The organism is Amycolatopsis cynarae (assembly GCF_026802195.1).
GTDB classification, from domain to species: domain Bacteria; phylum Actinomycetota; class Actinomycetes; order Mycobacteriales; family Pseudonocardiaceae; genus Amycolatopsis_E; species Amycolatopsis_E rhizosphaerae.
Genome location: NZ_CP113836.1, coordinates 7,220,894 through 7,334,462 on the forward strand (window position 1 = coordinate 7,220,894; position 113,569 = coordinate 7,334,462).

The window sequence follows — 113,569 nt, forward strand, 5'->3', positions numbered from 1 at the left end:
GCGAATCGTCGCCGGGGGTGAGCGTGTGCTCGCTGTAGTCCATCAGCCGCAGGTCGAACCCGACGGTGGACAGCGCGTCGAAGAAGGCCGCGATCGGGCCGTTGCCGGAGCCGGTGATCTCCTGCTCGTCACCGTCGAGGCGGACGGTCGCGGTCAGCTTGTAGTCGCCGTTGGCGGTGACATGCTGGCGGATCAGCTCCAGCGGGGTGTTCGGCTCCAGGTACTCGGCCGAGAAGGCGTTCCACATGGTGGCCGGGGCGACCTCGCCACCCTGGGTGTCGGTGTGGCGCTGGATGAGCTTGGAGAACTCGATCTGCAGCCGCCGGGGCAGGTCCAGCTGGTGCTCGGTCTTCATGATGTAGGCGACGCCGCCCTTGCCGGACTGCGAGTTCACCCGGATCACGGCCTCGTAGGTGCGGCCGACGTCCTTCGGGTCGATGGGCAGGTACGGAACCTCCCACGGGTACTCGTCGACCGGGACGGCCTCCTTCTCGGCGGCGCGGTTCAGCGCGTCCAGGCCCTTGTTGATGGCGTCCTGGTGGCTGCCGGAGAAGGCGGTGAACACCAGGTCGCCGCCCCACGGGCTGCGCTCGGGTACCGGCAGCTGGTTGCAGTACTCGACGGTGCGCTTGACCTCGTCGATGTCGGAGAAGTCGATCTGCGGGTCGATGCCCTGGCTGAACAGGTTCATGCCCAGCGCGACCAGGTCCACGTTGCCGGTGCGCTCGCCGTTGCCGAACAGGCAGCCCTCGATGCGGTCCGCGCCGGCCTGGTAGCCCAGTTCGGCCGCGGCCACCGCGGTGCCGCGGTCGTTGTGCGGGTGCAGGGACAGGATCACCGCTTCGCGCCGGTCGAGGTTGCGGTTCATCCACTCGATCGAGTCGGCGTAGACGTTGGGCGTGGCCATTTCCACGGTCGAGGGCAGGTTCAGGATCACCGGGCGGGCCGGGGTCGGCTGCCAGATCTCGGTGACCGCGTTGCACACCTCGGCCGCGTAGGACAGTTCGGTGCCGGTGTAGGACTCGGGCGAGTACTCGAAGCGGAAGTCGGTGTCGGAGTACTTCGAGGCGTACTCCTGGACCAGTTCGGCGCCCTGCAGCGCGATCTTCTTGATGCCCTCGCGCTCTTCGCGGAACACCACGCGCCGTTGCAGGATGGAGGTCGAGTTGTAGATGTGGACGATCGCCTGCTGCGCGCCCTCCAGCGCACGGAAGGTGCGCTCGATCAGCTCGGGACGGCACTGCACCAGCACCTGGATGCGGACGTCCTCCGGGATCGCGCCCTCTTCGATGATCTCGCGGACGAAGTCGTAGTCGGTCTGGCTGGCCGCCGGGAAGCCGACCTCGATCTCCTTGTAGCCCATGCGGACCAGCAGGTCGAAGAACTTGCGCTTGCGGGCGGGCGACATCGGGTCGATCAGCGCCTGGTTGCCGTCACGCAGGTCGACCGCGCACCACAGCGGGGCGCGCTCGATGCGCTGGTCCGGCCAGGTGCGGTCGGGCAGTTCGATGTTTTCGACCAGCTGGTGCCAGGGGCGGTAGCGGTGGACGGGCATGGAACTGCCGCGCTGCGGATTCCAGGCGGGCTGGTCGGCGGGCGCGGGCCGGGAGGGCTTGCGGATGCGGCTGCTGTTGACGGGCTTGGCGGTCGTCATGGTGAAAGGCTTCTCCTGCCGGGTTCTGGTCGGGCGACCGGCGGCATCGAGCCCCGCGACGGGGGGCCGGTCGGATCAGGCCCCGTCGCGGCAGCGAAGCAGGAGAGCGCGAGCCACGAAGCCCACTGTAGCCCGGCACTGATGATGTTGAAAGCCAGGTACCGCGACGGAACCGTTATCCCGTTCCTTACTGGCCGGTAGCCAGCGGCCCCGTACGCGTGCGAGACTGCGCGTTATGGGCGAGCACGCCGAGAGAACCGAGAAGAACCTCACCGACGAGGATTCCCGGCGCAGGCACCGTACGGACGCCGACCGGCGCCGGATCAAGGACCAGGCGGTCGGCCTGATCGCCGGCATCGTGCGCTGGGCCGGTCTGGTCTTCGCGGTCATCCTGGTACTGCAGGTGATCTTCACCGTCGGTTCCGCCAACCCGGCCAACGGCATCGTGTCGTGGGTCCGCGACTGGGCCGACAGCCTCGCGATGGGGTTCAGGGACCTGTTCCAGCCTGCCGACGAGAAGCTGCGCGTCCTGGTGAACTACGGCATCGCCGCCCTGTTCTGGCTGATCGCCTCCGCCATCGTGGCCAAGCTCGTCCGCCGCATCGGCGGCATCTCCGCCTGACGCGGGTTCCCGCCGAGGACAGCCGCAGCCCCTCACGGCAGCGCGCCGGTGCCCCAGGTGCCGGCGAAGGCGAACTCGCCGAGCGGGAGGCGGCGTCTCGGGGCGCGTTCGCGTTCGATGTCGCGTTCCTCGCCGAGCACCTCGGCGTCGCCCTGTACGCCGACCGCGATGGCCACCCTGGGCACGGCCTCGGGCGGCACCGCGAACGCGCGCCGCACGGCCTCGGCGTCGAAGCCCGCCATCTGGTGCGCGACCAGGCCTTCGGCGACCGCCTGCAGGACGAGGTTCTGCCCGGCCAGCCCGAGCCCGTACTCGGCGTAGGGGATATCGCCCTTCTCGTTGCGTGTCACCATCACCGCCACCAGCAGCGCTCCGGCCCGGTGCGCCCAGTCCTGGTTGCGGGGGGTGAGGGTGGCCAGGATCCGCCGGAAGGTGTCGTCGCCCCGGCGGCCGACGAGGTAGCGGGCGGGCTGCGTGTTGCCGAACGAGGGCGCCCAGCGGGCGGCTTCGAGGAGCGCACGCAGTTGCTCCCAGGAGACTTCACCTGTTTCGTCGAGCGCGCGCGGGCTCCATCGCTGCGCGATGAGTTCGGCCAGCGGCGCGCTGCTCTCAGCTGGTTTCCGCATCGGAACGCATACTTCCACACTGGCGGCGGCATCGGTGGCAACTCGGATCCGGCTTCCAGTGCAGTGCCTGTTCCCGCAGCTCACGGCGGATGCGCCACCACCGCTTGCGATGCCCGTCGTCGTCATGCCACGCGGTGCCGAAGACCCTCATCTCGGTCCGGGGCTCCCCGCAGTGCGGGCACACGAGCCGGCGGAACACCCGCCGGATGGCGACATCCGAATCCATGCACCCTCCCCTCTGCGCTTCGGTGCAGGTCATCGACAGCACGCCCATCGGCGCGGGCGGTGGTTCACCCTCGTCCACGCGTTCGGTCATCATCCTCACGTCAGGTGTTGCCCGCAGCCGTCCGAAACGCTCGCGGCCGGAACAAAAAGAACCCGGTTCGACGACCGCGATCGGCATCACCGGGGGCCGGAAAACGGCAAGATCTTTCGTTCCTCCGGTAACACGTTGGAGAATTTCTCACGTATGCTGCGACGCAGATCTCAACGGGCGTGGGCGCCGCCACATAACCGGGTGGCCGCACGTGCCCGCCCCGGTAGGCTTTTCCAAAAGCGCACCTAGGAGGTCCGATAGCCGTGGCGCTCGTAGTCCAGAAGTACGGCGGTTCGTCGTTGGAGAGCGCTGATCGGATCAAGCGCGTGGCCGAACGCATCGTGGCCACGAAGAAGGCCGGCAACGACGTGGTGGTCGTCTGCTCCGCGATGGGCGACACCACCGACGAACTGCTCGATCTCGCCCAGCAGGTCAACCCGGTGCCGCCGGAGCGCGAGATGGACATGCTGCTCACTGCGGGCGAGCGCATCTCCAACGCGCTGGTGGCGATGGCGATCTCCGCGCACGGTCTCGAGGCGTGGTCGTTCACCGGCTCCCAGGCGGGCGTGGTGACCACCTCGGTGCACGGCAACGCGCGGATCATCGACGTCGCCCCGAGCCGGGTCACCGAGGCGCTCAAGCAGGGCTACATCGCGCTGGTCGCGGGCTTCCAGGGCGTCTCGCAGGACACCAAGGACATCACCACGCTCGGCCGCGGCGGCTCCGACACCACCGCGGTGGCGCTGGCCGCCGCGCTGAACGCGGACGTCTGCGAGATCTACTCCGACGTGGACGGGGTGTACACGGCCGACCCGCGAATCGTGCCGGACGCCCGCAAGCTCGACACCGTGCCGTACGAGGAGATGCTCGAACTGGCGGCGAGCGGGTCGAAGATCCTGCACCTGCGTTCGGTCGAGTACGCGCGGAGGTACGGCGTGCCGATCCGCGTCCGCTCTTCCTACAGTGACAAGCCGGGCACCACCGTGACCGGTTCGATTGAGGAGATCCCCGTGGAACAAGCGTTGATCACCGGCGTGGCGCACGACCGTTCCGAGGCCAAGATCACGGTAACCGGGGTGCCCGACCACGCCGGCGCCGCGGCGCGGATCTTCCGGACCATCGCCGACGCCGAGATCGACATCGACATGGTGCTGCAGAACGTGTCCAACACGGCCGGGCGCACCGACATCACCTTCACCCTGTCCAAGGCCAACGGCCCGAAGGCGGTCGCCGAGCTGGAGAAGCTGAAGGAGGAGCTCACCTTCAACTCCGTGCTCTACGACGACCAGGTCGGCAAGGTTTCGCTGGTGGGCGCCGGGATGCGCTCGCACCCCGGTGTCACCGCCACCTTCTGTGAGGCGCTGGCCAAGGTGGGGGTGAACATCGAGATCATCAACACCTCGGAGATCCGGATCTCGGTGCTCATCCGGGACGCGCAGCTGGACGAGGCGGTTCGCGCGATCCACGACGCATTCGAACTCGGCGGCGACGAAGAGGCCGTCGTCTACGCGGGGAGTGGTCGTTGATGGCGGCGAAGGGGCTGCGCGTCGGAGTGGTCGGCGCGACCGGTCAGGTCGGCGGCGTGATGCGGAAGCTGCTGGCGGAGCGCGAGTTCCCGGTCAGCGAGATCCGGTTCTTCGCCTCGGCCCGCTCGGCGGGCACCAAACTTCCCTGGCAGGGTGCCGAGATCGAGGTCGAGGACGCGGCCACCGCGGATCCGTCCGGTTTGGACATCGCGCTGTTCTCCGCGGGCGGGGCCACCTCCCGGGCCCAGGCGCCGCGCTTCGCCGCGGCGGGCGTCACCGTGATCGACAACTCGTCGGCGTGGCGGATGGATCCGGACGTTCCGCTGGTGGTCAGCGAGGTCAACCCGCAGGCGGTCAAGGACGCGCGCAAGGGCATCATCGCCAACCCCAACTGCACCACGATGGCCGCGATGCCGGTGCTCAAGCCGTTGCACGAGGAGGCGGGGCTGGTCCGGCTGATCGCCAGCACGTACCAGGCCGTGTCCGGCAGCGGGGTGGCCGGGGTGGCCGAACTGGCCGGGCAGATCACCGCCGTGGCCCCGCGCGCCACCGAGCTGACCCACGACGGGGCGGCCGTGCCGTTCCCGGAACCGGCCAAGTACGTGCGGCCGATCGCGTTCAACGTGCTGCCCATGGCGGGCTCCATTGTGGACGACGGTTCGTTCGAGACGGACGAAGAGCAGAAGCTGCGCAACGAAAGCCGGAAGATCCTGGACATTCCGGAACTGCTGGTGTCCGGTACCTGTGTCCGGGTGCCGGTGTTCTCCGGGCACTCGCTGTCGATCAACGCCGAGTTCGCCCGGCCGCTGCCGGTGGCGCGGGCGACCGAGTTGCTCTCGTCCGCACCCGGCGTCCAGGTCGTCGACGTGCCGACGCCGCTCGAGGCGGCGGGCAAGGACCCGAGTTTCGTGGGTCGCATCCGCACGGATCCGGGCGTGCCCGACGGCCGTGGCCTGGTGCTGTTCGTCTCGAACGACAACCTGCGCAAGGGCGCGGCGTTGAACGCGGTTCAGATCGCCGAACTGCTCGCCGAACGGTCCTGACCCCGTCCGAACTGCGGTTACCCGCCGTACTTCACTCTTTCGGGAGCCGACATCTCCCGCTGATCGGATCTTCGCGCTCTTAGGGTGTGCGGAGTCTTTCAGCGGGCGAGTCGGGGAGCTGCGTGGTGAGGCTGGTAATCGTCTCGGTGGTGGCGTTGCTCGTCATGACCGCGATGCCTGCGGTCGCGGTGGCCGACGGTGCCGACGGGCCGGTGCGGGTCCACGTCGTCCGGGTGGACCGGAACAACGCCGGTGCGGCGGGCATCCTCGTCGTGGTCACGGATCCGTCCGGGGCGAGCGCGAGCGGGACGACAGGTCCGAACGGGACGGTGATCCTCCCGACGACGGCGCTCTCGGGCGGGAAGTACCGTGTCGAGGCGACGATTCCGGCCTCGGTCGGGGACGTCAAACCCGCGCCCGAGGGGCCCGGCCTCTCCCCGCTCACCGAGTTCGTCGACGTCTCCCAGGGCAGACCCGCCGAGCTCACCATGGGGGTGGGCGGCGGCACGGGGGAAGTACAGCTCGGTGACCGCGTGTGGTTCGACACCGACGGTGACGGCATCCAGGACGGCGACGAGCCGCCGCTGCCCGGGGTGGCGGTGCGGCTGATGGGCTGCGACGGCGGCGGTGCGCCCCTCGCGCAGAAGACCACCGACGCCGCCGGGCGCTACCTGTTCGGCCCGGCCGACGGGCTGCGGCCCCAGACCTGCTACACGCTGAAGTTCGACTACTCCGGGGTGGACGCGGCCCGTCTTCCCGGTGCCCCGCCGATCGCCAATCTCAAGTGGACGGTGCCGCTGGCCGGGGTCACCCCGGGTACCGGTTCGGTGGTGGATCCGGGCACCGGGACGGCGAAGGTCACGGTGGGTCCGCCGGGTTCGGTGGACGACACCGTGGACGCGGGGGTGATCGGCGGCGTGAACCGGATCGGCGATCTGGTGTGGGCCGACGCGAACCGCGACGGAAGGCAGGATCCGGGTGAGCTCGGGGTGGCGGGGGTGCCGGTCAGCCTTCAGACGCCCGACGGCTCGGTGGTGGCCACCACCAGCACCGACGCGCGCGGGCAGTATTCGTTCTCGCACCTGCCCGACGGCCGGTTCCAGGTGTGCTTCGACACCGGCAGGCTGCCCGCGCAGTACGCCGACTACCGGCTGACCCGGCCGCTGGCGGGAAATCCCGGCCAGGATTCGGTGCCCGACCCGGCGACCGGGTGCACCGCGCCGGTCGGGGTGGGGCCGGGGCACACCCAGGACCTGACGCTGGACGCCGGGCTCGCACCGCCCGTGAACCGCCTTTCGGCGCGGGTGTGGATCGACCGCGACGGCGACGGCAGGCAGGCACCGGACGAGCCGGGTATCGCCGGGGTGCAGGTGAAGCTGCGGACCGAGGACGGCACGCAGGTGGCCATGACCACCACGGGCCAGGACGGGCAGTACACCTTCGAGGACATGCCGGACGGCGCCTACCAGGTGTGTTTCGACCTGGCGAACCTGCCGCCCGTGGTCGCGGACTTCACCCCGTCCGCGGGCGGCAACGATTCCGCCGCCGACGCGGCCGGGTGCACGCGCCGGGTGACGGTCGGGCTGGGCAAGCGGGAGGACCATTCCCTCGGCGCCGGGCTGGTCGCGCCCGCCGATCGCGTGGCGGGCCGGGTCTGGTTCGACGGCAACCGCAACGGGCGGCAGGACGGCGGCGAGGCGGGGGTCGCCGGGGTTCCGGTGCGTCTGGCCAAAGTGGACGGTAGTGACGCCGGCGCCACGACGACCGGGGTGGACGGTCGCTACCGGTTCGACGGAATCCCGGACGGGACCTACCAGATCTGCTTCGACCCCAAGGCCTTTCCGCCCGGTTACGCGGGTGACCAGTGGACGCGGCCGATGGTCGGCGGCGGCAGCGCGGACTCCCGGGCGGACCTTTCCACGGGCTGCACGCCGCCGGTGACGGTTGGCGTCGGGCACCGTCGGGAGTCCACTATGGACGCCGGAGTGGTGCTGCCCCGCAACCGGTTGGGCGATCTGTTGTGGCTGGACCGCAATGCCGACGCGTTGCCCCAGCCGGACGAACCCGGGATGGCCGGGATCGCGGTCAGCCTCAAGGACGGTGCCGGTCGTGTGGTGGCGGGAACCCACACCGGCCAGGACGGGAAGTACCTGCTGGACGACCTGCCCGACGGCGTCTACCGCGTGTGCTTCGACCTCGCCGCTCTGCCGCGGGAGGCCGCAGGCTTCCGGCTCCCCGGTATGCCCGACAACTGCACGCAACCGGTGACAGTCGGGCCGAAGCCCAGGGAGGACCTGACCGTCCGGGTGGGACTGATCGCACCGGCCCCGGCCATCGCCCCCGCCGCGGCCGGTTCGGACAGCGGAGGAGGTACGGGCAGCGGTGGCGGCCTCCCGGCCGGGTGGGCGGCGTTCACCGCGCTCGTCGTGGCGCTGGGGTCGGTGTTCACCCTCCGCTGGTGGAAGTCCGTCCACCGGTGAAACGACGTGTGTCGAAGTGGTTTCACCCGCTAGCGTGAGGTCATGAAGTTTCCGCGCGTACTTGCTGTGCTCGGGCTCGGCATGCTGCTGGCCGGTTGCGAACAGGTCGACACGGCCGTCGGGCAGGTAGGGGCCGCCAAGGACAAGGCGAGCGCCTGTGCCGAGGCACTCGGCTTGGCGAACCTCGATCCGAACCTCGACCCCGCCGAGTTGGCGAAGCAGGCGCAGGACAAGGCGGACCGGCTCCGCGCGCTCGCGAACCAGGTCGCCGATCAGGACCTGAAGCAGAACCTGTTCACCATCGCCGATTCCTACCTGGCTTTGGAACAGCGCAAGCTCAACCAGTTGAGCAACCTCAGTGACTGGATCCAGCGCAACACCGACAACCTCTCCAGGCTGCGGTCGGCCTGCCTCTGACCGGCACTTCTACCGAAGGGCACGGGGCGAGGCGAGGCCGGGACGCGGCACGGGGAACCGGCGGAGAGCCAACCCGGCCGCGGCGACGACGAGCCCGCCTGCTCCCGCCGCGGCGAATCCCCATGCCGCGGGGGCGTGGTCGAGCACGGTGCCGACAATCGGGCTGCCGACCGCCATGCCGATCCGCGTCGCCGAATCCAGCAGTCCCATCGCTTCGCCGCGTACCCGGGCCGGGGCGAGCGCGGTGACCTGTTCGGCGGTGGCGGCCAGGGTGGGGGCGCAGGCGAAGTTGGTCGGAACCAGGACCAGTGCGAGCAGCCACCACGGCTGCGTCGTCAGTCCCACCGGGATCACCAGCACCGCGAGCAGCACCATCAGCGTGGTCTGGGACAGCGGACGGCGGACCGCCCCGTGCACCATCCCACCGGCGGCCGAGGCAAGGCACATCACCGCGATCACCACTCCGGCCCAGGCCACCTCGCCCGAGCTTCGCAGCGCGGCGAGGGTGGCCAGTTCGGCGCCGACCAGGCAGAACAGCGCCCCGGCGACCACCAGCAGGGTCGCGGAGAGGTCGCGGGTCAGCCACTCGCCCAACGGCGGCCGTTCGGCCGGGACCGGTTCGTCCTGGCGGCGCACCGGCGGATTGAACCAGTACAGCGCGACGGTCAGGGCGGCGAACCCGATGCCGAGGCCGGTGACCGCCGCGGTGGGGGAAAGCTGGGTGCACGCCGCGATGGCCGCCGCGGGGCCGATCATGAACGAGGACTCGACCGAGATCGTGTCCAGCGAGTAGGCCGACCGGCGCTGCTCGGCGGGCACCTGGGCGGTGAGTACCTGCCGGGCCAGTGAACTGACCGGCACCACCAGCATGCCCGCGGGCAGGGCGAGGGCGATCAGCGCCGGATACGGCAGGGAGGGCACGCCGAGCCAGTACGCGGTGGACACGGCCCCGCACAGGAGGACGACCGGCCGCAGTCCGTACCGGTCGATCATCCGGCCGACCAGCGGGGCACCGAGCGCGGTGCCCAGGGTGGCGGCGGTGCCGACCAGGCCCGCGGCGGCGTAGCCGCGCCCGAGACCGGTGACGACGTACATGGTGAGGGTCACGCTCATCGCGGTGAGGGGCAGCCGGGCCAGGAACATCACCAGCATCGTCACGGGGACGCCGGGCAGAGCGAGGACGCGACGGTACGACTGCACGACCTCCACTCTGGCACGGCCGTGCAACTTGTTTTGCGGAGACAGCGGACACCGCGGTCCCTGACGAGGCCGCCGGAGCCGGTGCGGCGACTGATCCTGTCGGCTCGTCGCCGTGGCGGTCCACGTCGGACGGACATCGGCCCGTAATGCAGCGAGTCGAGTGACTACCTTGCCTTGTCGGGTGAAACGGTCACCTGACGCGCGAGACACACCGGAAAGCGCATAAGCAATTCACCGCTTGCGGTTCTTTTCCGCTGTTTTCTCCTCGCCCCGTAAAGGCGGCGAATCTTACTTCCGGATGGCCGATTGGTGGCTTTCCGGCGCCGTTGGTACTGATGAAGATCGTTGGTCACACGAAAGGCCAGGAGGTAGCAATGACAGGCAAGATCGCCCGGGCCGTCGCGGTCGTGGTGGCGGGCAGCGTGCTGGCAGTCGGGGGCGCCGGGGTCGCCGCCGCGGACAGCGTGGGCACGTCGAGTACCCAAGCCGCGGGGCAGCAACTCCTGCAACTGCGGGATCAGCTGGCCAAGGCCGCCTATGCGGGTGACGTGCAGGGCACGCAGCGCTCGCTGGATCAGATGAGTCCACTGCTCGGCGATCTCGCCGAGGGGCAGAAGTACACGCTGCGGGCGGACGCGCCGCGGACCGCGGTCGCGGCGAAGGAGCGGCAGGCCGAGGCGAGCCGGATCCTGGCAGACCCCGCCGATCCCCTCGATTCCGCCGCGACGGCGCAGCTACGGCAACTGCCGCCGGTGCCAGGCCTACCGGACCTGCCGCCGCCGCTGAACATCGTCGGCAACCTGCTCAAGAACCTGCTGAGCCTGGTGACCGGCCTGCTCGCCGCGCTGCTCGGGGGTGGAGTGCCTGCCTTGCCGGTGCCTCTTCCCGTGCCGCACGCCTGAGGGCCGTGCCCAATGGTCCGCATGGCTGTCCGTGCCGTTTCAGTACCTGAATCGGTAGCACCGTTTCCGCTCACATCCCGAAAACAGCGGATCGAGTGACATCGCTGTTTCAGCGAGTGAAGCGGTTACCGAGCGCGTGCCGGGTTGCCGTTACGCCGATCTTCCGGGCGAGCGGTGGAGCGTTCTTTTCACCTCATGCGGTCGGGTTCCGTGCCCGTTTTCCCGTCCGGGTAACGATGAAAAGCTCTCACCTTGCCTCGGCCGGGTGGTGCCGCACCGGTGGTGTTGGTACTCATGACAGCGACGGTTCGGCAGGACCGGCCCGATGAACCCAGTGAATAGGGGGGGGACCGGAATCCGGCGTGGCAGCGCGCCGGATTCCGGTGGGCCGATCCTCGTCAGCGGCCGCGGATACCGGACAGGCCGACCCGCAGCGCCCCGGCCACTTCGGCGGTCGCCTCCCGGAACCGGCGCCCGACCCCAAGGAAGTTCACGAAGCCGTGGATCAGATCGGACTGGCGGCTCACCGCGGCGGGCACCCCGGCCGCCCGAAGCCGCTCACCGTAGGCCTCGCCCTCGTCCCGCAGCGGGTCGAATCCGGCGGTCACGATGTAGGCGGGCGGCAGCCCGCTGAGGTCTTCCGTGAGCATCGGCGAAAGCCGCTCGTCGGTGCGGTCCACCTCCGGCGGCGCGTAGTGGTCCAGGAACCAGGTCATGTCGCGGTCGGTGAGGAAGAAGCCGTCGGCGAACAGGTCCCGCGAACGGCGGCGCACCGTCGCGTCGAGTGCGGGGTAGATGAGCAACTGGAAGGCGGGAGCCGGGCCGCCGCGGCGCGCGGTCACCTGTGCGACGACGGCGGCGAGGTTGCCGCCCGCACTGTCCCCGCCGACCGCGATCCGCTCCGGATCCACCCCGAGGTCTTCGGCCTTCGCGTACGCGTACTGGAACGCGGCGAGCGCGTCGTCCGCGGCGGCCGGGAACGGATGCTCCGGCGCCAGGCGGTACTCCACCGACAGCACCCGCACACCCGCGTGCTTGGCGAGGAACCGGGCGGTGTTGTCGTGGCTGGCGCGGGTGCCGATCACCCAGCCGCCCCCGTGGAAGAACACCAGCAGGCCGGACGGCCCGGCGAGTCCGGCCGGGGTGTACAGGGTGGCCGGGACGTCGCCGTGCTCCGCCGGGATGGCCAGTTCCTGCGTTCCCACCGGCTGGATCGGCTTACCGCTCACCAGGTGGGACGACTGCGCGAGCATCGCGCGCGCGAGATCGGGGGTCTCGCTCGCCATGGCCGCGCCGGAGATCTGCTGGAGCCGGAGCAGCAGTTGCGCGTCGAGAGCCAGTTCCTGCCCGTCGATCCGGATCGGCTTGCCCGCGATGAGGCGCCGGAGCGGGTGCGGGAGCGCATAGACCAGCTGGGCCGCGGCTGCTTCGACGCGGGACCGGAGTGGAATCGCCATGAGCACGGAGGCTACCGGCGAGTAGTCGGGAGACCAAGAGGTGCGCGTGGCCGGAACGGATTGTGACGGGAGACTCCGCTCCCGAAGCTGGCTCTCCACCTAAGTAGAGGGGTTAGCCTCTTCAGTTGTGACTTCCTCCTCGGTGATCAACGTCGTGGGCATCGGCGGTTCGCTGCGTGCGGGCTCCCAGTCGGAGCGGGCGCTCAACATCGCGCTGGCCGGTGCCGAGGAGGCGGGCGCGCGCACCACGGCGATCACCGGGAGCGGGCTCGTGCTCCCCTTCTACGACACGGCGATCTCCGATCGCACCCCCGAAGCCGTCCGGCTGATCGAGGCGGTCCGGCAGGCGGACGGCGTGGTCATCGTCTCGCCCGGGTACCACGGGGCCCTTTCCGGCCTGGTCAAGAACGCCCTGGACTACCTCGAAGACCTGCGCCCCGACCGCCGTCCCTACCTCGACGGGCGTGCGGTCGGCCTGGCCGCGGTCGCCTACGGCTGGCAGGCCGCGGTCACCACCCTCGACCAGTTGCGGACCGTCACGCACGCCCTGCGCGGCTGGCCCACTCCGCTCGGTGCCGCGGTGAACACGGCCGAGGTGAAGTTCGACGAGACCGGCGGCGCCTCCGACGAGAAGACGGTACGGAACCTGCGCGCCATCGGCCGGTACGTGACGGAGTTCGCACGAGCGCACGCCACGCCTTGAGCCAGCGGTTGCCCCGCGCGGCACCAACGGTTCGCGTGGCGGTTCGTGGGTAGTCCTTGCCCGGGAGGTAGGAACGGGCATGGTCGACGCGATGTACACGGCCGTCGCGACGGCCCGGGGCGATGGCCGCAACGGTGAGGTCACCTCGTCGGACGGACTGATCGACGAGCGGCTCGCGATCCCCAGGGAGCTGGGCGGCCCCGGTGGTGAGTTCACCAACCCCGAGCAGTTGTTCGCCGCGGGCTATGCGGCGTGCTTCCACGGCGCGCTACGCAGGCCGCGCACCACATGAACGTCGACCTCGCCGATTCGAGCGTGACCGCCGAGGTCGGCATCGGGCGGAACGGGGACGTCTTCGAGCTGACCGTGAAGCTCGTGGCCCACCTGCCCGGGCTGGAGGAGGGGCTGGCGGGCGGGCTCGCCGCACGGGCGCACCAGTCGTGTCCCTACTCCCGGGCGACCCGAGGCAACATCCAGGTCGAGGTGGTCGCCACGACCTATTGAGACCCATTTCGGGAGGAGAGGAACCATGGCGAATTCACCCATCAAGAGTCCACTCGCCGAAAGCGACAAGGCTGTCACAGGCGGGGTGCTCCAGTCCACTTTGGTCGATCTGATCGACCTCTCCCTGATCGCCAAGCAGGCCCACTGGAACGTGGTGGGGCCCAACTTCCGCAGTGTCCACCTGCAGCTCGACGAGCTCGTCGCCACCGCGCGCAAATACGTCGACGAGGTCGCCGAACGAGCCAGTGCGATCGGCATCCCGCCGGTGGGCAAGACGACGACGGTGGTGGAGAACTCCAGCCTGCCCGCCTACCCCGAGGGCTGGCAGAGCGCCGAGGCCACCATCGCGGCGATCGTGGAAATCCTGGCCGAGGAAATCCGCCTGCTGCGCGAACGGATCGACGAAACCGACAAAAGCGACCTGGTCACCCAGGATCTGCTGCTCGATCTCACGCAGGAGCTGGAGAAGGCCCACTGGATGTGGCAGGCCCAGCAGGCCTGACCCGCCCGGAAACGCCCCGCACGCCGAGGTACCGGCGGGCGGGGCGTCCTCCGGTCTAGGGTCGGATCATGGTTCTGCATTCGGGAAAGACGAAGCGGCCGCACCGGCGGGGCGGGAGCAATCCGCTCCACGGCGGTACGGATCCGGCCTTCGCGGCCACCCTGACCCCGCCGCACCACAAGCTCGCCGAAGACCCGCTGCCCGCCGACACCGCACTGCAGCTGGTGCGCGACGAACTGATGCTCGACGGCAACGCGAGGCTCAACCTCGCCACCTTCGTCACCACCTGGATGGAGCCGCAGGCGCGGGAGCTGATGGCCGAATGCGTCGACAAGAACATGATCGACAAGGACGAGTATCCGCAGACCGCCGAGCTGGAACGGCGCTGCGTCAACATCCTGGCCGATCTGTGGCACGCCCCGGATCCCGACGCCATCATCGGCTGCTCCACGACGGGTTCGTCCGAGGCGTGCATGCTGGCCGGGATGGCGTTGAAGCGCCGGTGGAGCAAACTCGGCCGCAGCGGCAGGCCGAACCTGGTCATGGGCGCGAACGTGCAGGTGTGCTGGGAGAAGTTCTGCGAGTACTGGGAGGTCGAGCCGCGGCTGGTGCCGATGGAGGGCGACCGCTTCCACCTCACCGCGGACGTCGCCGTCGAGCACTGCGACGAGAACACCATCGGCGTGGTCGCCATCCTCGGGTCCACCTTCGACGGTAGTTACGAGCCGGTCGCCGAGATCGCGGCCGCCCTCGACGCGCTGCAGGAACGGACGGGCTGGGACATCCCGGTGCACGTGGACGGCGCCTCCGGGGCCATGATCGCCCCGTTCCTCGACCCGGAGCTGGAGTGGGACTTCCGGCTGCCCCGGGTGGCCTCGATCAACACCTCGGGGCACAAGTACGGGCTGGTCTACCCCGGCGTCGGCTGGGTGGTCTGGCGCGACCGCGACGCACTGCCGTCCGAGCTGGTGTTCAACGTGAACTACCTCGGTGGCGACATGCCGACCTTCGCGCTGAACTTCTCCCGGCCGGGGGCGGAGGTCGCCGCGCAGTACTACACGTTCGTCCGGCTGGGGCGCGAGGGATTCCGCGCCGTGCAGCAGGCCAGCCGGGACGTGGCGATGCACCTGGCAGGGCGGATCGAGGCGCTCGGCCAGTTCCGCCTGCTCACCCGCGGCGACCAGTTGCCGGTGTTCGCGTTCACCACCGCGCCGGACGTGACGGCCTTCGACGTGTTCGACGTGTCGCGGCGGCTGCGGGAACGGGGCTGGCTCGTGCCCGCGTACACCTTCCCGCCGAACCGGACCGAGCTCGCGGTACTGCGCGTCGTCTGCCGCAACGGGTTCACCCACGACCTCGCCGACTTGCTGATCGAAGATCTCACCCGGCTGCTCCCCGAACTCGAACGCCAGCCGCGGCCGATCGTCGATCCCGCAATCAGCACCGCCTTCCATCACTGAACCGGTTGGCGGGGGCGCCGGGGAGGCGCCCCCCCGCACCGGTCAGCGGAGGTGGAGCGCGCGCTGGGCGAAGTACACCTCGGCGGCGGTCTGCCTGATCGTTTCGGCGATCACCAGCGAGCCGTGTCCCGCGTCGTAGCGGTAGAACTCGTAGGGCACGTCACGGGCGGCCAGCCGGTCGAGGTAGTTCTCGATCTGCCGGATCGGGCAGCGCGGGTCGTTGTCCCCGGCGAGCACCAGCACCGGGACCTTCACCGCGTCCACGTAGGTGATCGGCGAGCACTCCTTGTACACGGCGGGCACGGTCTCGGGCGAGCCGCCGAACAGGGCGCGGTCGAAGGAGCGCAACTGCTCCATCTCGTCCTCGTAGGCGGCCACGTAGTCGGCAACCGGGACGCCGGCGACTCCGGCCGCCCACCGGTCCGGCTGGGTGCCGATGGCCAGCAGGGTGAGATATCCGCCCCAGGACGCGCCGGCCACCACGCAGCGGGCCGGGTCGGCGAGCCCGCTCTCCACGGCCCAGCCGTGCACCGCCGCCACGTCCTCCAGTTCGGTGAGCCCCGGGCGGCCCTCGATGGCGTCCCGCCACGCGGAGCCGTAACCGGTGGACCCGCGGTAGTTCACCTCGACGACCGCGAACCCGGCGTCCAGCCAGACCGCCCGGTAGGCGGAGAAGTAGTCCTCGTCGGCCGAGTGCGGCCCTCCGTGCAGGGTGAACACCGTGGGCAGCGGACCGTCCCCGGCGTCCTCCGGGCGTGCCACCAGCGCGTGCACGCGGCCGCCCGGGCCCTCGACGAAGGCGTCGGTCACCGGGACCGAGCGGGGCGCCCGCTCGCCGGGCGGGGTCAGCAGCACGGTGTCGGTGCCGTCGGTGGCGCGGGCCCTGATCAACGGCGGCTCGGCCGCGCTCGACCACGAATATTCGACCGTACCGTCCGGGCGGACCCCGGCGCCGCCGATCCTGCCCTTCGGGGTGTCCAAAGAGGACAGCTCGGCGGTGGTAAGGTCGTAGCGGTACAGGGAGCTGCGGCCCTCGTGGAAGTGCACGACCAGCAGCGCGTCCGCCTTCGGGTACCAGCCGGCGCTGACCTCGCCAGGCAGGTCGAGGCGCAGCTCGGTCTCGGTGTCGTTCTCCACGTCCCAGACCAGCAGCTCCTCGCGGCCGCGGCGCTCGTGCAGCAGCAGGAGCCGGGGGTCCCCGGCGATCGGGGAGAACTCGAGCGGGGTCAGCCCCTTGCCCTCGCCGTCCCACTTGTCGGCGACGGTGCCGAAGCCGCCGGTGGCGAGGATCCGCACGGCGGGGTGTCGCGAGTCACCGTGCTCGGAATGCGAGATGGCCAGCAGCCGCTCGTCCCTGGACAGGGCCGCGATCCCGGCGTCGTCCTTGCTGGCGTAGAAGCGCTTGGTCTCGCCGTCGGCGTGCGCGAACAGCTCGCTGCCGTCGTCGGTGGAGACGCCGATCGCCACCAGCCGGTGCCCGATCTCCAGTCCGGCCGGGTAGCCGTCGTGCACCCCGGGCACGCCGGGCTCGGCCGCACCGCCCCCGGCGAACGGCTGGCGGACCCAGGAGCCGAACTCGTCGCCGTCGGTGTCGTTGAACCACCAGATCCAGGCGCCGTCGCGCGAGGTGGTGGCGTGGAGGGTGCCGTTGGGGCGGTCGGTGACCTGCCGGTGCTCGCCGGTGGCCCGGTCCCAGGCGTAGACCTCCCAGACGCCGCTGGCGTTGGACACGTAGATGTTGGCGTCGGGCGCGTCGAGGGCCCAGTCCGGCACCGACATGCGGGGGGCATGGAACCGTGCGCGCCAGCGGGCTTCGGCGTGGGCGTCGTCGAAGAGGCGATCGGGGATCACGGCGGGCGGATGCTGGGTAGTCACCCCTCGATCCTGCCAGGTGTTGCCCGTACCGTGGGCGTGTGCTGGAGGGATACGCGCCTGGATACGCCGACGACGCGCTTTCGATGATGGCGTCGCGCACGGCGAGTGACCGGGCGGCATTCGTGCTGAGGTTGCTCGAACCCGGCATGCGGGTGCTCGACGTCGGTTGCGGCCCCGGCACGATCACCAGCGGTTTCGTCCCGGTCGTCGGGGAGCACCTGGTGCTCGGAGTGGATGTCATGTACCGGCAGTTCCCCTCGGGGTCCACTGTGGACTTCGCCGCGGGCTCGGTCTACGCGCTTCCGGTGGCTACGGAAAGTATCGACCTGGTGTTCGCGCACGCCTTGTTCGAGCATCTGGCGAGGCCGGTCGAAGCGTTGCGGGAGCTGAGAAGGGTGCTCAGACCGGGTGCCACCCTCGCCCTGTCCACTTCGGACTGGAGTCGGGCCAGGCTGCGGCCGAAGACGGCGAACGTGGCGGCGGCGCTGCGCGGTCACTTCCTGCTGCGCCGCCGCTCGGGTGGGGACCCGTTCGCGGGCAAGACCATCGCCGCTCTGGTGGAGCAGGCGGGTTTTCGTGACATCCGCACGCATGCCCGGTTCCGTCCCGATCTGCCCTACCGCGACCTGGCCCGCTACGTGGAGGCCCACCTCGACGCGGCGCTGCGCGACTCGGACACCGACCGTGACCAGCTGGCCAGCGCCGCCCGCTCCGCCTGGGCCTGGTCCCACGCCGGCGACGGCGACTTCACCCAGTGCTGGCAAGAACTAACCGCCACCAAATAACTCTAGGGGACGCGGCCCACCCAAGGCTGCGCTTCGCTACGCCTTAGCTGCGCTTCGCTACGCCTTAGCTGCGCTTCGCCACGCAACGCGGCAAGCGAAGCGATGCCGCCCTCGCGACGGCTTCGCTTCGCTATGCCTTCGCTACGCCCTCGCTATGCCTTCGCTGTGCTCCGCCCCACCCAGCCGCACCTCCCCACAAGACCGGCACCGACCGGGGGTCCAGGGGGCTCGCCCCCTGGCGGGGGCCTGGGGGTCCGACCCCCAGAGCAAAAAACGGAAGAGCCTTGCTCGCGCATTCCGCGAGCAAGGCTCTTCCAGTCTCTTCCGTCGGGGTGGCGGGATTTGAACCCACGACCTCCTCGACCCGAACGAGGCACGCTACCAAGCTGCGCCACACCCCGAGGTCCTGCTTACCGGGCCGAGGAGAAGTTTAGCGGACGTCGCTGGGGGCCTTTCGGCGGGTTTGCTTTTCGGTGGCCGGGGCCTGGTGGGGACCCCTGGGGACCAGCGTGAGCAGGCTTGCTTCGGGTGGGCAGGCGAAGCGCGCGGGAGCGTAGGGCGAGGTGCCGAGCCCGGCGGAGACGTGCAGCCACATGTGGGCGCCCCAGCGGGAGGTGCCGCGGGCGCGGGAGCGATCGAGCTCACAGTTGGTGACGAGGGCGCCGATGCCGGGGATGCGGAGTTGCCCGCCGTGGGTGTGTCCGGCGAGGACGAGGTCGTAGCCGTCCTCGGCGAAGGTGTCGAGCACGCGGGGCTCCGGCGAATGGGTGATGCCGAGGCGGAGGGTGGCGCTGCGGTCGGCCGGGCCCGCGATGTCGCTGTAGCGGTCCCGGTGGAGGTGGGGGTCGTCGACGCCCGCGGCGAAGACGGTCTGTCCGGCGGCGGTGAGGGTGCGCCGGACGTGGGTGAGGTCGAGCCAGCCGTGTTCGACGAAGGCGGCGCGCAGGTCGCGCCAGGGCAGATGGTTGCCGTGGATGCGCTTCTTCTTGCCCTTGGGCATCAGGTAGCGGGCCGGGTTCTTCGGTTTGGGCGCGTAGTAGTCGTTGCTGCCGAAGATGAACACGCCAGGCCGGTCGAGCAGGGAGCCGATGGCGCGCAGGACGTAGGGCACGGCATGGGGGTGGGCGAGGTTGTCGCCGGTGTTGACGACCAGGTCGGGTTCGAGTTCGCCGAGGGCGGCGACCCAGCGCTGTTTCGATTTCTGGCCGGGCAGCATGTGCAGGTCGGAGATGTGCAGCACCCGGATCGGCTGAGCGCCGGGGGCCAGCACGGGGAGTTCGGCGGTGCGCAGCGTCCAGTGCCGCCGCTCGATACCGACGGCGTAACCGAGGGCCGCCGCGCCCACAGCGGCGGTGCCCGTGACAATGCGAAACGCGTTCATTCTGTTACCGTCCGTGCCCACAATACCCAGAATACGTGAACCTCGAGCTCAGCCAACGGCCTGTAGCCCGATCAGTGAGGTTCGCCTTGGTGCGGAGGGGGCGTGCCGTGAAGGGACCCCTCACGGCAGCTCGCTCCCCGCACCGCCACACAAACCACTTCGAAACAGTCCTAGTGCTCGTAGGCCGGATCGGACGGCGGGAGCGGCAGGACGGGCTGTCCGGCGAGGATCGCGTTCATCGCGCCGAACCACGTCCGCGCCGGAGCCTTGCCACCGAACATGTTGCCGTCGGCGCACGGTGTCACATTGCCGGCGCCGTCACAGAGACCCCCCACGGGGTTGTCGGGCCGGAACACCATGGCCGCGCCTGCCAACTGCGGGACGGCGGCGACGAAGGCGGCCGAGCCGCTTTCCTGCGTGGTACCGGTCTTGCCGATCATCGGCCGGGTCCAGCCCGCGGCCTGCGCCGCCGCGTGGGAGGTGCCCTCGGTGTCGTCCTTGCTCATGCCGATGACGAGGCTGTTGGCCAGGCCCTCGGGCACCACCTGCTCGCACTTGGCTTCGTTGAACGCCTTCGGTTTGCCGTCGCGGTCGCTGATCGAGGCGATCGGTGTGGGCGGGCACCACACCCCGCCGCTCATCAGCGTCGCCGCGACGTTGGCCAGTTCCAGGCCGCTGGTCGGGCTCACGCCGAGGGTGAACGACCCGAAGCCGTTCTTGGAGGCGCCTCCCGGGCCGTAGTACTTCTGCTGGGGCAGGCTGTACCGCAGGTCCTTGTTGGTCGGGTCGACCGGGCCGCCGTTGGCCGAGTTCGACGCCATGGTGTTGCGCATACCGAGCCGCCGCGCCATGTCCAGTACGGCGGTCATGCCGGCCTGCTCTTCGAGGATGACGAAACCGGTGTTGGGTGAGGTGGCCAGCGCCTGCTGCAATGTCATCGAGGCGCCGTAGATGCCTTCGCCGTAGTTGCTCAGGCAGTAGGCGTAGGTGCCCAGCCCGACCTGGGGGCAGTTCCGCTGGTCGCTGGTGAACACCTTCGACGCGTAGCTCTGCGGGGTCTGGATCTGCGCGAAGATGCCGGTCTTGTGCTGCTCCAGTGCGGCGGCCGCGGTGAAGATCTTGTAGTCCGAACCGGCACCGGTCACATTGGACACATCCGAGGGCAGCGCGTAGGTGGTCTGGCCCTTGCTCGCGTCGGGACCGTAGTCCTTGTTCGCGGCGAGCGCGACCACCTCGTGCCGGTCCTTTCCGGGCCGCACCAGGGAAAGCGTGTTGGCGACGTTCTTCTGCGTCTTCTTCACCTGCGCCTCGGCGGACACCTTCGCCTGGTGCTGGGCGTTCTGGTCCATCGTGGTGCGGATGGTGTAGCCGCCGGTGTAGAGGTCCGTCTTCGACATTCCGTTGGTGAGCAGGTAGTCCTCGACGTACTGGCAGAAGAAGCCGTTCTCGGGGCCGGCGCCGGTGCAGTTCGCCGCCGATTTGGCGGGACCGTCGGGCACCACCCCCAGCGGCTCGGCCTTCATGCGCTCGGCGTCCGCGGGCGCCAGCTTGCGGTTGTCCACCATGCGGTCGAGCACCAGGTTGCGGCGCTGGGTGGCATTTTCCGGGTGACCCCACGGGTCGAAGGCGGGCGGGTTGTTCACCATGCCCGCCAGCAGCGCGGCCTGGGGCACGGTGAGTTTTTCCGGCGTGGTGTTGAAGTACGCCTGCGCGGCCGCGCCGATCCCGTAGATCTTGCGCGAGAACTCGACGACGTTGAGGTAGCTGGCCAGGATCTGGTCCTTGGTCATCTTCGTCTCGAGCTGGATCGCGATGCGCGCCTCCTTGAGCTTGCGCGCGACCGACTGCTCCTGCGCCTTCTGCTGGCCGATCGCGTCGCCGCGGTAGACGACGTTGATCAGGTAGTTCTTCACGTACTGCTGGGTCAGGGTCGAGGCGCCCTGCGTGTCGGCGCCGGTGCTGTTGCTCAGCGCGGCGCGGATCGTGCCCTTCCAGTCCACCCCGTGGTGTTCCAGGAAGCGCCTGTCTTCGACCGAGATCAGTGCCCACTTCATCGCGTCGTTGATCTGCGAGGGGGCGGTGGGGATGCGGTACTGGTCGTACAGGGTGGCGATCAGGTTGCCCGCCGAGTCGGTCACCTTCGTGACCAGCGGCGGCGGCACCGTGGCGAGTTCGGCGGACATGCTGTCCACGGTTTCGGAGGCCTTGTTGGACGCGACCCCGATCCCGCCGACGACCGGGAACAGCATCCCGGCGACGAGGATCCCCGCGAGCACGCACAGACCGAGCAGCTTGAACAGACCATCCGTCTTTCGCACGAGACTCAGGGTAGTGGTGGGGACCCCTCCGCCGCCGACCTCCGGGGACGGATACCAGAACAACGGCTCCGATGCGACCTGTTCCGGTAACAAATTTTCGGGGGGATCTTGGCGAGGGGAACCGTGGGGCCCTACAGTCCGTCAACGTCTCACGAAGAACGGTACCGGGGAGGTGCCGCGCGTTTCCGGCGTGAACAGAGTGAGGGAGCTGGGGGCAATGGACACGAATCAGAGCTGGCGGGCCGACGCGTTGTGCCGCGATACCGATCCGGACGAGTTGTTCGTCCGGGGAGCGGAGCAGAACAAGGCCAAGCTGGTGTGCATGGGCTGTCCGGTGCGGACCGAGTGCCTGGCCGAGGCGCTGGACAACCGGATCAGCTTCGGTATCTGGGGAGGGATGACCGAGCGTGAACGGCGGGCGCTGCTGCGCCGCCGTCCGGATGTCGGTTCGTGGTCTGACCTGCTCGAATCGGCGAAGCGGGACTACGTTCAGGTGTCCTGAACGCCCGCCAGCCGGTCGCCGATGTCCCGGAGTCCGCCCACGTCGTGCACGTCGCTGGGCAGGGCGGGCACCCGCACGATCGGGACCTCCGGGTGGGCCTTGGTGAACCGCGCCAGCAGGCGGTTCTCCCGCGCCGCCAGTGCCACCCGGTCTGCGTGGAGGCGCAGTACCGCGGTGGCCAGCGGTGCGGTGCTCTCCACCTTTTCGGCCGCGGACATGGCGGCGGTCGCCGACAGGTCGGCGAGCACCGGGTGGGTGCGGTTGGCGACCAGTCCGGTCAACGGCATGTTTTCGTCGGACAGCCGTTCGACGAAGTAGCTGGCCTCCCGCAGGGCGTCCGGTTCCGGTGCGGCCACCACCAGGAACGAGGTGCCACGCGAACGCAGCAGTTCGGCGGTCTTCCTGGCGCGCTCGCGGAAGCCGCCGAACATGCTGTCGAAGGCCTGCATGAACGCCGAGGCGTCGGCGAGCAGCTGGCCGCCGATGATGGTCGAGACGGCCTTCGCGAACATCGAGAACCCCGCGGTGACCACCTTGCGCAGGCCCCAGCCGCCGGCCTTGGCCGGGGCGGTGAGCAGCCGGATCATCCGGCCGTCGAGCGCGGCGGACAGGCGGGTCGGGGCGTCGAGGAAGTCCAGCGCGGACCGGCTGGGCGGGGTGTCCACGATGATCAGGTCCCACTCGCCGGTCGCGGCGAGCTGCCCCAGCTTCTCCATCGCCATGTACTCCTGCGTGCCGGAGAACGACGTGGAAATCGTCTGGTAGAAGGGGTTGGCGAGCAGCTGCTCGGCCCGTTCGGGCCCGGCGTGGGCGCGCACCATGTCGTCGAAGGTGCGGCGCATGTCGAGCATCATGGCCCACAGCTCGCCCTTGGGTTCGAAGCCTTCGACCTGGACCTGCCGGGGCTGGTTGCCCAGTTCGCGCAGGCCGAGCGCCTGGGCGAGGCGGCGGGCGGGATCGATGGTGAGTACCACGGTCTGCCTGCCGCGTTCGGCGGCGCGCAGCGCCAGCGCGGCGGCGGTGGTCGTCTTGCCGACTCCGCCGGAACCGCAGCAGACGATGATCCGGGTGTCCGGATCGTCGATCAGCCGGTCGACGTCCAGTGCCGTCGTCGTCACCGTCATCACCGCACCCCCTGCTCGATGAGCGTTTCGGCCAGGTCGTACAGGGCGGCGACGTCCACCCCGTCGGTGAGGTCGGGCAGCTCCAGCGTGGGCAGGTCGGCCTCGGCGAGCTGGTCGCGGGCGCGTTGTTCGGCGGCGATCCGGATGGCGTGCTCCACGGTCTCGGCGACCAGCGCGTCCAGGGTGGGTTCGGGCAGGTCGAGCCCGGCCGCGGCGAGCCCCGAGCGCACGCGCGAGGCGTCCACGCGGCCGTCGGCCGCGGCGGTCAGCGAGCGTGCGGGCAGGCGGGGCGGCCGGACCCGGTTGACCAGCACCGCGCCGGGCCGCAGGTCGGCGCCGTCGAGTTCGGCGACCGCGTCGAGCGTCTCGCGCACCGGCATCTCTTCGAGCAGGGTGACCAGGTGCACGGCGGTTTCACCCGAATGCAGCAGTCGCACCACACCCTCGGCCTGACCGCGGATCGGGCCGGTGCGGGCGAGGTCGGTGAGGGCCTTGGTGACGTCGAGGAACTTGACCACGCGGCCGGTGGGCGGCGCGTCCACCACCACCGCGTCATAGGTGTGCCTGCCGTCGGACTCCGTCCGTCCGACGCACTCCTTGATCTTGCCGGTGAGCAGCACGTCGCGCAGGCCCGGCGCGAGGGTGGTGGCGAACTCGATCGCGCCCATCCGGCGCAGCGTCCGCCCGGCGAAGCCCAGGTTGTAGAACATCTCGAAGTACTCGAGCAGCGCCGCCTCGACGTCGATGTGCAGCGCGCGCAGTTCACCGCCACCGGGTGCGGAGGCCACCCGCTGCTCGGCGTAGGGCAGCGGTTCGGTGTCGAAGAGCTGGGCGAAGCCCTGGCGGCCCTCGACCTCGATCAGCAGTACCCGTCTTCCGCCCTTGGCCAGCGCGAGGCCGAGCGCCGCGGCGAGGGTCGTCTTCCCGGTGCCGCCCTTGCCGGTCACGAAATGCAGCCGGGCGCGGGCGAGCTCGTCCGTCCAGCCGGGCAGGGGTGTGCTCACTCAGGCAGCGTAAATCACCCGGCCCAGTGGGGTGGGGCAGCGGCCGAGTGCGATCGGTGACAGCCCTACGGAAAGTGAACAGGCCGACTCGGGTCGGCACCCGGTTGATCCAGCGGTTACGGTCACGCTCCGCGTCGCCGCTACATTAGGCGCATGAGCGCCACAAAGTGGGAGTACGCGACGGTTCCGCTGCTGATCCACGCGACCAAGCAGATCCTGGACCAATGGGGTGAGGACGGCTGGGAGCTGGTGACGGTGCTGCCGAACCCGAGTGGTGAGCAGCACGTCGCCTACCTCAAGCGGGCCAAGGCATGAGCTGGTCGCAGCGGCTGGCCGAACTCGGTATCGAGTTGCCCGCGGTCGCAGCGCCCGTCGCGGCCTACGTGCCCGCGGTCCGCAGTGGCGCGCACGTCTACACCTCCGGACAGCTGCCGTTCGTCGGTGGTGAGCTGGCCGTGACCGGCAAGGTCGGCGCCGAGGTGAGCCCGGAGGAGGCCAAACGGCACGCCCGTACCTGCGTGCTCAACGCGCTCGCCGCGGTGGACGCGCTGGCCGGGCTCGACGCGGTCACCCGCGTGGTGAAGCTGGTCGGTTTCGTGGCCTCCGCGGAGGGGTTCACCGGACAGCCCGCCGTGATCAACGGGGCGTCCGAGCTGCTGGCGGAGATCTTCGGTGAGGCCGGCGCGCACGCGCGGTCGGCCGTCGGGGTGGCCGAGCTGCCGCTGGGGGCGCCGGTCGAGATCGAATTGATCGTGGAGGTCGAGTGATGGATCCGGACATCGAGGCCGCTTGTCACGAACTGTTGCTGCGCCTGGCGGGCCGCCTGCCGGACCAGCTGCTGTGGCGCTACCGGGACTGGCTCGGCGAGGGCGCGATGACCACGCTCGCGCGAACGCTGCCGAGGACTTTGCTAAAGCACAATATTGACCTGGACCAACCCGAATATCGCCTGCTGGTCGCCGGGCTGGTACCGCACGGTGCGGACTGGCACCAGGTGAGTTCCACGCTGGGGGTGGACGAGGTCCCCGAGAACCGGTACACATTCTCGGGGAGTGCGCCCGATCGGGTGAACTTCGTAGACTCAGTGTCCGCGTTGGTGCACGCAACGTTGCGAAGCCGGCCGGACGTGGGCGAGGTGCGGCAGAGCTGGCGACACGGTGACGGTTCGGAACCGAAGCGGGTGCTGCTGATCACCGCGCTGGCCGGCCTGCCGAGGCTGACCGGTGAACTGCAGCGGGTGCTGCGCGTGCTGGGCGACGAAGAGCCCAGTGTCGAAGTGATGCCCTCTCGGTTCGACCTGCCCGCGTACCACCGGGCCGCGCTGGCGAGCTCCGAACTGATCTGCACCGGGGCAGTGGACACCGGGCACCGGCTCGCCGCTGCGTAACGGCTCGCCCCCCGAGCGGGCCGCTGGAGGGAGAAACGTGGAGGTCCACAGTGACGCCGCAGTGCTGGGAACCGACGGGTTCGCGGTTCCGCTGCGGCTGCACAACCTGCTGCTCGCGCTGGCCGGGAGGCTGGACGACAGCGCACTGTCCGAAGCACGGGAGCTGACCGCCAGGGCTCGTCTTGACGAGGCCGCCGAGCTGACCACCGGAGCGCTGATCGCCGGGCGGCTTCCGGTGCGGGAGTCCGAGCAGCACGAGCTGGGCCTGGTGCTCGAGCTGAGCCGGTCCGACGCGACGCTCGCCGATCACCTCACGGTGAACGACGCCGAGGCCGACAACGGCGTCCTGCACCACTTCACCGGCGACAACCAGCCGGAACGCGGGATCGCCGAGGCGCTCGACCGCACTCTCCAGGTGCTGCCGGACCTGCGCGCCGTGCACGCGGTGTGGCGCAACACCCCGGCGGGCAGCGTGCCCGGCCCGCTGCCCCAGCGGGTGGTACTGGTCGAGATCGGTCCCGAAGGCAACCCGCCCGCGGCGGCCTACCGGGTGGACGCGGCGCTGCGCCGTGCCGGGATCCGGTCGGTCGTCGAGGTGACCGGCCCCGGTGCCGAACCGGGGCGCTACCACCAGCAGGCGCTGGCTTCGGCCGTCGCGGTGTGGCTGTCCGGCTCGCCGGCCTCCTCCGCGCCCCGGCGGCCCTCGCCCGCCTCGGCAGGCCCCAAGTCCGTGAAGGGGAAGCCCGGCCGCCATGTGGCCGTCGACGCGGCGCCCGTCGCGGACGAGGAGCCCGAACCGGTCGCGGAAGTACCCGCACCCGCACCCAAGGCCGAGAAGACGCCGGAAGCGCCCCCCGCGCCGGCCGCACCGTCGAAGGGGCCGGGGCACAAGTTCGGCCCCCGGCCGGAGCCGCCCGAGGCGCGTGCCGAGAACACGATGGACCTCAGCTCCGCCGAGGTGGCCCAGCTGCGTGCCGCACTGGCCGAAGACCCGGTCAGGGGCAAGGCGATCGCCTCCGCCGCGATCGGCTCCGACGAGGTCGTCGAGATCCCCGAGCTGGACCTCGACGACCCGCAGCTGTCCGAGCGTGACCGCCAGTTGCTGCGGGAGTTGCACGCGGAACTCGCCGAGCGGGAGCGGACGGAAGCCGCGAAGGTGCGTTCGAACGGTTCGGCCCGCGGCGAGGACAAGTCCACGGGCTGGGTGGACGGTTTCAGCGGAGCCTGATCCCGTCCGGCTCGGCTGGCGAAAAGCCCTGGTGTGAGGGGGTCCCTGCGGCGAATACGGCCGCGAGGGGTCCCCTCGCGGGCTTTTGGCGGCTAAGTTCGTTAGCGTGCCTCAACTGAGTTTCCACCTGCCCGGCGGCATGGAGTTCTCCGACCAGCCTCCGCGGAATCCGGCCGTTCCCCGTGACGCCGCCACCGTCATCCTCCTGCGCGACACCGACCAGGGCCTTGAGGTCTTCCTGCAGCGCCGCGTGGCCGCGATGGCCTTCGCCGCGGGCATGACGGTGTTCCCCGGCGGCGGGGTCGACCATCGGGACGCCGATGCCTCGGTCAGCTGGGCGGGTCCGTCGCCCAGCGCCTGGGCGGGATGGTTCGGTGGCACCGAATCGGTGGCCAGGGCACTGGTGTGCGCGGCGGTGCGGGAGACGTTCGAGGAGTCCGGCGTACTGCTGGCCGGTACCGAGGACGGCCTCGTGGACGACACCTCGCCCTTCACCGACGCCCGCGAGGCGCTGGTCACCCGTGAGCTGTCCCTCGCGGCGTTCCTGGCCGGGGCCGGCCTGACCCTGCGTGCCGACCTGCTGCGCCCCTGGGCACACTGGGTGACACCGGTGCAGGAGAAACGCCGCTACGACACCCGTTTCTTCGCCGCGGTCCTGCCGCCGGGGCAGGACGCCGACGGCAAGACCACCGAGGCGGAGTCTTCCGGCTGGCAGCGGCCGAAGGACGCGCTCGCCGACGCGGAAGCCGGCCGCAGCACGCTCATGCCGCCCACCTGGCACACGCTGAGCGAGCTCGCCGAGTTCGGTACGGCCGAGGAGGCGTTGGCGGCCGAGCGCACGGTCGAAACGATCATTCCGCGGCTCGTCCGCGAGGGTGACAAGATCCGCGTGATCATGGAGGCGGAATGACGCATCCGGCTTACGGGGAACTGCGCCCGGTGTCGGCAACGGCGTCGGTGCTGCTGGAGAACAACCCGTCGACGATGACCCTGGACGGCACGAACAGCTGGGTGCTGCGCGCGCCCGGCTCCGAAGAGTGCGTGGTGGTCGACCCCGGTTACCAGGATCTCGATCACCTGCCGAAGCTGGCCGGGCTCGGCAAGGTCGCGCTCGTGCTGCTCACCCATCACCACGCCGATCACTCCGAAGGCGCGTCGTGGCTGGCCGAGCGGGTCGGTGCGCCGGTCCGCGCGCTCGACGAAGGGCTCTGCCTCGGCGCCGGGTCCTTTGTGGACGGCGAAACGATCGTGGCGGCCGGGCTGGAGATCGAGGTGCTGCACACCCCGGGCCACACCGCGGATTCGGTCTGCCTGCGCGTCGGCGACCACGTGCTCACCGGCGACACCATCCTCGGGCGCGGCACCACCGTCCTCACCGATCTCGGGGCGTACCTGGATTCCTTGCGGCGCCTGCGAACCCTGCCCGCGGGGCTGACCGCCCTGCCCGGGCACGGTCCCGAACTCGGGGACCTGCGCGTCGTCGCCCAGGAGTACCTCGACCACCGGGAACAGCGGCTGGACCAGGTGCGGGGAGCGCTCGCCGTACTGGGGGAGGAAGCGACCCCGCGGCAGATCGTCGAGCACGTGTACGCCGATGTCGACCGGGCGTTGTGGGCGCCTGCCGAACACAGCGTGCGTGCGCAGTTGGACTACCTCCGCCGCATCGGAGGCTAGCCCGCCTTCGTCAGGTCGGTGTGGGTGACGAGGTCGGTGACGACCTCGATCAGTCGCCGCAGCGCGGGTTTTTCGGCCGAGGGTAGCCAGACCAGCTCCGTGAGCGCGGTTTCGCCGACGAGCGGGACGAACTCCACCCCGCTCCGGCGCAGGCTGTGCGAGGACTCCGTCAACCGCGTGACGCCGATCCCGGCCGCGACCAGGCCCAGCAGGTTCTGCACGCTCGACGCCCGCTGCACGACCTTGGGTTCGAACCCGGCCCGGCGGAACTCCTCGTCGTAATGCCGGTGCCAGGGCGGCCACGAGGCGCGTTCGGTGAGCACCCACGGTTCGTCGGCGAGGTCCGCCAGGTGCAGCTGCTCCCGGTCGGCCAGCGGATGCCCGGAGGGCAGCACGGCGCAGACCCGCTCGGTGAGCAGGGTCCGCGAGGCCAGGCCTTCGACCAGCGGAGGACGAGTGAACCCGGCGTCGTACCAGCCGCCTTCGATGCCCGCGACCAGTTGCGCGATGGTGACGTCCTCGGCGGTGAGCCGGACGTCCGGATAGCGCTCGCGGAAGGCGCGGACGATCGGCGGCAGCAGGTGGTTCGCGGTCGAGGCCAGGAAGGCCAGGCGGAGTTCGCCGACCTCACCACGTGCGGCGCGCCGGACCGCGCCCACCGCCTCGTCGGTGCGTGCCAGGACGGCACGGGCCTCCGGCAGGAAGAGCCTGCCCACCTCGGTGAGGCGGGTGCCGCGCGTGTCCCGGTCGAAGAGCCGGACGCCGAGGGTGCGTTCGAGGACGTTGATCTGCTGTGACAGCGACTGCTGCGCGATGCCGACGCGTGCGGCCGCGTTCGTGAAGCTCAGCTCTTCGGCCACCGCGACGAAATAGCGCAGTTGCCGGAGCTCGGGTGTCTTCGACGACCCAGTCACGACGTCAGCTCCCTCACAGGTACTGACTGTAGCCGCCGAAGGTAACCGGTGTTGGACGCCGAACCCGATCGGGCGTGAAGCTGAGGTCATGGCAAAGCAACGCGTCTGGCTGATCACCGGCTGTTCGGCCGGGTTCGGCCGTGAACTGACCCTCGCCGCACTGAAGGCCGGCGACCTCGTGATGGCCACCGCCCGCCACCCGGAGCGGCTGGCCGATCTCGTCGCGGAGTGGGGTGACCGGCTGCGCACCTGCGCGCTCGACGTGACCGACTCGCCCTCCGTCGAGGCGGCCGTCGCGACGACGCTCGCCGAGTTCGGCCGCATCGACGTGGTGGTCAACAACGCCGGTCACGGCTCGGTGGGCGCGGTCGAGGAACTGACCATGGAGGAGTTGCGGGCACTGATGGAGGTGATGTTCTTCGGTGCGGTCGCGGTGACGAAGGCGGTCCTGCCGCATCTGCGTGAACAGGGCAGCGGCACGATCGTGCAGATGAGCTCGATGGGCGGGCAGTTGAGCATGCCCGGCTTCGGGGCCTACTGCGCCGCGAAGTTCGCCCTCGAAGGGCTGTCGGAGGCGTTGGCGGCGGAGGTGGCCCCGTTCGGCGTCCGGGTACTGATCGTCGAACCCGGTGCGTTCCGCACCGAGTTCGGCGGGGCGCGGATGCACCGCTCCCGGGAGATCCCGGCCTACCGGGTCTCGACGGCGGACACCCGTGCCGCGGTGGACAGCATGGACGGCACGCAGCCCGGCGATCCGGCGAAGGCCGCGGCCGCCATCCTGCGTGTCCTGGCCGAGGAGCGTCCGCCCCTGCGGCTGGCACTGGGGGCGGACGCGGTGGACGCGATCCGGGCCCACCAGGACGCCATGCGGGCCGACCTGGACGAATGGGCCGAGGTGAGCACCTCGACCGCGATCAGCACCTCGGACAGCGCGGCACGCTAGGTGTACGAGTGGCTATGACCAGCACCGTCGCCATGGCCCTCAGACGACGTCGAATTCGTTGCCCTCGGGGTCCTGCATGGCGGCGGCGTAGAGCCCCATGTCCGGCTCATCCTTGATCCGCAGCACGGTGGCACCAGCTTTGACCAGCCGTTCCACCGTAGCCTTGACCCGCTGTGCGCGGACGTCCAGTGGGACGTCACGGCCCCCACCGACCTTCAGGTCGAAGTGCCACCGGTTCTTGGCGACCTTCCGCTCCGGAACCTGCTGGAACCACACCCTCGGTCCACGTCCCGCAGGATCGATGATCGACTCCGGAGTGTCCCCGGCACCGGCCGGCAACTCTGCCTCGGGCACCCCCATGGCCGCCCAGTAGGCACGCCAGGTGGCGTGCCCGTCTGGCGGAGGCTCAGGCACGTAGCCCAGGGCCTCGGCCCAGAAAGCCACCATTCTCTGCGGATCGAAGCAGTCGATCGTCAGCTGTACTGCCATCTCCATGCCCAGAGCATCCCAGGCAGGTCTGACAGAAGATCCACTTTCGCAACAGCTAGGGGCCGCTAGTCCCGTCAGGCGGCGAAGGCGGCGGTGATGATCGTATTGACCAGGGCCATGTCGTTGCCTCCGCCCGTGACGGGGTTGAAGCAGTACACCAGGCGGCGGTGAAGGTCGGGGGTGGTGAACATCCCGTCGGTGTAGCCGTAGGTGCTGCCGGTCTTGCCCCACAGTGTCAGGTCCGGGCGCCCGTTGCCGCCGGGAATCGTCACGCGCATCAGGCCCGCGCCGTAGTAGGCCCAGCCGTGCCCCGGATCCTTGCCGGAGCCGCCCAGGTAGGGCACGTGGGGGACGGTGAGCAGTTCCTTCATCTGTTCCGGTGCCAGGAGTTGCCCACGGAACAGGGCGGTCAGGAAGCGGTCGAGGTCGGCGGTGTCCGAGATCATGCCCCCGGCGCCCGGGTTCTGCTCGGTGACGTCGGCCAGCTTGCTCGTCCCGTCGGGCTGGGGGACCGCGAGGTAGCCGTGGGCGTGGGGGCCGGGGATCGTGGGGTCGGTCTCGGGGGCGGTGGTGTCCCGCAGGCGCAGCGGGCGCAGGATGCGCTGGTTGATCTCCTGCTCGTAGCTGTGTCCGGTGAGCTTCTCGACGAGCATTCCCGCGAGGTAGTAGCCGGTGGCTCCGTAGACCTGCATGCTGCCCGGCTCGGTGAACGGCCGGTCGTGACGCACGGCCTTGCCGACCAGTTCGGACAGCGGGTGGTCGTCGAAGCGGTGCTGGACGATGGCGTCGGGCGTGGACGGCAGGTCGTCCGCCGTCAACTCGGGCAGGCTGCTGGTGAAGTTCAGCAGGGTACGAACCGGGATCGGCGGGTAGTCGGCGGGCAGCACGTCCGGAAGGTAGTGCTGGACGGACTGGTCGAGGTCGACTCGTCGTTCGGAGGCCAGTTGCAGCACCACGGTGGCGATGAAGGTCTTGGTGACGCTGCCGAGGCGGAAGCGGCCGTCGACCGGAACCGGTTGGCTGGTGGTGATGTCGGCGACTCCGTACGTCCCCGTCCAGTGCCCGGCTGGCCCGCTGATCCGCGCCAGCACCCCTGTCACCCTGTTCGGTGCGCTGGAGATGGCGCTCCGCAGGGCCTGAGGATCCAGGGCGGGCAACGAGTCGTCGGCCCGGTGGACCGCGGCAGCCGGGTGCGGGGCAGGCGCGGCCATCGCGGGCGCGGCCGCAATCGCGACCATCGCGGCGGCGGTGCACGACAGCACCGCCCACGTTCGCTTGTTCAAGATCATATCGACGAGAGTGCTGCTTCTCGGCGCCCCAGCCATCGGGGATCACCCGGACTCGGTCCCTGGGTCACCCCTGAAACCAGTGCTAGACGGCGACCTGGTCGGGAACCGGGGCGGCGGCGCGGTCGGGCATGGTGTGCCGCCGGGCCCAGACCAGGCCCGCGGCCACCACGGCGGTGGCTCCCGCGACGAGGAACGAAATCCCCGGACCGCCGTGCTCCACCACGTAGCCGCTGATGGACTGGCCGACGGCGAGGCCGAGCGTGACGGCCGTGAGCACCCAACCGAAGGCCTCGGCGGCGGTGCCCTCGGGGGCCACGAGTTCGATGGCCGCGGAATGGGTCGCCGACTGCGGGGTGATCGCCGCGCCGGCCAGGATCATCGTCACCGCCAGCCCCCACAGCGTCGATGGCCAGGCCAGCAGCGCGACGAACAGGCCGAACAGGGTGAGCAGCACGGGAAGCCGCGAGGACATGCGCCGGGGCCAGGGGCGCAGGCTGTACGCCACACCGAACGCGACGGAGCCGACCGACCACAGCGACAGCAGCACCCCGCCCAGCGCGGGCCTGCCCGCCTCCGTGGCCGCCGCGGGCACCGCCACCTCGACGAAGCCGATGACGATGCCGAAACCCAGCGCCGCCACGGCGAGCGTACGGAGGCCGGGGCTGGCCAGCGCGCCGAGAAGGGGACGCGGCCCCGCGGGGGCCGGTCCCCAGGCGCGCACGGTGGGGCTCAGCGCGAACAGGGTGGCGCCAAGCACCATGCAGAGCCCGCCCGCCACCATCCCGGTGCCGGGCCATGGCGCGGTGACCAGCAGGCCGGCCAGCCCGGGGCCGAGGATGAAGAACACCTCCATGCTGATCGCTTCGTAGGAGAAGGCCGCGTTCTTGGCGGACTCGTCGGTGAGGAGGCGGCCCCACAGTGCCCGTGATGCGGAACCGACCATCGGCTCGGTGATCCCGATCCCGCCGCCGAGCACCATCAGCAGGCCGGTGTTCAGGTGGGCCTCGATGGCCAGCGACAGCGCGGTCATGGCCAGCGCGAACAGGGCCACCGTCACCAGCAGCGGCCGTGTGGGTCCGTAGCGGTCGATGAGCCTGCCCTGGACGATCGCGCCGATCGAGACGCCCACGAGCGATCCCGCCGAAACCAGGCCGGCCGCCGTGAACGAGCCGGTCTCGCGCTGGACGTAGAGCAACGCCGACAGCCCGATCATCGCGATGGGCAGGCGGGCCAGCACGGAGGCGAGCAGGGGCCTGCCGCTTCCGGGGGTGGTCAGTGCGGTGCGGTAGGCGGCGAGCGAACTGGACTGGGACACGCGTACCAGTATGCCGACTCTGGTACGGCAGTACCAAATCGTTTTGCGGTGATCAGGGCCCCGGTTGCCCGCCTATGTCACGGTTCGATAACTGCGGCGGCGAGTTTTGCGAGCCGAGGCAACGAACTGGCCACGACGGCGTCCTTGGGAGTGAAGGGCCTTGAAACACGGGGTGGGGCCCGTGGCATGGTTGAAGCAGTACAACAGAACTCCCTCCGGAATCGGGTCGGGGCCTACACCGGAGGGCGGGGAGCGCGGTCCGTCGGGGGATGGCCCGCGCAAAGGACGAAGGGTCGGTGCGCCACGTCGGGGGTGGCGCCCGGCCCTTCGTTCGTGCGAGCACCCTGCTCGCGCTGCGCGCTTCGCGGGGCTCGCTTCGGCGTCTTGTCCGGGGGTCGAACCCCCGGGCCCCGCCAGGGGGCCAGCCCCCTGGATCCCCGGCGCGGTGCCGGGTTCCGGTGGTGGGGGAGGGAGCCGGTTTGCCGTGAGGGTCCCTCACGGCCCTTTTTGCCTTGCCGCGGTGTCAGCGGGCGCGGCGGGCGAGGCGTTCGGGGTCGAGGATCAGCACGCTCTTGCCTTCGAGGCGGAGCCAGCCGCGGTGCGCGAAATCGGCCAGAGCCTTGTTCACGGTCTCACGAGAGGCGCCGACGTACTGTGCGATCTCCTCCTGCGTCAGGTCGTGCGTGACCCGCAGGATGCCCGCCTCCTGGCTGCCGAAGCGCTGCGCGAGCTGCAGCAGCGCCCGCGCCACCCGGCCCGGCACGTCGGTGAAGATCAGCTCGGCCACCATGTTGTTGGTGCGGCGCAGTCTGCGCGCGATCACCCGCAGCAGCTGCTCGGCGATCTCCGGCCGCGTCGAGATCCACTTCCGCAGCGACGGACGGTCCATCGTCACCGCCCGGACCTCGGTCACGGTGGTGGCGCTCGACGTACGCGGCCCCGGGTCGAAGATGGACAGTTCGCCGAACATGTCCGAGGGGCCGGCGATCCACAGCAGGTTTTCCCGGCCGTCGGGCGACTTGCGACCGATCTTGACCTTGCCGGACAGGATGATGTACAGCTTGTCGCCGGGCTCGCCTTCAGTGAAGATCACGTGGCCCCGTGGGAACTCCACGGTCTCCAAGGTCTGTGCGAGTGCCTCGGCCGCGGCCGGTTCCACACCCTGGAAGATGCCCGCCCGGGCCAGGGTCTCGTCCACCTCGTGCCTCCTCGTCGGTGGCGACTTCCGCCCCCGGCGTGGGAGCGTGTCGCCGATCACTTGCGTGCAGTCTAGGCCGTTCGGGCGAGATCGCCTCATGGCTCACCCGTAGGCAAGCTGCCCACGCCAGTGAAGGGTGGACGCAACCTCGTCCGATCGAGCAGCCTAACTCCGCGTCCGACGGGGCCTGAGCTTGGCCGTCCTTCCGCCGAGTCTGCGCAGCCGGAACAGCTCCAGCGCGCGTCCGATTCCATGGCCGTAGAGGGCCCTGACCTCGTTGGGCCGGGCCTGCTCGAGGAATTCCTCGACCTCTTCTTCCTGCACGGCGACGTGCTTGAGACGGCTTTCCACGCGCTCCATCGCCAGCGCGAAAAACATCATCACGAGCGGTACGGCTATCACGAACCAGACCGTCATCGACTCCAGATCCTCGCTTAAGTTCGCTCGGTTCTCGCGCCAAGCTGGGTGCGGTCCACGGCCATCGCCTGCACGGCCATCGACCACCGGCAACCGTCCGAAGTTCCTTCCGTAGGCTATCGGGGTGCCTCCCGCCGTTCGTTACGCCCCCCGACGGGGCGACGAGACCCGGCTTGCTTTGGTGAGACGCGCACGGCGCATGCTGCGTTGCCTCGCCGAGGCGTATCCGGATGCGCACTGTGAGCTGGATTTCACCAATCCTCTCGAACTGCTGGTCGCGGTCGTGCTCTCGGCGCAGACCACGGACGTCCGCGTGAACGAGGTCACCCCGGCGCTGTTCGCCCGCTACCGCACGGCCGCCGACTACGCCGGTGCCGACCGGGCGGAACTGGAGGAACTGCTCCGCCCGACCGGTTTCTTCCGGGCCAAGACCAACTCGCTGCTGGGGCTGGGCGCCGCGCTGGTGGAGCGCTTCGGCGGCGAGGTACCCGGCCGCCTCGAGGACCTGGTCACCCTGCCCGGTGTGGGCCGCAAGACCGCGAACGTGGTGCTCGGCGACGCCTTCGGGGTGCCCGGCCTGACCGTGGACACCCACTTCGGCAGGCTGGTGCGCCGCTGGCGGTGGACCGCCGAGGAGGATCCGGTCAAGGTCGAGCACGCGGTCGCGGAACTGATCCCCCGCAAGGAGTGGACCATCCTCTCGCACCGCGTGATCTTCCACGGGCGCCGCGTGTGCCACGCGCGCAAACCCGCCTGCGGGGCCTGCCCGCTCGCCGCGGACTGCCCGTCCTTCGGCACCGGGCCCACCGAGTTCGACGAGGCCGCGAAGCTGGTCAAGGGACCGGAGCGCGACCACCTGCTGGCATTGGTGCGGAACCGGTGACCAGGGCGGCGAAATGGGCCCTCGCGGTCGGGGTGCTGCTGATCGGGGTGATCATCGCGGTGCTCCCGCGCGGGAACGGCACCACCACCCCCGATCTTTCCGCCGCCCGTTCCGCCGCCGCGCTCGCGCCCTGCCCGAACGGTGCCGGTGACGTCCCGCAGCTGCGCGGGGTGAGCGTGCCGTGCCTCGGTGACGGCTCCACGATCGATCTCGGCCGGGCGCTCGGCGGTGAGACCACGCTGGTCAACCTGTGGGCAACCTGGTGCGAACCCTGTAAGAGCGAGCTTCCCGTGCTCGCCGCCTATGCGAACAGCCCGGGCGCGGTGCGGGTACTCGAGGTGCAGGTCGCGAGCAGTGCCTCCGACGGCCTCGGTCTGCTCACCAGGCTCGGGGTGCACCTGCCGTCCGTGTTCGACGGCGAGGGGGACACCGGGCCGGTGCGCGACGCGCTCAAGGTCCCCTCGGCGCTCCCCGCGTCCTACCTGGTCACCCCGGATGGCAAAGTCCGTTTCATCTCGAACCCACGCGTCTTCCACAACGCTGACGAGGTGCGTGCCGCTGTGGAGGGACATTCGTGAACGGTCCGCTGGTCGACGCGGGCTCCGTGCCCGCATGGCTGAGCCCGCTGGTCGAGATCAGCGGGAAAGTCGATTCGAGCACGTTCACGCGGTTCAGTCCGCCACGGGACCGGTTCACCAGATCGGCGGCCGTGCTGATCCTGATGGGCGAGGGACACCGCGGTCCGGACGTGCTGCTGCTCCGGCGCGCCGAGACGCTCGGCTCGCACGCCGGGCAGGTGGCCTTCCCGGGTGGCGGTGCCGACGACGGCGACGGCGGGCCGGTGGGCACGGCCCTGCGCGAGGCCGAGGAGGAGACCGGAGTCGATCCGTCCGGGGTCCGGCCGGTGGCGGTGCTGCCCGAGTTGTTCGTGCCGGTGTCCCGCTTCTCGGTGACCCCGGTGCTGGCGCACTGGGAGAAGCCGTCCCCGGTGCGCGCGGTCGACCCCGCGGAGACCGCCGCAGTGGCCAGGGTCGCAGTGCATGATCTGGCGGATCCGGGTAACCGGTTCCTCGTGCGGCGTTCTCCCGGCTACCAGGGACCTGCCTTCGCCGTGGACGGCCTGTTCATCTGGGGGTTCACTGCGGGGCTGCTCTCGGTGCTGCTCTCTCTGGGCGGCTGGGAGCGCGAGTGGGATCGCGGCGACGTCCGCGAGCTCGAGGACGCGCTGCGCGACCACGAATGGGAGACACCATGAACTGGGTCGATGTCCTGGTGATCGTGCTGGCGCTGCTCGCCGCGGTTTCCGGTGCCCGTCAGGGCGTCGTGATCGCCCTGCCCGCGCTGATCGGGGTGATCGCCGGCGCGGTCGGCGGTATCCGGCTCGCCCCGCTGGTGGTCGAACTCTTCGCCAACCCGGCGGCGAAGGTGGCCGTCGCGGTCGCCGTGGTGGTGTTCCTGGTGGCGCTCGGAGAGACGCTGGGGGTGTGGGTCGGCCGCAGAGTGAAGCTCGCCGTGAAGAAGCGCTTCAACACCGACAAACTGACCGGGATCGACCAGACGCTCGGCGCGGTCGTGCAGGGCCTGGTGGTGCTGGTGGTCGCATGGCTGATCGCGGTGCCGCTCACCGGGGTCGCGGCGTTGCCGGGACTGGCCAAGGCCATCAACAACTCGGCGGTGCTGGGTGCGGTCGACAAGGCGATGCCACCCGCGGCCGAGGGGCTGCCCGCGGATCTGCGCAAGCTGCTGGACGCCTCCGGTTTCCCGTCCATTGTGGACCCCTTCCAGCGGACCGAGATCAACGAGATCGCGCCGCCCGACGGCACCCTGCAGAGCAGTGCGGTGGTGCAGCAGTTGCACGGGAGCGTGCTCAAGATCCGCGGTACCGCGTCGTCGTGTTCGAGGGCGCTGGAAGGCAGTGGTTTCGTCGTCGCGCCGCAACGTGTGGTGACGAACGCACACGTGGTGGCGGGTACCGATCAGACGGCGGTCGAGACCTCGCAGGGTCGTCTGCCCGCGCGGGTGGTCTACTTCGACCCCGAGGTCGACATCGCGGTGCTCGCGGTGCCGCGTCTGCAGGCGACCCCGTTGACCATCGCCGAGACCCCCGGTCGCGCCGGTGACAGCGCGATCGTGCTCGGCTATCCCCTCGACGGCCCCTACACCGCGACTCCGGCCCGGATCCGCAACCAGATCACCTTGCAGGGCCCCGACATCTACGATTCGCGCACCGTGCGCCGCGACGTGTTCACCGTGCGTGCGCAGGTGCGCAGTGGAAACTCGGGGGGCCCGCTGGTGAATCCGGACGGACAGGTGGTCGGCGTGGTCTTCGGAGCCTCGGTGGAGGATTCGGAAACCGGTTTCACCCTGACCGCGAAGCAGGTCAATTCCGTGATCGAAGAAGCGCCCTCGCTGAGTGCCCGGGTCAGCACCGGCTCCTGCGCCGCTTGAAGTCCGCTGCTCTAGAGGGCACCGAGGAAGGCCAGCAGGGCCTTGTCGGTGCGGGCGGGGTCCTCCAGGTGAGGGAAATGCCCGATGCCGGAAAGGGATTCGAAGCGGGATCGCGGGCCGTGCCATGGTGAGGAGGCACGCGCTGTCTCCGGTAGTACGCAGGTGTCGGCCTCGCCGTGCACCTGGAGTACCGGCACCGCGACGCGGTTGCCGATCGCCGCGCTGAACCGCCTTCCCTCACCGCGGAACTGGGCCCGGAACGCCCATCGGTAGTACTCCAGCGCGCTGTGCGCGACGCCCTGGACGAGCATCGCCTCGCGGAACACGCGTGCCGTTTCGGCGAAGTCCTCGCCGCGCCGCCAGGCCGGTCCGGACCACGAACGCAGCAGCGCCTCGACGTTCGCGGCCTCGTCGGCGACCAGCCAGCGTTCGGGCGCCATCGGCACCTGGAAACGGAACAGATGCCCCATCGCCCGCGGCTGGCTCGATCGCCTGCGGTGGAACAGGGTCCTGCCCATGGCGGACCGGAAGGCCAGGGGGTGCGCCCCGCCGAGCACGCTGACCGAGGACACCAGGCGGGGATGCAGGGCGGCGGCGGTCCAGGCGAGCATGCCACCCCAGGCATGGCCCACCAGGTGTGCCCGGCGCTCGCCCAGCGCGCGGATCAGGCCCGCGACGTCTCCGGCGAGCGTCCACGCATCGTAGCCGCGCGGCGGCTTGTCGGAATCGCCGTAACCGCGCAGATCCGCAGCGACCACGTGGAAACCCGACTCCGCCAGCGACACCAGCTGATGGCGCCAGGCCCACCAGAACTCGGCGAACCCGTGCAGCAGCAACACCAGTGGGCCGTCGCCCGCCTCCGCGACATGCAGACGGATTCCGTTGGCGGACACGTCGTGATGTGTCCAGGGGCCGTCAATCCGGACGGTGGAGGGATCGGGCGACTGCACGGACTCGGGTGGGTCAGTGCTGCTCGGCGACGGCCTCGCGCCGGGGCTTGAGCGCCGCGGCGGTGTCCTTGACGCTGGTGATCGTGCGCTGCGGGGCCCGGATCTTCTTCATCTTGCGGTATCCGAGGAAGGCGAACAGGAGCGTGAACACCAGCATCAGGCCGAACACGGTGAGGAAGGCCGGCCAGCGCAGCCCCCACCAGTCGGAGAGCAGTTCACCGAGGAAGAAAAAGAAGAAGAACGAGCTGTAGAGCCCGACCACGGCGGCGACCATGAAGTAGACGCTGCCGGTGAGGCCCTTCTTGACCTCGCCGACGACCTCCGACTTCGCCAGCTCGACCTCGGCCCGCACCAACGTGGACAGGTGCTGCGTCGCCTCGCCGACCAGTGTGCCGATGGACTTCCCGCCGCCGTCGGCGCCGGCGTCGTCCTCACGGGAGAGGGGAATGTAGGGCACGGCCCCGAGGCCGTCTGGGCCGCTGCGTTCGTGCTCCTGACTGCTCACGAAGGTCATCGTGCCATGTGCCCGTTCGGGGGGCGCGCTCAGTGCCTGCTCGGCGCGTTGGCGAGCCGGCTTCAGGCCGCGCCGGCCCCCCCGGCCGCACCGTGGACCCGGTTACGCCGCAGGAGCAGCACGGAGGCGGCGAGGGAGGCGATCGCCGAGGCCAGCAGCACCGCCGCCTTGGCCAGGTCGCTCGGCCCGGACGGCAAGGCCAGTTCGGCGATCAGCAGGCTCACCGTGAAGCCGACTCCGCCGAGCAGGGACAGTGCGGCGAGATCGCGCCAGCCCATTCCGCGAGGCCGCTCGCCCAGCCGCAGGGCGACCGCCAGCGCGGAGGCGCCCAGTATCCCCACCGCCTTGCCCGCCACCAGCCCGATCACCACGGCCAGCGGGATGGCGGTGGTGAAGACCACGGTCAGGGAGTGCGCGTCGAGTTCGATCCCGGCGGCGAAGAGGGCGAACAACGGCACCGCGACGGCCGCCGACCACGGCTGCAGGCGGTGTTCCAGGCGGATCGCCGGCGCCTCTTCCTCATCCGGATCGGGCCGGACCCGGGTGAGCAGGCCCAGTGCGACACCGGCGATCGTGGCGTGCACCCCGGCCGAGTGCACGGCGACCCAGGTGATCACGGCGAGCGGCACGTACAGCCACGCGCTGCGGACGCGCAGGTGCTGCAGCAGGGCGTACAGCGCGAGGGCGGCGACGGCGACCGCGGCCGCCACCAGGTTGAAGCTCGCGGTGAACAGCACGGCGATCAGGATGATCGCGCCCAGATCGTCCACCACCGCCAGCGACAGCAGGAAGATCCGCGCCGAACCCGGCAGGTTCGATCCGGTCAGCGCGAGCACACCGAGCGCGAACGCGATGTCGGTGGCGACGGGGATCGCCCACGCCCGGTCGATGCCGGGGCTTCCCCAGGCGACCGTCAACGCGAGCAGCGCGGGCACGATCATCCCGCCGAGCGCCGCCACCACCGGCAGCACCGCCTGCTTGAAGCGGGACAACTCGCCCACCACGAGTTCCCGCTTCAGTTCGAGACCCGCCACGAAGAAGAACAGCGCGAGCAGACCGTCCTTCGCCCAGTCGCCGACCGAAAGGTCGAGGTGCAGCACGTGCGGCCCGAGCGTGAGATCACGCAGAGCGCGGTAGCCGCCCGCGACAGGAGAGTTCGCCCACAGCAACGCGATCGCTGTCGCGGCCAGGAGGATCAGGCCGCCGGTCGTCTCGGTGCGCAGGTAGCGGGCGAACTCCTGGATGCCCTTCGGTTTGGTCACAACGGCTCCAGGGGTCGACGGGGTATCCGCCGACCAGCCTTCCCGGCACACCTCCGCCCAGTGTATCCGATGACCACCCTCTTGATCGTTTCGTCGCCGGACGCCCGTTTGCCCGGAAAATGCGGCCGGATTGCGTACGGCGATCAACATTTTCCGGCCCTACCATGTGAATCACCCACAGCTTCCCGACCCGAAGGAGTGTCGGCCGTGACCACGCGCACCGAGACCAAGCGGGACACCAGGTTCTTCGGCCACCCGCTCGGACTGGCGAACCTGTTCGGCGTCGAGATGTGGGAGCGCTTCTCCTTCTACGGCATGCAGGGGATCCTGGCGATCTACCTGTACTACTCGGCGGCCGAAGGCGGCCTCGGCATGGCGAAGGCCAGTGCACTGGGCATCGTGGGCGCGTACGGCAGTCTCGTCTACCTGTCCACGATCGTCGGCGCCTGGGTCGCCGACCGGTTGCTCGGCGCCGAACGCACCCTGTTCTTCAGCGCCCTCCTGATCATGATCGGGCACATCGGCCTCGCCGTCCTGCCCGGTTACACCGGGATCCTGGTCGGCCTGCTGTGCGTCGCCTTCGGCAGCGGCGGGCTGAAGGGCAACGCCACGGCCGTTGTCGGCACCCTCTACGACGAACTCGACGAGCGGCGTGACGGCGGCTTCACCATCTTCTACATGGGCGTCAACCTCGGCGCGTTCTTCGGACCGCTGTGCACCGGGCTCGCCCAGACCGGACTCGGGTTCCACTACGGCTTCGGCCTGGCCGCGATCGGCATGGCGGTCGGCTTGATCCAGTACACGATCGGCCGCCGCAACCTCGGCACGCGCGCGTCGACCGTGCCCAACCCGTTGCCCGCCGGGCGGCGGCCCGCGGCCGCCGGGGTGCTCGTCGCGGTCGTGGCGGTGGTCCTCGTGGCCGTCTTCACCGGCCTGGTCACCGCGGGGAACCTGGCCACCGTGGCGACCTGGGTGGCCGCGGTGGCCGCGGTGGGGTACTTCCTGGTGATCCTCACCAGCGGGAAGATCACCGGGGTGGAACGCAGGCGCGTGCTGTCGTTCATCCCGATGTTCATCGCCAGCGCCGCGTTCTGGGCGCTCTACCAGCAGCAGTTCACCGTGCTCGCGGCCTACTCCGACCAGCGGCTCGACCGCGATCTGTTCGGCTGGGTGATGCCGGTGTCCTGGGTGCAGTCGATCAACCCGGTGTTCATCATCGCGCTCGCCCCCGTCTTCGCCCTGGTCTGGACGAAACTCGGCGCGCGGCAGCCCACCACCCCGGTCAAGTTCGCCTTCGGGACCGGGGTGATGGGGGTGGCGTTCCTGCTGTTCCTGCCGATGGCGGGGGGAGGCCCGAACAGCGCGCCGCTGCTGGCGATGGTCGGCATCGTGCTGCTGTTCACCGTCGCCGAACTGTCGTTGTCGCCGGTCGGGCTCTCGCTGGCCACCAAACTCGCCCCGGAGGCGTTCCGCACCCAGATGGTGGCGCTGTTCTTCCTGTCGGTGTCACTCGGGTCGGCGCTGTCGGGCTCGCTGGCCCAGTACTACAGCGCCGACCACGAGGCCGCCTACTTCGGCATCCTCGGCGCCGTCGCGATCGCGATCGGCGCGGCGCTGGCGGCGGTCAGCCCCTTCGTCAGCAGGCTCATGTCCGGCGTGCGCTGACGCCGAGTCCCAAACAGGTCCTACTAGTGCAGGGCGACGCCGAAGAGAACGCCTACGTAGTAGGTGACCAGCATCGTCAGCGCACCCATGCCGACATTGCGGAGCACCGCCCGGCGGGCGCGGGCGCTGCCGAGCCGTGCACTGACGTAACCGGTGAGGAACAAGCCCGCCATCACGGCGAGAACGCAGGTCCACACGCGCCATCCCGCGGGCGGCAGGATGATCGCGAGCAGCGGCAGCAGCCCGCCGACCGTGAACGCCGCCAGCGAGGCCCAGGCCGCCTGCCAGGGGCTGGTGAGCTCGTTGGGATCGATGCCCAGCTCGGCCTCCGCGTGGGCCTGCAGTGCGTCCTTTTCGGTCAGTTCCCTGGCGACCTTGGCCGCGAGTTCGGGCGAGAGCCCCTTGTTCTCGTAGATCTCGGCGAGCTCGCGTTCCTCCTCCTCCGGCATGGTTTTCAGCTCGTACTTCTCCAGCTGCAGCATCGCGCGCTCGGTGTCGCGCTGGGTACTCACTGAGACATATTCGCCACCGGCCATGGAAAAGGCACCCGCGACCAGTCCGGCGATTCCGGACATGAGTACGGCGGTGCGGTCGGTGGTCGCCCCGGCCACGCCGACGACGAGGCCGGCCACGGAAACGATCCCGTCGTTGGCCCCCAGCACCCCGGCCCGCAACCAGTTCAGCCTGCCGCCGAAGTTCGTGTCATGCGGCTCATGCCCGTGTGGCGCGTGGGCGTTCTGTGTTTCCGTCACGTGTTTATTGAAACACAGCCCGCCACACGCGTCGTGCTATTGTGATTCGCTCCGGAATAGAAAAGGCGAACCTTGGTTAGTTTCGCCTAACTTTATTTCTCGCCGAACTCCGGCAGTCGTCGAACCCGGTACTCCAGTTCGCTGGCCGCCCCCCGGGCCGGATCGCCCAGCGCCACCCGCCACCGGTCGGCGAACTGATCCACTCCGGACACCATCGGGATGGTTCCCGACAGCAGAACGACTCCGGGCGCGTACAGGTCGTGCTCCCGCAGGAAGTCCAGCCAGTAGGCGGGGGGCAGCAGTTCGGCGAGCGTCCCGTCCTGGATCGGGGTGTCCCCGACCCAGGCGCGCAGGGTCAGCTCGTCGAGCCGGTCCGCCACTTCCGTGAGGCGCCAGGCCGTGGACGCCAGCACGTCGGGGCCGGCGTTCTTGCTCCATGCCACCCCGTGCACCTCCAGCGCGCGATCGGTGTGGTCGCAGGCCGCGGTCAGCAGTACGTCGTGCGGTTCCGGACCGGTGATCACCAGTGCCCATTCGGCCTCTCCGGACGTGCGGCCGTGCTGTGCCGGGACCTCGCCGGTCTGCTGCGCCAGGTAGGGGGCGACCGCATAGAGGGCCGGAGTCGCGGCGGGTGCGGGAACTCCGAGTTCGGCGAGTTCGGCGACGTGCGCGGCGACATCGGCCTGGTTCCGCCCGGCGTACCCCGCGTTCAGCAGCGTGTGCACCCGGGTCGCCGCCTCGCTGCCGTCGGGCAGCCGGAAGCGCAGCTCGGGACAAGTAGTCATGGTGTCTCCGTTTCGGGTTACCCAGTTCTTACCGGCGAAGGGTTGCGCATGCAGGTTGTATACAACCAGTATTACAGCGGCCAAGTGGAAGACAGAACCAGGATGTGACCCAATGACCTCCGCCCCGCCGAGCGTGGACAAGGCGTCCCTGCGCCGCGCGTTCATCGCCAGCCTGTCCGGAACTTCCCTGGAGTGGTACGACTTCGCCGCCTACTCGATCGCGGCGGCGACCGTCTTCGGGCACCAGTTCTTCCCGACGGGGGACCCGTTGGTCAGCACCATGGCGGCGTTTTCCACCTACGCCGTCGGCTACCTGTCCCGACCGCTTGGCGGGTTCGTCTTCGGGCGGCTCGGCGACGTGGTCGGCCGCAAGCGCGTCCTCGTGCTGACCCTGCTGCTCACCGGAACCGCGACCTTCCTCATCGGCCTCCTGCCGACCCACCAGAGCATCGGCGCGGCCGCCGCCGTACTGCTGGTACTGCTGCGGTTCGCCCAGGGGGTGGGCATCGGAGGCGAGTGGGGTGGCGCGGTCCTGCTCTCCAGCGAGTTCGGTGATCCGGCCAGGCGTGGCTTCTGGGCCTCCGCGGCCCAGGTCGGCCCGCCCGCGGGCAATCTGCTCGCCAACGGGGTGCTGGCCACGCTCTCACTGCTGCTGACCGAGGACCAGTTCACCTCGTGGGGCTGGCGGGTCGCCTTCCTGCTCTCCGGTGCGCTGGTCGCGTTCGGCCTGTGGATCCGGCTCAAGCTCGAAGAGACGCCGGTGTTCCGCCGCCTCGTGGAAACCGGTGAGCGGCCCCAGGCCCCGATTTCGGAAGTGTTCCGGCACGAGCGGCGCGCCCTGCTGGCGGCGATCTTCGTCCGCGTCCTGCCGGACGTGCTCTACGCGCTGTTCACGGTCTTCGTGCTCACCTACATGACGCAGCGCCTGCACATGTCCCGCAGCGAGGGGCTGACCGCCGTGATGATCGGCTCGGCCGCCCAGTTGGTGCTGATGCCTGCCTTCGGTGCGCTTTCCGACCGCGTCGACCGGCGCCGGCTCTACCTGGTCGCGACCATCGCGGGAATCATCTGGCCCTTCGTGTTCTTCCCGCTGGTGTCCGGCCGGTCCTTCCTCGCCGTCCTCGTCGGGATCGTGGTCGCGTTGACGATCCACGCCGCGCTGTACGGTCCGCAGGCGGCGCTGATCACCGAGCAGTTCTCCGAGCGACTGCGCTACACGGGCAGTTCGCTCGCCTACACGCTGGCGGGTGTGATCGGTGGAGCCGTGGCGCCGCTGCTGTTCACCAGCCTGCTCGCGAAGTTCGGGTCGTGGGAGGTGCTGGCGCTGTACGTGGTCGTGGCCGGGATCGTCACCGTCGTCGGCCTGAGCTTGGCCAGGTCCCGTGCCGGGGAGCTCGTCGGGGAGGAGCTTTCCTGACCGGCCCGTCAGGAGGCGGTGAGCTGGAGCCTGAGGGTGATTTCGTGGTGGTCGTCGATGGCGGCCAGTGCGCCTTCGAGATCACCGGCGACCAGCGCGTCGAGGATCCGGCGGTGCTCGGCGAGCACCGCCTCCTGCCGGTTCTCCGAGCGCTCGAGCGCGGTGAGGCCCGCGCGCATCTGGCGCGCCCGCAGAGAAGCGTAGGTCTTGGTCAGCATGGCGTTGCCCGCCGCTTCGACCAGCAGGCTGTGGAAGTGGTGGTCGAGCTCGATGAAGTCCTTGGCGTGTTCGCGGTCGGTGTGGTGGGCCTGCCGGGTGAGGGTCGCCTCCATCTCGTTCGCCGGGACGGCCCCCTCCGCCAGCGCCTTCTGCGCGGCGAACCGTTCCAGGACGCCCCGCAGTTCGAAGAGGTCCTTCAGATCCCGTCCAGACAGCGGGGCGACGTAGGCGCCACGGTTGGGGACCAGTTGCACGAGGTCTTCGGCCGCGAGTTGGAGCAGGGCTTCGCGCACCGGGGTCCGGGACACGCCCACCCGCTCGGCGACCTCCTGCTCGCTGACGAAGGCACCTTCCATGGCCGGGTCGGCGAGGACCGAATGCTTGAGGAAGGCATACGCCTTGTCGCGGCCCGAGGTGGCTGTTCTGGCCGGGGCCGGCATGGCACCGCTCCTTCCATACACGTTGTATACAGATGCTAGCGGACATGTCTTCGGCGCCGAAAAAAGACGCCGGGACGGACGCCTGATCGAGGAGCGTCCGTCCCGGCGAGTCCGGGTGAGCCGCAGGCTCAGCGGTTGAGTTCGGCCAGTGCCTGCTTCGCCTGCTCGAGTTCGGCTTCGAGCTGAGCGACCTTGGCCTGCTGCTGCGCGCGCGCCTCGTTGATCGCCTCGTCGATCGGGGTGGACAGGTCCTCGTGCAGCTCCTTGGCCGCGCGCGAGACGGCCGAGGCCGGGATGGTCAGGCCGCGAGCGACCCAGGTGCTGCCGTGCTTCAGCTCCGCCTGCCAGTCGCCGTCCGCGGTGCCGGTGACGGTGAGCGTGAGCTCGACGGTGCGAGTCTTACGGGGCGCGGCGCCCTTTGCCCGGCCTCGCTTGGCCTTCGGGGCATCCTCGGCCGTGTCGGCGTCCGCGGCACTGTCCGCGGCAGGGATGGTGGCCTCCTCGTCGGTGGCCTGCTCCTGCGGGGCGGTCGTGGTGTCCAAGCTCATTGCGGGTGCGGTCTCCCTCTTCGTGGGGTCCGGCTACGACGGTATGGCAGTCTAGAACATTTGTTCGACATTGGGAATACCGGGCCGGTCTCCTTGATTGTCGCCGCGGTCTCCGGGAGGCTGGAGGGCGGGGTGCCCTGCCCGCCGCGGATCACCCTGGCCCCCGTCGGTGGACCGTCGACCGAGTGATGACCCCGGTGTCGCGTTACAGATGTTCACTCGATAGTGTGCATCGCACAGTTTGCGCTGAGCTTGGTTTATGTGCTCTTTCCGCAGCTCATGGGGGTGAAGTGCGCGCCACACCGATGGTTGATCCGCGGATCGGGTGCTGATACCAATTGAGCGCAACACGCACCTGGGGTGCCACGTGTCTTATGGGAGACACGGTCCGGTTCAATTCGCTTCGCTGTGTCCTTGAGGATTGGTAGATGCAGAAAACTGCGGTCTCGCGCGCCCGGAATATCTTCGCGGTCGCCGGTTTTTCCGTACTGGCCCTGACCACCGGAGCTTGTTCCGGTTCGGACCAGCAGGCCGTGACTCCCGTCGCGGTAACCCAGGAAGATCTGACGCAGTTGCCCGAGGCGAACACCTTCGGCACGGTCACCGATGCGCCTACCGATCCGCAATTGAACGGCGGCGCCAAGGCCGGTAAGGTCATCCACCCCAAGGCCGACATGGTGGTCTATGCCTCTGTCGGTGGGAAACCGATCGCGAAGCTGCCCGCCATCCAGATGGGATCTCCCACCTGGGTGCCGGTGGTGGCCGAGCAGAACGACTGGGCGGAGATTCTCCTGCCGACGAGGCCGAACGCCTCGGCGGGCTGGGTTTATCTGCCTTCCGGAGCGGCGGAGACCGCGCAGGACGACTACGCGGTCGAGGTGGACCGGGCTGCCTTCACGCTGCAGATTCTGGAAAACGGCACGCCGACCGGTAAATGGACGATCGGCACCGGTAAGCCGGAACACCAGACCCCGGCGGGGCGTGCCTACATCATCGCCTCCATCGAAGAGTCGAAAAACACCTACAGTCCGATTGTTCTCCCGTTGAGCTACCACTCGGACTCGCTGGAGACATTCGGCGGTGGTCCCGGGACTGTCGGCCTCCACACTTGGCCGAACGACAGCTATGTCGGAAAGGCGAACAGCGACGGCTGCATCCGCGTTCCCAAGGATGCCCTGACCGCGCTCGCCAAATTGCCGCTCGGCACCATCGTGAACATCAAGTGATGGGCCGTTCGGAGAAATCAATTTCACGAAAGGTGATTACTTGTCCAGGAAGAAGGCTGTAGCCGGCGGTATCGGCGCGCTCTCGGCCCTGCTCGTGACGGGCGCCGTGCTCGCTCCCGCGGCCGGTGCCACCACGACCACGGGGCACAGCACCGCGTCCAGCGGTGGGAACTCCGCGTTCGCCGTCTCCGCCTCGGGTCTGCTGCACATCGACCCGTCGCCCGCGGTGGACGACTCCAACGGTTTCTCCCAGGCTTCCCTCGTCAAGGCGCAGGTGCCCCCGGCTCTGCTCGGTGTGGGTGCGCTGAACGCCCAGGCCGGTGGTGGCGGCGCGCAGGCCAGCGTCGCGAAGCTCGGTGTCGGCCTCGGTCCGGCCAAGCCGCTGGTGAACGCCGCCGCGATCGAAGCGCAGTGCGGTTACGGCGAAAAGCCGCACACCTCGCTGGCGAAGGCCGCCATCGGTGACATCAAGCTCGACGTCCAGGTGCCCGCCAACACGTCGGTGTCGGTGCCGGGTCTGCTCTCCGTCACGCTGAACAAGCAGGTCAAGCACAAGGACGGGTCGATCACGGTCACCGCGATCTCGATCCAGGTCGACAACGTGCAGAAGATCGACATCGCTTCTGCCCACTGCGGGCCCGACGGCGACGACGACAACGGCGGCGGCGACGGTGGCACCCCCACCGGCACCCCGACCGGTGCACCGGGCCAGCCGAGCGGCACCCCGACCCGGACCAGCACGAGCAAGCCGTCGGCCACCGTCAGCAGCGGTAACGCCGCGCCTGCCGGCGACAAGGCGCTGCCGAACGGCAAGGCCCCGACGCCGACCCCGGTGAAGGCGCACCTCGACGTCACCGGCTGATCAGCTTGCGAGAACGAAGGCCCCCGCCAAGGATTGGCGGGGGCCTTCTTCCGGTTGGGGGTCAGTCTTCGGTTTTGCCGGTTTTGAGGCCTTGGGAGATGAGGTCCATGACGGCGCTGTCGGCGAGGGTGGTGACGTCGCCGATCTGGCGGTTTTCGGCGACGTCGCGCAGGAGGCGGCGCATGATCTTGCCGGAGCGGGTTTTGGGGAGTTCGGGCACGATCATGATCTGGCGGGGTTTGGCGATGGGCCCGATTTCCTTGGCCACGTGGTTGCGCAGTTCCTGCACGGCCTGCTCACCGGTTTCGGCGGCGTTGCCGCGCAGGATGACGAACGCGACGATGCCCTGCCCGGTGGTGGGATCGGTCGCGCCGACCACGGCGGCCTCGGCCACGGTGGGGTGGGACACCAGCGCGGATTCCACCTCGGTGGTGGAGATGCGGTGCCCGGACACGTTCATCACGTCGTCCACCCGCCCCAAAAGCCAGATGTCGCCATCGGCGTCGTACTTGGCGCCGTCCCCGGCGAAGTAGTAGCCCTGCTCGGCGAAGCGGGACCAGTAGGTTTCGCGGTAGCGCTGTTCGTCGCCCCAGATACCGCGCAGCATGGCGGGCCAGGGCTTGTCCAGCACGAGGTAGCCCCCGCCACCGGGGCCGACCTCGGTACCGGTGTCGTCGACGACCTTGGCCGAGATCCCGGGCAGGGGTTTCTGCGCGGAACCGGGTTTGGTGGCGGTCACCCCGGGCAGCGGGGAAATCATGATCGCCCCGGTCTCGGTCTGCCACCAGGTGTCCACGATCGGGGTCTTCCCGGCCCCGATGTGCTCGCGGTACCACATCCACGCCTCCGGGTTGATCGGCTCACCCACCGACCCCAGCACCCGCAGACTCGACAGGTCGTACCCGGCGGGGATCTGCTCACCCCACTTCATGAACGTGCGGATCAGCGTCGGCGCCGTGTAGTAGATCGACACCTTGTAGTTCTGGATGATCTCCCAGTGCCGCCCCTCGTGCGGGGTGTTCGGCGTGCCCTCGTACACCACCTGCGTGGCCCGGTTGGCCAACGGCCCGTACACGATGTAGGAGTGCCCGGTCACCCACCCGATATCCGCGGTGCACCAGTACACGTCCTGCCCGGGCTTGTGGTCGAACACCACATGATGGGTGTAGGCCACCTGCGTCAGATACCCACCCGAGGTGTGCAGGATCCCCTTCGGCTTCCCCGTCGTCCCACTGGTGTAGAGGATGAACAACGGATGCTCGGCATCAAACGCCTCCGGCGTGTGCTGCACCGGCTGGCCCTCGACCAGCTCGTGCCACCACACATCCCGCGCCGGATCCATCGGCACCTCATCACCGGTACGCCGCACCACCACCACCGTGCGCACCGACTCCGCACCCGCCAGCGCCTCATCCACATTCGCCTTCATCGGCGCGGCCTTACCCCGCCGGAACTGCCCATCCGAGGTGATCACCACCCGCGCCTGGGCATCATCGACCCGCGACCGCAACGCCGCCGGGGAAAACCCACCGAACACCACACTGTGCAACGCCCCGATCCGCGCACACGCCAGCATCGCCACGATCGCTTCCGGGATCATCGGCAACTGGATCGCCACCCGATCCCCCGACCCCACCCCCAACGACACCAACGCGTTCGCCGCCCGGCACACCTCATCCTTCAACTGCCCATACGTGATATCCCGCGTATCGCCCGGCTCCCCCACCCAGTGGATCGCCACCTGATCACCGTGCCCGGCCTCCACATGCCGATCCACACAGTTGTAAGCCACATTCAACTTCCCGCCCACGAACCACTTCGCGAACGGCGCACCCGACCAATCCACCACCCGCGAGAAATCCGTCTCCCACGACAACCGCCGCGCCTGCTCCCCCCAGAACGCATCCCGATCCGCCTCCGCCCGCGAATACCATCCCGCATCCGCATTCGCCCCCGCCGCGAACACCTCACTCGGCGGGAAGGTCCGGTTCTCGGTGAGCAGGTTGTCCAATGCCGGGGACTGCTCGGTCATGGTGCACGGCCTCCTGAAGTTACCTACCTGTGGCTGATGCCGGAAGCACGTTAGCGACGTTAGTGCTCACAGCGAAAGAGTGCAGCAATCGCTCCCCGCCGGGGGCGAGGAGAAGGCCGGCTCACACCCGGCCTCATCGTGACACGCCGAGAGCGTTCGCAGGTAGCTCGTTGCGGCTGAATCCGGGCGAGGCGAGGGAGGTCCGGGGCGCCTCCTATGCTCGCTCTACCGGTGTCACGGAGGAGGGTGCATGGCTGAGCGGGAAGAGCTCACCTGGGAGTTGTTCGGTACCGCCGGCAGGGAACTGGCCGAGGCCATCGCCGACAGCGGCTTCGAGCCGGATCTGATCCTGTCCGTGGCGCGCGGCGGGCTGTTCGTCGCGGGTGCGCTCGGTTACGCGCTCGACGTCAAGAACCTGCACGTCATGAACGTCGAGTTCTACACGGGCGTGGACGAGCGGCTGGACCTGCCCGTGATGCTGCCGCCGGTACCCAACGCCGTCGACCTGACCGGAGCAAGGGTCCTGATCGCCGACGACGTCGCGGACACCGGGGCCACCCTGAAGCTGGTGCGGGACTTCTGCGCCGATCACGTCGCCGAGGTCCGGTGCGCGGTGGTCTACGAGAAGCCGCGTTCGGAGGTCCGCTGCGAGTACGTGTGGCGGCATACCGACAAATGGATCAATTTCCCGTGGTCGAGCCTGCCGCCCGTGGTGCGGCGGTCGGGGCAGGTGCTGGACGCATGAGCGACCCACTGGCCCCACTGCTCGAACTGGAAGGCGTCGCCGACGCGGTGAAGGCGGCCCAGGACGCCGTTTTCGCGGTGCACCGCCACCCGGCGAACCTGCGCGGCGGTTCGGCGACCGCGGCGGAAGCCTCCGTCCGTGCCGCCCGGGCCTCGGCCGCCATCGACGGCGCCGATCCGGAAATCCCCGCCGACGCCGCGGTGACCGATCCGATCCTCGCCGGTGCCCTGCGGGTGGCCGAGTCGCTCGAGTCCCTGCTCCCGACCTGGCGCCGCGCGCCGGCTCAGGCGCTGGCCCGCCTGCACGTCCTGGCCGCCGCCGATCTCGTCGATGATCCCGAGACCCTGGGCAGGCCCCGCGCCGGGGCCGGACCGCGCCTGGAACTGCTCTCCCAGCTGGTCACCGGGGCGACCTCGGTGCCCGGTCCGCTGCTGGCCGCGGTGGTGCACGGGGAGCTGCTCGCGCTGCGGCCCTTCGGCACCGCGGACGGGGTGGTCGCCAGGGCGGCGGCCCGGCTCACCATGGTGGCGACCGGCGTGGACCCGAAGTCGCTGAGCGTGCCGGAGGTGGCGTGCTTCCGGCGGGTGGTCCGTTACCAGGAGGCGGCACAGGGTTTCGCCTCCGGCGAGCCCGAGGGCGTCCGGGGCTGGCTGCTGTTCGTCTGCGAGGCCATCGAGAAGGGCGCGCGGGAAGCCCGCGGCATCGCCGAGGCCGCGGGCTGAAACCCGGTTTCCGTCAGGCGGTCCGCGCCGCGCAGGTGCTGACCGCCTTGCGGACGTGTCCGCCACTGGCCGCCAGCAGTGCGGTGGCGGTGGCACCGTCCACTCCGCACAGCAGGTGCACCAGCGCCACCTTCAGGTCGCCATCGGACTCGGCGAGCGCGTCCGCGCACTCCTGATCGGACGCTCCGGTCGCTTCGCGGAGTATGCGCAGCATCCGCCCGCGCAACTTCGCGTTGGTCGCGCGCATGCTGACCATGAGGTTGGAGTACGTCCGGCCGAGCTTGATCATCGTCGCCGTGGAGAAGGCGGTGAGGACCATCTTCTGGGCGGTACCCGCCTTCATCCGGGTGGAGCCTGCGATCACCTCGGGCCCGGTGTCGACCGCGATCAGCACGTCGACCCCGGCAGGCCGGGCGGCCCGCGGATTACCGGAGACGAGTGCCGTCGCGGCGCCGTGCTGGTTCGCCGCCTTCAGCGCGCCGAGCACGTAGGGGGTGCGTCCGGAGGCCGTCAGACCCAGCACGAAGTCGCCCGGCTCCACCGCCGCGGCCAGCTCGTCCGCCCCGCCCTGCGCGTCGTCCTCGGCGTTTTCCACCGCTTCACGCAGCGCCTTCGTGCCGCCGGCGTGGTGTGCCACGAACCAGTCCGGCGGCACGTTGTAGGTCGGTACCAGCTCGGCCGCGTCCAGCACGGCGAGCCTGCCGGAGGTGCCGGCGCCGACGTAGTGCACCCGGTGCCCGGCCCGTAACGCCTCGACCGCGAGATCCACCGCGGTCGCCAGCTGCGGCAGGACCTCGCCGACGGCCTCCGGCACCCGGCGGTCTTCGGTGTTGATCAGCCCGAGGATGCCGAGCGTCGGCAGGCGGTCGATCTCGGTCGTGCGGGGATTGCGTTGCTCGGTCGGGGAATCAACGTGCACTACCTGACTCGGCACCCTCATCGTCGGCCTCATTTCACTTCTGCTTACTTACCTGTCTCGCGGGGCCGCCTCCGGCCGTCGGGCCGCACTCCGAGCCGGTGGCTGCCGACGGCCTCCCTCGTGGCGTCCAGTGCCTGGGAAGCGGCGTCCATGTGCCGCTGTGCGACGCCGATGAACAGGCAGTCGATCACCGTGAGCTGGGCGATCCGGCTCGCGGTCGCGCCCGACCGGAACGTCGTCTCCCGCGCTGCCGTGGTGAGCACGTAGTCGGCCACCTCGGTGATCGGGGAACGCGGGAAGTTCGTCAGTGCGACGGTGGTGGCGCCGTGCTCCCGCGCCACGCGCAGGGCTTCGACGGTGTCGGTGGTCGCGCCGGTGTGCGAGACGCCGATCGCCACGTCTCCGGTGCGAAGCACCGCGGCCGAGGTGAGCATAATGTGTGTGTCCGACCACGCGAAGCACACGCGGCCGATCCGGTGCAGCTTCTGCTGCAGGTCGGCGGCCACGAACGCGCTGGCGCCCACGCCGTACACGTCGACGCGGCCGGCCTCGGAGAGCAGGCCGATGACCCGTTCGAGGGTGGCGATGTCGAGCTGGTCGGCGGTCTCCTCGACGGCCCGCGCGTCGGCGAAGCTGACCTTCCCGACCACGGCGGCCAGGTCGTCGTTCACGCTGATCTCGCCGCCCAGGTTGCGGGTCGAGCGGGCTTCGCTGCGGGCGGTGTCCGCCGCGAGCGCGATGCGCAGCTGCGGGTAGCCGCCGACGCCGACGGCCTTGCAGAACCGGGTGACCGTCGTTTCGCTCGTGTTCGCCGCCAGTGCGACCTCGGTGATGCTGCGGCGGGCTACCGCGGACGGGTCTTCCAGTACTACCTTGGCTACTCTCTGTTCCGCTCTGGCCAGGCCGGGAAGAAGCGAGCGAATGCGGACCAGAGGGCTCGCTTCGGACTCACGGCTCGCCGGGCTGCCGCCGGAATGTGTCGAACCAGACACCATTTCACCCTCGGTTGCCGTGGGAAAGTTACTAACCGTAGGCGTTTGCGACAACACTATCCACATCCTTCGGGATGATCGCAACGGGGACGCCCCTGCACGTCCGAGCTGCGCTGACTCAGTTGCCCAGAAAGTCGCCAACCAGGTCGGAGTCGTTAACCTCTACTTGTTAACGACTTGGCAACTTACTGCGGTTCCCGAAACAGCCAACGATCGTCGGTGGTTCGCGCCGTACTTCCGTGCTAGAGAGCGGATCCCGTCTCGGCTATGACGCGCGGAGAAGGAAATTTTGCTCCCCTTCAGTGGGAAGTCAGCGTCCAACCGGTTGCGCTCAGTGACCAAGGGGTGTGTTCAGCATCCAACACAATGCCGTTGTTGCTGGTTATTCGGACACCGTCCACGTATACGCCTCGGCCCGTGTAGTGCGCATCAGTCGTATAGCGCCAGCGAAGGATCACCGGATCGGCTGCGGGCAATTCCGCCGACACGCGCCACCAGGACCGGTGTCCGTGGCCGGCCAGGGCGCTGACCGGGCCTGCCGGTGCGCCTGGGCCGTCGGCGCGAAGGTCGACCGGCTGCCAGGAAACGCCGTCTCGGCTCGCTTCCAGAACCAGGGGATCGGTCGATTCGGTGTCGACGAAGGCAGCGAAGTTCACACGCAACGAGCTAACCCCGGACAGGAGCGGTGTGGTGAGGGTGGCCGTGCTCAGGTTCCCCGCATCGCTGAACCAAGCGTCCTTCCCCACCGCGGGGTGGACCGACATCGCGCGGGCCAGCGCGGTGGCCCAGGTCTCCCTTGCCGGATTGATGGAACCCCAGTTTCGCGTCGGGTGGACGCGGTTGGTGAGCAGGATCGCGATCGAGCGTGATTCCGGGTCGATCACCAGGCTCGTGCCGGTGAAGCCGGTGTGGCCCGCCGTCACCGGGGACGCGAGCGCACCCATGTAGAACATCCGGTCGAGCTCGAAGCCCAGGCCGTGTTCGTCGCCGGGGAACGCCTGGTTGTAGTTCGTGAGCATGATGCGGACCGTGTCCGCGCGCAGGATGCGGACGCCGCGGTAGCTGCCGCCATTGAGGATCATCTGCGCGAGGACCGCCAGATCTTCCGCCGTGGAGAAGACGCCGGCGTGTCCGGAGACACCACCGAGGGCCCAGGCGTTCTCGTCGTGCACCTGGCCGCGGACCAGGCCGCGCGGCGGTTGCGCCTCGTACTCCGTGGCCGCGATGCGGTCCAGCTTCGCGCTCGGCGGGTTGAACCCGGTGTCGGTCATGCCCAGCGGTGCGGTGATGCGGTCGTGCACCACGGCGTCCAGCGGACGCCCCGTCAGCCGTTCCACCAGGAAACCCAATGTCATCAGGTTGATGTCGGAGTACCGGTAGGTGCTCCCCGGCGGGTTCACCAGCGGACTGTCGAGCACCGCCTGACGCCGGGCCGGAACATCCGGGTAGCCCTGCCACAGCGACGGCACCGGGTCGGCGTCCAGGCCCGACGTGTGCGTAAGCAGCTGGCGCACCGTCACGTTCTCCTTGCCGTGCGCGGCGAACTCCGGAAGATACGTGGCGACCGGCTCGTCGAGACCGACCTGATGCCGTTCGACCAGTTGCAGCACGGCGATCGAGGTGAACAGCTTCGTGACCGAGGCGAGGTCGAAGATCGTGTCCGGACGCATGGGCACCTGGCGGTCGGTGGGCAGTTCGGTGCCCGCGGCGTCGGCGTACCGCAGTGCCTGACCGGTGGCGAACTCGTCCACGATCACACCGTCGTGCGCGAGCAGGCCGACGGCCCCGGCGAAGTGCGGATGTCCCGTTGCCGGATCGTTCGTGCTCCAGTCCGACAGGAACCGCTCGGCATCCCGGATCGGCCCCGGGTCGAGCCCGGCCTCGCCCGGGCTGCCGCGGCGCAGGACCGTGTCCGCCGCCGCGAAACCGTGCCAGGGCCGGTCGAACCGGCCCGCCACGGCTCCCGGCGTCTCGGCGGTGGCACTCGAGATGGCACTCGCTCCAGAAACCGTCAGGGCCGCGATCGTGATCGCGACCAGAAGCCTTTTCACGGGCATGAGAACCTCACCAGTAGAGCAAGTACGGTGCCCGCCTGGCCACAAAACCGGCCAGCTCCGCCTGCCACGAGGCGGTGATTTCGTCCACCCCGGCGCCCGCGTCCACCATCGTGCGCAGCCGGCTGGAGCCGGACAGTCTGTCGATGGCCAGATCCGGCCGCCAGGCGAACAGATCCGGGTGGAGGCGCTTGGCGGTCACGAACATCGCGACCGCCGTGCGGATGGCGTCGAAGGACTGGGAGTCGGTGACGGTCAACTCCACCCCGCCGCACGCCTGGTTCACGAACTTGCCGAAGGTGGGCGCGAAGTAGGTCTCGCGGAAACGGACGCCGGGCAGGTCCAGCGCGGTCAGCGCGTCCCGCCAGCGCCAGTCGAGCCCGGGAGCACCGATGATCTCGAACGGTCTGGTGGTGCCCCGGCCCTCGGAGAACACGGTGCCCTCGAACATGCCCAGCCCCGGGTAGACCCGCGCGGTGTCCGGGGTCGGCATGTTCGGACTGGGCGGTGTCCAGGTCAGTGCCGTCTGGGCGAACTCCTTGTCCCGGCGCCAGCCGCGCACCCGGACCACGTCAAGGTCGATCCGGGCCGGTGGGAGAAACTCCCCCGCGAAGAACCGGGCCAGCTCGCCGACGGTCATGCCGTGCTGTTGGACGATCGGCTTCAGGCCGACGCCCGAGGCGAACGCGGGGTCGAGCATCGGCCCGGCCGCCCGGCCCCCCAGCGGATTGGGCCGGTCGAGCACCAGGAAGGCCGCCCCCACCTTGGCCGCGGCCGCCATTGCCGTGTACAGCGTCCAGATGTAGGTGTAGAAACGCGCGCCGACGTCCGCGATGTCGAAGACGATCAGATCCACGCCCGCCTTGGTGAACATCCCGGCGAGCTTGTCCGCGCTCGCGCCGTAGGCGTCGTAGACGGGGATGCCGGTGTGCGGGTCGACGTAGTCGCCCTCGGAACCACCGGCCTGGGCGCTCCCGCGGAAGCCGTGTTCGGGGCCGAAGGCCGCCGAGGGCCGGACTCCGGCCGCCACCATCGAATCCACGATGTGGTCGAGCGAGCCGAGTACCCCGGTCGGGTTGGACAGCACACCGACCCGGTGGCCCGCCAGCCTGCGCCAGCCCTGAGCGGCCAGCTGGTCGGCGCCGGGGACCACCGGTTCGGCCGCGTCGGCGACCTGCGCGGCGCTCCCGGCCAGAAGCGGGGACGTGAGGGCACTGGCCGCCAGGAAACCGCGGCGGTTGACGCTCACCAGCTCAATCCCGTCCCGAACGGGTACAGGACGCCGGCCGGGTCCGAGCCGGACGGGATCGAGACGGGCAGCTTGCCCCGTGGGGAAACCCGGCCCTGGAGCACCTTCGCCAGGGAGCGCATGGTCACTGACCGCCAGTCGTAGGTGGCCACCCAGGTGGGCGAGTCGGCATAACCGGGGTCGTACGGCTCCTGCACGCTCACCGCGACCACCGGTTTGCCGGTGGCCAGCAGTCCGTTGACCAGGCTCCGTTGTGCCGTCGAGGTCCGCAACCCGTTGGTCAGCACCACCACGGTGTCGGCCTGTTCCGCCGCGGCGACCGCTTCGTCGATCTGGGCGCTGGTCGGGCTGGCGCCGGTCGACAGGGCCGTGCCGCCCAGTTGTTCCGCGAGCGTGGCGACGGGCTCGGCCGGATATCCGGGGAAGTTCGGGTTGTTCCAGCCGGTGACCAGGACCTTGCCGGGGTGCTTCAGCGGCAGGAGCCCCGCGTCGTTGCGCAGGACGGTCGTGGTGCGGTCGGTGATCGCCTGGAGCTGGGCGAGGTGCGCGGGCGTGCCCACGATGCGGCCGACGGCCTGCTCGTTCACCAGCGGCCTGGCGATGATCTGGCGCTTGAACTTCAACGCCAGGATGCGCAGCACGCTCTGGTCGATCCGCTGTTCGGTGAGCCTGCCGCTCTTCACCGCGTCGAGCACGCCGTTGATCGCGACCCCGAGGTTGGGCGGCATGAGCATCTGGTCGACCCCGGCCTCCAGCGCCAGCACCGGGATCTCGGCGTCGGAATGCATCTGGCGCACACCCGCCATCTGCAGGGAGTCGGTGACGACGACACCGTCGTAGTGGAGCTCGTCGCGCAGTATGCCGGTCATGATCGGCTTGGACAGGGTGGCGGGCTCGCCGGAGGGATCGAGGCTCGGCACGGTGATGTGCGCGGTCATGACGACATCGATCCCGGCGTCGATCGCGGCACGGAACGGGGGCAGATCGATCGCCCGCCACTGCTGCTCGGTCCGGTTGATCACCGGCAGCCCGGTGTGGCTGTCGGTCGCCGCGTCGCCGTGACCGGGGAAGTGCTTGGCCGCGGCGGACACCGTGCCGAGCGCGGGGCCGGAATTCTGATAACCGTCCACTTCGGCCGTCACCATGGCGGCCGTGAGCGCCGGGTCGGCCGAGAACGAGCGCGAACCGATGATCGGGTTCAGCGGGTTGGAGTTGACGTCCGCATCGGGCGCGAAGTCCTGCGTGATGCCCATGGCGCGCAGTTCGTGCCCGTTGACGGCGGCGAGCTGCCGGGCGTCGGCCGTGCTGCGGCCCGCCCCGATCGCCATGCTCGCCGGGTACTCGGTGGCCGGACTGCCGATGCGGGTGACCCGGCCGCCTTCCTGGTCGGTCGAGATGATCAGGGGCAGGCGGGCGCCGGAGGTCAGTGCGGCGCGCTGCAGCCCGTTGGAGAGCCGGGCCACCTGCGCCGGATCGTCGACGTTGTCGGTGGAGGCGTTGTTGAAGTAGATGACCCCGCCGGGCTGGTAGCGCGCGATGACCTGGGCCGGGGTGTCCACCCCGTACTTCTCCCGGTTCTTCGGGTTCGCCTCGTCCGCGGACTTCCCCCAGACGTCGGCGATGAACAGCTGTCCGACCTTCTGCTCGAGGCTCATACCCCGGAGGGTCTGTCGCGCCCAGGCCGCCGCCCCGGAGCCGTTCCCGTCCGGCGCCGCGGTGGCGGTGCTCGCGGCGGTCACCCCGGTCATGGTGAGCAGCCCGGCGACGGTCGCGGCGAGCGCATGCTTCCTCCGGTTCACGGATGGCCTCCCTCCAGCGCCGGCGGATGGTGGGATTTCCACCCGATCCACTCGGCATCGGGAAGCTACTCACTCACCGGGATCAGGGTCAACGGCGCCTCTGCCGTTCGGCGTAGCCGGAAAGACTGGCGGACTCGAGGATTCCCCCGTGCGGGTGGCCGCGACCCCGGAAACGTGTGCGGGCGCCGCCGGCGTGTATGCCGGCGGCGCCCGCCCGCGCGGACCGCTCGGGTGACCAAGCGTGCAACTCGTGTCGTACCTACCTGGACTCGGCGTCCGGCGTCCCGGTACGCAGTCCCTAGACGACAAGCCTCCCGCGGCGCGCTGCGCGTGGGTGCCCGGAGGTCCGCGCACGGAGCTCTGGCGGGGAGGACGGAGACTTCTCTTCGTCTCCTCCCGGCCGACCAGATGTCCGCAACACCGTTTCTACCCAGTGACGGCGATCACTTCAAGAAGGTCTTCAGGGTGCACCGGTAAAGAGACTCGATTCAGTGAAAGGCCGGGGGAAAGGGACTACGCTGCGCCCCCGTCCACGGTCACCGGTCACGCTTCCGGCGGGCAAGGCCGTACCAGGTCATCCCCGCCGCGGCCATCGCGCCCAGGCCCACCCCCACCGCGACCGCGGTCGCGGACGGAGCCGGAATGCGGTTCCGAAGTGAAACGGGATTCTCGAAGGTCAAAATCGGCCAGTCGCGTTCGTTCGCGAGCCTGCGGAGCGCGCGGTCGGGGTTCACCGCGTGCGGATTGCCCACCACCTCGAGCATCGGCACATCCGTGCTGGAGTCGGTGTAGGCATAGCTGAGCGTCAGGTCGTAGCCGTGCTCGGCGGCGAGCCGCTTGGCGGCCACCGCTTTCTGTTCGCCGTAGCAGTAGAACTCGACCTCTCCCGAGTAGCGGCCGTCCACCACGCCCATCCGGGTGGCGACGCTGCGGGTGGCGCCCAGCATCGCCGCGATCGGTGTCACCACTTCTTCGCCCGCGGCGGACAGCACGATCACGTCGTGGCCCCACGCCTTGTGGTCCGCGATCAATTGGGCGGCCTCGGCGTAGACGAGCGGATCGACGATGTCGTGCAGGGTCTCGTTCACGATCGCGCGAACCTGGGCGACATCCCAGCCCGCGCACAGCGCGGAGATTTCCGCCCGCATCCGTTCGGTGCGTTCCTCGTCGGCTCCGGAGAGGGAGAAGACGAACTGCGCGTAGGCGCTCTTGAGTGCCGCGCGACGGCTGATCAGTCCCTGGCGCAGCAACGGCTTGCTGAACGCGAGTGCGCTGGACGACGCGATGATCGTCTTGTCGAGGTCGAAGAAGGCCGCGACGCCGGCGGAGGGCGGCGGTGCGCTGCTCGGTTCTGTCACCCGCTCAGGATAGAAGCCCACGAAGTCGCGGCCCGCCGGTGAGCACACCACTTTCCGGTGGTGCGGGCCGAAAATCCATTACCGCGCCTGGGAAACGATGGGTGCTGACGTTATCGAATCGGTGACGCGAAGGGCTGGGAACCGGGGGTGATCGAGCTAAACTTGGGCTATCCGGTGTTCGCGCCGGCCTGGTTCAGTCCGACCCCCCGGGACTGAACCGATGGCGACCCCCGTCCCTCCCCCCTGGCGGGGGTCGCCCCCTTTTCCCGGTCCGTCCGGCCCGGTTGTCCACAGGACCCCGGTTGTCCACAGGCTGGCCAAGTCCTTCTTGCCGCGGCGACCCTGCCGGCGCGACGGTGGATTCGCACCGAATTTCCACCGACAACCGTTTCTGGGGGATTGAGATGACGGATGCGCGCCCGCTTCTGGTCGTGACCGATGAGAACACCCTCGACGAGATCCTTCGGCTCGCGGCGGCCGTTGGCTGTGCGCCCGAAGTGGTCCCGGACGTGGTGGCCGCACGGGACCGCTGGGCCCGTGCTCCGCTGGTGCTCGTCGACGAGGCGGCACTGGAAGCCGTCGGAGGACTGCCGCGCCGTTCGCGAGTCCTGTTGATCACCAGGGCCGCGCCGGGCGGCGACCTCTGGCAGCGCGCCTTCGCCGCCGGTATCGGTCAGGTGGTGCCCCTGCCCGAAGGAGAGGCCGTGCTGGCCGGCGCGCTGGCCGATCTCGCCGAGGGGCCCGGTTCGCCGGGCGGATGCGTCATCGGGGTGATCGGTGCCCGGGGTGGGGCGGGTGCTTCGGTGCTGGCGGCCGCGATCGGGCTGGTGGCCGGGGACGACGCCCTGCTGCTCGACTGCGATCCACTCGGCGCGGGGATCGACCTCATGCTCGGTGCCGAATCCAGCGACGGGGCCCGCTGGTCCGGCCTGCACCTCGACGGCGGCCGGATCTCCATGACCACCCTCGACGAGGCCCTGCCAGGGCACCGGCACCGGGACGGGAGGCTCACCTTCCTCTCCAGTGACGGCGAGGGACCGGATGCCGAGGCGGTCGGGTCCGTTGTGGACGCGGGCCGCCGGGCGGGGCGGGTCGTCGTGTGCGACCTCTCCCGGCATCCCAGTGCCGCCACCGAGGCCGCGGTGCGGCGCGCGGACCTCCTGGTCGTGGTGGTGCCTGCGGAGCTACGCGCCTGCGTTTCCGCACAGCGGCTTGTTCGCCGCCTTGCCCCTCGTTCGGACTGTTTGCGACTGGTCGTGCGCGGGCCCGCACCGGGCGGTCTCAATCCGCAGGAGACTGCCGAGAAGATCGGGATTCCGCTGCTGGCCTCGATGGCTTCTGAACGTCATCTCGACCGTGCCCTGGAGTGCGGGAATTTCCTGCTACGGCGCCGAGGCCCGCTCGCGATGGCGGCACGGACGGTCCTGGCGGCTGCCCGGCCCATCGCCGTGGAGGCCGCCGCGTGACACCGGAACTGATCGAGCGGATCCGGCATCGCCTGGCCGGTAGCGGTTCCGGCACCGGTCCGGTGGCTCTCGCGCGGGCGGTTCGCGCCGAGGCCGGTGGTCCGGTCGGCCATGCCGGAGTGCTTGACGCGCTGAAGGAGTTGCGGCACGAGTTCAGCGGCGCTGGCCCGTTGGAAGGCCTGTTGGCCGAGCCTGAGGTCACCGACGTCCTGGTGACGGCCCCGGACGAGGTGTGGGTGGACGGCGCCGCCGGGCTCCGCCGCACCGAAATCCGGTTCCCCGACGACGAAGCGGTGCGGCGGCTGGCGCAACGGCTCGCCACGGCAGCCGGGCGCCGGCTCGACGACGCGCAGCCGTACGTGGACGGGTGGCTGCCCGGGGCTGGCAGGTACGGAACCGTCCGCCTGCACGCGGTCCTGCCCCCGGTCGCCGCGGACGGCACCTGCATTTCCTTGCGAGTGCTCAGGCCCGCGGCGCACGACTTGGCCACTTTGGCCGATTCGGGCACGTTCGACGGGGACGGGCTCACCCTGATCGAAACGGTGATTTCGGCCAGGCTCGCCTTCCTGGTGACCGGTGGCACCGGTGCGGGCAAAAGCACCCTCCTGGCCGCGATGCTCGGAGCGGTGGACCGGACAGAGCGGATCCTCGCCGTCGAGGACGTCGGCGAACTGCGCCCGAGTCATCCCCAGTTCGTCCGGCTGGTCACCCGGGCTCCCAATGTGGAGGGGGCAGGGGAGGTCACGCTCGGTGAGCTGGTTCGCCAGGCGCTGCGCATGCGTCCCGACCGTCTCGTCGTGGGCGAAGTGCGCGGCCGGGAGGTCTGTGAACTGCTCACCGCGCTCAACACCGGACATGAGGGCGGTGCCTGCACGCTCCATGCGAATTCGCCCGCCGAGGTTCCCGCCCGGCTCGAAGCGCTGGCGGCCCTGGGCGGGCTGTCCAGGGCCGCTTTGCACAGTCAGTTGGCGGCGGCGGTCCAGGTGGTGCTGCACATGCGGCGGCTACCCGGCGGGCGTCGGCAGCTCGCGGAGGCCGGCGTACTGAGCCGTGACCCAGCCGGAGAGGTTCGGGTGGTGCCGGTATGGCAGGCCGGGGAATGGACTCGACGGCGCCCTCTGCTGTCCGGTCTCCTCGAACTGAGAGGGGTGCGGCCGCCGTGGTGATTCCTGCTCTGCTGTGTGGCGTGGTGGCCCTGCTGACCTGGCCCGCCACTCGTCCCGCGCAGGCCCGGCTCGCTGCCTTGGGCGCACCGGCACCGAAACGCGGGTGGCGGTTACCTGCCTGGTTGCGTCCGCCTCGCCTGTGGTTGACGGCCCTGCTGGTGGCCATCCCCTTCCTCGGCCTGACGGGCACGCTGTCCGTCGGGGCGTTGTTCGCCGCCGGATGGCAGCAGCGCCGGGTGCGACGACGGAGGAAGGCGGAGGTGGAGCGAGCGATAGCGGTGGCGGAGGCCCTGCGGGTCATGGTCGCCGAGTTGCGTGGCGGTGCCACTCCCATGGCGGCAAGGGAAGCCGCACTGGCCATCGCACCCGGGCAGGTGTCGTCGTTGTTGGCGGGATTCGACGAAGAAGGACCCGAATCCGTGGCGGGGATCCGTGGGCGGTTGGCCACCGCCGCCGCATTGAGCCGCCGCCACGGTCTGCCGCTTGCGGACCTGCTCGACGCGGTCCGGCGCGATCTTGTCGCCGGTGCGCGGTTCCTGTCCCGGGCAGAGGCGGGTATGGCCGGGCCGCGGGCCAGTGCCACCGTGCTGGCCGCCCTCCCCGGGATCGGGCTCCTGCTGGGGGAAGCGATGGGCGCACATCCCGTGTACCTCCTCGTCGCCACGCCGCCGGGGCAACTGCTGATGGCGCTGGGCTCCGCCCTGATACTCGCCGGGGTTGCGTGGAGCGCGCGGCTGACCGCGGTGCGGGTACTCCCGTGAGCGTCGCAGCACTCGTGCTGGCGGGCGCGGCGGTTCTCACCGTGCCACTCCGCACGGTGGCGAGCAGACGGCTCGATCGGCTGGCCGGTGAGCCCCGCCACCGGTCGCGCCGGAGCCTCGACCGGAAGAACCGCCAGGTCGGCCGACTCCAGCTCGCGGCGCTGTGGGATCTGCTCGCCGCCTGTCTACGGGCCGGTCTGCCCGTCACCACGGCCCTGCGGTCGGTCACCGCCACCGTGGCCGGTCCGGAGGCCGAGGCGCTGCGGGCGGCCGCGGGCCTGCTGGAACTCGGGGCGGACGCGGGTGAGGCGTGGGCGGCGGCCCGGACCTGCTCCGGCACGGCCGAGTTCGCGAGGGCGGCGCAACGGACCGCGCGATCCGGGACCGCGCTGGCGGAGGTCGCCGAAGACCTGGCGGGCAGGCTGCGCGCCGATGTGGCCGAGAAGGCCGAAGCAAGGGCGCAGCGAGCGGGCGTGCTGATCGCCGGACCGCTGGCGCTGTGCTTCCTGCCGGCGTTCCTGTGCCTCGGCGTGCTGCCGGTGGTGCTGGGGCTGGCCGGACGAGTCAACCTGCTGTGATCAATCCACTGTAGACACTGGAAAGAGGAGAGTTCATGGTTCTGCTGGGACAAGGGCGGCATGTCCGCCGCAAGGCCCCGTGGTGGCGCCGCTGGTTCCGCCCGCTCCTGGGTTCGGATGAGGGAATGAGCACGGCGGAGTACGCCATCGGTACCGTCGCGGCCGCCGCTCTGGCAGCGTTGCTGTACACGGTGATCACCGGCGACTCGGTGGTCTCCAAGCTGACGTCGCTGATCGAGCGGGCCCTGGCGGTGACCTTCTGATGCCCGCGGCGGTCCGGGCCGGCCCCGATCGCGGCGCGGTCACCGTCGAGGCGGCGATCGGCTTGTGCGCGCTCACCGTGGTGTTCGGACTGCTGATCGCCGCGGTCACGGCGGTCAGCGGCCAGCTCCGCTGTGTCGACGCGGCGCGCGAGGCCGCGAGGCTGATCGCCCGGGGCCAGCGCCCGCTCGCCGAACAGGCCGTGACCGAGACCGCTCCGGCTGGTGCCCGGCTCACCGTTCGGATCGAAGGTGAAACCGCGATCGTCGAGGTGACCGCCGATCCGGTCGGCGGCCTGCTGCCGGGCGTCCGGTTGCGTGGCCGTGCTTTCACGGTGCTCGAGCCGGGCGGAACAGGGACGGCACGTGCTCCGGGGTGATCGGGGAACGGCCACCATCTGGGTGGCCGGGGCGATGGCCGCCCTGACCACCGTCCTGGCCGCTCTGCTCGCCTTCGGCGCGGCGATCGTGAGCCGGCACCAGGCCGGCGCCGCCGCGGACCTGGCGGCACTGGCCGCCGCCGGAAACGCCGAACGGGGCGCCGAGGCCGCCTGCGGCCGGGCCCGGCTGGTCACCGAAGAGATGGCGGTACGGCTGACCGCCTGCCGGCTCGAACAGTGGGATGCCCTCGTGGAGGTCACCGCCGAAGGGCCTGCCGGCTTCGGCCCGGCCATGGCCCGGGCCCGCGCCGGTCCCGTCCAGCGACGAACGGTGTCCGGAGATCGGACGGGCCACGGTGGATAGCGGATGGACGGTCGGTCACGCGCGCTGAACGGTCAGCCCTGACTGCACCTCCTCGCGTGGTCCACATCACTGGATTACTTGTGTCACAACAAAAAGGCGCGCGAAGTGACAGGGGTGGGCACGGCGGGGCCCGGTCGTGGAACGGCGACCGATGATCGTCGGGCGGCATTCGGCCCGGGTTCGGCGCGCGTTCGCTCGTCGTTCCGTAACGGCCGGTTGTCGACCGCCTACTACCGGCCTTCTGCAAGTTGCCGTTTATTGACTGAAGGAAAGCCACCGGGCGGTGGGACGGACGAGGAGTTGTTGACGGATGTTGGACACGGATTGGTCGGATAGCTGGCGGAGCGCGTTCCGCATCGAGCTGCGCGCCGAGGCCATCGGTCTCGCCTGGCACGGCTGGCCGGTGCTGCCGGGCACCTTCCCCGAGATGGAGCCCGATGCCGAAAGCTGGTCCGGACCGGTTCCGGTGCACGAGGACTGGGCCGACCGGCTCGGTGCCCACCCCAACGAGGTCGCCGAATGGTGGACCGGACGGCCCTACAGCCTCCTCGTCGCCACCGGCAAGGTCGTGGACGCGATCGAGGTCGGTGTGGAGCTGGGCAAGCGCGCCGCTCGGCTGCTGCGGGCCACCGGTCACCCCGCGCCCATCGTCGCCACCCCGGACGGCCGCTGGCTGTTCCTGACCGCCGCCGCCGACGGCCTTCCCGAGCAGCTCGCCGTCAGCGGTGAGGTTCGCTGGCACGGCGAGGGAAGCTGGGTTCCGCTGCCGCCGACCCCGTACCAGCACGGTGTCGTGCACTGGCGGGTCAAGCCGGAAGTGTGCGGCTGGCGCCTGCCGGAGGCCACCGCGGTGCACTCCGTGCTCGCCCAGGCCCTCGACCAGGCCGAGGCCTCGACTCAGCTTGTGGCCGCGGCTCCAGTCGCTGCCTGAACACCCCCGTGGCCGTGCCGGGTGCCGTGACGACGCACCGCCCCCAACACGGTGTCCAGCACAGCCACCGCCCCCGCCTTGTCCAGTGGATCGTTGCCGTTCCCGCACTTCGGCGACTGAACACAGGACGGGCATCCCGCCGGGCACTCGCAGGAGACGATCGCCTCCCGCGTCGTGACCAGCCAAGGGACGAGAGCGGAAAAACCGCGATCGGCGAATCCCGCTCCGCCGGGATGGCCATCGTGCACGAACACCGTCGCCTCCCCGGTGTCAGCGTGCAGCGCGGTCGAAACCCCGCCGATGTCCCAGCGGTCGCACGTAGCGAACAGCGGTAGCAGGCCGATCGCCGCGTGCTCGGCGGCATGCAGGGCGCCGGGGATGCGCGCGGGCTCCAGCCCAGCGCCCCCCGGCGTCCTGCCACCTTCCTCTAGTAAATCGGCCGAAATCGTGTACCAGACGGCGCGGGTTTCGAGCGTCTGCTCCGGCAGGTCCAGCGGCACGTGGTCGATGATCTCGCCCGAAGGGCGCCGGCGCAGATAACCCACCACCTGGGAGCTGACCGCCACGTCACCCAGGCAGACGCTGACCCCGCCGTAGTCCACCCGTTCCTGAGTGGACAGCACGGCGATGTCGGCGACCTCGCGTGCCGAGGTCGTCCACTCGGGATCCTCCGCGTGCACGAGCGCGATCCCGGACTCCAGGTCCAGTTCGTCCACCACGTACGACAAGCCCTGATGCAGGTAGACGGCGCCGGGGTGCACGGTCGCGCAGGCGGAACCCGGGTCGACGGTGCCGAGCAGACGCGAGGTGTCCGCCTCGACGACGGCGACCTGCTCGCCGCCCGAACCCCGGATGTCGACCTCGTACTGTGGCCGGTCCCGCGAAGTCCAGTACCAGCCGCTCGGCCTGCGCCGCAGCACCTTGTCCGCGACCAGCGACTCCAGTACCGCACGGGCCGTCTCGCCGCCGAAGGCCTCCAGCTCGCCCGAGGTCAGGGGCAGCTCGGCCGCGGCGCAGGCCAGTTGCGGTGCCAGGACATACGGGTTCGCCGGGTCGAGCACCGTCGTTTCCACCGGGCGGTCGAGGATCGCGGATGGATGGTGCACGAGGTAGGTGTCGAGCGGATCGTCCCGCGCGACGAACACCACGAGGGCCTCGTCCCCCGCGCGGCCCGCCCGGCCCGCCTGCTGCCAGAACGAGGCGAGAGTGCCCGGATACCCGGCCACCACCACCGCGTCCAGCCCTGCGATGTCCACCCCCAGCTCCAGTGCATTGGTGGTGGCCACCCCCAGCAGCTCACCGGTCAGCAGGGCACGTTCGAGCTTGCGCCGCTCTTCGGGCAGAAAACCGGCCCGGTACGCGGCCACCTGCCCGGCCAGCTTGTCGTCCACCTCGGACAGGATCCGGCGGGCGCCCAGCGCGGTCAGCTCGGCGCCCCGGCGTGAGCGCACGAAGGCCAGCGTGCGGGCGCCCTCCACGACCAGTTCGGCCAGGATGCGAGAGGCTTCGGCGCCGGCCGACCGTCGCACTGGGGCGCCGTTCTCCCCCGAGAAGTCCTCGAGCAGCGGTGGCTCCCACAGTGCGACTGTCCGGGCGCCGCGTGGTGAGCCGTCCTCCACCACGGCCGCGCACTCCTGCCCGGTGAGCCGTTGCGCGAATCCGGCGGGATCGGCCATGGTCGCCGAGGCCAGCACGAAGACGGGCGACGAACCGTACCGGTGCGCCACCCGCTGCAGTCTGCGCAGCAGCAGCGCGACGTGGGAACCGAACACACCCCGGTACCCGTGGCATTCGTCCACGATCACATAGGCGAGCTTCCGGAACAGCCGGGCCCACCGGGCGTGTGAGGCGAGGATTCCGCGATGGAGCATGTCCGGGTTGGTGAACACAAACCGTGCATGAGCGCGCACCCAGTCGCGTTCCCCCATCGGGGTGTCGCCGTCGTAGGACGCGGCCCGCACACCGGGAATGTCCAAAGAAGACACAGTGCGCAGCTGGTCGGCGCCGAGCGCCTTGGTTGGGGACAGGTAGAGCGCGCAGGCCCGGTCGTCCTCGGCGAGGGTGGACAGCACCGGCAACTGGTAGGCCAGGGACTTGCCGGAGGCGGTGCCGGTCGAGATCACCACGTGCTTCCCGGCGTGGGCGAGCGAGCCCGCCTCGATCTGATGTGTCCACGGCTGCTCGACCCCGGATTCGCGCAGCGCCGCCACCACGTCCGGATGGGCCCAGGCGGGCCAGTCGGCGCACCGGGCCTCGCGGGCGGGCTGCTCCGCCACGTGGGTCACGGGATCGGCCGGTTCCGGGATGCCGGCAGTGACACGGTTCAGCAGCCGCCGTGCCCGCTTGCTCTCTGCCACTCGACCAGGGTCGCACAGGTGTACGACGGGCTTAAAAATCACACCAAGATCGCTAACAGTGAGCAGGGTCACATATACAGAGAGTGTTCGTTACGGGACGCCCTGACCGTGGTAGTGCCATTACCAATACACTCCCGCAAACCGGCACCACTTGTGGTGTAGATCCCATGCCAGCGTCGGCAAGGCTGTCCCGCAGCAGGGCCGTCGCTGGTACCAGGCGACGTTTCCAGGAGGACGGATGTCCCGGCAATTCCTCGCGGAGGGCCTCAAGCTCTCCGGGGGTGACTACGGCGTGGTCGCCGTGGTCGCCGTGGTCGCCCTTGCTGCACTGGCGATCGGCTTCGTGCTGCTCAAGGAGGTGCTGGCCGCCGGCCAGGGCACCCCCAAGATGCAGGAGATCGCGAAGGCCGTGCAGGAAGGGGCGGCCGCTTACCTCAAGCGGCAGCGCAACACCCTCTCCGTCTTCGGGGTGGTGGTGTTCCTACTGCTGTTCGCGCTACCGGCGGACGACTGGAACGAGCGGATCGGCCGCTCCATCTTCTTCCTGGTCGGCGCCGTGTTCTCGTTCACCATCGGCTACCTGGGGATGTGGCTGGCCACGCGGGCGAACCTGCGGGTCGCGGCGGCTTCCCGGGAGCCGGGAAGTGGCCGGGAGAAGGCGATGCGGGTGGCCTTCCGCACCGGGGGCGTCGTGGGCATGATCACCGTCGGGCTGGGCCTGTTCGGGGCGGCCATCGTGGTGCTGGCCTACGCGGGCCAGGCGCCGAAGGTGCTCGAAGGCTTCGGCTTCGGCGCCGCCCTGATCGCCATGTTCATGCGTGTCGGCGGCGGGATCTTCACCAAGGCCGCGGACGTGGGTGCCGACCTCGTCGGCAAGGTCGAGCAGAACATCCCCGAGGACGACCCGCGCAACGCGGCGACGATCGCCGACAACGTGGGCGACAACGTCGGCGACTGCGCCGGGATGGCAGCGGACCTCTTCGAGTCCTACGCGGTGACCCTGGTCGCCGCGCTGATCCTGGGCAGCAGCGCGTTCGGTGCCGCAGGCCTGCTGTTCCCACTGATCGTGCCTGCGATCGGCGTGATCACCGCGGTGATCGGCGTCTACATCACCAAGGCCCGGCCCAACGAGAGCGGGCTGGTCACCATCAACCGCTCGTTCTACATCTCCGCGGTGATCTCCGCGGTGCTGTGCACGATCGCTGCGTTCGTGTTCCTGCCCTCCTCGTTCAGCGAGTTCGGGCAGGGTTTCACGGGCGAGGGCAACCCCGCGGTGATCGCCACCGTCGCGGTGATCATCGGCATCGTGCTGGCAGGCATCATCCTCCGGCTGACCGGCTACTTCACCGGCACCGAGCACGGCCCGGTGAAGAACGTCGGCAAGACGTCGGAGACCGGTGCGGCGACGGTGATCCTGTCCGGTATCTCGGTGGGCTTCGAGTCCGCCGTGTACACCGCGCTCGTCATCGGTGCGGCCGTGTTCGGCGCCTACCTGCTGGGCGGTTCGGTCGCCCTGTTCGCCGTCGCGCTGGCGGGCACGGGCCTGCTCACCACGGTCGGTGTCATCGTCGCGATGGACACCTTCGGCCCGGTTTCGGACAACGCGCAGGGCATCGCGGAGATGTCGGGAGACGTGGACGAGGCGGCGGCGCAGACGCTGACGGAACTGGACGCGGTCGGCAACACCACGAAGGCGATCACCAAGGGCATCGCGATCGCCACCGCGGTGCTCGCCGCGACCGCGCTGTTCGGTTCCTACCAGGACTCGATCACGAAGGCACTGGGCGCGATGGGGTCCACGGCCGCAGGCGTGAAGTCCTTCATCGACACGATCGTCAGCCCGAACACGCTGGTGGGTGTCATGATCGGGGCCGCCGTGGTGTTCATGTTCTCCGGCCTGGCCGTGAACGCGGTCTCGCGGGCCGCGGGCGCGGTGGTCTACGAGGTGCGCCGCCAGTTCCGCGAGATCGCGGGGATCATGGAGGGCACCACCCGCCCCGAGTACGGCAGGGTGGTCGACATCGTCACCCGTGACTCGCTGCGGGAGTTGGCCACCCCCGGTCTGCTCGCGGTGTTCGCGCCGATCGCAGTCGGTTTCGGGCTCGGCACCGGTGCCTTGGCGGGTTACCTGGCGGGCGCGATCGCGACCGGCACCCTGATGGCGATCTTCCTCGCCAACTCGGGCGGTGCGTGGGACAACGCGAAGAAGCTGGTGGAGGACGGGCATCACGGCGGCAAGGGCTCCGAGGCGCATGCCGCGACGGTCATCGGCGACACGGTGGGTGACCCGTTCAAGGACACCGCCGGTCCGGCGATCAACCCGCTGATCAAGGTGATGAACCTGGTTTCGGTGCTGATCGCGCCCGCGGTCGTGCAGTTCTCGATCGGCCCGGACGCCTCGCTCGGGGTGCGGCTGGCGATCTCGCTGGTTTCGGTGGCCGTGATCGTCATCGCGGTGGTCGTGTCGAAGCGGCGTGGCACCGCGATCGCGGACACCCCTGCGGGTACTCAGGCACCCGCCAAGACCGCCTGATCGCAAGGATTGCCGGGCCCGCCACGGACCGCCGTGGCGGGCCCGGTTCCTGAGCAGGTCCAGCCCAGGATTTGCAGGCGGCAAGTTGATCTGTACCGTCGGGACAAGCTCGCGTTGTCGGGGAGGTGTTCGCGTGCGACCCCGGACGGTGGTCTTTCTGCTTCTCTGCGCCGGGCTGTGCGCTGGTCTCGCCTCGTGCGGCCGTCCCGTGGTGTCTCCCGGCGCCTCCGGCGTGAGCAGGCAGGCCACGAGCACCGAGTCCGACCGGCAGAACGCGATCACCCAGTGGGCCAACGACTACTGCGTCGCGGTGGGATTCCTTGTGGACGATCTGGCGAACCTGCCCGCGATCGATCCGAGCAGTCCCCGGCGTGCGGTGGAAACCTCCAGCGAGCTGCTCGGCACGATGATCGGGGGGCTGGACAAGGCGGTCGACGGGTTGCGGGCGCTGTCACCGGGCCCGGTCCCGGGCGCCGACCAGGCGCGGGACACCATGGCCGGCCGGTTCACCAGCGTCCGTGCCGACGCGGCCGTCGCGAAGCAGCGCCTGGACCGGGCACGCGGGGCCGCCACGCTTCCGCCCGGCATCCTGCGGGACGCGCGTAGCCCGCTCGACGAGGTGGCCGCGATCGATCCGCTGGCGGGGTTCGCCTCTGTTCCGGAGCTTTCGGCGGGGGCGGCGCGGGCACCCGTGTGCCGTCAGTTGACCGAGCGCGAAACTACGCCGCAGACTCCTGCCACTCGCTGACGACAGCCGGGAAAATTACCCGGACGGGTGAATTTTCCCTTGTTGTTAGGGACCCCCTCAGGGCCAACAGGGCCGTGAGGGGGTCCCTAACGGCTAGCGAGCGGACAAGGGCAGGACGAAACCCGGGGGCTTGGGCAGCATGCACCCGGGCAGGTTCAGGTCGATCTCGTTGCCGGGGGCGGCGCAGGCGGTGAGGAGGTAGGTCTGCTCGCCGTAGGAGCGGCCGCGCAGCACGGTGACCACCCCGTTCTCGTCGACCTCGCACGGGTTGTTCAGGCTGCAGGCCTCCCCGTCGTCGTTGCCCGTGTTGTTGACGCCCACGACCTCACCGCTGGTCCGGTCGATGATCGGCGATCCGGAGGTACCGTGGATGACGTCGCACTCCGGCGTGTACCGGATGGCGATCTTCCAGACCCAGCCCGCCTCGTGCAGGGAGTAGACGACGCGGTCGATGGAGCAGGTCCAGGTCCGCTTGAAGAATCCCGAAACGACGCTGATCGGCGTGTGTACGTCGGCCGGCGCGGCGGCCAGGGTGAGCGGGTGTCCGCCCAGCGTGCGGGCGATCTGCCGGTAGGTGCGGTCGAGTTGGTAGAGCGTGACGTCGGTATCGGTCATCGTGGCGTAGGCGATCTTCGTGGAGTGCAGCGTGCCGAGCACGCTGCCGTCCTGGCCGAGCAGGGTCATCGGGCGCCTGACCGGCCGGTCGACGATCACTTCGCCCGGCGCCGGCATGCCGGACTCTTCGCAGTGGCCGTTCGTCAGGACCAGTGCCGGGTCGGTGTCCTTCGAGGTGGGCAATCGGATCAGGGAGCCCGAGCAGTTGCTCAGCCTGACGATGCCGGTGTAGCCCGCGAGCGGCGCGGCGACCGCGGGTGTGGTGCCCAGGGCCAGCAGGAGGACGGACAGGACGATGAGGGAGCGGCGCAACATGGCGCCGGAGCGTAGCGGAACCGTTACCCGAAGGCCCCAACCGGGACGTGTCCCGCGTCACGTGCTAGGTGTGGAAAAGGAAACACCGCCCGCCTTTGTGCCGATGCGCTTCACACAGGATGGACGGCGCATTGCGTCACCTGGGCGGACACAATCGGCTGGCGGAGTGCACACTGGCTGGTTGAACAGCGTCGCAGCAGCGACGGGAACGAGCGGGAGAGCGGACAGCGTGGCTGGAGCACGGGCGAAGAACACCGCGGCGCGAGGCGCCGCCAACGGGGGTGGCGGTCGAGCGACGGGTGGGCACGACGCTGCGGGAAACGGCGCCGGGCGCCGCCGGCTCGTGATCGTCGAGTCGCCGACGAAGGCGCGGAAGATCGCTCCTTACCTCGGCGGCGGTTACGTCGTGGAGTCGTCGGTGGGGCACATCCGTGACCTGCCGCGGGGCGCGGCCGACGTGCCCGCCAAGTACAAGGGCGAGCCGTGGGCGCGCCTCGGGGTCGACGTCGACCACGACTTCGAACCGCTGTACGTGGTCAGCCCGGACAAGAAGGCCAAGGTCACCGAGCTCAAGAGCCTGCTCAAGGACGCCGATGAGCTCTACCTCGCCACCGACCCGGACCGCGAGGGCGAGGCCATCGCCTGGCACCTGCTGGAGACGCTCAAGCCGAAGGTGCCGGTCCGCCGAATGGTCTTCCACGAGGTGACCGAGCAGGCCATCCGTGCCGCCGCGGCGGACACCCGTGATCTCGACGCGGACCTGGTCGATGCTCAGGAGACGCGCCGAATCCTCGACCGGCTCTACGGTTACGAGGTTTCGCCCGTGCTGTGGAAGAAGGTCATGCCGAAGCTGTCGGCGGGCCGGGTGCAGTCGGTGGCGACGCGGATCATCGTGGAGCGCGAGCGCGAGCGGATGCGCTTCCAGTCGGCCTCCTACTGGGACATCGCCGCGACCATGGAGGCCCCGGGGGCAGGCAGCGACGAACCCCGGGCCTTCCCGGCGCGGATGATCGCGGTGGACGGTGCGCGGCTGGCCAGCGGTAAGGACTTCGGCCCGGACGGGCGGCTGAAGGGCTCCGAGACGCTCGCAATGTCCAGGCCCGAGGTCCGCGTGCTGGCGGAGGCGGAGGCCACCCGGCTCGCCGAGGCGCTGCGCGGCCGGGACTTCAAGGTCGTCAGCGTCGAGGAGAAGCCCTACACCCGGCGTCCGTACGCGCCGTTCATGACCTCCACCCTGCAGCAGGAGGCCGGTCGCAAGTTGCGGTTCTCGTCGGAGCGGACGATGCGCATCGCGCAGCGGCTCTACGAGAACGGCTACATCACGTATATGCGTACCGACTCCACCACGCTCTCGGAGACGGCGCTGACCGCGGCCCGCAACCAGGCCACCGATCTCTACGGTGCGGAGTTCGTTTCGCCGAGCCCCCGCCAGTACACCCGGAAGGTCAAGAACTCGCAGGAGGCCCACGAGGCGATCCGGCCCGCCGGTGAGGTGTTCCGGACCCCCGGCCAGGTCGCCGGTGAGCTGGACACCGACGAGTACCGGCTCTACGAGATGATCTGGCAGCGCACGATCGCCTCGCAGATGGCGGACGCCAAGGGCACCACCATGTCGGTCCGGATCGCGGGCACCGCGAGCAGCGGCGAGGAGTGCACGTTCGCCGCGTCCGGGCGCACGATCACCTTCCCGGGCTTTTTGAAGGCGTACGTGGAGGCGGTCGACACCGAGGCCGGCGGCGAGGCCGACGACAAGCAGAGCCGTCTGCCTCGGCTGACCAGGGACCAGGCGCTCACCACCGCCGAACTGGTGCCGGACGGCCACAACACCACGCCTCCGCCCCGCTACAGCGAACCGAGCCTGGTCAGCAAGCTCGAAGAGCTCGGCATCGGCAGGCCGTCGACCTATGCCTCCATCATCAACACCATCCAGGACCGCGGGTACGTGTGGAAGAAGGGCTCCGCACTGGTGCCGTCGTGGGTGGCGTTCGCCGTGGTGGCGCTGCTCGAACGGCATTTCGAGCGGCTGGTGGACTACGACTTCACCGCCGCGATGGAGGACGAGCTCGACCGCATCGCCTCGGGCAACGAGCAGCGCACGCGATGGCTGTCGAAGTTCTACTTCGGCGGGGAACAGGGCGTGGACGGCTCGATCGGGCGGCTGGGTGGCCTGAAGAAGCTGGTCGGCACCGGGGTCGAGGACATCGACGCCCGGGAGATCAACTCGATCCCGCTGTTCACCGATGACCAGGGGCGCACGGTTTACGTGCGGGTGGGCCGTTACGGCCCTTACCTGGAAAGGCACAGCGCACAGTCCCCGGACGACGCGGACGTGAAGTCGCAGCGCGCGAACCTGCCCGAGGATCTGCCGCCCGACGAGCTGACTCCCGAAATCGCGGAGAAGCTGTTCGCCACGCCCCAGGAAGGGCGAACACTGGGCACCGATCCGGTGACCGGGCACGAGATCGTGGCCAAGGAGGGCCGATTCGGTCCCTACGTCACCGAGGTGCTGCCGGAACCGGAGGAGGCGGCCGAGGAGGGCGCCAAGAAGACCAGCAAGGCCAAGAAGGCGAAGCCGCGCACCGGGTCGCTGTTCAAGTCGATGTCGGTGGAGACGGTGACGCTCGAGGACGCGCTGAAACTGCTGTCGCTGCCGCGAGTCGTCGGCAAGGATCCCGACTCCGGTGACGAGATCACCGCCCAGAACGGCCGCTACGGCCCGTACCTGAAGAAGGGCACGGACTCGCGTTCGCTGGAGACCGAGGACCAGCTGTTCACCATCACGCTGGACGAGGCCTTGAAGATCTACGCGGAACCGAAGCGACGCGGTCGCCAGGCCACCGCGAAGCCCCCGCTGAAGGAACTGGGTGACGACCCGGTGTCGGGCAAGCCGATGGTGGTCAAGGACGGCCGCTTCGGCCCGTACGTGACCGACGGGGAGTTCAACGCGACGCTGCGCAAGGCCGACAGCGTGGAGGAGCTCACCGCGGAGCGGGCCGCGGAGTTGCTGGCCGAGAAGCGGGCGAAGGGTCCTGCCCCGAAGCGGAAGGCACCGGCGAGGAAGAAGGCCGCCGCGAAGAAGTAGCGGCACCCTCGCGGGTGGATCCCGCCGCGCCCTGGCATGCGCTACCGGGGAGCGGGTATGGGTGGGATCGGGGCTCGCGTTCGGTAACGAACTCCTTACCCTGATAGGCGGATGCCTTCTCAGAAATGGCCACTACGCTGGACGGGAAGCCCCCGGGGTCCCGGGGCGGCCGACGCCGGTGGTCACTCTCCGGCGTCGATCCGGTTCCGTGGGTGTCCGCGGATCGAGAGCGAGGAGTGGGGATGAGTTCGTCGAAGGGCGAAGCCGAATTCGGCGACGGCACCGAGGCCGCCACGTTTGGCGATCCGCTGTCGGGCTCTGCCTTGTCCGGTCCGGCCGACGACTCCGACGACTTCCAGCTCAGCCGGGTCGCCTCCCCGGTGAAGCCGGACCCGGCGGGCGCGCGCCGCCTGGTGGACGCGGAGATCGGCGGGGAGCGCCGTCCGGCGGGCGAGTTCGAGTTCGCCGATTCCCTGGATCAGGAGCCCGCCGGCGTCGACGGTGCCCCGCCTGCTTCGCCGGCGAAGCCGATCGAGCCCGCGCCGCCCTTGGGCATGCTGCCCAAGCAGCGGGCACGGGCGGGTTTCCGTGCGATCCGGCCGTCGCTGAAGCGCCCTTCGCTGCGGCTTCCCCGTTCGGGTTCCTCCCAGCCGGGGACGGTCCGCAGGGCGAAAGCGTCGAACTCCTCGACGGGGATCTTTCTCGCCCTGCTCCTGCTGATCGCGTTCCTGTTCGTGGCGTTCGAGTTCGTTTCGAGCCTGATCAGCAGCATTTCCGGCCTGTTCGGCTGATCCGTTCCGGCCGCCCGCGGGCGGCCGGGCGCGAGGTCCGGGGCGGGTTCGGGGCCGGACCGGTCTCCACCCGAAGCGCCCCTAGATCATCTCGCGGAGCTACCCTGACCACACCGGTCCGGTGATTCGATGACGCATGTCCAGGGCAGTCACCGGCAACACGGGAACGAGTGGGGTGGGTCGGATCAGCGACGGTGTGCAGACGAAACCCGGCGCGGGGGCGCAGGTCGGGCGGGATGGATCGACCGTCTACCGAGCACGGCGGGTGCTGGCGATCCGGCCCTTTCGGCGCCTGTGGGGCGTCACCTATTTGTGCAGTGTCGCCGACTGGCTGACCATCCTGGGCCTGACCAGCCTGGCGACCAAGCTCACCCACAACTACACGGCGCAGAACTTCGCCTTCACCGGGGTGCTGCTGTCCGCGCTGCTGCCGGGGCTGATCTTCGCCCCGCTCGGTGGACTGCTCGCCGACCGCTTCGACCGGCGCAAGGTCATGTTCGTCGCGGATCTGCTGCGCTGCGGCTTCATCATGTCGATCGCCTTCGTCGGCACCGGGTGGTGGCTGTTCGTGGCGAACTCACTGGCCAGCGCCAGCGCGATGATGTGGATCCCGTCGAAGGACGCGGCGGTCCCCAACCTGCTGCGCAGGCCGGACCAGGTCGAGACGGCCAACCAGCTCGGCATGGTGATGACCTACGGCCTGGCGGTGGTGTCGGCGGGTGCGGTGTACACGGTCGTCACCGGCATCGCGCCGACCCTGCACCTGCCCGCGAGCACCTTCGGCGACCTCGGGTTCGCCAAGATCATCGTGGTGCTGATCGGGCTGCTGTACCTGACCAGCGCGATCCTGATCATCACCAGGATCCCCGAACTGTCGCTGCGGAACGTGCACGCAGCCGCGGTGGTGAAGCCGAAGCCCGAGCCCGTCGAGGAGCGGTCCACCGGGCTGAGGGCGCTCGCCCGGGACGGGGCCAGGTTCGTGCGGAGCACCCCGTTGATCCGCGGCCTGCTGATCGGCGCGGCCGGGGCGTTCGCCGCGGGCGGCGCGGTGGTCGGTTCGGCGAAGCCCTACTCGTCGAGCCTGCTGGCCGGTGACGCGGCCTGGGGCCTGCTGCTGGTCGCCGTGTTCCTCGGGCTGGCCACCGGGATGGGCGGGGCACCGAAGCTGTCGCGGCGCCTGCCGCACGATCGGTTGTTCGGCATCTCGATCGTGGCGGCCGGGCTGGGTCTGCTGCTGGTCGCGATCTCGCCGCACCTGGCGGTGTCACTGATCGCGGTGGCGATCGTGGGGGCGTGCGCCGGGGTGGCCTTCCTGACCGGCGTGACGATCATCGGTTCCCAGGTCGACGACGCCATCCGCGGCCGGATCAACGCGATCTACCAGTCCATGATGAAGATCATCGTGTTCGGTTCGACGGCCGTGGTCCCGCTGCTGATCGGCCTGACCAAACCCCGCACGGTCACCGTGTGGGGCAACCCGATCATCATCGACGGGACCAGGCCGGTGATGCTGGGCGGCGGGATCCTCGCCGCCTTCGTCGGCGTGATCGCCTACCGCCAGATGGATTCCCGCCGCGCCGAGACGATCATGGACGATCTGCGGAACGCGATCCGGCGCCGTCCGCGCCGGGTGAACGGCCTGCTGCTGGCGCTCGAGGGCACGACGGCGGCCGACACCGCCAGCCAGGCGGCCCGCCTGGCCGACTGGCTGCGCCACGCGGGCCCTCGTCCCGTCGTGCTCGCCGCCGACCCGGGGCTCGACGACGAGCGGCTGCTGAAGCTGGTCAGCGGGGCCTCGCTGTCGGGGGCCCGCGCACAGGCGCTGGCCGCGGCGGCGGTCAGGGCCGACATCGTGGAGCGGGACGTGCAACCCGCGCTCGACGCGGGTGCGATCGTGGTGATGGAGCGGTTCGTGGACTCCCCGCTGGCGCACCTGTCCGCCGTCGCCGGTCTGGACGCGAAGGAACTGGAAGGACTGGCCGACTGGGCGACCGGCCGCCTGCGCCCGGACGTGACCGTGCTGCTCGACGCGACGCCGCAGGGCGCGCCACCCGGACCGATCTCCATCGAGGACCAGTGGCGGGTGCACACTCTGCTCACCGAGATGGCCGCCGCCGACCCGGACCACTACGTCGTGGTCGACGGCGACGGCACCGAGGACGAGGTGGCCGAGCGGGTGCGGACGGCGGTGCGGGCGGTGCTGGTGGGGCGCCGCGCCGGGCTGGCGCCGGTCGAGGCGGTGAAGGCCTGATGGGTGTCGAGGAGGCCGGGTGAGCTCCGTCTGGTCCCAGCTGGTCGGGCAGGAGCCCGCGGTGCGGGTGCTGTCGTCGGCGGCGGAAGCGGCGGCGAAGATCGTCGCCGGTGAGCCTGCGCCGTCCGGCGCGATGACCCATGCCTGGCTGCTGACCGGCCCGCCCGGTTCCGGCCGGTCGGTCGCCGCCCGCACGTTCGCCGCGGCCCTGCAGTGCACGGCGGGCACCGGGTGCGGGGAATGCACCGGCTGCCGCACGGCATTGCACGGCACGCACGCCGACGTCCGGCTGGTCGTGCCGGAGGGGCTTTCGATTTCGGTGGCGGAGATGCGGGCCCTCGTACAGGCCGCGGCCCGCAGGCCGAGCACCGGCCACTGGCAGGTGGTGATCATCGAAGACGCCGACAGGCTCACCGAAGGCGCCTCGAACGCGCTGCTGAAGGCCGTGGAAGAACCCCCGGACCGCACGGTTTTCCTGCTCTGCGCGCCTTCGGACCATCCGGAGGACGTGTCGGTGACCATCCGCTCGCGCTGCCGTCTGGTGAACCTGCGGACGCCGCCGGCCGAAGCCATCGCCGAGGTGCTGGTCGCGCGGGACGGCGTCGAGCCCGAGTTGGCGCGCTGGGCGGCGTCGGTGTGCGGTGGGCACGTGGGCAGGGCTCGCCGTCTCGCCATGGACGAGAACTCCCGCAAGCGCAGGGAAGCGGTCCTGCGGATCCCACTCGGGCTACGCCGTCCCGCGGACGTCTTCGTTTGTGCGGACGAGCTGATCGCGGCGGCCGAGGGGGACGCCTCGGAGGAAAGCAAGGCACGGGACGAGGCGGAGAAGTCCGAGCTGCGCACGGCCATGGGTGGCGACGCGACCGGCAAGGGGGTCGCGTCCGCGAAACGCGCGGCGGAAGCCGCGGTGAAGGCGTTGGAGAAACGCCAGAAGTCGAGGGCGACCCGTACCCAGCGGGACACGCTGGACCTCGCCCTGGTCGACCTCGCCGGTTTCTACCGGGATGTGCTGGTCGTCAACAGCGGGGCGAGGACGGTACTGAACCATCCCGACCACGCCGACGACATCGCCGAAGCGGCGCGCTCGTGGACCCCGGAAACCACCCTCCGCCGCCTCGAAGCGGTGCTCGCCTGCCGCGAGGCCATCCTCTGGAACGTCAAACCGCGGATCGCGGTGGAAGCGATGGTCACCGCACTCCGCCAGGGCTGACCCCGGAGAACGCCGCAAGAACGCAGCAAGGGATGTTTGCTACGGATCGATCCGTAGCAAACATCCCTTGCTGCTTCGGCCCGGGTCAGTCCGCGCGGGGACGTGGGGAGGGCTTGACGACGGCGGGCTGCCGGCGTCGCCGGTTCGGCACCGCGGCGACCAGCACGACCCCCAGCAGCAGCATCGCCGTGCCGGACCAGAACAGCGGCACCGCCGAGTAGGCACCCGAGGTGTACGCGAGTTTCGCCGGTGCACCCGGAGCGGCGTTGCCGACCGGCGCCGTGGTCGGCGTGGTGCTGCCGCAGACGACGCCACCGGTCGGCGTGTAGGCGCGGGCGATCTGCTCGCCCAGCGAGATCTGCGCCAGCGAGGACGGCAGCGCGTCCGCGGCGCTCTTGGGCAGGACGTTCTTCAACGCCGTGGTCGGTAGCACCTGAAGGTCGAGCAGCCGGGCGGAGGCGCCCAGCTGGTAACCGGCGAACGGCGTGGCCAGCTGCTGGCCGTTCTGGTTCAGCTCGGCGATGCTCAGGCGCAGCACGCCGAGGTCCAGCACCAGTCCGGCGGTGTCGTTGAGTTGCTGCAATCCCTTGCTCAGCGTCGAGACCAGGCCGCCGACCACGGGCAGGCTGGACACGTCGCCGAACTTGTCGGACAGCCCCGCCAGGGGCAGGCCGATCGGGATGTCCTTGGTCGGGTGCGCCGCGTCGAGGGTGTAGAGCACCTTGCCCTGACGCTCGATGGTGATCACGGGCGCGGTGTACTCGACCGTGGAGGTGGCCTTGTCACCGGTCGAAGTGACCTTCAGAGTGGGCTGGCTGACCACCTTCAGCGTCAGCTCCAGCGGGGTGCCCTTCAGGAGCTGGATGTCCGCCGCCTGCAGCGTGGAGACCGACTGCACGGCTTTGTTCTTCGAGTTCGGCAGGTCCACCAGTTGCACGACGGACCGCGAGGACAGCAGGTTCGGCACGTTGAGCAGCGCTCCGGTGCCGTCGGCCGACGTCTGCCCGGTGCCACCGAGCAGCCCACCGAGGGCCTGCAGTCCTTGCGAGGGGTCGAAGCCCTTGGCCAGTTGCGTGCCCTGAGGCAGGCTCAGACCGGTCAGGGGCAGGTTTGGCACCGACGACAGCGCGTTGAGCAGCGAGATGCTGGCGACGGACGTGCTGGCGTCGGCCATGGGCGCGCCGACGCAGGGGCCGAGCGTGGGGCTCCAGCGTGCGTGCGCGCTGCCGTTGAGGAGACCGACGTTCAGCAGGGGGTTCTGCGGGGCGGTGAGGCCGCCGGTGACCGCCTTCTCGTTGTCCGGCAGCGCGGTCTGGACCACCCCGCCCGGGGTCTGCGGGGCGTTGCCCGCGACGGCCAGGCCCAGCGGCGACGACTGCGCGATCGAGCGCTCGTAGCTGAGAGAGGCCTCCGAGTTCGCCTGAGCGCTCGACAGGCCCATACCGGCTTCGAGCGCTGCCTGCTTCGGCAGTTGCCTGCCGTAACCCGGCATGATCGAGCTGGTGGGCACCGAATTCGGCAGCAGCCGCAACACGCCGAGCGACGCCGCCGCGTCGCCCACCGCGTGTCCCAGCGGCTGGGGGCCGTCGGGTGCGGACACGGGCGCCTGGCTCGGGTCGACCGGCTGCAGGGGCGGCGTGGTCGGGATGGTGGTGTCGGCCATGGCCGGCGTGGCCGAGAGTACGAACAGCGCTGCGGTCACCGGCAGGGCCAGCGCACGCGGCAGGCGTCGACGCATCGGGGGAGTCCTCCACGAACAGGCAAGGGCCGGACCATGTGACCGGCGTCATGGACCCTAACGAGGACCGGGGTCAGGAGTGACGGAAGACGTCTGCGCTACACTCTTGATGCGTTCGCCGCCTTAGCTCAGTCGGCCAGAGCGGCTCACTCGTAATGAGCAGGTCAGGGGTTCGATTCCCCTAGGCGGCTCCGGTGAACCAGGGGTCCTCTTCGGAGGGCCCCTGACTCATTTCCTGGGCGTTTTCGGGCGAGATCCTTTCGTTGTTTCCGCTGATCACCCGCTTCGTGCGGTCAAGATCGGGCAAGCGGACCTTTGGGGTGGTCTTCCCGCCGCGGTCTTCCTTGCGACATAACGACATCAGTACCCTCCGATAACGAAATCATCACAGCGCCGAGCGCACGCCCCCGAATCGTGCTGCGAAGCGCTGTTCACCCCCATCGGAGGAGAGTATGAAGTTTCGCGCCCGGCGGCTAGCGCCGCTCGGTTTGGTGCCAATGGCCGCACTGGCCATCGGCATCGGGGCACCGGCGATGCCGGCCCTTGCTCAGGGCCAAGCCGGTACCACGCTGAGCCAGTACGTCACCGCCACGCCCCACTGGACGAACACCTACCACTGGACGATCCAGAAGTCGGCCACTCCCACCACCGTGAACGTGGCTCAGGGTCAGTCGGCGCCCGTCAACTACACGATCAACTTGGCGAGAGACAACGGCACCGAAGAGGCGTACATCACCGGGGCCGTCTGCATCACCAACGGAGGTGCCATCGCCACCGAGAACCTGGCCTCGACCCTGACGGTGACCCAACCACCGATGACGACCCCAATCGCCACGCAGCCATTGAACGTGTCCGGTCATCCGGTTCTGGCGGCAGGTGAGACCTACTGCTACCAGTACCGCGTGAACGTCCCGATCCCGCCGGATGCCGGCCAAGCGTACAAGGTGACGGCCGACACCACGATCACGAACCATTCAGGGCACCTGGGAGTGCCCTTCGGTCCGAGCACGTCCGCCAGCTTCGACTGGCCGTTGAGCATTACCCCGGTGCACAGCGAGGTTCGCCTCACTGACAGTTTCGCCGGAAATCTGGGTACGTATTCCAGCAGCCAGTCGGTGCCGTACACGCGCACGTTCACCTGCGGTGACGCGGGTACCCAAACGAACACGGCATCCCTGACCTACACCGACGACAACACCCCGGGGCCGTCCGCGTCCGCGTCCGTGCAGGTGACCTGTTCTTCCAAGGGATGCACTTACACGATTGGCTACTGGGCCACTCACGAGCAGGCCACGACCGCGCTGCTGCCGATAACCCTCGGCACCGAAGGTGGACAGAAGAGCATCACGGTGGACAACTGGGCGGAGGCGTCCTACATTTTCCCGCCCACCTTCAGCGGTAACGCCTCCAATGGCATCAACAGGCTGTACGCACAGTTGCTCGCCGCGAAGCTCAACATCGCCAATGGTGCGAGCGACACCGCGGTGTCCGGCACCATCGCCGCTGCCGACGCCTTCCTGGCCACTCACAACTCCGCGGACTGGGGTTCCCTCAACGTGGCCGAGCGCGGCATGGTCAACAGCTGGGCCACCACGCTGGACCGCTACAACAACGGAATCATCGGGCCGGGACACTGCAACGAGCTCCCCGGCGGAACCCCCGGCGGAACGTGCTGATTCGAAGTTCGAAGCCCTGGCGCCATCGGTGAGCAGGGAAAGCGGTGCCCGGCCTGTACAGGCCGGGCACCGCCTTGTCCGGGTATCGCGAGCGCTCGTCGCGGTTCCGGTGCCACCGAAGCCCTGACCATCGCGGGCAGGGCACACTCGCGGCATGGCGTCGCCTGATCTTTCTGGTGTGGAGTTCGAGCAGCACCGGCCCCGGCTGTTCGGGCTGGCCTATCGCATGCTGGGTTCGGCGGCCGAGGCGGAGGACGTGGTCCAGGACGCGTTCCTCCGGTTCCGGGGGGCCGATCGGGAGGCGATCAACGCGCTGTCCGCCTGGCTGACGAAGGTGGTCACCAATCTGTGCCTGAACCGGCTGGCCGCGGCGGCGAGGCAGCGGGAGCAGTACATCGGGCCTTGGCTGCCGGAGCCGGTGATCACCGAGGACGGCGCGCTCGGCCCGCTGGAGACCGTGCAGCAGCGTGACTCGGTGTCCTTGGCGCTGCTGGTGCTGCTGGAACGGCTCACGCCCGCCGAGCGCGCGGTGTTCGTGCTGCGGGAGGCCTTCGCCTACGGGCACCGGGAGATTGCGGAGATCATGGGCATCTCGGAGGCCAACTGCCGGCAACTGCACCACCGCGCCAAGGCCCGCGTGGACGAGGGCCGGCCGCGCTTCCAGCCGGACCGGCGGCGGCGGTTCGATCTGCTGCAGCGGTTCCTCGCGGCCGCGCAGGAGGGCGATCTGCCGGTGCTGGAGGCGTTCCTGGCCGAGGACGTCGTTTCGTGGAGCGATGGCGGCGGCCAGGTCACCTCGGCCCGCCGCCCGGTGCTCGGCCGGGAGAAGGTCGCCCGCCTGTGCGCCGGGTTGATGAACCGCGCCACTGGGATCGAGTTTGGCTTCGCCGAGGTCAACGGTGACCCGGCCGTGGTGGGCCTGGCTGGGCCGGTGCTGCTCGGAGTGTGGGTGATGGAGGTCACCGGGGAGCGCATCAGCGCACTTCGAGCGGTGAGCAACCCGGAGAAGCTGGACTTCCTGGCCCGGCAGTTGTCACGTTCCGGGGGGCTCGCTGGTTCCTCCCAGTGACTGAAGGAGGAGCCTCATGAGTGAACCGATCTTGGTGACCGGTGGGACGGGCGCGCTCGGCCGCGTGGTGGTCGCCCGGCTGGCCGAGCACGGGCGGCTGGCGCGGGTGATGAGCCGCCGCCCGGAGCCGGCGGACCTGTACGGCCACGAGTGGGCGACCGCCGACCTGGACACCGGCGCGGGTCTTGACGAGGCGCTGACCGGGCTGGACGTGGTCATCCACTGCGCGACCGGGATGAACGGCAAGAAGGAAGCGGCACAGGCCACGACACTGGCCGACGCGGCGCGGCGTGCCGGGTGCCGCCACCTGGTCTACGTGTCCATTGTGGGCGTCGACCGGGTGCCACTCGGCTACTACCGCGGGAAGTTGGCGGCCGAGGAGATCTTCGCGCGGTCCGGTGTGCCGTACACGATCCTGCGCGCCACCCAGTTCCACGATCTGGTTCGGCTGATGTTCGCGGGCGCGGCGAAGCTGCCGGTCATGCCGGTACCAGGGTGCTCCTTCCAGCCGGTCGACGTGCGGGACGTGGCCGGGCGGCTGGTGGCACTGGCGACGGGCGACCCGGTCGGCCGAGTACTGGAAATGGGCGGCCCGCAGGCGCGGCCAGCGCGTGAGCTGGCCCGCGCCTACCTGCGGGCCACGGGACGGCGCCGGCCTGTGGCAGCGGTGCGGGTGCCCGGGCGGCTGGGGCGGGCCCTGCGTCAGGGTGGCAACCTGGCGCCGGAACACGCCGACGGGGTGATCACGTTCGAGGACTACCTCGCCGCGCATCCGGAACCGGCCGGTATGTCCTACCGGGGGAGCCGTCGATGACTTCCCGGGGTTTGCTGCGGGCCGGGCTCTTGTTCATGGCCGTCGGGTACGGGCTGGCCGGGCTCGTGCAGTTGTTGCTGCCCAAGGTGTTCTACGACGACTTCCCGGCGCCCGGGCGCTCGTGGGTGGCGTTGCTCCCGCCGTACAACGAGCACCTGATGACCGATGTCGGGGCGCTGACGCTGGCGTCCGTGCTGGTGCTGGTGGTGGCCGCGATCCGCATGGAGCGGGTGCTGGTGCGGACCGCGCTCGCCGTGAGCCTGGTGTTCGCCGTGCCGCACTTCGGGTTCCATGTGCTGCACCTGGAGCATTTCCCGGCCTCGAGTGCGGTGTCCCAGACCGTGGTGCTGGGCATCGGGGTGGTGCTCCCCTGTGTGCTGCTCGCCCTGTCAGCCCGGCGAGGTGCGCTGGAACCCGTGGTCCCGCGTGACGGTGAACCAGCCAGTTGATCGCCGTGAGGGGTCCCCTCACAGCCGTTACGACCGTGAGGGGACCCCTCACGGCAGCGTCCGGCTCGCGTTGCGGCATAGGGTGCGGCTATGCCTCTGTTCTCGTTCGAGGGCGTCAGCCCCACCGTGCACCCCGACGCCTGGATCGCCCCGACCGCGACGCTCATCGGTGACGTCGTCATCGAGAAGAACGCCTCCATCTGGTACGGGGTGGTGATCCGGGCCGACTTCGGCAAGATCGTCATCCGCGAGGGTGCCAACATCCAGGACAACTCGGTGATCCACGTCAACACCGGCGTCTGCGAGGTCGGCCGCAACGTGACCGTGGGACACATGTGCCTGGTGCACGACTGCACCATCGGCGAGCAGGCGTTGATCGGCAACGGCTCCACGGTGCTCGACCAGGCCAGGATCGGGGAGCGGGCACTGATCGCGGCGGGGGCGACCGTCGGTCCGAACACCGAGGTGCCGCCGGAGGTCATCGCGATGGGCACGCCCGCGAAGAAGTTCGTCCCGCTGAGCGACTCAGCGCGGGCCTGGGTCGACCACAACGCGGCTATCTACCAGGAACTCGCCCGCCGCCACGCCGCGGGTATCGCACCCGTCGAATCCTGACCGGTTCCCGGCCGTCGCCGTGGGTTCCCGCCCGCGGCGACCGGACGGGAACGAGACGCCCCTCACCCGCCCCCTCGCGCCGGTCCACTGCCGCGCGAGGTGCACTAACATCGGAGGTACAGCAGCGACTGGCGCCATTAGGGTGGAGCACCACCGGGAAGCGACCGACAAGGCCGGCACCGCGCGCCTGGGTGTGGCCAGTGTCAGGAGTAGAGACATGACGCACCAGCCCCCCATCCCGACCCTCACCGCCGCGGACCCGGAGATCGCCGGGCTCGTGGAGGACGAGGCGCGCCGTCAGGCCGAGAAGATCCGGTTGATCGCCTCGGAGAACTACGTCTCGCAGGCGGTGCTCGAGGCGACCGGGACGGTACTGACCAACAAGTACTCCGAGGGCTACCCCGGCAAGCGCTACTACGAGGGCCAGCAGTTCGTCGACCAGATCGAGCGGCTCGCGATCGACCGCGCGAAGTCGGTGTTCGGCGTCGAGCACGCCAACGTGCAGCCCTACTCCGGCTCCCCGGCCAACCTGGCCGTCTATCTCGCCTTCCTGCAGCCCGGCGACACCGTGATGGGCATGGCGCTGCCCGACGGCGGCCACCTCACCCACGGCTGGAACGTGTCGGCCACCGGCAAGTGGTTCAACGCGGTGCGCTATGGCGTTCGCAAGGAGACCGGCCGGGTCGACCTGGACCAGGTGCGTGACCTGGCGCTCGAGCACCGCCCGAAGGTGATCTTCGCGGGCGGCACCGCCATCCCCCGCACCATCGACTTCCCCGCCTTCGCCAAGATCGCCGAAGAGGTGGGTGCGGTGCTGGTGGCCGACATCGCGCATATCGCCGGGCTGGTCGCCGGTGGCGCGCACCCCTCGCCGGTGGGGCACGCGCAGGTCATCACCACCACCACGCACAAGACGCTGCGCGGCCCGCGTGGCGCGATGATCATGTCCGACGCCGAGCACGCCAAGGCGGTGGACAAGGCGGTGTTCCCCGGCCTGCAGGGCGGTCCGCACAACCACACCACCGCCGCGATCGCGGTGGCACTGGGCGAGGCGGCCAAGCCGGAGTTCCGCGACTACGCGCATGGCATCGTGGCCAACGCCAAGGCGCTGGCCGAGGCGCTCATCGAGCGCGGTTTCAACCTGGTCTCCGGCGGCACGGACAACCACCTCCTGCTGGTCGACCTGACGAACAAGCAGATCGGCGGCAAGCCCGCCGCGCAGGCGCTGGACCGCGCCGGGATCGAGTTGAACTACAACACGGTTCCGTTCGACCCGCGCAAGCCCTTCGACCCCTCGGGCATCCGGCTGGGCACCGCGGCGATCACCACCCGCGGTCTCAAGCCGGAGCACCAGCCGCAGATCGCGGAGTGGATCGACCGGACGGTCGCCGCGGCCGCCGCGCAGGACGAGCCGGCCCTGGACAAGATCGCCGGTGAGGTGCGCGACCTGCTGGCCGCCTACCCCATCCCCGGCTACCAGGCCTGATGCGAAGGGGCCCAACGTGATCGACGATCACGTTGGGCCCCTTCGGCCTCGGTCGCGTCAGTGCTCGCCGGCCTCGGCGGCTTCCTTCGCCTGGCGGTCGAGTTCACGCTGGTAGGAGCGGCGGATCTCGGCCTCGGCCTCGTTCCGGCCAACCCACTCGGAGCCTTCCACGCTCTTGGCGGGCTCCAGGTCCTTGTAGACCTGGAAGAAGTGCTCGATTTCGAGCTTGTGGAACTCGTTCAAGTGGTGGATGTCACGCAGGTGCTCCAGCCGCGGGTCGTCGGACGGCACCGCGAGAACCTTGTCGTCCGGCCCCTTTTCGTCGGTCATCCGGAACATCCCGATGGCCCGGCAGCGGATGAGGCAGCCGGGGAAGGTCGGCTCCTGGACCAGGACGAGCACGTCCAGCGGGTCGCCATCCTGGCCGAGGGTGTCGTCGATGAACCCATAGTCGGCCGGGTATTGCGTGGCCGTGAACAGGGTGCGGTCCAGCCGGATGCGCCCTGTCTTGTGGTCCACTTCGTACTTGTTGCGCTCCCCCTTGGGGATTTCGATGGTGGCGTCGAACTCCACGGCGTCCTCGCTGACCTCGTCTTTTCAAGCCGCCCAAGCGGCTTGCGGTTTCGCTAACTTGTCTTCACTAGTGTGGACTACGCGCCGTTGGGAAGTCGCACCGATGTCGTCTAGGCGACTGTGAGTTTGGCCCCTGGTGCGCCGACGCGATGAGGAGGGGTGCGTGCCGCCGCACGAAGATCAGCCACAGTGGCCGTCCGACGACTCGGACGCGTCCGTTGCCGAGGGCTCCGGGGACGGTGGAGCGACCGCGCAGTTGCCGGTATCGCCTGCCGAGCCTGCCTGGCCGCAGGAACCGCCTCCCGAGTCTCCCCCCGAGTCGTCTCCCACGTCGTCGGCGGCGGCTGCCGAGGTGACGCAGGAGTCGGCGGAGTCCGGTGAGGCGACGCAGGGGATTGAGGTTTCGACGTCGGCGGAGTCGGGCGAGGCGACCCAGGCGATCCGGGTTCCGTCGTCGACGGAGTCGACGGAGTCGGCGGAGTCGGGCGAGGCGACGCAGGCGATCCGGCTTCCGTCGTCGACGGAGTCGGCCGAGTCGAGCGAGGCGACGCAGGCGATCCGGCTTCCGCAGCCGGTGTCGCCGCCAGAGCAGAAAACCGTGTTCGTCCCGAGGCCGTCACCGGCGCCAACACCGCCGCAGCAGTTCCAGGCGCCGGCGGCACCACAAATGCCACAGCCAGTGGTGCCCGCTCCTCCGGCGCAGGTTCCGCCTGTGCCTTCCCAGCCGATCCCCGAGGCTTCCTCGGCTCCGGCGCCGCCGATGCGGATCGAGCCGGGCGATGGGCCTCGTCCCGTCGAGAGCGGTGGGGGTGAACCGGACACCGAAACATCCGTTCCGGAGTCGGATCAGGCCGCGCCGCGGCGGAAGCGGCGCGGCCTGCTCGTCGGCGGGCTCGCGCTGGTGCTGGTGATCGTGGTCGGCGTCGCGCTCGCCCTGCCCTACGTGTCGAACCGCCTCGGCCTGCCCTGGGCACCGAACCGGCCCAAGGGGGACAGCCCGCAGCCCGCTGGGGTGGCGCTGTCGTTGCACGGTCCGGATACGTCGGCACCGACGCCCACGAACTCCGGGGTGTCCGCGGCGCTGTCGAGCCTGGCGGGCAACGCGGCGCTTGGCACCTTCACCGGGATCGTGATCGACCCGGCCACGAACAGCGTCCTCTGGGATCACAACTCTTCGCAGCTGCTCACCCCGGCTTCGGTGACCAAAGTGCTCACCAGTTCGGCCGCGCTGCTCAAGGTCGACCACGCTCTCCAGTTGAGCACGAAGGTGGTCGCCGGATCCTCCCCGGACACCGCCGTCCTGGTCGCCGGTGGTGATCTGACGCTGTCGTCCCTGCCCGCGGGCAAGGAGAACCTCTACCCGGGTGCGGCGCATCTGGACGATCTGGTCGCCCAGGTGAAACGGGCGAGCGGCGGCCAGATCAAGAAGGTCCAGATCGACCTGTCCGCCTTCACCGGTCCGACGACGGGGCCGGGCTGGGACCCCACGGACGCGCCGTCCACCTACGCCGCACCCGTGGTGCCCGCGATGCTCGACGGCGGGCGCTCGAACCCCATCGACGACCACTCGATGCGCGTCGCGAACCCCGCGCTCACGTTGCTGCAGACGTTCGCCCAGCGGCTCGGTGCGTCGGTCGCCTCGACCAGCACCACCACCGCTCCCCGGGGCGCGAAGGTGCTCGGCGAGGTGCGGTCGGCGCCGCTGACGGAACTGGTCGATGCCGCGCTGCAGCTTTCGGACAACGACCTGGCCGAGGTGATCGGACGGCAGACCGCCATCGCGAGCGGTAAACCGGCCTCCTTCGCCGGAGCCACCGAGGCGACCATGGAGGTGTTGGCCCAGAATGGTTTCGACGTCTCCTCGGTCAACATCAACGACAACAGTGGACTGTCCACAATGAACAAAGTGTCCGCCAGGCTGCTCGCGCAGCTGCTCGCCGTGGCGGCGGCGCCGGACGGCAAGGACCCGCGGACGGCGAAGCTGCGGCCGCTGCTGGAAGGCCTGCCGGTCGCCGGGGGCAGCGGCACGCTCTCCGATCGCTACACCGACGGGGCCGCGGCACTGGGCAAGGGCTGGGTCCGGGCGAAGACCGGGACCATCTCTTCGATGGGGGTGAACACCCTCGCCGGTGTGGTGCTGGACAAGGACGGCCACGTCCTGGTGTTCGCCCTGATGTCCAACCGCTCGAACACCGATACGGGCCGCCAGTCACTGGATGCCGTGGCGGCGGCGCTACGCGGCTGCGGATGCCGTTGACGGCGGGTAGCGTCGACGGCGAGTGGTACGGCGTTTCCGCTGAACTTGGGAGCGACAACCGTGGATCGGGTGATGGGAACAGTGGGCGAGGACAACTTCCGGCCGGTCGTGGACTGGTCGCTCGCCGCGTCCACGGGCGCGTTCCTGGTGCGGGGCGGCCCGAACGTCTCGCGTGAGGAGGCGTCGCTGGCAGTCTCCGAACTGCGCGAACTGACGGTCGACGCGGAGGCGCATGTCCGTGAGCTGACCGGACTCGGCGCCGGGTTGTCCCTGCTGCCCGGCCAGGTGGTGGACCGGCCGGGGTGGGTGCGGTCCGCGGCGGCTGGCCTGGACGCGCTGACCGGGAAGGCGTTGCGGGCGCTGCCGGCCAACCCGCTCTCCCCGGTGCTCGCCGGCAGTGCCGGGGTGCAGACCGGGGTGGTGCTGGCCTTCCTCGCTTCGCGGGTGCTCGGCCAGTACGACCCATTCGGCGGGCCAGGACGTGGCGGGCAGTTGCTGCTGGTGGCGCCCAACGTGGTCACCGCCCAGCACGCGATGCAGGTGCCCGGCCGGGACTTCCGGATGTGGGTCTGCCTGCACGAGTGCACGCACCGGCTGCAGTTCACCGCGGTGAACTGGCTGCGGGACTACTTCGCCGACGAGGTCGAGCGACTGGTCGGCGGGCTCGCCGGGGCCGACGAAGGGCTCTCCGATCTGCTGGGGCGGCTACCCGACGCGTTCCGGGAGGTCAAGCGCAGCAAGGCCGACGGGGTGGTGGCACTGACCCAGCTGATGCGTTCGCCGCAGCAGCGCGAGGTCTTCGAACGCCTGCTGGCGCTGTCCACCCTGCTGGAGGGGCACGCGGACTACGTGATGGACGCGGTCGGCCCGAGCGTGGTGCCCGCGGTCGAGACGATCCGAGCCCGTTTCACGGCGCGTCGCCGCGGCGGCGGGCTGCTGGACCGGGTCCTGCGCAGCCTGCTCGGGGTGGACGCGAAGATCCGCCAGTACGCGCAGGGCGCGGCGTTCACCCGCCAGGTGATCGACCGGGTGGGGATGGCCGGGTTCAATGTGGTGTGGACCTCGCCCAACACCCTGCCCACGCGGGCCGAGATCGCCGATCCGGCGGCGTGGGTCCGGCGCGTCCACGGGTGAGCGAGGCGCTGCTGACGGTCCGCCGCGCGGTGCGCGAGTTCCTGGGCGGACTCGAACCGGCGGACTTCTCCGTCGCCGTTTCCGGTGGCGCGGATTCACTGGCACTGGCCGAGGCCGCGGCACACTACGCACATCGCGCGGGCGTGCGCGTGCGCGCGCTCGTGGTCGATCACGGGTTGCAGGAGGGCTCGGCCGAGGTCGCGGAGAACGCGGCGAAGACCGCGCGGGAACTTGGGGTGGCCGAGGCCGAGGTGCTGAGGGTCTCGGTCTTCGGACCGGGCGGGCTCGAGGCGGCGGCCCGGCGTGCTCGGTATGAGGCGTTGTCGGAGCACGGCGGGGAACTCGTGCTGCTGGGGCACACTCGCGACGATCAGGCCGAGACGGTGCTGCTCGGCCTCGGCCGCGGTTCAGGGCCGCGCTCGGTCGCCGGGATGCGGCCGCTGGACCCGCCGTGGGGGCGCCCGCTGCTCGAGCTGCCCCGGGCGGTCACCCGCGAGGCGTGCGATGTGCTCGGAATCCAACCGTGGGAAGACCCACACAACTCCGACTCCCGATTCACCCGTGTCCGCTTGCGCAACGAGGTACTGCCGTTGCTCGAAGACGTGCTTTCGGGTGGAGTGGCGGCCGCTCTCGCCCGCACCGCGCGGCAGCTCCGTGAAGACCTTGAAACCCTTGATTTACTGGCTGAACAGCTGCGTGGCGAGGGGGAGACGCTCGACGCGAAGGCTCTCACCCCGGTGCCCGCCGCGCTGCGGCGCCGGGTGCTGCGCCGATGGCTGCTCGACGGAGGCGCCCGTGACCTGAGTGACGCGCACCTCCGTTCGATCGACGCGCTGGTCGGTCGGTGGCGGGGTCAGGGCGGGGTCTGGCTGCCGGGCGGTTTGGTGGTCGAGCGAACACATGGCAGGCTTGCCATGAATCGTCGCGAAATAAGAGGGGACTAACCCGTGTACGAGGGCGAGATCGCCTCCGTGCTCGTCACCGAGCAGCAGATCCAGGACAAGATCGACGAACTCGCCAAGGGGATCGCCGCCGACTACGAACGGGAGGGCGTCACCGGCGACCTCTTGCTGGTGGGGGTGCTCAAGGGCGCCGTCATGTTCATGACCGACTTCGCCAGGGCGTTGCCGATGCCCGCGCAGCTGGAGTTCATGGCGGTCACCTCGTACGGCTCGTCGACCTCCTCGTCCGGCGTGGTACGCATCCTCAAGGACCTCGACCGGGACATCGCGGGCCGTCACGTGCTGATCGTCGAGGACATCGTCGACTCCGGGCTCACGCTGTCGTGGTTGCTGAAGAACCTAGCCAGCCGCAACCCGGCTTCTCTGGAGGTGTGCTCGTTGCTGCGCAAGCCGGAGGCGGTCAAGGTGGACGTACCGGTGCGCTACATCGGCTTCGACATTCCCAACGAATTCGTGGTGGGTTACGGGCTGGACTATGCGGAGCGTTACCGCGACCTGCCCTACATCGGCACCCTGGACCCCAGCGTCTACGGCGCCTGACGGCGCTCCCCCAGGTCGCGAAGGCCGCTTTTCCGTCGGAGCCGGCGGGGAAGCGGCCTTCGTCGTGTCCGCGCATGCCGCCGGATTACGCCCAATGGCCCAGCCCACGGAAACCCCTGGTGAACACGCTGTGTGCGGAGCGGGAAAGCGGAACCCGACGTGCCGAGAAAGCGTCCTAGACGACGACCGGGTGCGTTAACCTATGCGAACAGGGGTAGTCGCGCGGGCACGTGCGGCAGCATCGACTTGGGGTAGGAGAGAACTGATGGGGAACAGCAGCTACGCGGATGCGGCTGCGTTCAGGAACGCGGCGGTGAACGGCCAGCTGGGAGTCGATCCGGATGCCGCGCAGAACGTGCTGAAGAAGATCCGCGCCGGGAAGGACTCCGTGGAGAACCTCCTGCGCAATGCCGGTTCGCTCGCCGAAGCCCCCAAGCTCGGTGCGAACCCGGTCGGCGATGCGATCGCCGCCAAGTTCGCCGAGCGCGCCGACGGCGGCGGCGACTCCTACTCCCTCGCCCTGCGCAACCTCTACACCCAGTACGAGCAGGCAGAGCAGGCGATCCTCGCCGCGATGCGGCACTACCACCAGATCGACCAGGATGCCGCGGACGCGCTGTCCGGGCGGGCGTGACACAGGGGGCTTGAGCAGTCATGGCTAACCAGAGCAGCAGTAATTCTCCCGCCACCCCGGCGGGCGCGCCGTCCACTCCCGTCGGCAGCACCGTCCAGCTCGGGGACAACGGCGAGAGCGCCGCGATCGTCGCGCAGGCACGCAACAGCGCCGGCGGTTTCGACTACGGCAACGACCGCGCGATCGGGGACCCGCCGAACTGGGCCGCGCAGGAGAGCGACCAGCTCTACCGGGGTGCCACGGTGAACAACGACCCGGCGACCGCGCAGGCCACCGGTGAGCTGTGGCGCAGTCACGGCGACGAACTGCACCAGGCCGCCAACGACCTGTACAACGCGATCACCGAGCTCGGCAACGCCTGGGTCGGACAGGGCGCGGCCTCCGCGCAGGGCGCGCTGGTCGGCATCGCGAATTCCAGCAAGCAGGCGGGCGATGCCGCGCACGTGATGTCGAACCGGCTGGCCCAGCAGGCCTCGGCGGCCGCCGAGGTCAAGAAGATGCCCGCGCCGAAGCAGTTCGACCCGGCGAGGCAGACCGCGGCCATGCTGGCGGGCGGTCCGGCGGCGATGGTCGCGGACATGAAGCAGCAGGCCGATGACGCCAAGGCGGTGCACGCCCAGCAGGTGCAGTACTTCAACGCCTACACCCAGGCGATGTCCGAAGTGGACAACGCGACGCCGAGCTTCGGCCCCGAATCGCTCGGGCTGCCGCCCGACGGCTCGATCGGCGCCACCAAGGCCTCCTCGGTCGGCGGGTCCGGCGGCGGCATCGTCGGCGCCTACGGCGGCGGCATGCTCGGCCCGGTGAGCGGCCTGTCGGCAGGCGGCGGCGATTTCGGCGGCGGGCGGGGCTCGGCGATGGGTGGCGGCGAATTCGCCGGTGCCCCGGGCCAGGCTGCCCCCGGCCAGGGCGTCCCGGCCGGTCCCCCGGCCGGTCCCCCGGCCCCCGGCGCGGTCTCCGGCGCGGGTGCCCACTCCGGCGCTACCCCGGTGCCCACCTCCTCCGGACACGGCGGGAGTGCGGCGCTCGGCGTCGGGCTCGGACTGGCGGGTGTCGGTCTCGGTGCGGTCGCCGGCAAGGCGGTGCTGGGCCGGGGCAACAAGTCCGGGGCCAAGGCCGAAGACGAGACCGCGGCCGCGGCGACCTCCGACCAGGGCCAGCAGGCCGCGGGGCAGCAGGCGCAGAACCACCCCGTGGTGTCGGCCAACGGCACGATCGGCGGCGCGAACACCCCGGCGACCCCGATGAGCGGGATGGGCGGAATGGGCGGCGGCGCGCACGCCCAGCAGGAGGAGGACCAGGAGCACAACCGTGCGTCCTTCCTCATCGAAGCCGACCCGGACGAGGCCTTCGGGGCCAACGTCGCGACCGCGCCGCCGGTGATCGGGGCCTGGTCCGACGAGGACGAGGACTGAAACACCCGGCAAGACACCCGGCCGCAACGGCCCTCCTTCGGCACTCGAACAGCGCTCCGGCAGGCGACCCACGTCGCCTGCCGGTCGCGGTGAGGGGACAACGTGACGCGAGCGGAGCTCCTTACTCCGCTGGAGCTGGATTTCCTGTGGGAGTCGTTCGGGGGCGGTGAGCTGCCCTATCCGCTGGAGATCCGGTCACACGGGGCGACCATGGACGAGCGCGGGCAGTTGCGCCGCCAGACACTGACGGAACTGGCCCGGCGCGGGCTCGCGGACGACCGTGGCCGTCCCGAGCCGCACGTGGAGAACTACTTCGAGGTGCTTTCCGCCTGCCAGGTGAGCCTGGATTCGGTACACCTGCCCGCGCCGAACGCGCGGCCGCTGCTGGCGGTGGCGGCCGCGCTGGGCGGGCAGGGTGTGCTCGCGGTCCAGGACGAGCGGGGCACCCACCTGCACCCGGCGCCTGCCGACGGGCTGGCCTCGGCGATCGTCTCGCTGCTGCCCGCTGCCGCCCGCGGTGGCGAAAAGTCCATCACGGTGCCGCTAGAGCAGTTGCTCACCGGCACCGGCGCGGACTTCCTGCAGCGGCGGGTGCCGGACTCCACCGGCAGGCCCGGCGCCGACGAGGACCGAAAGGCACTGGCGAGGCTGCAGGCGCAGCCGCGGCTGCGGGGCGGGCAGATCGGGGCCAACGCGCGCGGCAGGATGGGCGGTAAGGTGCGCTCGCCGGTACTGAGCTGGTTCGACACCGAGTCGGGCCGGTACTTCACGCAGGCGACCCGTGGGCACGACGGCCGCGACTGGATCACCGTCGCGCCCGCCGACGCGGCGTCCCTGCGCCATCGACTGAACGAGATGCTTTCCGGCGCCGCGAACACCAGCATGGCGCCGGGCGGGGCTTGGTGAGGAGGACCTGGTGACCGAGGGGCCGATCGGCGGGGGCGCGTTCACGGACGGGCCGGGCGGCGGTTCGGGCAAGGCCGAGTTCTTCACGCCGGTGACCTTCGACTTCCTCTGGGAGGAGGGCGGGCTCGGCGAGTTGCCCTACCCGCTGCGGGTCCGCTCCCACGGGGAGACCGAGGCTCAGCGTGTCTCGCTGCGGGAGCGGGCGCGCCAGGAGCTCAAGGCGCGGGGGTTGCACGACCACTTCGGCCGCCTCGAACCCCATGTCGAGGACTGGCTCACCGTGCTCTCCCGGCCGCTGCTGCGGATCGACGCGCTGCACATCCCCGATTACCAGGCGCCCCCGGTGGGGATCCTCGCCGCCTCCGACGGGCGTACGGGCGTGATCGCCATCCAGAACGCGGACGGGATCTGGCTCCGGCCGACCTTCGCCGAGGGGCTGGCCTCCGCGGTGGTCGACCTGCTGCCGCCGGGCACGCGGGGCACCGAGGCCTCCATCACTCTTCCGGTGGCCGAGGCCCTGCGCATCCCGCCGAACCGGGTCGCGGTGCCCGCCGGTGGCGGCGCCGAGGAGCCGCGGTCGCGACGGAGGTCGCCGCTGAGCGACCAGGTGGCCGATCCCCGCGAGTCCTACGCCAGGCTGGCCGGCCAGCCTCGTCTGCGAGGCGGGCAGCTGGCCGCGAACAGCCGTAACGAGCTCAGCGGCTGGCGGCGCTCACCGGTCCTGGCCTGGTTCGACACGGCCAGCGGCCGCTATCTCAGCCTCGCCCGTCCCGGCGCGGATGGCCGCGAATGGGTGACGGTGGCTCCCGCCGACACCAAGACGCTGCGCACCAGGCTCACGGAGATGGTCTCGCTTGTTTCGGGCTGATCCCGGCTGGTCCGGGAACCCCGGACCCTGATCGACCGTTGACCTGCCGGAGGCTCGTGCAGGTATCCACGTCGGCCGGACTGTACCCTGGTTAGACGGGTGTCCCGCACCCTGCTAGTTGTTGTCTACACCGTGACGGCGGATGTCACCATCTACCGCCTAACCAGGGAGGGTCAAGGCCAGCACGGCCGAGGCATATGGACCGGAAGCGCCTGCTCAAGAACCCACTTCTGTGGATCGTCGCGGTTCTGCTGCTCTACTTCTTGTTCAGCAGCGTGTTCGACAGCAACCGCGGTTACACCCAGGTTCCGACTTCACAAGCGATCGCGCAGATCAACGCGGGCAATGTGAAGGAAGCGAACCTCCAGGACAAGGAGCAGCAGCTCAAGCTGTCGCTCAACAACAAGATCGACGTCGACGGCCAGCAGGTCGACCAGGTCATCACGCCGTACCCGTCCGACGCGACGCGGTCCATCTACGACCTGTTGATCTCCAAGCCGAACGTGAAGTTCGCCACCACGGTCACCCAGCAGTCGTGGATCTCGCAGCTGCTCATCTACATGATCCCGCTGGGCCTGCTGCTCCTGCTGCTCATGTGGATGATGAACAACGCGCAGGGCGGCGGCAACCGGGTCCTCAACTTCGGCAAGTCCAAGGCCAAGCAGCTGAACAAGGACATGCCCAAGACCACCTTCGGTGACGTGGCGGGCGCCGACGAGGCGGTCGAAGAGCTCAACGAGATCAAGGACTTCCTGCAGAACCCGGCGCGCTACCAGGCGCTGGGCGCGAAGATCCCGAAGGGCGTGCTGCTCTACGGCCCGCCCGGTACCGGTAAGACGCTGCTCGCCAGGGCCGTCGCCGGTGAGGCCGGGGTGCCCTTCTACACGATCTCCGGTTCGGACTTCGTCGAGATGTTCGTCGGTGTCGGTGCCTCCCGCGTCCGTGACCTGTTCGAACAGGCCAAGCAGAACGCGCCGTGCATCATCTTCGTCGACGAGATCGACGCGGTCGGCCGCCAGCGCGGGGCCGGCCTCGGCGGTGGGCACGACGAGCGCGAGCAGACGCTGAACCAGCTGCTCGTCGAGATGGACGGGTTCGACTCGCGCGGCGGCATCATCCTGATCGCCGCCACCAACCGGCCCGACATCCTCGACCCGGCGCTGCTGCGCCCCGGCCGGTTCGACCGGCAGATCCCGGTGTCCGCCCCGGACCTGCGGGGCCGCCGCGCGATCCTGGAGGTGCACGCCAAGGGCAAGCCGCTGGCGCAGAACGTCGACCTGGACGCGCTGGCCAAGCGCACCGTGGGCATGTCCGGTGCGGACCTGGCCAACGTGATCAACGAGGCGGCGCTGCTCACCGCGCGCCAGAACGGCCACGTGATCAACGATGTGGCGCTCGAGGAGTCGGTGGACCGCGTGATCGGCGGCCCGGCGCGCAAGAGCCGGATCATCTCCGAGAAGGAGAAGAAGATCACCGCCTACCACGAAGGCGGGCATGCGCTGGCCGCGTGGGCGATGCCGGACCTGGAGCCGGTGTACAAGCTGACCATCCTGCCGCGCGGGCGTACCGGCGGGCACGCGCTCGTCGTGCCCGAGGACGACAAGCAGCTGATGACGCGCTCGGAAATGATCGCCCGGCTGGTGTTCGCCCTGGGCGGGCGCACCGCCGAGGAGCTCGTCTTCCACGAGCCGACCACGGGTGCCTCCTCGGACATCGAGCAGGCCACCAAGATCGCCAAGGCGATGGTGACCGAGTACGGCATGAGTGCCCGTCTCGGCGCGGTCAAGTACGGCCAGGAGCAGGGTGACCCGTTCCTCGGGCGCTCCGCGGGCCGTCAGGCGGACTACTCGCTCGAGGTCGCGCACGAGATCGACGAAGAGGTCCGCAAGCTCATCGAGACCGCGCACACCGAGGCCTACGAGGTCCTCAACACCTACCGAGACGTGCTCGACGACCTGGTGATGGAGCTGCTGGAGAAGGAGACCCTCCAGCGCAAGGACCTGGAGCGGATCTTCGCCACGGTGGAGAAGCGCCCGCACATCACCGTGTTCAACGAGTTCGGGGAGCGCATCCCGTCGGACAAGCCGCCGATCAAGACGCCGGGCGAGCTGGCGATGGAGCGCGGTGAACCGTGGCCGCCGGAGGAGAAGAAGCCCGCACCGCGGGTACCGGCGCCGGTCGGCACCGCGCCGGGCGGGTCCGATCTGCCGGGCGGGCCGCCGTACGCGCAGCCCGAGCCCCCGTCGAACCCGTACGCTCCGCCTGCCGGTGGCGGATACCCGCCGCCCAACGGTGGTCGCCCGAACGGCACCGGCCAGTGGCCGCAGCCTTCGGGTGGCGCGGCGGGTGGCCCGCCGAACTACGGCGCGCCCCCCGGGTGGACCCCGGCCACGCAGCCGGGCGGCAACACCGGCTGGCGGCCGCCGACCGACGAGTGGCGGCAGAACCCGGGTGAGGGCCGGCGTCCCGAGCCCGACGAGCAGGACGGTCAACATCGACAGTGAGCTGACCCGCGAATCCGGGCCGGTGTTCGACCAGGCACGGGCCGAGAAGGCCGTGCGTGAGCTGTTGCTGGCGGTGGGTGAGGATCCGGATCGGGATGGCCTGCGGGACACCCCGGCCCGGGTCGCGCGGGCGTACCAGGAGATGTTCGCGGGGCTGTACGAAGATCCCGACAAGGTGCTCGACCGGACCTTCGACGAGTCGCACGAAGAACTGGTCCTGGTCACCGATATCCCGTTGTACTCGATGTGCGAGCACCATCTGGCCCCGTTCCACGGCGTCGCGCACGTCGGGTACATCCCGAACGCGCACGGGAAGGTGACCGGGCTGTCGAAGCTGGCCCGGCTGGTCGATCTGTACGCCAAACGCCCCCAGGTGCAGGAGCGGCTCACCTCGCAGGTGGCCGACGCGCTGAACCGGAGGCTCGAGCCGCGGGGCGTCATCGTGGTGATCGAGGCGGAGCACCTGTGCATGTCGATGCGCGGCATCCGCAAGGCCGGGGCACGGACCACCACCTCGGCGGTGCGGGGTGTGCTGCAGACGCAGGCTTCGACCCGCGCCGAGGCACTGGAGCTGATCAAGGGGCGACGGTGAACGCGCTGCCCGCTCCCGGGCGCTGCGTGGTGATGGGCGTCCTCAACGTCACTCCGGATTCCTTCTCCGACGGCGGCCGGTACCTCGATCGGGACTCCGCGCTGGCGCACGCACATGAAATGTGGGGGCGGGGCGCGGACGTGATCGATGTGGGTGGCGAGTCGACCCGGCCCGGCGCCGCCCGGGTGGATGCCGAGACCGAGATCGCCCGCGTGGTGCCGGTGGTGCGGGCGCTCGCGGCGGACGGCCTGTGCCTGTCGGTGGACACCACGAGGGCGGCGGTGGCCGAGGCCGCGCTGGACGCGGGGGCCTCGATCATCAACGACGTCTCGGGCGGGCTGGCCGATCCGGCCATGGCGAAGGTGGCGGCCGGGACCGGCGCCCCCTGGGTGCTGATGCACTGGCGTGGCCACAGCAAGGACATGAACGCGCTCGCCGTCTACACGAATGTGGTCACCGAGGTGCGCGACGAGCTTTCGGCGCGGGTGGATGCGGCTCTCGCCGCCGGGGTGGCTTCGGAAAACATCGTGCTCGACCCGGGGCTCGGTTTCGCCAAGCGCGCCGAGCACGACTGGGCACTTCTGCACGATCTGGACGTCTTCCTCGAAATGGGTTTCCCGGTTCTGGTGGGCGCTTCTCGAAAGCGTTTTCTCGGAAGGCTCCTCGCCGGGGAGAACGGCGAGCCGAGGCCGCCCGACGGGCGTGAGGACGCCACGGCCGCGATCTCCGCGCTGGCCGCGGCCGCTGGCGCCTGGGGTGTGCGGGTGCATTCGGTGGGCGCCTCGCTCGACGCGGTCGCGGTGGCCAGGGCCTGGCGGCGGGGCGATGTCTGACCGGATCACGCTGACCGGGCTGCGCGTATTCGGTCACCACGGCGTGTTCGAGCACGAGAAGCGCGATGGACAGGAATTCGTCGTCGACATCACCGTGTGGCTCGATCTCTCCCCGGCCGCCACGACCGACGAGTTGAAGCACACGCTGCACTACGGCGAACTCGCGGAAATGGCGGCGGGCATCGTCGGCGGCGAGCCCTACGACCTGATCGAGAGCGTGGCCGGGAAGATCGCCGACGAGGTGGTCCGCGACGAGCGGGTGCACGCCGTCGAGGTCACCGTGCACAAGCCCGCCGCGCCGATCCCGCTCACCTTCGATGATGTGGCGGTGACCGTGCGACGGGACCGATGAGCCGCGCTGTCCTTTCCCTCGGCTCGAACCTGGGCGACCGGCTCGGGTTCCTGCGTTCGGTGATGACCGGCCTCGGTCCGGCCGTGCGTGCCGTGTCGACGGTCTACGAGACGAAACCGTGGGGGGTCGAGGACCAGCCGGACTTCCTCAACGCGGTGTGCGTGGTGGACGATCCGGCACGCGACCACTGGGCGTGGCTGCGCGCCGGGCAGGCGCTGGAGCGGGCGGCGGGGCGGGTGCGCGACCTGCGCTGGGGGCCGCGCACCCTCGATGTGGACGTGGTGACCGTGGACGGGGTCACCTCGGACGATCCGGAACTGCTGCTGCCGCATCCCGGCACGCCCGGACGCGCCAGCGTGCTCGTCCCATGGCTCGAAATCGAACCGGACGCCGTCCTGCCCGGCCACGGCCCCGTCCGCGACCTGCTCGCCGCGTTGCCCGAGGCCGATCGGGCCGGGGTGCATCCCCGGCCCGACCTGTCCCTCCGGCCGGACTCCTAGCCGCGCAGCGCGGCGATGATCCACTCTGTGCCCGCGTGCTGGCTGGGGAACGGGGTCCAGCCGTTCATGATCGCGAGCAGCTGCCAGTAGCGTTCGGCGCGTGCGTCGTTGCCCGCGGCGCACCGATCCGCCAGTTCCCGGCGGAAGGCCGGATCGTCCGGGTTCTGCCCGTCGCGGGCGAAGGCGCCGGCGATCTCACCGGCCAGTGCCCGGCCCTCGGATGAAGTGGGCGCCAGGCCCGCCTTCAGGTGCTCCTCGGCCCGGGCGTTCCACTGGAACCAGTTCGACCGGTACTCGTGCAGGGGACGTATTTCCTCTCCCGCGGCGAGGGCGGCGGCGTGCTGCTCGCTCATCGCCCGGATCGCCTGCCGGAATCCGGGGTCCTGGATGAGTTCGGCGAACTCCGCCCAGGCCTCGACCTGCTCGGGGCTCGGATCGTCCGGTAGCGCCGGTTTCGCCGATCGCATACCCGCGAAGAACTCCGAGTCGACGGTGAGCCCGTCGACCATCTCCGCCCAGAACTCGTCCAGCAGCCGCACGCGTTCCTCGTCGGACATCGAAGCCAGTTTGTTCATCAATTTCACTTCCTCCAGCTCGGACTCTCGTTTCACGACCGCGCGCAGCACCGCCCGTCGCAGGCGGAGACGGCGGATCTGCTCGTCGAGCGCGGCAAGGTGCCGCGCCGCCAGCCGGGGCACGGTGACTTCTTCGGCCAGCACCTGTGCGATCTCGGCCAGGCCGAGGCCGAGCTCGCGGAGCGTCTTGATCAGCTCGAGCCGGGCCAGTGACCGGGTGTCGTAGAGGCGGTAGCCGGAGTACGTGCGGTCGGTCGGTGGGAGCAGTCCCTCATCGGAATAGAACCTGATCGTCTTGACCGGGACACCGGTGCGGCGAGCCAGCTCGCCGATGGTGAACGTCCTGCTCACACCGCCCATGCTGGAGTCTCCATCCACTGGAGGGTCAAGCCTCGCACGGTACCGTGGCGGTATGCATTTCACTCGGCCCCGCGAACTGCTGGTCGCCGGGCTGATCGGTCTCGTGCCGGCCTACGTCGCGTTCAAGTTCTTCTACGGGTCGCTGCCGACGCTGCCGAGGTTCGCCGGGGCGACGCTGCTCGTGCTCGCCGTGATCGAAGCCGTGCTGGCGTTCGCCATCCGCGGTCGCATCCGGACCGGACGGCTGCTCGGCGCGATCGCGGTGGCCAGGGCGGTGGCGCTGGCGAAAGCGTCTTCGCTTCTCGGTGCGCTCATGCTCGGGGGGTGGCTCGGCGTGCTTGCGGCACTGGTCCCGCGGGCCGCTCTGGTGACCGCGGCCGCGGGCGACGTGCGGGCCGCGATCATCGGCGGGGCCAGTGCGGCGGCACTGATCGCGGGGGCGTTGTGGCTCGAACACTGCTGCCGGACACCGGACAACAGTGACCGGGACCCCGATCAGCACCGGACCGGTTAACGATCAGAAGCGACCGCTCGAAGTACTAAGTAGGTCTCGGACGGATAACTAGCGGGTACGGTGTTGGGCATGACTGGCGTAGGTGACGACTCTCGTGGCCGCCTTGCGGGCAGACCCTGGTTCCTCGTCGGCCTGGTTCTCGCCCTGGGGGCGACCGTTGCGCTCGTTCTCGCCGACGACATCCGGTACCTGAGGCTCGGCATCGTCGCCGCGTTGTGGGCCGCACTGGTCGGCGCCTTCCTCGCGGTGAAGTACCGCAAACACGTGTCCAGCACGGAGGAAGCGGTCGCGCAGGCGCAGGAGGTCTACGAGCTGGAGCTGGAGCGGGAGATCGCCGCCCGGCGGGAGTTCGAACTCGAGATCGAGGCCGAGTCGCGCAGCCGTGCCGAGAACCAGTCACGAGCCGAGCTCGACGCCTTGCGCGCCGAGGTGATGGCGCTGCGGGACAATCTCCAATCCCTCTTCGGCGGTGAAGTGCTGCTCGAGCGAGTGGCGCTGACCGCGCAAGCGACCCGCATGCGGTCGCTGGGTGAGGACAAGCGGCTCGTCGAATCCAGCAGCGGTCGGGCGCAGATCACCGCGGTCCCCGCCAGGGAGGTCGCCGCCGCCGATCGTCCGACCGAACTGATCGAGCGCGTCCGGGAGAAGCAGCCGGCCCGCGCCTCGCGCCCGGCCGCGCCGGAACCCCGGCGGCCCGAACGCTCCCTCGACCTGCCGCCTCGCCGCATGGTGAAGAACGAATCCACTCGCGTGGTCCGGACCAGTGTCGCCGCGAGCGTGGCGAAGGCCGCCGCGGAGGCGCGCGCCGAGCAGACCGGCCAGCGGAAACCGGTTTCGCCGCCGCCCGGCAAGCCGCGCCGGCCCGAACCGGCCGACTCGCTCCGCCCCGCGTTCGGCCCGCCGGAGCGGCCTCGCCAGCCCGAACCGCCCAAGCCCGGCCCGGCGGAACAGCCGACCCAGTTGTCGAAGGCCCTCGACCCCGAGTGGACCGACGGCTGGCAGGGCAAGGGCATCGAGCGGACTGCCGCCGGGCTACCGGCCGTCACGAAGGACGCGGGAAACGTCCTCCCGCAGGCGCCGGAACCGGCTCCGGTGGTGAAGGCGCCGCAACGCACGCCGGAAGCCCCGAAGCCGTCCGGGGGTTCGCAGGCCCTGCCGCTGCCGGAGCCGCCCAAGGCGCCGCAGCCGGCTGCGGTCGACGAGGAGGCCGCGGTCAGCAACCCGACGCTGCCCGAGGAGGTCCGGCGCCGGGCACAGGAGGGCCGCCGTGGTGGCCGCCGTCGCCGTGCCGCCGAGGACGCCGAGGCACTCGTGACCGAGACGCCGCTCGCGCCCGCCGCCCCGGCCGATCATTCGGCCGGTGGCCGACGGCACCGCGCGGACGGGGAACAGCCGTCATGGCAGGCGCCGGGGGGCCACGCCGCGGGGAGTCACGCCAAGCCGGAAGCCGTCGAGGAGCCGGTGGCCGAGGAACCGGATGCCGGTTCGCACTCCGCGGGGCGGTCGGTCAGCGACCTGCTGGCCGCTCATGGCGCGAAGACCGACGCGATCCCGCGCCGGCGCCGTCGCGCCGTCGACTGAGCGCGCAATACCAGGCCCGCCTGACGCTGGCGTCGGCGGTGCCGCTGGGACCGCCGGTGCGTCACCGTAGAGTTCCCCGCTGTGACGGCACCCCGCAGGATCACCGTGCTGCTGCCCGTGTTCGGCCTCATCGTGGTCGCCGTGTGCGGCCTGACCCTGCTGGCGCTGGCCACCGTCCGGGTCGGCCTGCTCGCGGTCGCGATCGGAACGGCTGCCGCGCTGATCCCCGTCATCGTGGTCGTCGCGGCCTTCCTGTGGGTGGATCGCTGGGAACCGGAACCGGCCAAACTGCTCCTGCTCGCGTTCGCCTGGGGCGCGTGCATCGCAACGGTCACCGCGCTGCTGATCAACAACACCGCCGAGACGGTCGGTGATCTCCTGCTGGGCAACGGCAAGGGCAGCAAGGTCAGCGCGCTGATCTCGGCGCCGCTGGTGGAGGAGGCGGCGAAGGGGCTGTTCGTGCTGGCGGTGCTGTGGCGCCGGTCCGAGGAGTTCGACGGGATCATCGACGGGATCGTCTACGCCGGGTTCACCGCCGCGGGTTTCGCGTTCACCGAGAACATCTACTACTTCGGCCGGGCCTTCGCCGAGTACGGGTTCGGCAACGGGACCAGCGCCGGGGTGATCGCCGCGTTCGTGCTGCGGGGCGTGCTCTCCCCGTTCACCCATCCGCTTTTCGCCGCACTGACCGGGATCGGTATCGGGGTCGCCGCCGGGGCGGCCGGCCGCGCCATCCGGATCCTGGCGCCACTGGGCGGTTATCTGGCCGCGGTCTGCCTGCATGCGCTGTGGAACGGCGCCGCCACCCTTGGCGGTGCGAAGACCTTCCTGAACGTGTACTTCCTGATCATGGTGCCGATGTTCATCGCGGTGCTGCTGCTGGTGATGTTCCAGCGCCGCCGGGAGCAGCGGATCATCGAGTCCGCGCTGCCGAAGATGGTGCGGCGGCAGTGGATCGCGGCCTCGGAGGTCGAACTGCTGTCGAGCCTCACCGGCCGCCGGACGTGGCGGCGGCAGGCGCGCAAGGAGTCCGGAAGGCGCGCGGCCAGGGCCGTGGCGGCCTACCAGGCCAGCGTGACCCAGCTCGCATTCCTCACCAGGGACCGGGCGCGGGCCGTAGCGGCCCGGGAGCGGGAACTGCTCGCCCTGCTGCACACTTCTCGCGCCGAAGCGGTCCGGCTGGCCGGGGGAGACGGCAGGGCCGAGTGACCCGGGCCGGGTGAAGCTGGTCACCTAGCCCGGCGCTTAACCGCAGGTCCGGGCTACTCTCGCGCCGTCGTCCGGTACCCGCGAGGAAGAGTGGGACTGGAACGAGTTGAGGAGCTTTGCCATGAGCGTCCATCGGGGCACGCCATGAACCGGCCGGCCAGGCTCGCCGTCGGTGTGGTGTCCGCAGGCCGGGTGGGCAGCGTGCTCGGTGCTGCGCTGGCCCGTGCCGGGCACACCGTTGTCGCCGCGTCCGGGATTTCCGCCGATTCCCACCGCAGAGCCGAACGCCTGCTGCCCGGGGTGCCGTTGCTGCCCCCGGACGAGACCGTCGCGGCGGCCGATCTGGTGCTGCTCGCGGTGCCCGACGACGTCCTCGCCGGTCTGGTGACGGGGCTCGCCGCGACCGGTGCCTGGCGAGCGGGACAGATCGTCATCCACACCTCCGGTGCGCACGGGGTTTCGGTGCTGCGCCCGGCCGCGGAGGCCGGTGCGCTTCCGCTGGCACTGCATCCCGTGATGACCTTCACCGGCCGGGAAGAGGACCTCCAGCGGATGGCGGCCTGTACCGTGGGAGTGACCGCCGAACCGGGCAACGAGGCGGCCTGGAACGTCGGCGAGGCGCTGACCGTGGAGATGGGCGCCGAGCCGGTGCGGGTGCCGGAGGCGGCCCGCCCGCTCTACCACGCCGCGCTGGCCCACGGGGCCAACCACCTGGTCACCCTGGTCGCCGACTGCGTGGACCTGCTTGCCGGGGCCGGTATCGCCGACCCCGAGCGCATGCTCGGCCCGCTGTTGTCGGCCGCGCTGGACAACGTCCTGCGGCACGGCGACCGCGCCCTCACCGGGCCGGTGGCCCGGGGCGACACCGGCACCGTCCGCAAGCATCTGGACGTGCTGGCGGACCAGGCGCCGAACGCCACCGACTGCTATACCGTGCTCGCCCGGCGGACCGCCGCGCGCGCCTCGGCGGCCGGCCTGCTGGGCCGGGACGGCGCCGCCGAAATCACCGAACTCCTCGAAGGACCGGAAGACTCGTGACCACCTCACCGAAATTCACGCGCGGCCAGCTCAACACCTTCCAGACCCCGGACGAGGTCAGCCGGGTGACGGCGGCACTGCGCGCCGTCGGCCGGAAGGTCGCGCTGGTGCCCACCATGGGGGCCCTGCACGCCGGGCACCGCGAGTTGCTGCGCCGCGCCAAGCGGCTGCCGGGCACGGTGGTGGGTGCCTCGATCTTCGTCAATCCCCTCCAGTTCGGGGCCGGGGAGGATTTCGAGGCCTATCCGCGTCCGCTGGAGCGGGATCTCGAGGTGCTCTCGGAAATCGGTGCCGAACTGGCGTTCGTGCCGAAGGCGGCCGACCTCTACCCGGACGGGCACGCGGTGACGGTGCAGCCCGGGCCGCTCGGGGACGAGTTGGAGGGCGCGGCGCGGCCGGGGCATTTCGCCGGGGTGCTCACCGTGGTGGCGAAGCTGTTCAACATCGTGCGCCCGGACTACGCGTTCTTCGGGGAGAAGGACTACCAGCAGCTGGTGCTGATCCGGCGGATGGTGGCCGATCTGAACCTTCCGGTGAAGGTGATCGGCGTGCCGACGGTGCGTGAGCAGGACGGCCTCGCCCTGTCCTCGCGCAACGTCTACCTGTCGGAGAAGGAGCGGGCAGACGCGGTGGCGTTGTCCGCCGCACTGACCGCGGGAGCGCATTTCGGCAGCAAGGGGGCCGAGGCGGTGCTGTCGGCGGCACGGGAGACGCTCGCGGCGAAGCCGGGGGTCGTCGTGGATTATCTGGAACTGCGGGGAACCGATCTTGGTCCGGCGCCCGTCGATGGGGAGGCACGGCTGTTGGTCGCGGCCCGGGTGGGCAAGACCCGGCTGATCGACAACGTGGGTGTCCTGCTCGGCGCGGCAGGCGAATGACGCGGCGTTGCCGCGCGCTTTCACCAGAGAGGGAGAGTCATGTACCGCACCATGCTGAAATCGAAGATCCACCGCGCGACCGTCACCCAGGCGAATCTGCACTATGTGGGCTCGGTCACCATCGACGAGGCGCTGATGGAGGCAGCCGACCTGTTGCCGGGCGAGCAGGTGTCCATTGTGGACGTCACGAACGGGGCGCGGCTGGAGACCTATGTGATCGCAGGTCCGCGCGACAGCGGGGTGATCGGCATCAACGGCGCCGCGGCGCACCTGGTGCATCCCGGCGATCTGGTCATCCTGATCTCCTATGCCCAGATGGACCAGGCCGAGGCGGTGAGCTTCCAGCCGCGGATCGTGTTCGTCAACGCGGACAACCAGATCGCCCATGCCGGTACCGATGCGGCGCACGCGCCCGAGGGGTCGGGCCTGGTCAGCGGGGCCACCGCGGCCGCCCAGCCGTTCGAAACCTCCTTTCCGGGAGCTGAAACGGTCGACGCGGCCCGGCTCGACGCGCTGCTGCACGCGGAGAACTAGTTGCTGCTCGCCATCGACGTCGGCAACACGAACATCGTGCTCGGGCTCTACCAGGGGCCCGAGCTGGTCGGCGACTGGCGGATGCGCACCGATGCGCAGATGACCGCCGACGAGCTGGCACTGACCATGCGCGGACTGCTCGGCGTCCACGCGGACGAGATCACCGGGATCAGCGCGCTGTCCACGGTGCCCGCCGTGCTCCGGGAACTGCGCGTGATGTTGTCGCGCTACTACGCGCGGGTGCCGAAGGTCGTGGTGGAGCCCGGCCTGCGCACCGGGGTGCCCCTGCTGGTGGACAACCCGCGCGAGGTCGGGGCGGACCGGCTGGTGAACACCCTTGCCGCACACCACCTGCACAGCAACGCCTGCGTGGTGGTCGATTTCGGCACTTCCACCAACGTGGAGGCGATTTCGGCGCGCGGCGAGTTCCTCGGCGGGGCGTTCGCGCCCGGAATCGACATTTCGGTCGACGCGCTGGCCTCGCGTGCGGCCGCGCTGCGCAAGGTGGAGCTGGTCCGGCCGCGATCGGTGATCGGAAAGAACACCGTGGAATGCCTGCAGTCCGGGATTCTCTACGGTTTCGCCGGGCAGGTCGACGGCCTGGTCCGGCGCTTCGTGAAGGAACTGTCGAAACTTCCGGACAGCGGAGAGGTCGCCGTGCTCGCCACGGGCGGGCTCGCGCCCCTGGTGCTCGGGGAGTCGGAGACCATCACCGAGCACATCCCCGATCTGACGCTGCTGGGCCTGCGCCTGGCGTTCGAACGTCAACTGCGGTGACGGGCCAAAACGTCGTTCACGAAGTGGGCCCCATCACGTCGCCAAACACATTTAGCGTGCTCATCGCCATTTCGTCCGTGCGCTCGAACCACGGCGGCCCGGCGAAGGCCACGAAAGGTAATCCGGTTGGCCTAGCGAAGCGGTGGGTTCGTACTCTATGGGCATGACCGATCCCGCCGCTGCCGAGCGCCCCATGCCCGATGACGACCTGCCGGAACAGATGCGGGTTCGCCGGGCCAAGCGCGACCGGCTCATCGCGGAGGGCACCGAGCCGTATCCCGTCGAGGTTCCGCGCACCCACACCCTCGCCGAGATCCGGGCCAAGTATTCGGATCTTCCCGCCGACAGCCAGACCGGCGCGATCGTCGGCGTCACCGGCCGTGTGCTGTTCCTGCGCAACACGGGCAAACTCTGTTTCGCCACGCTCCGGGAGGGCGACGGCACCGAACTGCAGGCGATGGTGAGCCTGGCCGGCGTCGGCGCGGAGTCGCTCGCGGCCTGGAAATCCGATGTCGACCTGGGTGACCACGTTTTCGTCCACGGCGAGGTCATCACCTCGAAGCGGGGCGAGCTTTCGGTGATGGCCGATGGCTGGCAGATCACGTCGAAGTCGCTGCGCCCGCTGCCGGTCGCGCACAAGGAGCTCGCCGAGGAAACGCGGATCCGGCAGCGCTACGTCGACCTGATCCTGCGGTCGAAGGCCCGCGACGTGGTCCGCACGCGCGCCGCCGTGATGCGGTCCCTGCGCAATTCGTTCGAACGGCGCGGGTTCCTCGAGGTGGAAACCCCGATGTTGCAGACCCTGCACGGGGGTGCGGCCGCCCGGCCGTTCGTCACCCACTCCAATGCCTTCGATATGGACCTGTATCTCCGTATCGCGCCCGAGTTGTACCTCAAGCGCTGCGTGGTCGGCGGTATCGAGAAGGTCTTCGAGATCAACCGGAACTTCCGGAACGAGGGCAGCGACTCTTCGCATTCGCCCGAATTCGCCATGTTGGAGTTCTACGAGGCCTACGCCACCTACGACAGCAACGCGGTGATGACGCGCCAGCTGGTCCAGGAGGCGGCCGAGTCGGCCTTCGGGAGCCTGGAGGTCACGCTGGCGGACGGCACGCCTTATGACCTTTCGGGTGAATGGACCTCCCTGACCATGTACGGCTCCCTCTCGGAGGCGCTCGGCGAAGAGGTCACCCCAGAGACCACGGTGGCTCAGCTCAGGGCTTTCGCCGAGGCCCACGGTATGGAGGTGGACCCGAAACTCGGGCACGGCAAGCTCGTCGAGGAACTGTGGGAACACCTGGTGGGCGACCACCTGGACGCGCCCACCTTCGTGCGCGATTTCCCGCTGGAGACCTCACCGCTGACCCGGCAGCACCGCAGCAGGTCCGGGATCGCGGAGAAGTGGGACCTCTACGTCCGCGGTTTCGAGCTGGCCACCGGTTACTCGGAGCTGGTCGATCCGGTCATCGAGCGGGAAAGGCTCTCCGCGCAGTCCCGTTTGGCGGCGGCCGGAGATAGCGAAGCCATGCAGCTGGATGAGGATTTCCTGAGAGCCTTGGAGTACGGAATGCCGCCCTCGGGCGGCGTGGGAATGGGTATCGACCGGCTGCTGATGGCGCTGACCGGCCTCGGTATCCGGGAGACGATCCTGTTCCCGCTCGTGCGGCCGGAATAGCCGCCCGGGCGAACGCGATCGGCTATCCAAAGGTGATTTGCACTGTGGCCCGATTCCGGGTATTAATGTCTTAGTCAATGGCTTCGGACCGGGGCGTTCGGCCTCTGGACATTCTGGTGAGCTCAAAGCAGGAGGAAACTGATGGCACAGAAGGTGCTGGTCTCCCTGGTGGACGACCTCGACGGTTCGGAGGCGGACGAGACCGTCGAGTTCGGATTGGACGGGATCAACTACTCGATCGACCTCTCCGCGGAAAATGCGGAAGAGCTGCGTGACGCGCTGGCCCAGTACGTCGAGCACGCCCGCCGTTCGGGTGGCCGCAAGCGCGTGGGCCGCCCGTCGGCGAAGCCCGCCGCCAGCTCGGCGTCGGTCGACCGCGAGCAGAACCAGGCTATTCGTGCCTGGGCGCGCAAGAACGGTTTCCAGGTTTCCGACCGTGGACGTATCCCGTCGGAGGTCGTCGAGGCCTACCACAAGAAGAACTGAAGCGCGTCGGTAAACGCTTGGTCGGCAGGGCCGTCGGGATTGCTTCCCGGCGGCCCTGCTCGCGTCGCCATTCTTGAACAAGGTTCTAGCCGTCGATACCGAGTCGGCGTCCGTACACCGATCGTGGCCGGAAAACCACGAAGCGGCGCCGTGGATCGGGATAAGTGAGGGTGACGGCGGCCGGGCGGGTGAAATCGCCGGAGGCCGAAGGGACGCGGCGCACCGGGTGCCGCGATAGCGGTGCCCCATTCGGGGGCAATTCCTACTCGTGCGTGAAACAACGGCGGGCCGCGGTCACCGTGGTCATCGCGGTACCCGTCACTCCTTCGCCCGGAGCCGCGGGCATCCCCCGCATTCCGGCCGCCCGGGAAGCAGGTAGGAGAAGCAGCAGCTTTCCCGGCTGCGCCGCCAACCGCCTTCGGGTGCGGGGCGAAGGGTGGACGCCGACGTGAACGGCGGGTGCCGGGTGCCGAGGACGAGCGCCGCGTCCGCCACCCCGCCGTGTTCGTCGCCGCACTCCAGCCCTGCCCACCACAGCGCCGTGTCCAGTGCGTCGGTCGCCGCGGCCCACAACGTTCGCCGTCCCAGTCGCGTCACCGTGGTGTAGGCCGCGACGAACCGGGTGGCGTGGGCCGCGTAGCCGGCCCGCAGGACGGCGGCGAGCGCACGCTCGTCCGGCACGACGGTGGCCTCCGGCAGGGCCGCTCCCGGGTCCGAGGGCAGGCAGTGGAAATCGGCCCCGAGGAGGGCGATGCCGTCCGGATCGGGGCGTTGGCCGCCGAGCCGGAACGCGAGGTCGGCGGGCCGCAGGGAGGGCACGCGCCGCTCGTGGTGCAGCAGGAGCGCTGCCGCGTAGGCCGGTACCCGCAGATACCAGGTCATCACGTACCCGGCGGCGGTCCGGCCGGGTCCCTGCCCGTACTCGTGGTGCAGCCACTCCGCGAGCCGCTTGTGCCAGGGGCCGAAGCGGGCCGGATCGGCCAGCAGGGCGTCGCAGAGCAGCCATTCGCCGGTTCCGGACAGGTCCGTGTGGAGTTCCACGCGCTGCTGGCGGGCCGAGACGCGGGCCACCGAAGCGGCCAGGTCCGTCGGCGAGGCCGTGTCGATGGCGTCCTCCCGGC

General features: G+C 70.0%; 106 protein-coding genes, 2 tRNA genes, 1 pseudogene and 1 riboswitch (1 of these 110 only partly in view). Of the genes and pseudogenes, 72 read left to right on the forward strand and 37 right to left on the reverse strand.

What is annotated here, in order from left to right; genetic code table 11:
- Positions 1–1,654, reverse strand: partial view of a 2-isopropylmalate synthase gene (gene leuA, locus ORV05_RS35115; protein WP_268756168.1) — the 5' portion only. 125 nt of this gene lie to the left of the window's left edge; 1,654 of the gene's 1,779 nt are visible here — the first part of the coding sequence; its start codon is at positions 1,652–1,654; the stop codon falls past the left edge of the window.
- 235 nt (positions 1,655–1,889) lie between these two features.
- Between leuA and ORV05_RS35120 the strand changes: the two genes are divergently transcribed.
- Positions 1,890–2,276, forward strand: coding sequence for a hypothetical protein (locus ORV05_RS35120; RefSeq protein WP_268756169.1), 387 nt, complete (start codon positions 1,890–1,892; stop codon positions 2,274–2,276).
- A gap of 32 nt (positions 2,277–2,308) precedes the next feature.
- Here ORV05_RS35120 and ORV05_RS35125 read toward each other — a convergent pair whose 3' ends face one another.
- Both ORV05_RS35125 and ORV05_RS35130 read right to left on the reverse strand, forming a co-directional pair.
- A complete protein-coding gene (locus ORV05_RS35125) occupies positions 2,309–2,902 on the reverse strand; it encodes a nitroreductase family protein (RefSeq protein ID WP_268756170.1) in 594 nt (197 codons plus the stop codon).
- A complete protein-coding gene (locus ORV05_RS35130) occupies positions 2,886–3,218 on the reverse strand; it encodes a hypothetical protein (RefSeq protein ID WP_268756171.1) in 333 nt (110 codons plus the stop codon). The genes ORV05_RS35125 and ORV05_RS35130 overlap by 17 nt, the downstream gene beginning before the upstream one ends.
- 263 nt (positions 3,219–3,481) lie before the next feature.
- Between ORV05_RS35130 and ORV05_RS35135 the strand changes: the two genes are divergently transcribed.
- The 4 genes from ORV05_RS35135 (at position 3,482) to ORV05_RS35150 (ending at position 8,684) form a co-directional block, all read left to right on the forward strand.
- Positions 3,482–4,744: an aspartate kinase gene (locus ORV05_RS35135; protein WP_268756172.1), complete on the forward strand. Its 1,263-nt coding sequence runs from the start codon at positions 3,482–3,484 to the stop codon at positions 4,742–4,744.
- Positions 4,744–5,787, forward strand: a complete 1,044-nt coding sequence (locus ORV05_RS35140; RefSeq protein ID WP_268756173.1) for an aspartate-semialdehyde dehydrogenase — start codon at positions 4,744–4,746, stop codon at positions 5,785–5,787. Before ORV05_RS35135 ends, ORV05_RS35140 begins: the two co-directional genes overlap by 1 nt.
- 125 nt (positions 5,788–5,912) lie before the next feature.
- Positions 5,913–8,267 carry an SdrD B-like domain-containing protein gene (locus ORV05_RS35145; protein WP_268756174.1) on the forward strand — a complete coding sequence of 785 codons (2,355 nt, stop codon included), beginning with the start codon at positions 5,913–5,915 and terminating at the stop codon, positions 8,265–8,267.
- A gap of 42 nt (positions 8,268–8,309) precedes the next feature.
- Positions 8,310–8,684, forward strand: a complete 375-nt coding sequence (locus ORV05_RS35150) for a hypothetical protein (RefSeq protein WP_268756175.1) — start codon at positions 8,310–8,312, stop codon at positions 8,682–8,684.
- Between the two features lie 9 nt (positions 8,685–8,693).
- Here ORV05_RS35150 and ORV05_RS35155 read toward each other — a convergent pair whose 3' ends face one another.
- Positions 8,694–9,836, reverse strand: a complete 1,143-nt coding sequence (locus tag ORV05_RS35155) for an MFS transporter (protein WP_268760038.1) — start codon at positions 9,834–9,836, stop codon at positions 8,694–8,696.
- 422 nt (positions 9,837–10,258) lie between these two features.
- Between ORV05_RS35155 and ORV05_RS35160 the strand changes: the two genes are divergently transcribed.
- Positions 10,259–10,786, forward strand: coding sequence for a hypothetical protein (locus ORV05_RS35160; protein WP_268756176.1), 528 nt, complete (start codon positions 10,259–10,261; stop codon positions 10,784–10,786).
- 398 nt (positions 10,787–11,184) lie between these two features.
- On the opposite strand, the gene ORV05_RS35165 is transcribed toward ORV05_RS35160, so the two are convergent.
- Positions 11,185–12,243, reverse strand: coding sequence for an alpha/beta hydrolase (locus ORV05_RS35165; RefSeq protein ID WP_268756177.1), 1,059 nt, complete (start codon positions 12,241–12,243; stop codon positions 11,185–11,187).
- 127 nt (positions 12,244–12,370) lie between these two features.
- Here ORV05_RS35165 and ORV05_RS35170 point away from each other — a divergent pair, with 127 nt between their 5' ends.
- From ORV05_RS35170 to ORV05_RS35185, 4 genes and pseudogenes are all read left to right on the forward strand, one after another.
- Positions 12,371–12,946 (forward strand): NADPH-dependent FMN reductase, encoded by a 576-nt coding sequence (locus ORV05_RS35170; RefSeq protein WP_268756178.1) that lies wholly within the window; start codon positions 12,371–12,373, stop codon positions 12,944–12,946.
- A 79-nt stretch (positions 12,947–13,025) separates the two neighbouring features.
- Positions 13,026–13,450: pseudogene (locus ORV05_RS35175) on the forward strand (organic hydroperoxide resistance protein).
- 25 nt (positions 13,451–13,475) lie between these two features.
- Entirely contained in the window at positions 13,476–13,952 is a 477-nt protein-coding gene (locus ORV05_RS35180) for a Dps family protein (RefSeq protein ID WP_268756179.1), read from the forward strand.
- A 68-nt stretch (positions 13,953–14,020) separates the two neighbouring features.
- Complete coding sequence (locus ORV05_RS35185; protein ID WP_268756180.1) at positions 14,021–15,412, forward strand: glutamate decarboxylase; 1,392 nt, start codon at positions 14,021–14,023, stop codon at positions 15,410–15,412.
- 42 nt (positions 15,413–15,454) lie between these two features.
- On the opposite strand, the gene ORV05_RS35190 is transcribed toward ORV05_RS35185, so the two are convergent.
- Positions 15,455–17,287: a S9 family peptidase gene (locus ORV05_RS35190; protein WP_268756181.1), complete on the reverse strand. Its 1,833-nt coding sequence runs from the start codon at positions 17,285–17,287 to the stop codon at positions 15,455–15,457.
- Positions 17,288–17,325: 38 nt separating this feature from the next.
- Between ORV05_RS35190 and ORV05_RS35195 the strand changes: the two genes are divergently transcribed.
- Positions 17,326–18,072, forward strand: a complete 747-nt coding sequence (locus ORV05_RS35195; RefSeq protein ID WP_268756182.1) for a methyltransferase domain-containing protein — start codon at positions 17,326–17,328, stop codon at positions 18,070–18,072.
- A gap of 327 nt (positions 18,073–18,399) precedes the next feature.
- Here the strand turns inward: ORV05_RS35195 and ORV05_RS35200 are convergent.
- The 3 genes from ORV05_RS35200 to ORV05_RS35210 form a co-directional block, all read right to left on the reverse strand.
- Positions 18,400–18,473, reverse strand: a tRNA-Pro gene (locus ORV05_RS35200).
- A gap of 29 nt (positions 18,474–18,502) precedes the next feature.
- Positions 18,503–19,453, reverse strand: a complete 951-nt coding sequence (locus tag ORV05_RS35205; protein WP_268756183.1) for a metallophosphoesterase — start codon at positions 19,451–19,453, stop codon at positions 18,503–18,505.
- 170 nt (positions 19,454–19,623) lie between these two features.
- Positions 19,624–21,771, reverse strand: coding sequence for a transglycosylase domain-containing protein (locus tag ORV05_RS35210; RefSeq protein WP_268756184.1), 2,148 nt, complete (start codon positions 21,769–21,771; stop codon positions 19,624–19,626).
- 217 nt (positions 21,772–21,988) lie between these two features.
- Between ORV05_RS35210 and ORV05_RS35215 the strand changes: the two genes are divergently transcribed.
- Complete coding sequence (locus tag ORV05_RS35215) at positions 21,989–22,273, forward strand: WhiB family transcriptional regulator (protein ID WP_144585953.1); 285 nt, start codon at positions 21,989–21,991, stop codon at positions 22,271–22,273.
- On the opposite strand, the gene ORV05_RS35220 is transcribed toward ORV05_RS35215, so the two are convergent.
- Entirely contained in the window at positions 22,261–23,397 is a 1,137-nt protein-coding gene (locus ORV05_RS35220; RefSeq protein WP_268756185.1) for an ArsA family ATPase, read from the reverse strand. The two genes, ORV05_RS35215 and ORV05_RS35220, sit on opposite strands and share 13 nt — an antisense overlap.
- Complete coding sequence (locus ORV05_RS35225; protein WP_268756186.1) at positions 23,397–24,401, reverse strand: ArsA-related P-loop ATPase; 1,005 nt, start codon at positions 24,399–24,401, stop codon at positions 23,397–23,399. The genes ORV05_RS35220 and ORV05_RS35225 overlap by 1 nt, the downstream gene beginning before the upstream one ends.
- 153 nt (positions 24,402–24,554) lie before the next feature.
- Between ORV05_RS35225 and ORV05_RS35230 the strand changes: the two genes are divergently transcribed.
- The 6 genes from ORV05_RS35230 (at position 24,555) to ORV05_RS35255 (ending at position 28,690) form a co-directional block, all read left to right on the forward strand.
- Entirely contained in the window at positions 24,555–24,716 is a 162-nt protein-coding gene (locus ORV05_RS35230) for a DUF4177 domain-containing protein (RefSeq protein ID WP_017985509.1), read from the forward strand.
- A complete protein-coding gene (locus tag ORV05_RS35235) occupies positions 24,713–25,168 on the forward strand; it encodes a RidA family protein (RefSeq protein WP_268756187.1) in 456 nt (151 codons plus the stop codon). Before ORV05_RS35230 ends, ORV05_RS35235 begins: the two co-directional genes overlap by 4 nt.
- Entirely contained in the window at positions 25,168–25,788 is a 621-nt protein-coding gene (locus ORV05_RS35240; RefSeq protein WP_144585965.1) for a hypothetical protein, read from the forward strand. The genes ORV05_RS35235 and ORV05_RS35240 overlap by 1 nt, the downstream gene beginning before the upstream one ends.
- A gap of 37 nt (positions 25,789–25,825) precedes the next feature.
- A complete protein-coding gene (locus tag ORV05_RS35245) occupies positions 25,826–27,016 on the forward strand; it encodes a hypothetical protein (protein WP_268756188.1) in 1,191 nt (396 codons plus the stop codon).
- A 139-nt stretch (positions 27,017–27,155) separates the two neighbouring features.
- Entirely contained in the window at positions 27,156–27,926 is a 771-nt protein-coding gene (locus tag ORV05_RS35250; RefSeq protein ID WP_268760039.1) for an NUDIX hydrolase, read from the forward strand.
- On the forward strand, positions 27,923–28,690 hold the full coding sequence (locus ORV05_RS35255) for an MBL fold metallo-hydrolase (protein WP_268756189.1): 768 nt from the start codon (positions 27,923–27,925) through the stop codon (positions 28,688–28,690). Before ORV05_RS35250 ends, ORV05_RS35255 begins: the two co-directional genes overlap by 4 nt.
- Here ORV05_RS35255 and ORV05_RS35260 read toward each other — a convergent pair.
- Positions 28,687–29,604 carry a LysR family transcriptional regulator gene (locus ORV05_RS35260; protein ID WP_268756190.1) on the reverse strand — a complete coding sequence of 306 codons (918 nt, stop codon included), beginning with the start codon at positions 29,602–29,604 and terminating at the stop codon, positions 28,687–28,689. The two genes, ORV05_RS35255 and ORV05_RS35260, sit on opposite strands and share 4 nt — an antisense overlap.
- An 88-nt stretch (positions 29,605–29,692) precedes the next feature.
- Here ORV05_RS35260 and ORV05_RS35265 point away from each other — a divergent pair, with 88 nt between their 5' ends.
- Positions 29,693–30,547, forward strand: coding sequence for an oxidoreductase (locus ORV05_RS35265; protein ID WP_268756191.1), 855 nt, complete (start codon positions 29,693–29,695; stop codon positions 30,545–30,547).
- Positions 30,548–30,586: 39 nt separating this feature from the next.
- On the opposite strand, the gene ORV05_RS35270 is transcribed toward ORV05_RS35265, so the two are convergent.
- The 5 genes from ORV05_RS35270 to ORV05_RS35290 all read right to left on the reverse strand — a co-directional run bounded on the left by ORV05_RS35270 (position 30,587) and on the right by ORV05_RS35290 (position 35,255).
- Entirely contained in the window at positions 30,587–31,042 is a 456-nt protein-coding gene (locus tag ORV05_RS35270) for a VOC family protein (protein ID WP_268756192.1), read from the reverse strand.
- Positions 31,043–31,110: 68 nt separating this feature from the next.
- Complete coding sequence (locus ORV05_RS35275) at positions 31,111–32,325, reverse strand: serine hydrolase domain-containing protein (RefSeq protein WP_268756193.1); 1,215 nt, start codon at positions 32,323–32,325, stop codon at positions 31,111–31,113.
- 82 nt (positions 32,326–32,407) lie between these two features.
- A complete protein-coding gene (locus tag ORV05_RS35280) occupies positions 32,408–33,640 on the reverse strand; it encodes an MFS transporter (protein WP_268756194.1) in 1,233 nt (410 codons plus the stop codon).
- Positions 33,641–34,163: 523 nt separating this feature from the next.
- The gene (locus ORV05_RS35285; RefSeq protein WP_091508361.1) at positions 34,164–34,838 is read right to left on the reverse strand and encodes a Crp/Fnr family transcriptional regulator; all 675 of its coding nucleotides are present in this window, start codon (positions 34,836–34,838) and stop codon (positions 34,164–34,166) included.
- Positions 34,839–35,003: 165 nt separating this feature from the next.
- Positions 35,004–35,255 (reverse strand): hypothetical protein, encoded by a 252-nt coding sequence (locus tag ORV05_RS35290; RefSeq protein ID WP_144588332.1) that lies wholly within the window; start codon positions 35,253–35,255, stop codon positions 35,004–35,006.
- Positions 35,256–35,454: 199 nt separating this feature from the next.
- On the opposite strand from ORV05_RS35290, the gene nth reads away from it, so the two are divergent.
- From nth to ORV05_RS35310, 4 genes are read left to right on the forward strand one after another with little or no spacing between them, the layout of a single operon-like run.
- Positions 35,455–36,138: an endonuclease III gene (gene nth / locus ORV05_RS35295; protein WP_268760040.1), complete on the forward strand. Its 684-nt coding sequence runs from the start codon at positions 35,455–35,457 to the stop codon at positions 36,136–36,138.
- Complete coding sequence (locus ORV05_RS35300; RefSeq protein ID WP_268756195.1) at positions 36,135–36,716, forward strand: TlpA family protein disulfide reductase; 582 nt, start codon at positions 36,135–36,137, stop codon at positions 36,714–36,716. The genes nth and ORV05_RS35300 overlap by 4 nt, the downstream gene beginning before the upstream one ends.
- On the forward strand, positions 36,713–37,393 hold the full coding sequence (locus tag ORV05_RS35305) for an NUDIX hydrolase (RefSeq protein ID WP_268756196.1): 681 nt from the start codon (positions 36,713–36,715) through the stop codon (positions 37,391–37,393). Before ORV05_RS35300 ends, ORV05_RS35305 begins: the two co-directional genes overlap by 4 nt.
- The gene (locus tag ORV05_RS35310; RefSeq protein WP_268756197.1) at positions 37,390–38,586 is read left to right on the forward strand and encodes a MarP family serine protease; all 1,197 of its coding nucleotides are present in this window, start codon (positions 37,390–37,392) and stop codon (positions 38,584–38,586) included. The genes ORV05_RS35305 and ORV05_RS35310 overlap by 4 nt, the downstream gene beginning before the upstream one ends.
- An 11-nt stretch (positions 38,587–38,597) precedes the next feature.
- On the opposite strand, the gene ORV05_RS35315 is transcribed toward ORV05_RS35310, so the two are convergent.
- From ORV05_RS35315 to nhaA, 3 genes are all read right to left on the reverse strand, one after another.
- Positions 38,598–39,536: an alpha/beta fold hydrolase gene (locus ORV05_RS35315; protein ID WP_268756198.1), complete on the reverse strand. Its 939-nt coding sequence runs from the start codon at positions 39,534–39,536 to the stop codon at positions 38,598–38,600.
- A gap of 13 nt (positions 39,537–39,549) precedes the next feature.
- The gene (locus ORV05_RS35320; protein ID WP_268756199.1) at positions 39,550–40,050 is read right to left on the reverse strand and encodes a phage holin family protein; all 501 of its coding nucleotides are present in this window, start codon (positions 40,048–40,050) and stop codon (positions 39,550–39,552) included.
- 62 nt (positions 40,051–40,112) lie between these two features.
- Positions 40,113–41,312, reverse strand: a complete 1,200-nt coding sequence (gene nhaA / locus ORV05_RS35325; protein ID WP_268756200.1) for a Na+/H+ antiporter NhaA — start codon at positions 41,310–41,312, stop codon at positions 40,113–40,115.
- 207 nt (positions 41,313–41,519) lie between these two features.
- On the opposite strand from nhaA, the gene ORV05_RS35330 reads away from it, so the two are divergent.
- Positions 41,520–42,977 carry a peptide MFS transporter gene (locus ORV05_RS35330; RefSeq protein ID WP_268756201.1) on the forward strand — a complete coding sequence of 486 codons (1,458 nt, stop codon included), beginning with the start codon at positions 41,520–41,522 and terminating at the stop codon, positions 42,975–42,977.
- Between the two features lie 23 nt (positions 42,978–43,000).
- Here the strand turns inward: ORV05_RS35330 and ORV05_RS35335 are convergent, their stop codons facing one another.
- Positions 43,001–43,729, reverse strand: coding sequence for a VIT1/CCC1 transporter family protein (locus tag ORV05_RS35335; protein ID WP_268756202.1), 729 nt, complete (start codon positions 43,727–43,729; stop codon positions 43,001–43,003).
- A gap of 92 nt (positions 43,730–43,821) precedes the next feature.
- The gene (locus ORV05_RS35340; RefSeq protein ID WP_268756203.1) at positions 43,822–44,514 is read right to left on the reverse strand and encodes a DUF2848 domain-containing protein; all 693 of its coding nucleotides are present in this window, start codon (positions 44,512–44,514) and stop codon (positions 43,822–43,824) included.
- A 112-nt stretch (positions 44,515–44,626) separates the two neighbouring features.
- Here ORV05_RS35340 and ORV05_RS35345 point away from each other — a divergent pair, with 112 nt between their 5' ends.
- Complete coding sequence (locus ORV05_RS35345) at positions 44,627–45,931, forward strand: MFS transporter (RefSeq protein WP_268756204.1); 1,305 nt, start codon at positions 44,627–44,629, stop codon at positions 45,929–45,931.
- Positions 45,932–45,939: 8 nt separating this feature from the next.
- Here ORV05_RS35345 and ORV05_RS35350 read toward each other — a convergent pair whose 3' ends face one another.
- On the reverse strand, positions 45,940–46,590 hold the full coding sequence (locus ORV05_RS35350) for a GntR family transcriptional regulator (protein WP_268756205.1): 651 nt from the start codon (positions 46,588–46,590) through the stop codon (positions 45,940–45,942).
- Positions 46,591–46,718: 128 nt separating this feature from the next.
- Positions 46,719–47,138: a DUF6319 family protein gene (locus tag ORV05_RS35355; protein ID WP_268756206.1), complete on the reverse strand. Its 420-nt coding sequence runs from the start codon at positions 47,136–47,138 to the stop codon at positions 46,719–46,721.
- A 428-nt stretch (positions 47,139–47,566) separates the two neighbouring features.
- Between ORV05_RS35355 and ORV05_RS35360 the strand changes: the two genes are divergently transcribed.
- Both ORV05_RS35360 and ORV05_RS35365 read left to right on the forward strand, forming a co-directional pair.
- A complete protein-coding gene (locus tag ORV05_RS35360) occupies positions 47,567–48,364 on the forward strand; it encodes a L,D-transpeptidase (RefSeq protein ID WP_268756207.1) in 798 nt (265 codons plus the stop codon).
- A gap of 40 nt (positions 48,365–48,404) precedes the next feature.
- Complete coding sequence (locus ORV05_RS35365) at positions 48,405–49,226, forward strand: choice-of-anchor P family protein (RefSeq protein ID WP_268756208.1); 822 nt, start codon at positions 48,405–48,407, stop codon at positions 49,224–49,226.
- A 61-nt stretch (positions 49,227–49,287) separates the two neighbouring features.
- On the opposite strand, the gene acs is transcribed toward ORV05_RS35365, so the two are convergent.
- Positions 49,288–51,258, reverse strand: a complete 1,971-nt coding sequence (gene acs, locus ORV05_RS35370) for an acetate--CoA ligase (RefSeq protein ID WP_268756209.1) — start codon at positions 51,256–51,258, stop codon at positions 49,288–49,290.
- Positions 51,259–51,508: 250 nt separating this feature from the next.
- Between acs and ORV05_RS35375 the strand changes: the two genes are divergently transcribed.
- Positions 51,509–52,003 carry a phosphoribosyltransferase gene (locus ORV05_RS35375; protein WP_144592061.1) on the forward strand — a complete coding sequence of 165 codons (495 nt, stop codon included), beginning with the start codon at positions 51,509–51,511 and terminating at the stop codon, positions 52,001–52,003.
- The gene (locus ORV05_RS35380) at positions 52,000–52,725 is read left to right on the forward strand and encodes a Fic family protein (protein ID WP_268756211.1); all 726 of its coding nucleotides are present in this window, start codon (positions 52,000–52,002) and stop codon (positions 52,723–52,725) included. Before ORV05_RS35375 ends, ORV05_RS35380 begins: the two co-directional genes overlap by 4 nt.
- A 13-nt stretch (positions 52,726–52,738) precedes the next feature.
- Here ORV05_RS35380 and murQ read toward each other — a convergent pair whose 3' ends face one another.
- The 6 genes from murQ to ORV05_RS35410 form a co-directional block, all read right to left on the reverse strand.
- Entirely contained in the window at positions 52,739–53,665 is a 927-nt protein-coding gene (gene murQ / locus ORV05_RS35385) for an N-acetylmuramic acid 6-phosphate etherase (RefSeq protein WP_144592060.1), read from the reverse strand.
- 23 nt (positions 53,666–53,688) lie between these two features.
- Positions 53,689–54,639, reverse strand: a complete 951-nt coding sequence (locus tag ORV05_RS35390; protein WP_268756212.1) for a MurR/RpiR family transcriptional regulator — start codon at positions 54,637–54,639, stop codon at positions 53,689–53,691.
- A gap of 296 nt (positions 54,640–54,935) precedes the next feature.
- Positions 54,936–56,693, reverse strand: a complete 1,758-nt coding sequence (locus ORV05_RS35395) for a serine hydrolase (protein WP_268756213.1) — start codon at positions 56,691–56,693, stop codon at positions 54,936–54,938.
- 7 nt (positions 56,694–56,700) lie between these two features.
- Positions 56,701–57,939 carry an exo-beta-N-acetylmuramidase NamZ family protein gene (locus tag ORV05_RS35400; protein ID WP_268756214.1) on the reverse strand — a complete coding sequence of 413 codons (1,239 nt, stop codon included), beginning with the start codon at positions 57,937–57,939 and terminating at the stop codon, positions 56,701–56,703.
- Positions 57,936–59,687: a glycoside hydrolase family 3 protein gene (locus ORV05_RS35405; protein WP_268760041.1), complete on the reverse strand. Its 1,752-nt coding sequence runs from the start codon at positions 59,685–59,687 to the stop codon at positions 57,936–57,938. The genes ORV05_RS35400 and ORV05_RS35405 overlap by 4 nt, the downstream gene beginning before the upstream one ends.
- A gap of 587 nt (positions 59,688–60,274) precedes the next feature.
- Positions 60,275–61,096 carry an HAD family hydrolase gene (locus tag ORV05_RS35410; RefSeq protein ID WP_268756216.1) on the reverse strand — a complete coding sequence of 274 codons (822 nt, stop codon included), beginning with the start codon at positions 61,094–61,096 and terminating at the stop codon, positions 60,275–60,277.
- 431 nt (positions 61,097–61,527) lie between these two features.
- On the opposite strand from ORV05_RS35410, the gene ssd reads away from it, so the two are divergent.
- The 8 genes from ssd to ORV05_RS35450 all read left to right on the forward strand — a co-directional run bounded on the left by ssd (position 61,528) and on the right by ORV05_RS35450 (position 67,002).
- A complete protein-coding gene (ssd, locus tag ORV05_RS35415) occupies positions 61,528–62,562 on the forward strand; it encodes a septum site-determining protein Ssd (RefSeq protein WP_326938109.1) in 1,035 nt (344 codons plus the stop codon).
- Positions 62,559–63,728, forward strand: coding sequence for a TadA family conjugal transfer-associated ATPase (locus ORV05_RS35420; protein ID WP_268756218.1), 1,170 nt, complete (start codon positions 62,559–62,561; stop codon positions 63,726–63,728). The genes ssd and ORV05_RS35420 overlap by 4 nt, the downstream gene beginning before the upstream one ends.
- The gene (locus tag ORV05_RS35425) at positions 63,722–64,489 is read left to right on the forward strand and encodes a type II secretion system F family protein (protein WP_268756219.1); all 768 of its coding nucleotides are present in this window, start codon (positions 63,722–63,724) and stop codon (positions 64,487–64,489) included. Before ORV05_RS35420 ends, ORV05_RS35425 begins: the two co-directional genes overlap by 7 nt.
- Positions 64,486–65,067, forward strand: coding sequence for a type II secretion system F family protein (locus tag ORV05_RS35430; RefSeq protein ID WP_268756220.1), 582 nt, complete (start codon positions 64,486–64,488; stop codon positions 65,065–65,067). Before ORV05_RS35425 ends, ORV05_RS35430 begins: the two co-directional genes overlap by 4 nt.
- Before the next feature lie 35 nt (positions 65,068–65,102).
- On the forward strand, positions 65,103–65,330 hold the full coding sequence (locus tag ORV05_RS35435; RefSeq protein WP_268756221.1) for a DUF4244 domain-containing protein: 228 nt from the start codon (positions 65,103–65,105) through the stop codon (positions 65,328–65,330).
- Positions 65,330–65,707 (forward strand): TadE family type IV pilus minor pilin, encoded by a 378-nt coding sequence (locus ORV05_RS35440; protein WP_268756222.1) that lies wholly within the window; start codon positions 65,330–65,332, stop codon positions 65,705–65,707. The genes ORV05_RS35435 and ORV05_RS35440 overlap by 1 nt, the downstream gene beginning before the upstream one ends.
- Complete coding sequence (locus tag ORV05_RS35445; RefSeq protein ID WP_268756223.1) at positions 65,694–66,071, forward strand: Rv3654c family TadE-like protein; 378 nt, start codon at positions 65,694–65,696, stop codon at positions 66,069–66,071. The genes ORV05_RS35440 and ORV05_RS35445 overlap by 14 nt, the downstream gene beginning before the upstream one ends.
- A gap of 310 nt (positions 66,072–66,381) precedes the next feature.
- Positions 66,382–67,002: a bifunctional DNA primase/polymerase gene (locus ORV05_RS35450; RefSeq protein WP_268756224.1), complete on the forward strand. Its 621-nt coding sequence runs from the start codon at positions 66,382–66,384 to the stop codon at positions 67,000–67,002.
- Here ORV05_RS35450 and ORV05_RS35455 read toward each other — a convergent pair.
- Positions 66,969–69,359 carry a DEAD/DEAH box helicase gene (locus ORV05_RS35455; RefSeq protein WP_268756225.1) on the reverse strand — a complete coding sequence of 797 codons (2,391 nt, stop codon included), beginning with the start codon at positions 69,357–69,359 and terminating at the stop codon, positions 66,969–66,971. The two genes, ORV05_RS35450 and ORV05_RS35455, sit on opposite strands and share 34 nt — an antisense overlap.
- 238 nt (positions 69,360–69,597) lie before the next feature.
- On the opposite strand from ORV05_RS35455, the gene ORV05_RS35460 reads away from it, so the two are divergent.
- Positions 69,598–71,892 carry a sodium-translocating pyrophosphatase gene (locus ORV05_RS35460; RefSeq protein ID WP_268756226.1) on the forward strand — a complete coding sequence of 765 codons (2,295 nt, stop codon included), beginning with the start codon at positions 69,598–69,600 and terminating at the stop codon, positions 71,890–71,892.
- A 133-nt stretch (positions 71,893–72,025) separates the two neighbouring features.
- Positions 72,026–72,640 (forward strand): hypothetical protein, encoded by a 615-nt coding sequence (locus ORV05_RS35465; protein ID WP_268756227.1) that lies wholly within the window; start codon positions 72,026–72,028, stop codon positions 72,638–72,640.
- A 93-nt stretch (positions 72,641–72,733) separates the two neighbouring features.
- Here ORV05_RS35465 and ORV05_RS35470 read toward each other — a convergent pair whose 3' ends face one another.
- Positions 72,734–73,570 (reverse strand): trypsin-like serine peptidase, encoded by an 837-nt coding sequence (locus tag ORV05_RS35470; protein ID WP_268756228.1) that lies wholly within the window; start codon positions 73,568–73,570, stop codon positions 72,734–72,736.
- A gap of 103 nt (positions 73,571–73,673) precedes the next feature.
- Here ORV05_RS35470 and topA point away from each other — a divergent pair, with 103 nt between their 5' ends.
- The 4 genes from topA to ORV05_RS35490 all read left to right on the forward strand — a co-directional run bounded on the left by topA (position 73,674) and on the right by ORV05_RS35490 (position 80,904).
- On the forward strand, positions 73,674–76,652 hold the full coding sequence (gene topA, locus ORV05_RS35475; protein ID WP_407652647.1) for a type I DNA topoisomerase: 2,979 nt from the start codon (positions 73,674–73,676) through the stop codon (positions 76,650–76,652).
- A gap of 242 nt (positions 76,653–76,894) precedes the next feature.
- The gene (locus tag ORV05_RS35480) at positions 76,895–77,443 is read left to right on the forward strand and encodes a hypothetical protein (RefSeq protein WP_268756230.1); all 549 of its coding nucleotides are present in this window, start codon (positions 76,895–76,897) and stop codon (positions 77,441–77,443) included.
- Between the two features lie 175 nt (positions 77,444–77,618).
- The gene (locus ORV05_RS35485; RefSeq protein WP_268756231.1) at positions 77,619–79,694 is read left to right on the forward strand and encodes a bifunctional MFS transporter/dTMP kinase; all 2,076 of its coding nucleotides are present in this window, start codon (positions 77,619–77,621) and stop codon (positions 79,692–79,694) included.
- 19 nt (positions 79,695–79,713) lie between these two features.
- Positions 79,714–80,904: a DNA polymerase III subunit delta' gene (locus ORV05_RS35490; RefSeq protein WP_268756232.1), complete on the forward strand. Its 1,191-nt coding sequence runs from the start codon at positions 79,714–79,716 to the stop codon at positions 80,902–80,904.
- A gap of 85 nt (positions 80,905–80,989) precedes the next feature.
- Here the strand turns inward: ORV05_RS35490 and ORV05_RS35495 are convergent, their stop codons facing one another.
- Positions 80,990–82,642, reverse strand: coding sequence for a hypothetical protein (locus ORV05_RS35495; protein ID WP_268756233.1), 1,653 nt, complete (start codon positions 82,640–82,642; stop codon positions 80,990–80,992).
- A 117-nt stretch (positions 82,643–82,759) separates the two neighbouring features.
- Here ORV05_RS35495 and ORV05_RS35500 point away from each other — a divergent pair.
- The 7 genes from ORV05_RS35500 to ORV05_RS35530 all read left to right on the forward strand — a co-directional run bounded on the left by ORV05_RS35500 (position 82,760) and on the right by ORV05_RS35530 (position 88,751).
- Positions 82,760–82,833, forward strand: a tRNA-Thr gene (locus ORV05_RS35500).
- A 261-nt stretch (positions 82,834–83,094) separates the two neighbouring features.
- On the forward strand, positions 83,095–84,318 hold the full coding sequence (locus tag ORV05_RS35505) for a hypothetical protein (protein ID WP_268756234.1): 1,224 nt from the start codon (positions 83,095–83,097) through the stop codon (positions 84,316–84,318).
- Between the two features lie 154 nt (positions 84,319–84,472).
- Positions 84,473–85,387: an RNA polymerase sigma-70 factor gene (locus ORV05_RS35510; RefSeq protein ID WP_268756235.1), complete on the forward strand. Its 915-nt coding sequence runs from the start codon at positions 84,473–84,475 to the stop codon at positions 85,385–85,387.
- A gap of 16 nt (positions 85,388–85,403) precedes the next feature.
- Positions 85,404–86,201, forward strand: coding sequence for an SDR family oxidoreductase (locus ORV05_RS35515; RefSeq protein ID WP_268756236.1), 798 nt, complete (start codon positions 85,404–85,406; stop codon positions 86,199–86,201).
- A complete protein-coding gene (locus tag ORV05_RS35520; RefSeq protein ID WP_268756237.1) occupies positions 86,198–86,650 on the forward strand; it encodes a hypothetical protein in 453 nt (150 codons plus the stop codon). The genes ORV05_RS35515 and ORV05_RS35520 overlap by 4 nt, the downstream gene beginning before the upstream one ends.
- 90 nt (positions 86,651–86,740) lie before the next feature.
- Complete coding sequence (locus ORV05_RS35525; RefSeq protein WP_268756238.1) at positions 86,741–87,265, forward strand: gamma carbonic anhydrase family protein; 525 nt, start codon at positions 86,741–86,743, stop codon at positions 87,263–87,265.
- Between the two features lie 114 nt (positions 87,266–87,379).
- Positions 87,380–87,465, forward strand: a riboswitch (ZMP/ZTP riboswitch).
- A gap of 17 nt (positions 87,466–87,482) precedes the next feature.
- Positions 87,483–88,751 carry a serine hydroxymethyltransferase gene (locus ORV05_RS35530; RefSeq protein WP_268756239.1) on the forward strand — a complete coding sequence of 423 codons (1,269 nt, stop codon included), beginning with the start codon at positions 87,483–87,485 and terminating at the stop codon, positions 88,749–88,751.
- 57 nt (positions 88,752–88,808) lie between these two features.
- On the opposite strand, the gene ORV05_RS35535 is transcribed toward ORV05_RS35530, so the two are convergent.
- Complete coding sequence (locus ORV05_RS35535) at positions 88,809–89,324, reverse strand: inorganic diphosphatase (protein ID WP_144590033.1); 516 nt, start codon at positions 89,322–89,324, stop codon at positions 88,809–88,811.
- Positions 89,325–90,036: 712 nt separating this feature from the next.
- Here ORV05_RS35535 and dacB point away from each other — a divergent pair.
- The 13 genes from dacB to folK all read left to right on the forward strand — a co-directional run bounded on the left by dacB (position 90,037) and on the right by folK (position 102,821).
- Positions 90,037–91,581, forward strand: a complete 1,545-nt coding sequence (gene dacB, locus ORV05_RS35540) for a D-alanyl-D-alanine carboxypeptidase/D-alanyl-D-alanine endopeptidase (protein ID WP_268756240.1) — start codon at positions 90,037–90,039, stop codon at positions 91,579–91,581.
- A gap of 72 nt (positions 91,582–91,653) precedes the next feature.
- The gene (locus tag ORV05_RS35545; protein WP_268760042.1) at positions 91,654–92,715 is read left to right on the forward strand and encodes a zinc-dependent metalloprotease; all 1,062 of its coding nucleotides are present in this window, start codon (positions 91,654–91,656) and stop codon (positions 92,713–92,715) included.
- Complete coding sequence (gene tilS / locus ORV05_RS35550; protein WP_268756241.1) at positions 92,712–93,659, forward strand: tRNA lysidine(34) synthetase TilS; 948 nt, start codon at positions 92,712–92,714, stop codon at positions 93,657–93,659. The genes ORV05_RS35545 and tilS overlap by 4 nt, the downstream gene beginning before the upstream one ends.
- A gap of 3 nt (positions 93,660–93,662) precedes the next feature.
- Positions 93,663–94,217: a hypoxanthine phosphoribosyltransferase gene (hpt, locus tag ORV05_RS35555; RefSeq protein WP_268756242.1), complete on the forward strand. Its 555-nt coding sequence runs from the start codon at positions 93,663–93,665 to the stop codon at positions 94,215–94,217.
- A gap of 265 nt (positions 94,218–94,482) precedes the next feature.
- A complete protein-coding gene (locus ORV05_RS35560; protein WP_268756243.1) occupies positions 94,483–94,851 on the forward strand; it encodes a hypothetical protein in 369 nt (122 codons plus the stop codon).
- A 20-nt stretch (positions 94,852–94,871) separates the two neighbouring features.
- Positions 94,872–96,266, forward strand: coding sequence for a hypothetical protein (locus tag ORV05_RS35565; protein ID WP_268756244.1), 1,395 nt, complete (start codon positions 94,872–94,874; stop codon positions 96,264–96,266).
- 102 nt (positions 96,267–96,368) lie between these two features.
- Positions 96,369–97,172, forward strand: a complete 804-nt coding sequence (locus ORV05_RS35570; protein WP_268756245.1) for an ESX secretion-associated protein EspG — start codon at positions 96,369–96,371, stop codon at positions 97,170–97,172.
- Between the two features lie 25 nt (positions 97,173–97,197).
- On the forward strand, positions 97,198–98,040 hold the full coding sequence (locus ORV05_RS35575; RefSeq protein WP_268760043.1) for an ESX secretion-associated protein EspG: 843 nt from the start codon (positions 97,198–97,200) through the stop codon (positions 98,038–98,040).
- Between the two features lie 197 nt (positions 98,041–98,237).
- Positions 98,238–100,544, forward strand: a complete 2,307-nt coding sequence (gene ftsH / locus ORV05_RS35580) for an ATP-dependent zinc metalloprotease FtsH (protein WP_268756246.1) — start codon at positions 98,238–98,240, stop codon at positions 100,542–100,544.
- Positions 100,534–101,136, forward strand: a complete 603-nt coding sequence (gene folE, locus ORV05_RS35585; RefSeq protein ID WP_268760044.1) for a GTP cyclohydrolase I FolE — start codon at positions 100,534–100,536, stop codon at positions 101,134–101,136. The genes ftsH and folE overlap by 11 nt, the downstream gene beginning before the upstream one ends.
- A gap of 32 nt (positions 101,137–101,168) precedes the next feature.
- A complete protein-coding gene (folP, locus tag ORV05_RS35590; RefSeq protein ID WP_268760045.1) occupies positions 101,169–101,969 on the forward strand; it encodes a dihydropteroate synthase in 801 nt (266 codons plus the stop codon).
- Complete coding sequence (gene folB, locus ORV05_RS35595) at positions 101,962–102,321, forward strand: dihydroneopterin aldolase (RefSeq protein ID WP_268756247.1); 360 nt, start codon at positions 101,962–101,964, stop codon at positions 102,319–102,321. Before folP ends, folB begins: the two co-directional genes overlap by 8 nt.
- A complete protein-coding gene (gene folK / locus ORV05_RS35600; RefSeq protein WP_268756248.1) occupies positions 102,318–102,821 on the forward strand; it encodes a 2-amino-4-hydroxy-6-hydroxymethyldihydropteridine diphosphokinase in 504 nt (167 codons plus the stop codon). The genes folB and folK overlap by 4 nt, the downstream gene beginning before the upstream one ends.
- Here the strand turns inward: folK and ORV05_RS35605 are convergent.
- The gene (locus tag ORV05_RS35605; protein ID WP_407652649.1) at positions 102,818–103,756 is read right to left on the reverse strand and encodes a helix-turn-helix domain-containing protein; all 939 of its coding nucleotides are present in this window, start codon (positions 103,754–103,756) and stop codon (positions 102,818–102,820) included. The genes folK and ORV05_RS35605 overlap by 4 nt on opposite strands.
- Before the next feature lie 52 nt (positions 103,757–103,808).
- On the opposite strand from ORV05_RS35605, the gene ORV05_RS35610 reads away from it, so the two are divergent.
- The 9 genes from ORV05_RS35610 (at position 103,809) to ORV05_RS35650 (ending at position 112,448) form a co-directional block, all read left to right on the forward strand.
- The gene (locus ORV05_RS35610) at positions 103,809–104,270 is read left to right on the forward strand and encodes a DUF3180 domain-containing protein (protein ID WP_268756250.1); all 462 of its coding nucleotides are present in this window, start codon (positions 103,809–103,811) and stop codon (positions 104,268–104,270) included.
- 69 nt (positions 104,271–104,339) lie between these two features.
- Positions 104,340–105,851: a DUF6779 domain-containing protein gene (locus ORV05_RS35615; protein ID WP_268756251.1), complete on the forward strand. Its 1,512-nt coding sequence runs from the start codon at positions 104,340–104,342 to the stop codon at positions 105,849–105,851.
- 105 nt (positions 105,852–105,956) lie between these two features.
- Positions 105,957–107,060 carry a PrsW family intramembrane metalloprotease gene (locus tag ORV05_RS35620; RefSeq protein ID WP_268760046.1) on the forward strand — a complete coding sequence of 368 codons (1,104 nt, stop codon included), beginning with the start codon at positions 105,957–105,959 and terminating at the stop codon, positions 107,058–107,060.
- Between the two features lie 144 nt (positions 107,061–107,204).
- On the forward strand, positions 107,205–108,098 hold the full coding sequence (locus ORV05_RS35625; protein WP_268756252.1) for a Rossmann-like and DUF2520 domain-containing protein: 894 nt from the start codon (positions 107,205–107,207) through the stop codon (positions 108,096–108,098).
- Positions 108,095–108,976: a pantoate--beta-alanine ligase gene (gene panC / locus ORV05_RS35630; RefSeq protein WP_268756253.1), complete on the forward strand. Its 882-nt coding sequence runs from the start codon at positions 108,095–108,097 to the stop codon at positions 108,974–108,976. The genes ORV05_RS35625 and panC overlap by 4 nt, the downstream gene beginning before the upstream one ends.
- A gap of 39 nt (positions 108,977–109,015) precedes the next feature.
- Entirely contained in the window at positions 109,016–109,510 is a 495-nt protein-coding gene (gene panD, locus ORV05_RS35635; RefSeq protein ID WP_268756254.1) for an aspartate 1-decarboxylase, read from the forward strand.
- Positions 109,511–110,287 carry a type III pantothenate kinase gene (locus tag ORV05_RS35640; protein WP_268756255.1) on the forward strand — a complete coding sequence of 259 codons (777 nt, stop codon included), beginning with the start codon at positions 109,511–109,513 and terminating at the stop codon, positions 110,285–110,287.
- A gap of 163 nt (positions 110,288–110,450) precedes the next feature.
- Positions 110,451–111,962 carry a lysine--tRNA ligase gene (gene lysS, locus ORV05_RS35645; protein ID WP_268756256.1) on the forward strand — a complete coding sequence of 504 codons (1,512 nt, stop codon included), beginning with the start codon at positions 110,451–110,453 and terminating at the stop codon, positions 111,960–111,962.
- 141 nt (positions 111,963–112,103) lie between these two features.
- The gene (locus ORV05_RS35650) at positions 112,104–112,448 is read left to right on the forward strand and encodes a histone-like nucleoid-structuring protein Lsr2 (RefSeq protein WP_144590783.1); all 345 of its coding nucleotides are present in this window, start codon (positions 112,104–112,106) and stop codon (positions 112,446–112,448) included.
- Between the two features lie 318 nt (positions 112,449–112,766).
- Here the strand turns inward: ORV05_RS35650 and ORV05_RS35655 are convergent, their stop codons facing one another.
- Positions 112,767–113,519, reverse strand: a complete 753-nt coding sequence (locus ORV05_RS35655) for a (2Fe-2S)-binding protein (protein WP_268756257.1) — start codon at positions 113,517–113,519, stop codon at positions 112,767–112,769.
- Between the last annotated feature and the right edge of the window lie 50 nt (positions 113,520–113,569).

Bases quoted from the DNA above. Each gene is read 5' to 3' on its own strand.
- ORV05_RS35530 (WP_268756239.1), top strand. From the start codon at position 87,483: ATGACGCACCAGCCCCCCATCCCGACCCTCACCGCCGCGGACCCGGAG.
- acs (WP_268756209.1), bottom strand. From the start codon at position 51,258: ATGACCGAGCAGTCCCCGGCATTGGACAACCTGCTCACCGAGAACCGG.
- ORV05_RS35515 (WP_268756236.1), top strand. From the start codon at position 85,404: ATGAGTGAACCGATCTTGGTGACCGGTGGGACGGGCGCGCTCGGCCGC.
- ORV05_RS35120 (WP_268756169.1), top strand. From the start codon at position 1,890: ATGGGCGAGCACGCCGAGAGAACCGAGAAGAACCTCACCGACGAGGAT.
- ORV05_RS35450 (WP_268756224.1), top strand. From the start codon at position 66,382: ATGTTGGACACGGATTGGTCGGATAGCTGGCGGAGCGCGTTCCGCATC.
- ORV05_RS35215 (WP_144585953.1), top strand. From the start codon at position 21,989: ATGGACACGAATCAGAGCTGGCGGGCCGACGCGTTGTGCCGCGATACC.
- ORV05_RS35240 (WP_144585965.1), top strand. From the start codon at position 25,168: ATGGATCCGGACATCGAGGCCGCTTGTCACGAACTGTTGCTGCGCCTG.
- folB (WP_268756247.1), top strand. From the start codon at position 101,962: ATGTCTGACCGGATCACGCTGACCGGGCTGCGCGTATTCGGTCACCAC.
- ORV05_RS35205 (WP_268756183.1), bottom strand. From the start codon at position 19,453: ATGAACGCGTTTCGCATTGTCACGGGCACCGCCGCTGTGGGCGCGGCG.
- ORV05_RS35615 (WP_268756251.1), top strand. From the start codon at position 104,340: ATGACTGGCGTAGGTGACGACTCTCGTGGCCGCCTTGCGGGCAGACCC.
- ORV05_RS35650 (WP_144590783.1), top strand. From the start codon at position 112,104: ATGGCACAGAAGGTGCTGGTCTCCCTGGTGGACGACCTCGACGGTTCG.
- ORV05_RS35610 (WP_268756250.1), top strand. From the start codon at position 103,809: ATGCATTTCACTCGGCCCCGCGAACTGCTGGTCGCCGGGCTGATCGGT.
- ftsH (WP_268756246.1), top strand. From the start codon at position 98,238: ATGGACCGGAAGCGCCTGCTCAAGAACCCACTTCTGTGGATCGTCGCG.
- ORV05_RS35520 (WP_268756237.1), top strand. From the start codon at position 86,198: ATGACTTCCCGGGGTTTGCTGCGGGCCGGGCTCTTGTTCATGGCCGTC.
- folK (WP_268756248.1), top strand. From the start codon at position 102,318: ATGAGCCGCGCTGTCCTTTCCCTCGGCTCGAACCTGGGCGACCGGCTC.
- ORV05_RS35340 (WP_268756203.1), bottom strand. From the start codon at position 44,514: ATGACTACTTGTCCCGAGCTGCGCTTCCGGCTGCCCGACGGCAGCGAG.
- ORV05_RS35470 (WP_268756228.1), bottom strand. From the start codon at position 73,570: ATGTTGCGCCGCTCCCTCATCGTCCTGTCCGTCCTCCTGCTGGCCCTG.
- lysS (WP_268756256.1), top strand. From the start codon at position 110,451: ATGACCGATCCCGCCGCTGCCGAGCGCCCCATGCCCGATGACGACCTG.
- ORV05_RS35390 (WP_268756212.1), bottom strand. From the start codon at position 54,639: ATGGTGTCTGGTTCGACACATTCCGGCGGCAGCCCGGCGAGCCGTGAG.
- ORV05_RS35320 (WP_268756199.1), bottom strand. From the start codon at position 40,050: ATGACCTTCGTGAGCAGTCAGGAGCACGAACGCAGCGGCCCAGACGGC.
- ORV05_RS35480 (WP_268756230.1), top strand. From the start codon at position 76,895: ATGAGTTCGTCGAAGGGCGAAGCCGAATTCGGCGACGGCACCGAGGCC.
- ORV05_RS35360 (WP_268756207.1), top strand. From the start codon at position 47,567: ATGCAGAAAACTGCGGTCTCGCGCGCCCGGAATATCTTCGCGGTCGCC.
- nth (WP_268760040.1), top strand. From the start codon at position 35,455: ATGCTGCGTTGCCTCGCCGAGGCGTATCCGGATGCGCACTGTGAGCTG.
- ORV05_RS35180 (WP_268756179.1), top strand. From the start codon at position 13,476: ATGGCGAATTCACCCATCAAGAGTCCACTCGCCGAAAGCGACAAGGCT.
- ORV05_RS35165 (WP_268756177.1), bottom strand. From the start codon at position 12,243: ATGGCGATTCCACTCCGGTCCCGCGTCGAAGCAGCCGCGGCCCAGCTG.
- ORV05_RS35125 (WP_268756170.1), bottom strand. From the start codon at position 2,902: ATGCGGAAACCAGCTGAGAGCAGCGCGCCGCTGGCCGAACTCATCGCG.
- ORV05_RS35605 (WP_407652649.1), bottom strand. From the start codon at position 103,756: ATGGGCGGTGTGAGCAGGACGTTCACCATCGGCGAGCTGGCTCGCCGC.
- ORV05_RS35150 (WP_268756175.1), top strand. From the start codon at position 8,310: ATGAAGTTTCCGCGCGTACTTGCTGTGCTCGGGCTCGGCATGCTGCTG.
- ORV05_RS35545 (WP_268760042.1), top strand. From the start codon at position 91,654: ATGGGAACAGTGGGCGAGGACAACTTCCGGCCGGTCGTGGACTGGTCG.
- ORV05_RS35625 (WP_268756252.1), top strand. From the start codon at position 107,205: ATGAACCGGCCGGCCAGGCTCGCCGTCGGTGTGGTGTCCGCAGGCCGG.
- ORV05_RS35395 (WP_268756213.1), bottom strand. From the start codon at position 56,693: ATGCCCGTGAAAAGGCTTCTGGTCGCGATCACGATCGCGGCCCTGACG.
- panD (WP_268756254.1), top strand. From the start codon at position 109,016: ATGTACCGCACCATGCTGAAATCGAAGATCCACCGCGCGACCGTCACC.
- ORV05_RS35230 (WP_017985509.1), top strand. From the start codon at position 24,555: ATGAGCGCCACAAAGTGGGAGTACGCGACGGTTCCGCTGCTGATCCAC.
- ORV05_RS35130 (WP_268756171.1), bottom strand. From the start codon at position 3,218: ATGACCGAACGCGTGGACGAGGGTGAACCACCGCCCGCGCCGATGGGC.
- ORV05_RS35350 (WP_268756205.1), bottom strand. From the start codon at position 46,590: ATGCCGGCCCCGGCCAGAACAGCCACCTCGGGCCGCGACAAGGCGTAT.
- topA (WP_407652647.1), top strand. From the start codon at position 73,674: ATGCGCTTCACACAGGATGGACGGCGCATTGCGTCACCTGGGCGGACA.
- ORV05_RS35435 (WP_268756221.1), top strand. From the start codon at position 65,103: ATGGTTCTGCTGGGACAAGGGCGGCATGTCCGCCGCAAGGCCCCGTGG.
- ORV05_RS35505 (WP_268756234.1), top strand. From the start codon at position 83,095: ATGAAGTTTCGCGCCCGGCGGCTAGCGCCGCTCGGTTTGGTGCCAATG.
- ORV05_RS35290 (WP_144588332.1), bottom strand. From the start codon at position 35,255: ATGACGGTCTGGTTCGTGATAGCCGTACCGCTCGTGATGATGTTTTTC.
- ORV05_RS35265 (WP_268756191.1), top strand. From the start codon at position 29,693: ATGGCAAAGCAACGCGTCTGGCTGATCACCGGCTGTTCGGCCGGGTTC.
- ORV05_RS35270 (WP_268756192.1), bottom strand. From the start codon at position 31,042: ATGGAGATGGCAGTACAGCTGACGATCGACTGCTTCGATCCGCAGAGA.
- ORV05_RS35560 (WP_268756243.1), top strand. From the start codon at position 94,483: ATGGGGAACAGCAGCTACGCGGATGCGGCTGCGTTCAGGAACGCGGCG.
- ORV05_RS35525 (WP_268756238.1), top strand. From the start codon at position 86,741: ATGCCTCTGTTCTCGTTCGAGGGCGTCAGCCCCACCGTGCACCCCGAC.
- ORV05_RS35235 (WP_268756187.1), top strand. From the start codon at position 24,713: ATGAGCTGGTCGCAGCGGCTGGCCGAACTCGGTATCGAGTTGCCCGCG.
- ORV05_RS35510 (WP_268756235.1), top strand. From the start codon at position 84,473: ATGGCGTCGCCTGATCTTTCTGGTGTGGAGTTCGAGCAGCACCGGCCC.
- ORV05_RS35255 (WP_268756189.1), top strand. From the start codon at position 27,923: ATGACGCATCCGGCTTACGGGGAACTGCGCCCGGTGTCGGCAACGGCG.
- ORV05_RS35250 (WP_268760039.1), top strand. From the start codon at position 27,156: ATGGAGTTCTCCGACCAGCCTCCGCGGAATCCGGCCGTTCCCCGTGAC.
- ORV05_RS35460 (WP_268756226.1), top strand. From the start codon at position 69,598: ATGTCCCGGCAATTCCTCGCGGAGGGCCTCAAGCTCTCCGGGGGTGAC.
- ORV05_RS35345 (WP_268756204.1), top strand. From the start codon at position 44,627: ATGACCTCCGCCCCGCCGAGCGTGGACAAGGCGTCCCTGCGCCGCGCG.
- ORV05_RS35140 (WP_268756173.1), top strand. From the start codon at position 4,744: ATGGCGGCGAAGGGGCTGCGCGTCGGAGTGGTCGGCGCGACCGGTCAG.
- ORV05_RS35565 (WP_268756244.1), top strand. From the start codon at position 94,872: ATGGCTAACCAGAGCAGCAGTAATTCTCCCGCCACCCCGGCGGGCGCG.
- ORV05_RS35155 (WP_268760038.1), bottom strand. From the start codon at position 9,836: ATGCTGGTGATGTTCCTGGCCCGGCTGCCCCTCACCGCGATGAGCGTG.
- ORV05_RS35355 (WP_268756206.1), bottom strand. From the start codon at position 47,138: ATGAGCTTGGACACCACGACCGCCCCGCAGGAGCAGGCCACCGACGAG.
- ORV05_RS35375 (WP_144592061.1), top strand. From the start codon at position 51,509: ATGGCTGAGCGGGAAGAGCTCACCTGGGAGTTGTTCGGTACCGCCGGC.
- ORV05_RS35310 (WP_268756197.1), top strand. From the start codon at position 37,390: ATGAACTGGGTCGATGTCCTGGTGATCGTGCTGGCGCTGCTCGCCGCG.
- ORV05_RS35160 (WP_268756176.1), top strand. From the start codon at position 10,259: ATGACAGGCAAGATCGCCCGGGCCGTCGCGGTCGTGGTGGCGGGCAGC.
- ORV05_RS35185 (WP_268756180.1), top strand. From the start codon at position 14,021: ATGGTTCTGCATTCGGGAAAGACGAAGCGGCCGCACCGGCGGGGCGGG.
- ORV05_RS35495 (WP_268756233.1), bottom strand. From the start codon at position 82,642: ATGCGTCGACGCCTGCCGCGTGCGCTGGCCCTGCCGGTGACCGCAGCG.
- ORV05_RS35440 (WP_268756222.1), top strand. From the start codon at position 65,330: ATGCCCGCGGCGGTCCGGGCCGGCCCCGATCGCGGCGCGGTCACCGTC.
- murQ (WP_144592060.1), bottom strand. From the start codon at position 53,665: ATGAGGGTGCCGAGTCAGGTAGTGCACGTTGATTCCCCGACCGAGCAA.
- folP (WP_268760045.1), top strand. From the start codon at position 101,169: ATGGGCGTCCTCAACGTCACTCCGGATTCCTTCTCCGACGGCGGCCGG.
- ORV05_RS35220 (WP_268756185.1), bottom strand. From the start codon at position 23,397: ATGACGGTGACGACGACGGCACTGGACGTCGACCGGCTGATCGACGAT.
- ORV05_RS35380 (WP_268756211.1), top strand. From the start codon at position 52,000: ATGAGCGACCCACTGGCCCCACTGCTCGAACTGGAAGGCGTCGCCGAC.
- ORV05_RS35405 (WP_268760041.1), bottom strand. From the start codon at position 59,687: ATGACCGGGGTGACCGCCGCGAGCACCGCCACCGCGGCGCCGGACGGG.
- ORV05_RS35275 (WP_268756193.1), bottom strand. From the start codon at position 32,325: ATGATCTTGAACAAGCGAACGTGGGCGGTGCTGTCGTGCACCGCCGCC.